102 protein-coding genes, 6 tRNA genes, 3 rRNA genes, 2 pseudogenes and 1 riboswitch (2 of these 114 only partly in view) are annotated in these 115343 nt (G+C 45.8%); of the genes and pseudogenes, 39 read left to right on the top strand and 74 right to left on the bottom strand.

The features are described 5' to 3' along the window. Positions 1-568, top strand: partial view of an Asp-tRNA(Asn)/Glu-tRNA(Gln) amidotransferase subunit GatB gene (gatB, locus tag DESPODRAFT_RS14030; protein WP_004074273.1) — the end only. The gene continues 857 nt to the left of window position 1, outside the view; only the last 568 of its 1425 coding nucleotides appear in the window; the start codon falls outside the window, past its left edge; it ends in the stop codon at positions 566-568. A gap of 12 nt (positions 569-580) precedes the next feature. Next, on the top strand, positions 581-1219 hold the full coding sequence (locus DESPODRAFT_RS14025; RefSeq protein WP_004074272.1) for a hypothetical protein: 639 nt from the start codon (positions 581-583) through the stop codon (positions 1217-1219). Here DESPODRAFT_RS14025 and flgL read toward each other — a convergent pair. From flgL to fliD, 8 genes are all read right to left on the bottom strand, one after another. Continuing rightward, complete coding sequence (gene flgL, locus DESPODRAFT_RS14020; RefSeq protein ID WP_004074271.1) at positions 1216-3186, bottom strand: flagellar hook-associated protein FlgL; 1971 nt, start codon at positions 3184-3186, stop codon at positions 1216-1218. The genes DESPODRAFT_RS14025 and flgL overlap by 4 nt on opposite strands. Positions 3187-3220: 34 nt before the next feature. Next, on the bottom strand, positions 3221-6589 hold the full coding sequence (gene flgK, locus DESPODRAFT_RS14015) for a flagellar hook-associated protein FlgK (protein ID WP_004074270.1): 3369 nt from the start codon (positions 6587-6589) through the stop codon (positions 3221-3223). 34 nt (positions 6590-6623) lie between these two features. Continuing rightward, complete coding sequence (locus DESPODRAFT_RS14010) at positions 6624-8711, bottom strand: flagellar hook-basal body complex protein (RefSeq protein ID WP_004074269.1); 2088 nt, start codon at positions 8709-8711, stop codon at positions 6624-6626. Positions 8712-8841: 130 nt separating this feature from the next. Then, positions 8842-9963 (bottom strand): FlgD immunoglobulin-like domain containing protein, encoded by a 1122-nt coding sequence (locus tag DESPODRAFT_RS14005; RefSeq protein ID WP_004074268.1) that lies wholly within the window; start codon positions 9961-9963, stop codon positions 8842-8844. A 740-nt stretch (positions 9964-10703) separates the two neighbouring features. Continuing rightward, positions 10704-11075 carry a flagellar protein FlaG gene (locus DESPODRAFT_RS13995; RefSeq protein ID WP_004074266.1) on the bottom strand — a complete coding sequence of 124 codons (372 nt, stop codon included), beginning with the start codon at positions 11073-11075 and terminating at the stop codon, positions 10704-10706. Between the two features lie 25 nt (positions 11076-11100). After that, positions 11101-11502 (bottom strand): hypothetical protein, encoded by a 402-nt coding sequence (locus tag DESPODRAFT_RS13990; protein WP_004074265.1) that lies wholly within the window; start codon positions 11500-11502, stop codon positions 11101-11103. 25 nt (positions 11503-11527) lie between these two features. After that, the gene (fliS, locus tag DESPODRAFT_RS13985; RefSeq protein WP_004074264.1) at positions 11528-12010 is read right to left on the bottom strand and encodes a flagellar export chaperone FliS; all 483 of its coding nucleotides are present in this window, start codon (positions 12008-12010) and stop codon (positions 11528-11530) included. Positions 12011-12099: 89 nt separating this feature from the next. Beyond that, positions 12100-14043 (bottom strand): flagellar filament capping protein FliD, encoded by a 1944-nt coding sequence (gene fliD / locus DESPODRAFT_RS13980; RefSeq protein ID WP_004074263.1) that lies wholly within the window; start codon positions 14041-14043, stop codon positions 12100-12102. A gap of 217 nt (positions 14044-14260) precedes the next feature. Between fliD and DESPODRAFT_RS13975 the strand changes: the two genes are divergently transcribed. From DESPODRAFT_RS13975 to DESPODRAFT_RS13935, 9 genes are all read left to right on the top strand, one after another. After that, entirely contained in the window at positions 14261-16711 is a 2451-nt protein-coding gene (locus tag DESPODRAFT_RS13975; protein ID WP_004074262.1) for a flagellin N-terminal helical domain-containing protein, read from the top strand. Positions 16712-16861: 150 nt separating this feature from the next. Next, the gene (locus tag DESPODRAFT_RS13970; RefSeq protein WP_004074261.1) at positions 16862-18253 is read left to right on the top strand and encodes a B12-binding domain-containing radical SAM protein; all 1392 of its coding nucleotides are present in this window, start codon (positions 16862-16864) and stop codon (positions 18251-18253) included. Between the two features lie 307 nt (positions 18254-18560). After that, positions 18561-19223, top strand: coding sequence for a class I SAM-dependent methyltransferase (locus DESPODRAFT_RS13965; RefSeq protein WP_245531922.1), 663 nt, complete (start codon positions 18561-18563; stop codon positions 19221-19223). Next, positions 19201-19926 (top strand): acylneuraminate cytidylyltransferase family protein, encoded by a 726-nt coding sequence (locus DESPODRAFT_RS13960; RefSeq protein ID WP_004074259.1) that lies wholly within the window; start codon positions 19201-19203, stop codon positions 19924-19926. The genes DESPODRAFT_RS13965 and DESPODRAFT_RS13960 overlap by 23 nt, the downstream gene beginning before the upstream one ends. Continuing rightward, positions 19919-20986 (top strand): N-acetylneuraminate synthase, encoded by a 1068-nt coding sequence (gene neuB / locus DESPODRAFT_RS13955; RefSeq protein ID WP_004074258.1) that lies wholly within the window; start codon positions 19919-19921, stop codon positions 20984-20986. Before DESPODRAFT_RS13960 ends, neuB begins: the two co-directional genes overlap by 8 nt. Continuing rightward, positions 20986-21444, top strand: coding sequence for a GNAT family N-acetyltransferase (locus DESPODRAFT_RS13950; protein WP_004074257.1), 459 nt, complete (start codon positions 20986-20988; stop codon positions 21442-21444). Before neuB ends, DESPODRAFT_RS13950 begins: the two co-directional genes overlap by 1 nt. A 6-nt stretch (positions 21445-21450) precedes the next feature. Beyond that, positions 21451-22311 (top strand): TIM barrel protein, encoded by an 861-nt coding sequence (locus tag DESPODRAFT_RS13945; RefSeq protein WP_004074256.1) that lies wholly within the window; start codon positions 21451-21453, stop codon positions 22309-22311. Next, positions 22296-22487 carry a GDP-mannose 4,6-dehydratase gene (locus DESPODRAFT_RS21605; protein ID WP_337833557.1) on the top strand — a complete coding sequence of 64 codons (192 nt, stop codon included), beginning with the start codon at positions 22296-22298 and terminating at the stop codon, positions 22485-22487. The genes DESPODRAFT_RS13945 and DESPODRAFT_RS21605 overlap by 16 nt, the downstream gene beginning before the upstream one ends. Beyond that, entirely contained in the window at positions 22463-23953 is a 1491-nt protein-coding gene (locus tag DESPODRAFT_RS13935) for an aminotransferase class I/II-fold pyridoxal phosphate-dependent enzyme (protein ID WP_004074255.1), read from the top strand. The genes DESPODRAFT_RS21605 and DESPODRAFT_RS13935 overlap by 25 nt, the downstream gene beginning before the upstream one ends. Before the next feature lie 37 nt (positions 23954-23990). On the opposite strand, the gene DESPODRAFT_RS13930 is transcribed toward DESPODRAFT_RS13935, so the two are convergent. Next, on the bottom strand, positions 23991-26864 hold the full coding sequence (locus tag DESPODRAFT_RS13930) for a 6-hydroxymethylpterin diphosphokinase MptE-like protein (protein WP_004074254.1): 2874 nt from the start codon (positions 26862-26864) through the stop codon (positions 23991-23993). Between the two features lie 290 nt (positions 26865-27154). On the opposite strand from DESPODRAFT_RS13930, the gene tnpC reads away from it, so the two are divergent. The 6 genes and pseudogenes from tnpC to DESPODRAFT_RS19550 form a co-directional block, all read left to right on the top strand. After that, positions 27155-28807 (top strand): IS66 family transposase, encoded by a 1653-nt coding sequence (tnpC, locus tag DESPODRAFT_RS13925; protein ID WP_004074253.1) that lies wholly within the window; start codon positions 27155-27157, stop codon positions 28805-28807. Then, positions 28804-29670: a DUF4338 domain-containing protein gene (locus tag DESPODRAFT_RS13920; RefSeq protein ID WP_004072428.1), complete on the top strand. Its 867-nt coding sequence runs from the start codon at positions 28804-28806 to the stop codon at positions 29668-29670. The genes tnpC and DESPODRAFT_RS13920 overlap by 4 nt, the downstream gene beginning before the upstream one ends. A gap of 295 nt (positions 29671-29965) precedes the next feature. Beyond that, positions 29966-30307 (top strand): helix-turn-helix domain-containing protein, encoded by a 342-nt coding sequence (locus DESPODRAFT_RS13915; RefSeq protein ID WP_004074252.1) that lies wholly within the window; start codon positions 29966-29968, stop codon positions 30305-30307. A 169-nt stretch (positions 30308-30476) separates the two neighbouring features. Further along, the gene (locus DESPODRAFT_RS13910; RefSeq protein ID WP_004074251.1) at positions 30477-30749 is read left to right on the top strand and encodes an AbrB/MazE/SpoVT family DNA-binding domain-containing protein; all 273 of its coding nucleotides are present in this window, start codon (positions 30477-30479) and stop codon (positions 30747-30749) included. Further along, on the top strand, positions 30739-31065 hold the full coding sequence (locus DESPODRAFT_RS13905; protein WP_040015992.1) for a type II toxin-antitoxin system PemK/MazF family toxin: 327 nt from the start codon (positions 30739-30741) through the stop codon (positions 31063-31065). Before DESPODRAFT_RS13910 ends, DESPODRAFT_RS13905 begins: the two co-directional genes overlap by 11 nt. A 94-nt stretch (positions 31066-31159) precedes the next feature. Continuing rightward, positions 31160-31396: pseudogene (locus tag DESPODRAFT_RS19550) on the top strand (transposase domain-containing protein); the annotation flags it as partial. Between the two features lie 286 nt (positions 31397-31682). On the opposite strand, the gene DESPODRAFT_RS13900 reads toward DESPODRAFT_RS19550, so the two are convergent. The 4 genes and pseudogenes from DESPODRAFT_RS13900 to DESPODRAFT_RS13880 form a co-directional block, all read right to left on the bottom strand. Beyond that, positions 31683-31862: a hypothetical protein gene (locus tag DESPODRAFT_RS13900; protein WP_004072081.1), complete on the bottom strand. Its 180-nt coding sequence runs from the start codon at positions 31860-31862 to the stop codon at positions 31683-31685. Between the two features lie 353 nt (positions 31863-32215). Continuing rightward, on the bottom strand, positions 32216-32971 hold the full coding sequence (gene istB, locus DESPODRAFT_RS13890; protein ID WP_040015991.1) for an IS21-like element helper ATPase IstB: 756 nt from the start codon (positions 32969-32971) through the stop codon (positions 32216-32218). Continuing rightward, positions 32968-34406: pseudogene (istA, locus tag DESPODRAFT_RS13885) on the bottom strand (IS21 family transposase). Before istA ends, istB begins: the two are co-directional and overlap by 4 nt. A gap of 91 nt (positions 34407-34497) precedes the next feature. Beyond that, positions 34498-34989, bottom strand: a complete 492-nt coding sequence (locus DESPODRAFT_RS13880) for a Uma2 family endonuclease (protein WP_004074248.1) — start codon at positions 34987-34989, stop codon at positions 34498-34500. Between the two features lie 404 nt (positions 34990-35393). Here DESPODRAFT_RS13880 and DESPODRAFT_RS13875 point away from each other — a divergent pair, with 404 nt between their 5' ends. The 6 genes from DESPODRAFT_RS13875 to DESPODRAFT_RS13850 all read left to right on the top strand — a co-directional run bounded on the left by DESPODRAFT_RS13875 (position 35394) and on the right by DESPODRAFT_RS13850 (position 39543). Then, the gene (locus DESPODRAFT_RS13875) at positions 35394-35702 is read left to right on the top strand and encodes a type II toxin-antitoxin system HigB family toxin (protein ID WP_245531921.1); all 309 of its coding nucleotides are present in this window, start codon (positions 35394-35396) and stop codon (positions 35700-35702) included. Beyond that, positions 35656-36057, top strand: coding sequence for a helix-turn-helix domain-containing protein (locus DESPODRAFT_RS13870; protein WP_004074246.1), 402 nt, complete (start codon positions 35656-35658; stop codon positions 36055-36057). Before DESPODRAFT_RS13875 ends, DESPODRAFT_RS13870 begins: the two co-directional genes overlap by 47 nt. An 81-nt stretch (positions 36058-36138) precedes the next feature. Beyond that, positions 36139-37917 carry an AAA family ATPase gene (locus DESPODRAFT_RS13865; RefSeq protein WP_004074245.1) on the top strand — a complete coding sequence of 593 codons (1779 nt, stop codon included), beginning with the start codon at positions 36139-36141 and terminating at the stop codon, positions 37915-37917. A 168-nt stretch (positions 37918-38085) separates the two neighbouring features. Beyond that, complete coding sequence (locus DESPODRAFT_RS13860; protein ID WP_004074244.1) at positions 38086-38310, top strand: DUF6364 family protein; 225 nt, start codon at positions 38086-38088, stop codon at positions 38308-38310. After that, positions 38300-38716 (top strand): PIN domain-containing protein, encoded by a 417-nt coding sequence (locus tag DESPODRAFT_RS13855; RefSeq protein WP_040015990.1) that lies wholly within the window; start codon positions 38300-38302, stop codon positions 38714-38716. Before DESPODRAFT_RS13860 ends, DESPODRAFT_RS13855 begins: the two co-directional genes overlap by 11 nt. A gap of 431 nt (positions 38717-39147) precedes the next feature. Further along, complete coding sequence (locus tag DESPODRAFT_RS13850) at positions 39148-39543, top strand: type II toxin-antitoxin system HicB family antitoxin (protein ID WP_004074242.1); 396 nt, start codon at positions 39148-39150, stop codon at positions 39541-39543. A 73-nt stretch (positions 39544-39616) separates the two neighbouring features. Here the strand turns inward: DESPODRAFT_RS13850 and DESPODRAFT_RS20405 are convergent, their stop codons facing one another. The 13 genes from DESPODRAFT_RS20405 to hemL all read right to left on the bottom strand — a co-directional run bounded on the left by DESPODRAFT_RS20405 (position 39617) and on the right by hemL (position 53126). Beyond that, a complete protein-coding gene (locus tag DESPODRAFT_RS20405) occupies positions 39617-39775 on the bottom strand; it encodes a hypothetical protein (protein ID WP_004074241.1) in 159 nt (52 codons plus the stop codon). Between the two features lie 14 nt (positions 39776-39789). Next, positions 39790-41049 (bottom strand): menaquinone reductase integral membrane subunit QrcD, encoded by a 1260-nt coding sequence (qrcD, locus tag DESPODRAFT_RS13845; protein ID WP_004074240.1) that lies wholly within the window; start codon positions 41047-41049, stop codon positions 39790-39792. 31 nt (positions 41050-41080) lie between these two features. After that, positions 41081-41938 carry a menaquinone reductase iron-sulfur cluster-binding subunit QrcC gene (gene qrcC / locus DESPODRAFT_RS13840; protein WP_004074239.1) on the bottom strand — a complete coding sequence of 286 codons (858 nt, stop codon included), beginning with the start codon at positions 41936-41938 and terminating at the stop codon, positions 41081-41083. Between the two features lie 31 nt (positions 41939-41969). After that, positions 41970-44075, bottom strand: a complete 2106-nt coding sequence (gene qrcB / locus DESPODRAFT_RS13835) for a menaquinone reductase molybdopterin-binding-like subunit QrcB (RefSeq protein ID WP_004074238.1) — start codon at positions 44073-44075, stop codon at positions 41970-41972. A gap of 44 nt (positions 44076-44119) precedes the next feature. Next, positions 44120-44791 (bottom strand): menaquinone reductase multiheme cytochrome c subunit QrcA, encoded by a 672-nt coding sequence (gene qrcA, locus DESPODRAFT_RS13830; protein ID WP_004074237.1) that lies wholly within the window; start codon positions 44789-44791, stop codon positions 44120-44122. 336 nt (positions 44792-45127) lie between these two features. Then, positions 45128-45961, bottom strand: coding sequence for a c-type cytochrome biogenesis protein CcsB (gene ccsB, locus DESPODRAFT_RS13820; RefSeq protein WP_004074236.1), 834 nt, complete (start codon positions 45959-45961; stop codon positions 45128-45130). After that, complete coding sequence (gene resB, locus DESPODRAFT_RS13815) at positions 45961-47328, bottom strand: cytochrome c biogenesis protein ResB (RefSeq protein WP_040015988.1); 1368 nt, start codon at positions 47326-47328, stop codon at positions 45961-45963. The genes ccsB and resB overlap by 1 nt, the downstream gene beginning before the upstream one ends. Before the next feature lie 138 nt (positions 47329-47466). Continuing rightward, positions 47467-49227 carry an exodeoxyribonuclease V subunit alpha gene (gene recD, locus DESPODRAFT_RS13810; RefSeq protein WP_004074234.1) on the bottom strand — a complete coding sequence of 587 codons (1761 nt, stop codon included), beginning with the start codon at positions 49225-49227 and terminating at the stop codon, positions 47467-47469. A gap of 107 nt (positions 49228-49334) precedes the next feature. After that, complete coding sequence (locus DESPODRAFT_RS13805; protein ID WP_004074233.1) at positions 49335-49604, bottom strand: hypothetical protein; 270 nt, start codon at positions 49602-49604, stop codon at positions 49335-49337. A gap of 164 nt (positions 49605-49768) precedes the next feature. Beyond that, on the bottom strand, positions 49769-50200 hold the full coding sequence (locus tag DESPODRAFT_RS13800) for a bacteriohemerythrin (protein ID WP_004074232.1): 432 nt from the start codon (positions 50198-50200) through the stop codon (positions 49769-49771). Between the two features lie 3 nt (positions 50201-50203). Then, positions 50204-50410, bottom strand: coding sequence for a hypothetical protein (locus DESPODRAFT_RS13795; RefSeq protein ID WP_004074231.1), 207 nt, complete (start codon positions 50408-50410; stop codon positions 50204-50206). Continuing rightward, positions 50407-51840 (bottom strand): UDP-N-acetylmuramate:L-alanyl-gamma-D-glutamyl-meso-diaminopimelate ligase, encoded by a 1434-nt coding sequence (gene mpl / locus DESPODRAFT_RS13790; RefSeq protein WP_004074230.1) that lies wholly within the window; start codon positions 51838-51840, stop codon positions 50407-50409. The genes DESPODRAFT_RS13795 and mpl overlap by 4 nt, the downstream gene beginning before the upstream one ends. Next, positions 51840-53126, bottom strand: a complete 1287-nt coding sequence (gene hemL / locus DESPODRAFT_RS13785; RefSeq protein ID WP_004074229.1) for a glutamate-1-semialdehyde 2,1-aminomutase — start codon at positions 53124-53126, stop codon at positions 51840-51842. The genes mpl and hemL overlap by 1 nt, the downstream gene beginning before the upstream one ends. A gap of 180 nt (positions 53127-53306) precedes the next feature. Between hemL and tadA the strand changes: the two genes are divergently transcribed. The 3 genes from tadA to DESPODRAFT_RS13770 all read left to right on the top strand — a co-directional run bounded on the left by tadA (position 53307) and on the right by DESPODRAFT_RS13770 (position 55170). Continuing rightward, positions 53307-53798, top strand: a complete 492-nt coding sequence (gene tadA / locus DESPODRAFT_RS13780) for a tRNA adenosine(34) deaminase TadA (protein ID WP_004074228.1) — start codon at positions 53307-53309, stop codon at positions 53796-53798. After that, positions 53761-55047, top strand: coding sequence for an adenylosuccinate synthase (locus DESPODRAFT_RS13775; RefSeq protein WP_004074227.1), 1287 nt, complete (start codon positions 53761-53763; stop codon positions 55045-55047). Before tadA ends, DESPODRAFT_RS13775 begins: the two co-directional genes overlap by 38 nt. 46 nt (positions 55048-55093) lie before the next feature. Beyond that, positions 55094-55170, top strand: a tRNA-Pro gene (locus DESPODRAFT_RS13770). 89 nt (positions 55171-55259) lie between these two features. Here the strand turns inward: DESPODRAFT_RS13770 and DESPODRAFT_RS13765 are convergent. Then, positions 55260-55568 (bottom strand): DUF4242 domain-containing protein, encoded by a 309-nt coding sequence (locus tag DESPODRAFT_RS13765; protein WP_004074226.1) that lies wholly within the window; start codon positions 55566-55568, stop codon positions 55260-55262. Between the two features lie 281 nt (positions 55569-55849). Between DESPODRAFT_RS13765 and DESPODRAFT_RS13760 the strand changes: the two genes are divergently transcribed. Beyond that, entirely contained in the window at positions 55850-57262 is a 1413-nt protein-coding gene (locus DESPODRAFT_RS13760) for a sigma-54 interaction domain-containing protein (RefSeq protein ID WP_004074225.1), read from the top strand. A 100-nt stretch (positions 57263-57362) separates the two neighbouring features. Next, complete coding sequence (locus tag DESPODRAFT_RS13755; RefSeq protein WP_004074224.1) at positions 57363-58304, top strand: hypothetical protein; 942 nt, start codon at positions 57363-57365, stop codon at positions 58302-58304. Positions 58305-58465: 161 nt separating this feature from the next. Here DESPODRAFT_RS13755 and DESPODRAFT_RS13750 read toward each other — a convergent pair whose 3' ends face one another. The 10 genes from DESPODRAFT_RS13750 to DESPODRAFT_RS13705 all read right to left on the bottom strand — a co-directional run bounded on the left by DESPODRAFT_RS13750 (position 58466) and on the right by DESPODRAFT_RS13705 (position 68826). Beyond that, complete coding sequence (locus DESPODRAFT_RS13750) at positions 58466-59548, bottom strand: hypothetical protein (protein ID WP_004074223.1); 1083 nt, start codon at positions 59546-59548, stop codon at positions 58466-58468. A 242-nt stretch (positions 59549-59790) separates the two neighbouring features. Continuing rightward, positions 59791-61431, bottom strand: a complete 1641-nt coding sequence (locus DESPODRAFT_RS13745) for an FG-GAP-like repeat-containing protein (RefSeq protein WP_004074222.1) — start codon at positions 61429-61431, stop codon at positions 59791-59793. Positions 61432-61503: 72 nt separating this feature from the next. Next, entirely contained in the window at positions 61504-63435 is a 1932-nt protein-coding gene (mutL, locus tag DESPODRAFT_RS13740) for a DNA mismatch repair endonuclease MutL (RefSeq protein WP_004074221.1), read from the bottom strand. Then, a complete protein-coding gene (locus DESPODRAFT_RS13735; RefSeq protein WP_004074220.1) occupies positions 63432-63623 on the bottom strand; it encodes a hypothetical protein in 192 nt (63 codons plus the stop codon). Before DESPODRAFT_RS13735 ends, mutL begins: the two co-directional genes overlap by 4 nt. Before the next feature lie 49 nt (positions 63624-63672). Beyond that, the gene (locus DESPODRAFT_RS13730; RefSeq protein ID WP_004074219.1) at positions 63673-64047 is read right to left on the bottom strand and encodes a GxxExxY protein; all 375 of its coding nucleotides are present in this window, start codon (positions 64045-64047) and stop codon (positions 63673-63675) included. 29 nt (positions 64048-64076) lie between these two features. Then, the gene (gene gatA, locus DESPODRAFT_RS13725) at positions 64077-65549 is read right to left on the bottom strand and encodes an Asp-tRNA(Asn)/Glu-tRNA(Gln) amidotransferase subunit GatA (protein ID WP_004074218.1); all 1473 of its coding nucleotides are present in this window, start codon (positions 65547-65549) and stop codon (positions 64077-64079) included. Positions 65550-65576: 27 nt separating this feature from the next. Beyond that, on the bottom strand, positions 65577-65864 hold the full coding sequence (gene gatC / locus DESPODRAFT_RS13720; RefSeq protein WP_004074217.1) for an Asp-tRNA(Asn)/Glu-tRNA(Gln) amidotransferase subunit GatC: 288 nt from the start codon (positions 65862-65864) through the stop codon (positions 65577-65579). Positions 65865-65866: 2 nt separating this feature from the next. Then, positions 65867-66622, bottom strand: coding sequence for an SPOR domain-containing protein (locus DESPODRAFT_RS13715; RefSeq protein WP_004074216.1), 756 nt, complete (start codon positions 66620-66622; stop codon positions 65867-65869). Positions 66623-66681: 59 nt separating this feature from the next. Then, a complete protein-coding gene (argS, locus tag DESPODRAFT_RS13710) occupies positions 66682-68367 on the bottom strand; it encodes an arginine--tRNA ligase (RefSeq protein ID WP_004074215.1) in 1686 nt (561 codons plus the stop codon). Positions 68368-68373: 6 nt separating this feature from the next. Next, on the bottom strand, positions 68374-68826 hold the full coding sequence (locus tag DESPODRAFT_RS13705; protein WP_004074214.1) for a hypothetical protein: 453 nt from the start codon (positions 68824-68826) through the stop codon (positions 68374-68376). Positions 68827-68989: 163 nt separating this feature from the next. Here DESPODRAFT_RS13705 and DESPODRAFT_RS13700 point away from each other — a divergent pair. From DESPODRAFT_RS13700 to DESPODRAFT_RS13685, 4 genes are all read left to right on the top strand, one after another. Beyond that, positions 68990-69077: transfer RNA gene (locus DESPODRAFT_RS13700), tRNA-Ser, on the top strand. A 10-nt stretch (positions 69078-69087) separates the two neighbouring features. Then, positions 69088-69179, top strand: a tRNA-Ser gene (locus DESPODRAFT_RS13695). Between the two features lie 177 nt (positions 69180-69356). Further along, a complete protein-coding gene (locus DESPODRAFT_RS13690) occupies positions 69357-69776 on the top strand; it encodes an AIM24 family protein (RefSeq protein WP_004074213.1) in 420 nt (139 codons plus the stop codon). Positions 69777-69830: 54 nt separating this feature from the next. Continuing rightward, entirely contained in the window at positions 69831-70886 is a 1056-nt protein-coding gene (locus tag DESPODRAFT_RS13685) for a ChaN family lipoprotein (RefSeq protein ID WP_004074212.1), read from the top strand. Here the strand turns inward: DESPODRAFT_RS13685 and DESPODRAFT_RS13680 are convergent. The 4 genes from DESPODRAFT_RS13680 to DESPODRAFT_RS13665 are packed head-to-tail and all read right to left on the bottom strand — an operon-like array spanning position 70883 to position 75899. After that, positions 70883-71506 carry a class I SAM-dependent methyltransferase gene (locus DESPODRAFT_RS13680; protein WP_004074211.1) on the bottom strand — a complete coding sequence of 208 codons (624 nt, stop codon included), beginning with the start codon at positions 71504-71506 and terminating at the stop codon, positions 70883-70885. The two genes, DESPODRAFT_RS13685 and DESPODRAFT_RS13680, sit on opposite strands and share 4 nt — an antisense overlap. Beyond that, a complete protein-coding gene (locus DESPODRAFT_RS13675; protein WP_004074210.1) occupies positions 71503-73896 on the bottom strand; it encodes a DNA translocase FtsK in 2394 nt (797 codons plus the stop codon). Before DESPODRAFT_RS13675 ends, DESPODRAFT_RS13680 begins: the two co-directional genes overlap by 4 nt. Beyond that, complete coding sequence (locus DESPODRAFT_RS13670; protein WP_004074209.1) at positions 73893-75545, bottom strand: ribonuclease J; 1653 nt, start codon at positions 75543-75545, stop codon at positions 73893-73895. Before DESPODRAFT_RS13670 ends, DESPODRAFT_RS13675 begins: the two co-directional genes overlap by 4 nt. A 21-nt stretch (positions 75546-75566) precedes the next feature. Continuing rightward, positions 75567-75899, bottom strand: coding sequence for a hypothetical protein (locus tag DESPODRAFT_RS13665; protein WP_004074208.1), 333 nt, complete (start codon positions 75897-75899; stop codon positions 75567-75569). 559 nt (positions 75900-76458) lie between these two features. Next, positions 76459-76536: riboswitch (cyclic di-GMP riboswitch) on the top strand. 266 nt (positions 76537-76802) lie between these two features. Here DESPODRAFT_RS13665 and DESPODRAFT_RS13660 point away from each other — a divergent pair. Next, on the top strand, positions 76803-78206 hold the full coding sequence (locus DESPODRAFT_RS13660; protein ID WP_004074207.1) for a PEP-CTERM sorting domain-containing protein: 1404 nt from the start codon (positions 76803-76805) through the stop codon (positions 78204-78206). A 21-nt stretch (positions 78207-78227) separates the two neighbouring features. Further along, on the top strand, positions 78228-79529 hold the full coding sequence (locus DESPODRAFT_RS18770) for a YfaP family protein (RefSeq protein WP_004074206.1): 1302 nt from the start codon (positions 78228-78230) through the stop codon (positions 79527-79529). A gap of 321 nt (positions 79530-79850) precedes the next feature. On the opposite strand, the gene DESPODRAFT_RS21510 is transcribed toward DESPODRAFT_RS18770, so the two are convergent. Beyond that, a complete protein-coding gene (locus DESPODRAFT_RS21510) occupies positions 79851-79976 on the bottom strand; it encodes a hypothetical protein (RefSeq protein WP_280985094.1) in 126 nt (41 codons plus the stop codon). A gap of 232 nt (positions 79977-80208) precedes the next feature. On the opposite strand from DESPODRAFT_RS21510, the gene DESPODRAFT_RS13650 reads away from it, so the two are divergent. Next, on the top strand, positions 80209-81120 hold the full coding sequence (locus tag DESPODRAFT_RS13650; RefSeq protein WP_004074205.1) for a proline dehydrogenase family protein: 912 nt from the start codon (positions 80209-80211) through the stop codon (positions 81118-81120). Positions 81121-81186: 66 nt separating this feature from the next. Here the strand turns inward: DESPODRAFT_RS13650 and DESPODRAFT_RS13645 are convergent, their stop codons facing one another. The 16 genes from DESPODRAFT_RS13645 to coaE all read right to left on the bottom strand — a co-directional run bounded on the left by DESPODRAFT_RS13645 (position 81187) and on the right by coaE (position 96805). Further along, the gene (locus DESPODRAFT_RS13645; RefSeq protein ID WP_157488490.1) at positions 81187-81852 is read right to left on the bottom strand and encodes an endonuclease III domain-containing protein; all 666 of its coding nucleotides are present in this window, start codon (positions 81850-81852) and stop codon (positions 81187-81189) included. A 2-nt stretch (positions 81853-81854) separates the two neighbouring features. Beyond that, entirely contained in the window at positions 81855-82676 is an 822-nt protein-coding gene (locus tag DESPODRAFT_RS13640) for a phosphoribosylformylglycinamidine synthase subunit PurQ (RefSeq protein WP_004074203.1), read from the bottom strand. Further along, the gene (locus tag DESPODRAFT_RS13635) at positions 82673-85675 is read right to left on the bottom strand and encodes an AIR synthase-related protein (RefSeq protein ID WP_004074202.1); all 3003 of its coding nucleotides are present in this window, start codon (positions 85673-85675) and stop codon (positions 82673-82675) included. Before DESPODRAFT_RS13635 ends, DESPODRAFT_RS13640 begins: the two co-directional genes overlap by 4 nt. Next, a complete protein-coding gene (gene rseP / locus DESPODRAFT_RS13630; RefSeq protein ID WP_004074201.1) occupies positions 85672-86754 on the bottom strand; it encodes an RIP metalloprotease RseP in 1083 nt (360 codons plus the stop codon). Before rseP ends, DESPODRAFT_RS13635 begins: the two co-directional genes overlap by 4 nt. Before the next feature lie 20 nt (positions 86755-86774). Then, complete coding sequence (locus tag DESPODRAFT_RS13625; RefSeq protein WP_004074200.1) at positions 86775-87935, bottom strand: 1-deoxy-D-xylulose-5-phosphate reductoisomerase; 1161 nt, start codon at positions 87933-87935, stop codon at positions 86775-86777. Then, positions 87932-88750, bottom strand: a complete 819-nt coding sequence (locus DESPODRAFT_RS13620; protein WP_004074199.1) for a phosphatidate cytidylyltransferase — start codon at positions 88748-88750, stop codon at positions 87932-87934. The genes DESPODRAFT_RS13625 and DESPODRAFT_RS13620 overlap by 4 nt, the downstream gene beginning before the upstream one ends. Then, positions 88747-89490 carry an undecaprenyl pyrophosphate synthase gene (gene uppS / locus DESPODRAFT_RS13615; RefSeq protein WP_216594008.1) on the bottom strand — a complete coding sequence of 248 codons (744 nt, stop codon included), beginning with the start codon at positions 89488-89490 and terminating at the stop codon, positions 88747-88749. Before uppS ends, DESPODRAFT_RS13620 begins: the two co-directional genes overlap by 4 nt. Then, positions 89480-90037 (bottom strand): ribosome recycling factor, encoded by a 558-nt coding sequence (frr, locus tag DESPODRAFT_RS13610; protein ID WP_004074197.1) that lies wholly within the window; start codon positions 90035-90037, stop codon positions 89480-89482. Before frr ends, uppS begins: the two co-directional genes overlap by 11 nt. Positions 90038-90051: 14 nt before the next feature. Continuing rightward, complete coding sequence (gene pyrH, locus DESPODRAFT_RS13605) at positions 90052-90774, bottom strand: UMP kinase (RefSeq protein WP_004074196.1); 723 nt, start codon at positions 90772-90774, stop codon at positions 90052-90054. A gap of 4 nt (positions 90775-90778) precedes the next feature. Further along, positions 90779-91375, bottom strand: coding sequence for a translation elongation factor Ts (gene tsf / locus DESPODRAFT_RS13600; protein ID WP_004074194.1), 597 nt, complete (start codon positions 91373-91375; stop codon positions 90779-90781). A gap of 69 nt (positions 91376-91444) precedes the next feature. Then, on the bottom strand, positions 91445-92314 hold the full coding sequence (rpsB, locus tag DESPODRAFT_RS13595) for a 30S ribosomal protein S2 (RefSeq protein WP_004074192.1): 870 nt from the start codon (positions 92312-92314) through the stop codon (positions 91445-91447). Between the two features lie 160 nt (positions 92315-92474). Next, on the bottom strand, positions 92475-93341 hold the full coding sequence (gene prmC / locus DESPODRAFT_RS13590; RefSeq protein ID WP_004074190.1) for a peptide chain release factor N(5)-glutamine methyltransferase: 867 nt from the start codon (positions 93339-93341) through the stop codon (positions 92475-92477). A gap of 17 nt (positions 93342-93358) precedes the next feature. Further along, positions 93359-94420: a peptide chain release factor 1 gene (prfA, locus tag DESPODRAFT_RS13585; protein ID WP_004074188.1), complete on the bottom strand. Its 1062-nt coding sequence runs from the start codon at positions 94418-94420 to the stop codon at positions 93359-93361. A 77-nt stretch (positions 94421-94497) separates the two neighbouring features. Beyond that, on the bottom strand, positions 94498-94716 hold the full coding sequence (gene rpmE, locus DESPODRAFT_RS13580; RefSeq protein ID WP_004074185.1) for a 50S ribosomal protein L31: 219 nt from the start codon (positions 94714-94716) through the stop codon (positions 94498-94500). Between the two features lie 63 nt (positions 94717-94779). Beyond that, a complete protein-coding gene (rho, locus tag DESPODRAFT_RS13575; protein WP_004074183.1) occupies positions 94780-96027 on the bottom strand; it encodes a transcription termination factor Rho in 1248 nt (415 codons plus the stop codon). A 166-nt stretch (positions 96028-96193) separates the two neighbouring features. Then, positions 96194-96805 (bottom strand): dephospho-CoA kinase, encoded by a 612-nt coding sequence (gene coaE, locus DESPODRAFT_RS13570; protein ID WP_004074181.1) that lies wholly within the window; start codon positions 96803-96805, stop codon positions 96194-96196. A 150-nt stretch (positions 96806-96955) separates the two neighbouring features. Here coaE and ndk point away from each other — a divergent pair, with 150 nt between their 5' ends. Further along, the gene (gene ndk / locus DESPODRAFT_RS13565) at positions 96956-97375 is read left to right on the top strand and encodes a nucleoside-diphosphate kinase (protein WP_004074178.1); all 420 of its coding nucleotides are present in this window, start codon (positions 96956-96958) and stop codon (positions 97373-97375) included. 67 nt (positions 97376-97442) lie between these two features. Here ndk and larE read toward each other — a convergent pair whose 3' ends face one another. After that, positions 97443-98270 (bottom strand): ATP-dependent sacrificial sulfur transferase LarE, encoded by an 828-nt coding sequence (gene larE, locus DESPODRAFT_RS13560; RefSeq protein WP_004074176.1) that lies wholly within the window; start codon positions 98268-98270, stop codon positions 97443-97445. 197 nt (positions 98271-98467) lie between these two features. Between larE and DESPODRAFT_RS13555 the strand changes: the two genes are divergently transcribed. Next, positions 98468-98541, top strand: a tRNA-Gln gene (locus tag DESPODRAFT_RS13555). Between the two features lie 233 nt (positions 98542-98774). Here DESPODRAFT_RS13555 and ppnP read toward each other — a convergent pair. Together ppnP and DESPODRAFT_RS13545 are read right to left on the bottom strand one after the other, a co-directional pair. Beyond that, positions 98775-99083, bottom strand: coding sequence for a pyrimidine/purine nucleoside phosphorylase (gene ppnP / locus DESPODRAFT_RS13550; protein ID WP_004074174.1), 309 nt, complete (start codon positions 99081-99083; stop codon positions 98775-98777). A 138-nt stretch (positions 99084-99221) separates the two neighbouring features. Beyond that, a complete protein-coding gene (locus DESPODRAFT_RS13545; protein WP_004074172.1) occupies positions 99222-99755 on the bottom strand; it encodes a hypothetical protein in 534 nt (177 codons plus the stop codon). Between the two features lie 523 nt (positions 99756-100278). Here DESPODRAFT_RS13545 and DESPODRAFT_RS13540 point away from each other — a divergent pair. Next, positions 100279-100563, top strand: a complete 285-nt coding sequence (locus DESPODRAFT_RS13540; protein ID WP_040015986.1) for an Arm DNA-binding domain-containing protein — start codon at positions 100279-100281, stop codon at positions 100561-100563. Positions 100564-100615: 52 nt separating this feature from the next. On the opposite strand, the gene DESPODRAFT_RS13535 is transcribed toward DESPODRAFT_RS13540, so the two are convergent. The 6 genes from DESPODRAFT_RS13535 to DESPODRAFT_RS13520 all read right to left on the bottom strand — a co-directional run bounded on the left by DESPODRAFT_RS13535 (position 100616) and on the right by DESPODRAFT_RS13520 (position 104775). Then, complete coding sequence (locus DESPODRAFT_RS13535; RefSeq protein WP_083843624.1) at positions 100616-101203, bottom strand: RNA-dependent RNA polymerase family protein; 588 nt, start codon at positions 101201-101203, stop codon at positions 100616-100618. A 19-nt stretch (positions 101204-101222) separates the two neighbouring features. Continuing rightward, the gene (ltrA, locus tag DESPODRAFT_RS13530) at positions 101223-102629 is read right to left on the bottom strand and encodes a group II intron reverse transcriptase/maturase (RefSeq protein ID WP_004072687.1); all 1407 of its coding nucleotides are present in this window, start codon (positions 102627-102629) and stop codon (positions 101223-101225) included. 194 nt (positions 102630-102823) lie between these two features. Further along, positions 102824-102967 carry a hypothetical protein gene (locus tag DESPODRAFT_RS20400; RefSeq protein WP_172635710.1) on the bottom strand — a complete coding sequence of 48 codons (144 nt, stop codon included), beginning with the start codon at positions 102965-102967 and terminating at the stop codon, positions 102824-102826. Between the two features lie 3 nt (positions 102968-102970). Continuing rightward, entirely contained in the window at positions 102971-103873 is a 903-nt protein-coding gene (locus DESPODRAFT_RS13525) for a reverse transcriptase domain-containing protein (RefSeq protein ID WP_157488489.1), read from the bottom strand. 479 nt (positions 103874-104352) lie between these two features. After that, positions 104353-104478 (bottom strand): hypothetical protein, encoded by a 126-nt coding sequence (locus DESPODRAFT_RS21505; RefSeq protein ID WP_280985088.1) that lies wholly within the window; start codon positions 104476-104478, stop codon positions 104353-104355. A 220-nt stretch (positions 104479-104698) separates the two neighbouring features. After that, positions 104699-104775, bottom strand: a tRNA-Pro gene (locus DESPODRAFT_RS13520). A 252-nt stretch (positions 104776-105027) separates the two neighbouring features. Here DESPODRAFT_RS13520 and DESPODRAFT_RS20645 point away from each other — a divergent pair. Continuing rightward, positions 105028-105357: a transposase gene (locus DESPODRAFT_RS20645; protein WP_216594007.1), complete on the top strand. Its 330-nt coding sequence runs from the start codon at positions 105028-105030 to the stop codon at positions 105355-105357. Positions 105358-105721: 364 nt separating this feature from the next. On the opposite strand, the gene DESPODRAFT_RS13510 is transcribed toward DESPODRAFT_RS20645, so the two are convergent. The 7 genes from DESPODRAFT_RS13510 to DESPODRAFT_RS13480 form a co-directional block, all read right to left on the bottom strand. Next, positions 105722-105798, bottom strand: a tRNA-Arg gene (locus DESPODRAFT_RS13510). 159 nt (positions 105799-105957) lie between these two features. Then, positions 105958-106074: ribosomal RNA gene (gene rrf, locus DESPODRAFT_RS13505) — 5S ribosomal RNA — on the bottom strand. 88 nt (positions 106075-106162) lie between these two features. Continuing rightward, a 23S ribosomal RNA gene (locus DESPODRAFT_RS13500) occupies positions 106163-109146 on the bottom strand. A gap of 162 nt (positions 109147-109308) precedes the next feature. Further along, a 16S ribosomal RNA gene (locus tag DESPODRAFT_RS13495) occupies positions 109309-110865 on the bottom strand. The 16S, 23S and 5S rRNA genes sit together here with 1 tRNA gene alongside, the layout of an rRNA operon. Before the next feature lie 405 nt (positions 110866-111270). Further along, entirely contained in the window at positions 111271-111552 is a 282-nt protein-coding gene (locus DESPODRAFT_RS13490; RefSeq protein ID WP_004074169.1) for a ComEA family DNA-binding protein, read from the bottom strand. A 236-nt stretch (positions 111553-111788) separates the two neighbouring features. Beyond that, complete coding sequence (locus DESPODRAFT_RS13485; protein WP_004074167.1) at positions 111789-113714, bottom strand: polysaccharide biosynthesis protein; 1926 nt, start codon at positions 113712-113714, stop codon at positions 111789-111791. A gap of 334 nt (positions 113715-114048) precedes the next feature. Further along, a protein-coding gene (locus DESPODRAFT_RS13480; RefSeq protein WP_004074166.1) for a TonB-dependent receptor plug domain-containing protein crosses the window boundary here: on the bottom strand, positions 114049-115343 show its 3' portion. The gene runs 784 nt beyond the window's last position; the window shows 1295 of its 2079 coding nt (coding positions 785-2079); its start codon lies beyond the right edge, outside the window — the gene reads right to left on this strand; it ends in the stop codon at positions 114049-114051.

The raw sequence follows: 115343 nt of genomic DNA, 5'->3' as shown, positions 1-115343 counted from the left end.
GATCCAGACAGTCCGCGCCGGTATGCCCGAACTGCCGGATGAAAAAAAGCAGCGCTTTATTCAAGAGTACAGCCTGTCTGAATATGATGCCGGTGTGTTAACAGCCGGCCTGGACATGGCCAACTTTTTTGAAGAGACCATTAAGCCGTTGAAAAACATCAAACAGGCGGCCAACTGGACCATGACCACACTCATGGGCATGCTGAATGCCAAGGGGATTGAGATCTGTGATTCACCCGTATCAGCCCATGCTTTTTCAAAGCTTCTTGGACTGCTGGAATCCTCCCGAATCAATGCCAATGCCGCCAAAACCGTTTTTGAAGAAATGGTGGAAACCGGTAAAGATCCTGAAGCCATAGTCAAAGAAAAAGGTCTTGAACAGGTATCAGACCAGGGCGAACTTGAAGCAATGGTGGATGAAATCATCAAGGAAAACCCTGAAGAGGCAAAAGCTTACAGGGACGGAAAAACCAAGCTGTTCAGCTTTTTCATGGGTCAGGTCATGAAAAAAACCCGGGGCAAGGCAGACCCCAAAGTGGTCACGCCCATGCTCAAATCAAAACTGTAAAGGCAAATGCAAATGAAAAAACCACGCGCTTTTGTGAAAGCAATTCTGTCCGTCTTCATCCTTGGCGGATTGATCTTTCCATATACGGCCTTTGCCGGCACCCCTGAAACCCTTGCAGTCCTTTCCTTTGACATCAATGCCGATAAGAATAAGAATCTGGACTACCTTAAAAAAGGCATCTCAACCATGCTCTATTCCAGGCTCACCAGCCCTGGAAAAGTCGTTGTTGTGCCGCCTCAAAAGATGGCATCCCTTGAGGCCGGTTTAAAAAAACTTTCCGGCAGTCAACTGGTTCATGAAACTGCCCGGAAAACCGACTCCAGATATGTGATTCACGGCACCATCACCAGCCTTGCAGGTGCTTTCAGCATTGATGCCAAGGTATTTGACACCACTGAAAAACAGTACATGGCTTTTTTTGAACAATCCAAGAACAGTGACGACCTGATCCAAAAGGTGGACCGCATAGCCGCCGCCATAAACCATAAAGTATTCAACCGTACAACCGTCACCTGGGAACAGATGGAACAGGAAAAGCAGAAAAAACTCAATGAGTTTAAAAATCAGAATCCGGAAAACCTTATGCAGATACCCACAGGATGGCAACAGGAAGAAAAGGTCGGCTGGAAAGTCTGGAAATATCTGTTTTAGGACATGTAATCCACCAGACTTAACCCCATAACCGAAGATGTCGAACTCAACGCCGCTTGATAAACGGTCTGGGCAGATTTAAGATCCATAATGGCTTCCACGATATCTGCATCCCGGACCGTGGAGCGCCGGGTGGTCAGTGTCAAATCCGAATTCGAGATGGTGGCTTCGGTGGTGGTTGTGCTACCGTAAATCCTACCCACAGTTGAGATGCTTGATGTGAGACTTTCATAATGATTGTCCAGCCGACTCATGGCCCGCTGAATGCCGTCCACATCATCATTTTCCAGTGCCTCTTTGAGATCAAACATCGTATCCCATATACTCCAGGTGGCTTCTTTTCCTTTCTGGGGGGCGGAAGAGACATCCTTGTCGGCCTTAAAGCCAAGATCGTCGGCAGCAGTACTTGCGTCGGCATTCGTACCCGAAGAAAACAGCAGGTCAAAGGATTCAAGCTGCCGACCGGTTTTTGTATTCTCGCTGAGGGTGAAGGAGTCGGTTGCTTCGTCATAGACCACCGAATAATTGACCCGGTTGCCGTTTTCAGCCGAGGCAGATTCAAGGGCTTCCTCCACAGCTTCAGCATAGGAGTCAGGATCCGAGTAAGTGCCAGCCTTTATAACGGCAGTCAGTTGAACCGAGGTGCCGCCTGCGTCCAGAAGGGTTTCGGTGAAATCAATCCTATCATTCTGATCTTGAAACACGGAGAGACCTGTAGGCACGGAGAACTTTCCGGACACCGGGAAATCACTGGTAACCGTTTCAAGAATCACAGTTTCGCTTTTAAACCCTAAATCCGGCAGAATACTTGCGTCTTCATAACCTTCCACGATATCAAAAGAGACGGTATCCTCATCTTCAGGCGCACCATTCAAATTTACAGTAATGTCTGATTCCTCGTCACCATCCAGGTCAATTTCCAGGGTATTACCCGTGGCTTTAATCTCGGAAGGCAGTCCGTATCCGGGATCGTTGGACACTTCCCAGGTGCCGTCTTCTTCGCTGTAGGTGAATGTCAACGGTTTCGTACCCTCGGGTTCCGGGGTATATTCGGTCAGGGCCGTTGGATTAACAATTTCAAATTCCGCATCCTTGAACTTCCCGGCACTTGATTCAAAATTGGAAATCCTGACCGTTTCCGTCTGAATCGCTTCAAAGGTGACGCTTAAGGGCTTGTCATTGCTGCCGTCGGTGCCAATGGAAAAAGTATTTGTGTCGCCATCATATTCCACCTCGTAAACAACACCTTTACTAGCTTGGTTCAGGGTATCTTCAACAATAGCGGCAAGTTCTTCCTTGCTGTAGGTGCCGCTGGTAATGGTTGCCTCAATAGTGATATCGTCACCTGTGCCGCGGTCTTCGGTGAAAACAATTTTATTATTGGTGGCATCGACTATGATCTCATCTTCATAAAAAAGGTCAGAACCACAACAGTCCAGGGATATGTTAGTGTTCCTGGATGTGCTGATATTTACCGGGTCACTGCTGCCGTTGTAGGTTACCCTGGTGGGGTTGTCATCATCATCATAGGTAAAAGGGGTTGTCCGGTTATTGTCACCACCAAACACATATCCGCCATAGGCGTCAGTATTGGCAAGGTCCAGAAGGCCATCAAGATAACCCTGCATGCTCTCGGCAGCGTTGGCGCGCTCCTGATAAGAAGCGGACGCATTGGTCAAAGCCGAGCATAACAGCTTCATTTCAGACAACTGATCAGCCATGGAGTCAAGGGCGGTTTCAGCCGTGGTAAGCACGTTCTGGGCCTGGTCCACATTCACCTGATACTGCTCCAATGCGGCCAGGTCGGAATTGATGGTCACCACCTGCTTCATACCCGATGGATCATCAGATGCAGAACTGATTTTTAAATTCGTGGAGACAACTTCATTGGCCTCGTTTAAATCAGAGGTGAGCCGTCCAAGCTGGTATGTGGCCTGTTTGTATATGCTTATGGTTGCGACTCTCATGGCAGACCTCCTATAAGATAAAATGTTTCAAAAATCAACGCGTTGCAAGCAGGGCGTCGAACATTTCCTGCACTGTTGTCAGCAATTTGGCCGCTGCAAGATAAGCCTGCTGCTGGGCTGTCAGATTAATCATTTCTTCATCCAGGGATACGGCGGAGATTGAATCCCGCTGCGCCGTAAGCTGGTACACCAGGGTCTCGGAATAGTCCAAAGCGGAATTAATTCCGGCCGCTGTGGACCCGATGGTAGAGACCAGGGATGCCTGGTAATCATCCAGCGAGGTGGCGGTTACCGTGACAGAGACCCCCTCTCCCCTGGTATATGTATACGCTTTCATGTCCAGACTGTCGTAACGGGTTTCAGCCATGGCCAGGGCATTGGTGTTGTCACTGGATGCAAGCTCGAAGGTTTCAGTATCCAGGATGCCTGAAGCCATGAGATCTCCATCGGACACCACATCATTGACACTGATGGTGGATGCGTCCGTACCGGTAAAAAAGGTATTCACCCCAAGGGCTGCCGCAACGCCGCTGTCCCCGTCTTCATTTCCTGCAAAGGCATAGGAGAGATCATCCGCATCCCTGGATTTCAAATCCATGCGGATATATCCGTCACCTGAAACAGGCTGCTCAAAGGTGATTTCAATATCACCAACATCGTCCCCGTCCAGATCAATCTGAAACCCGTCATCATGACCGCCGACCGGAATAATTTTGATGGTGCTCGTGGGGTCGTTCTTAACGATCCAGTTGCCAGCCGTGCTTTCAAATTCAAGGCCTTCAGCCTCAAATTCCAGGGCGGTGTAGTTCAACACCGTGATTTCAAAATTTTCTTCGTCAATGTTGCTGTTGTTACTGCCTAGGCAGGTTACATTTTCAATGGCACAATAGTCATCATGGGTATCAAATAAAACAGTATTGTTTTTAGTGACAGAAGCGGTCACACCGCCAGCGCTTCGGTTAAACTCATCGGCAAATGATTCAAGGGTCCAGTGCCAGTCCGCAAGGGTCTGAAGGGCATTTCCATGGGCATCGGCCACGGCTTTACCATTTTCATCCGTGGTGACATAAAAGACATCGCCGTTCACAAGGGTGCCGCCGTCAAAGGTCAGGGTCATGCCGTCCACGTCCGCGGTAATCCGGAGTTCTTCATCCTTATCGTCCTTAAGCTCAATGGTACCTGAACCGGTTTCAGACGTCCATTGGATCACAATATTGTCTTTATTTTTCGGCAGGGTGCCGCCGGAAGTAACCGTAAACTCATAAGTATCATCGACACTTGCGGCGTTTCCTGTAACCGAACCTTGAAGAATATCGGCAGCCCCTGTCTCATCGGTATTGATTCGAAGGGTGTTTCCGGCGATAAGCGTGCCTTGGGAAATGTTAAAACTGAATAAGGGTGCTGCTGTGCTGTCAAGGATATCAAAATCACCGAATTCATCAATTTTGACATATCCGGACTCGCCGGTGGAATGGTCGTTACTGTCCAAAATTTCCCAGTAAATAATTGCGGGTTCATCCAACGTATCACAATCTGGTTCCTTGGCACCGAAAAGATCAGTATCTGGATCGATAGCTGGATCGTTGTTCTTGGCAGATATTTTCATACCCGGATCCATGGTAATGGTTACGGAACCGGTTATTACCACGGCATCGTTTAGATTGGAAGAGTTTATGTCAACCGGGACGCCGCTGGAATCCGGGGAAACGGATAGTGTACCTCCGGCAGTAAATTCGCAGATTCCGATGGTGGCACCGGACGCACTTTCAATGTGCGCGACGCCGGACGTGACGTCTACAAACAGATCCGTGTTCTTGTTTTTCTCATTGATGGATTGCGCAGCTGCTTTGAGTGCGTCTTCAAACTGTTCTGCACGGGTGGCTTCTAAAGAATCCACAGTAAATTCGACCGTCGCCTCGACCCCGTCAACATTCAGTTTAAATTTAATGAGATCTCCGTCATTCGATAAAATCTTGGAAAGATCAAAATAAGCAGACGTCGTGGACGCAGAGGCAGTTATGCCGTCTATATTGGAAAGCGCTTCGGCAATGTCGGCGGCGGACCGGGTGGCACCGGAGCCGCTGTCTGAAATTTCCAGGGTTTGGGTATCAGAACCCTTGGTAATGGTAAGGGTCTGTTCAGGCATTGCATTATCCAGAGCACCGGAAATGCCTGTAGCACTACTGCCCATAAGCGGTCCGCTCGACTCTACAACGGTCTTGGTCCCTTCATCGATAACGGTGAGCTCATAAATGCGGTTAGCCTCTCCAGACAAATTGGAGATTTCAGATGTGGAGATGGCCATATCCACGGTTACGGTCTGGAATTTTGATGTGGTGTCCGTGGCATCCTGAATCACCATGGAAAAATCCTTGGTATAGTCGATCTCATCCCCGTAGTACAGGCTGGCAAAAGTCCCGCTCTCTCCGGCCTCGTAAGTCCCCTCCAGGGCACCGGAAAAATAGGTCTGCCCTGCCCCCTGGGAATGCTGATAATTCAGGGTCCAGATCAGGTTGGTGGCAAGTTCATCAAATTGAGCCTGGGTTTCGGGAATGACCACATCCCTGACCTCAAGCCATCCGGCAATGGCACCGCCTGAGATATCATCGGTGATATCATAGGTGTTTCCGGATTTGCCGGTCCAGTACACACTTCCCTGTTTCACGCTTAGATCGTATGAAATGCCGTCTTCCACCAGCGGCAGGCCACTGGAAATGATCAGGTAGGAGCCGTCTTCTTTAACGGTGACATCAATATCAATGCGTTCCCCAAGATCGTCCACCAGGGCGTTTCGTTTATCCGCAAGGTCATTGGCATTCCCCCCCGTACTTTCGGCATTAATGACGCCCAGGTTTAACGCTGCGATCTGATCGGCAATGCTGTTAACTTCGGTAACGGCGGAAGAAATTTCGTTGTTCAAATCGGTCTGCAGATCAGACAGGGCTTCTTCAATGGCATTGATACGTTCCGTAAGGGCAAGGCCGGCATCATACACGGTGCTTTGTTCGGTTTCACCGGACGGGTTATTGCTCAAATCCTCCCAGGCAGACCAGTAGGCATCCAAAAGGGTATTCAGGCTGTCATCACTGTCTTCGGAAAACAGATCTTCAATGCTTGACATATAGACCTTTGCTTCCTCTAAAGCGGCCTGGTTGGACAATTCAGAATTCAGCGAATTTTCAATAATCTGGTTTACGGAACTGGCTACCGAAGAAACAATGACCCCAGTACCATAAATATTGCCACGCGAGGTTACCGTGGGGGTGGTGGATAACGCCACAGACTGGATGCTATAGTCATCATTATCTGCGTTGGCAATATTCTGGCCCGTCACGCTGATGGCAGACTGGTAGGCCGTAATGGCATTGGACGCAGTATTTAATATGGCGTTAAGGCTGCTCATGGGTCCCCCGTATTCCTGTAATTAAAATACGTTGCTATCGTTTCATGCCTATGACCGTGGTCATCATTTCATCCACAGTGCTGATAATTTTAGCATTGGCCTCATAGGCGGTCTGCAGTTCGATCATTGAAACAAATTCCTCGGAAATATCCACGTTGGACATTTCAAGGGCATAGGATGAGAGGGAGCCAAGCCCGTTTTGCCCGGGTTTATTGGTGATGGCCGCCCCGCTGTCTGTTGTGGCTGAATAAAGATTGCCACCCTCATTTTTAAGGCCGTTTGGATTGTTAAAGTCTGCCAGGGCGATCTTGAATAATGCGATCTCCTGACCATTTGAGTAGGTGCCGGAGACCAGGCCATCGGACAGTACCCCGATACCCGTGAGGTCCCCTGATGAATAACCGTCTGAATCCTGGTATATGGTGGAAGAAGCTTTGGCGTACTGGGTGGAAGATAACGAATTATTCACCCAGTTGTTACCGTTAAATTTTGACCCGATATCAAATGAGATGTCGGTTTCTGTTGAGCCGGCCTCGCCGCCCAGAAAATCAGCTGTAAATTGCAAATAGCCGGTATCCTCTGCTTCGTCCATAGTTACTTCCCGCCAGGCAGTGGACCCTTGAATACCAAAGGTGATGCTGGGAGCGGTCCCATTCGGAAGATCTTCAACCTCTTCTTCAAAGGTAAATGTAATATCTGCTTCCCCGTCATCGTTCAGGTCTATTCCAACATAAGTGGCATCACCTGAGATGTTATCTCCTGTGAGTAAGGAGTATGTTCCGGCTAAAGGAAGGGCATTAAATCCCCATGTTTTCAGAGTCGAATCCCATTCAATGGTAATGGATTCTCCTTCAGGTGTGCTCTCTTCCATGGCACTCGGGTTATTAATTGTCAGCGTAGTGTTACCGTCTGTCGCACCTTGGTAATCAATCTCTGTAACATCCTGGACATTACAATCTATTGGGTTGTTAATATCAAAGGAAAGCGTGTCCCCGTCCTGGACATCTTCATCCAGATTGATTATTATGTCCGCCTCATTGCCTCCAGCGCTGTTGTCAAGTGAAATATAAATGGTATTTTCATCAGAATAAATTAATACCTCGGCATCGGGATAGTTAGTCAGTTGCAGGTTTTCAGGATCAAGCAGATTCGGTCCTATCCATCCACCAGCATCAGTATATTTCAATGAAATCCCGTATTGATCCTTCGACAAGGCCTCGGTATCTTGAATTTCAAAATTAACAGTCTTTACGGTGTTGTTTCCAGATGTATCCACGTTGCCTATTTGACCGGTATATTCCTCCATGGTCATGGAGACGACGTCACCTGAACTTTGGGAAAAAGTAATGGTGCCCCTGGCCAGAAGGCCTGCTGAGTCCAACGCTGCCACAGTGCCCCGATTATCCTCGTCAGGATCACAAGTAATAATGTATTCCCACTCAGTACCGGATTTCTTATCGTAGTAGATGGTGACTTCATGGGAAGAACCCAGGGAATCATAGGCCGTGACCACGGTCTGGTATTCATAACCATCCGAATCCACTGTGGTGCCGTTTTCCTCATCATATTCAAACAGGTTGGACAAAACCATGGATTTGGACTCGGCATCGGAATCCAGGTTGGTAATTACGGTAATTTCCTCGGTAGCATCCGGCGGACTTGTAAACTCGGTCAATATCAGATCGGTAATGGCCCCGTATTCCTCTCCGGTATCCCCTTCAACATACCACCCCTGGAGAATATGCCCTCCGGAAGTGACAAGCGCACCGCTTTCATTAAATGAAAAATTACCGGCCCTTGTATAGTAGGTTTCTTCTGACCCGGGATCGGAAACGACAAAGAACCCATCCCCGCCAATGGCAAGATCCGTTGCATTGCTTGTGGTTTCAAGGGAGCCATCGGTGAACACCTGGGCAACATTGTCAACGTTCATACCCAGCCCCACCTGGGAAACACCGGCATTGGTGCCGATGGTCTGGTAAAGGGTATCCGCAAAGCTGGCAGTTCCCTTTTTAAACCCAATTGTATTCATGTTTGAAATATTATTACTTGTGACCTGAAGCGCATTGCCGGTGTTGCCCAGGCCGCTGGTGCCTGCATAAAGGGAACTGTTTAATGACATGGGATTCTCCTCAGCTTATGTAAAGTTTTTATATGAAAGTAGTGAGTAGTGAGTAGTGAGTAGTGAGATTACAATAAGCTGTCTCCTCAATACTCAATACTCATTACTCAATACTAAATACTCACATCGTTCATTCAACAGAAGTTATACTTGATACAGAAACCAGACGTCCGGTATCTCCAATTTCAAGGTATTGGGTGCCGTCAACAGACGTGATGGCACTTACCTCTCCGGAAATGGCGGTGGAGGCGCTTCCCGTATCCGCTTTAACCGTATAATAATAAAGCCCGTCAGAATTCATGTGCCCGCTGTTTGTCAGCCCGTCCCAGGTGACTTCATTTTCTCCGCCAGTTGCGTCATCAGCAGATATTTCAATAGTATCAACTTTTTCATCATCGGCGTTATATATTGTGACCGTGACATCGGAGGCGGCGGTAAGGCTGAAGCTTAGAGCATCCCCCTGCACCTTGCCGTCTTCCACCTGGATAATTGGATGACTGGAAGAGACCGTGGTGCCAAGGTATTCAATAATGGAGGTCGAATCACTCGAAGACGAGGAGGAAGAGGAAGACGAGGTTACGGTGGTAACATCCTCCGGATCCACCAACACACCCTTGATCACCAGGTATCCCTTTCCGTTCTGGTACGACACGGCATCCACGGTTCCGGACAGATGGGATTGTACCTCTTTGTACCCGTCTCCGGAATTGGCCATAACCTCATAAGAGTATTCACCGTCATCCAGACTGTTACCCTCATCATCCGTACCATCCCAGGAGATCAGATACGATCCGGCCTCAACCTCGCCCTGGGACAATGAAGCCACCTTTGTTCCATTGGCATCATACACATACACAATTACTTCAGCAGGCTCATCAACCTCATAAAACCCGGAAGTTACAGCGCCGTTATCAATGGTCATTGAGGTTGCGGTTGCCGTAACGGTGAGTCCTACAAATGAATTGGCATCAACCTCTTGTTCGGTACCCTTAACACCCGTCACCATTTCATCAAGTTTGTCATTGGCATTGATCAGCTGTTCAACCTGGCTGAACTGGGCCAGCTGGTCTGTGAACTGATTCGTATCTGCCGGATCAAGGGGGTTCTGATTTTCAAGCTGGGCCACCAAAAGAGTTAAAAAATCCTCGGTGCCCAATGAAGTTGTCTTGCCGGTATCACTTTTTGAGGTCGCCTGAGTATCATAAGCCTCATAGCCGCTAACCAGTGACGAAAGGATCGAGTTATCAGACATACCTGCCTCCTTATAGCTGTTATTAATAATGGTTGGGTCGATGCTTTAAAGTGCCAAGAGACCTTTCCCGGTCTTACTATAGTCTTGTCCTGATCTTATCCTGATCTTAATTAAAACCAAGAAAGGTGCCTAAACGAATTGCATAGACGCATCACAGACAAAAATTAATAAAAAATCTCACATGATTAATTCTTTAAATGTTTGCGTATAATACATATATAATCTTTTTAAATTATATAAACATAGAAACAATCTTATGATATAAATATTCATCATTTTACCTCATATAAGATTAACGCGCCGGCATTCCGTTCTTTACACATGGAAATTTTTACCTATTTCACCGGGGAAATATCCCATTAGGGCGATACAAAATTTAATGCTCGGAAGAATTTGCCTGTTAATTGCTGAAAAGAATGTATGGCCTTGGTCATATTTTAGGCCATCCGAATTTTTGGTAGGTTGGGTTGAGGAACGAAACCCAACGCCGATAAGTTGTTGGGTTTCACTTCGTTCAACCCAACCTACGCTGTGGCCGATGTTATGACCAAGCCCGAATGTATCAATGATGACATCAAATACTGATTTGATGTCGTAAAGGGGAAAAAGCAAGGATTAAAAGCAGATGTAAGCGCAGAAAAGACCTTGAAGGATCATATGAATAAAGGTGTGAAGAATGATTTTACGTTTCCAGCCTATGACTTTTGAATCCGTGTCAAAAAATGATTCGGATACTGAAATCATATACTTGTATCAAAAAGAAGCCCTGTCAGTTCCGCCATTTTTTCCTTTATCATTACCAGTTCCTCGGAGGGAATTTGTTTTATAAGTTCATCTGTCTTCCTGTTTTTGATCTCCACGATCACCTGATGGTTCAATTTTTCATGCATGAAAAAACCCAGATCCGTTTGAAGACCATCCATGTATTCATTCAGGGTCTGTGCAAGTTCTTTTATCTCTTCGGCAGGCGGAGACGCTTCCTCTTTTTGTGCGTTTGCCTGGGACTGATCCGGCGGCATATTTTTGATTTTATCGTCAGTTTCTGTTTCAATGGGGCCGGCCCCTGATGATTCAGCAGTCTGAATGGTTGGGGAAACCGTGTTTATATTCATGATGATTTTTCCTTATTATTCCTTATTAATTGGTAATACTGATAACTTTTGCCTTGCTTGCAGCAGTTGCTGAAGATCGGTATGAACCAATCACCGAGGTTCCTTTGGATAGCTGTTTCATACGATTTTTAATATTGTCTCTGACAGCGTGTACTTTTACTTGAAGGGCCCTGTTCTGCTCAAGGAGTTTTGTAACACGATTATTCAAAAAAAACACCATTGATTCCGTTTCGGCCCCGGTTTCGATTTGCTGCTGTTTAACCAATATATCGACGTTCCTTATCAGTCGGGAAACTTCAATATCCCGTTCTGCAGACTGCTGTTCAAGGTCGGGTAGGGCCTGTTTGTCAAAAGATGCAAGGTGATCTGCCTGAATATCGTACAGCCGATTTAACGTATCTTCTACTGCCTTAAAATTTTTTTTCATATTTATGAAATATCCTGTTTATCTGTCAAACGGAAATTGCCTGAAACGTTGTCTTCGGTCTGTCTGGATTGAACGCCGGTTGAAAAGAGCGTTTTGGGGCCGTATTTTTTACAATTTCAGTGAGTGACGCCTGTTTTTTTGCCATTACATCGGTTTCCCAGATCTCTTTAAGCCTTGATATATAGGCTTTGGCACGGTCAAGGGTCTTTAAGTCATTGTTTAAGGTTACCTTTGGCAGCTCCGTCAGAATGGCCGTGTAAATACCCCTTAAAAACCGGGTGGATTCATCCGTCATTGTCGGATCAACAGAGGCGTTGAGCTCTGAGATGATGGCAATAACTTTTGAAAGGTTTTCTCCCTTTTTTTGAATATTCCCCTCTTCAATACCTTCCCGGGCCAGCTTCATGCGGGTCAGGGCTCCTTTGAAAAGCAACAGTATCAATTGCTCGGGATCCATGCCTTCATAGTGATTGTTCAAATAGGTGTGTAATTGCTGATAAGCTGCCATTCAAATCTCCTGAATTCCGTTATTGTTATTTATTTGAATCGACCATTCAAAATTTTTCTTGAGAATATTTCAGCCCTGATTGAGAATTATTAGTCATCGCTTGATGAGCCGAATGAGTCAAACAACGACGTCAGCAGAGCGGCTTCTGAATTCAGCTGGTTGATATAGGTATCCAGCCGTAAAAACTGTGCCGACATGATTTCATATTTTTTTGTCAACCGGGCGGTCTCGTTGTCGATGTCCTGGTCCAGCCGGTCGATTTTTGCTTCTGCTTGATCAATTTCAGTGGAGGCGATGCCGGTTGAACTGACCATTTCCGACAGGGCTTCATTGATGACATCGGCTATTCCGGTAATTTCTTCATCCGCATCGCCCAAAAACAGCATTCTCAGCGCATCTGGATCGTTGGCGATGGCTTCGTCAAGGGTATCTTCGTCAATGCTGATCGTGCCGTCCTTGGCGATGTCAAGCCCCAGGTCGATCAGGCTCGTGTAAGCACTATCCAGATCAATGTTTGTGGTTAAAAGGGATTTGAGCTGAGCAACAATCCGCCTGGCGCTGCTTGAGCTTTCAAAGGGATTGTCCGCATCGTCCTCGGTTTCGCTTTCCGTGTTCGAAGAGTCTGCGCCGGTGCCGGTAATATAGGAGACAAGGTCATTGAACCCCTCGATCATAGATAAAAGATCTTCTTTAACGGTATCGTGACTGACTTCAATGTCCAGTGTTGTTTCCCCGACACTTTTCAGCTCAAATGTGACGCCGTCAATGACGTCGTCAATCCCGCTGTTGGATTGGCGGGAATAAGAAATGCCGTCCACGGCAAATTCGGCATTCAAAGATTCCCCTCCGGCCCCGTTCACTTCCGTTAATTCATCAAAATTACTCAGGGTGATTCTGGCGTCCTCGCCGGTTTCGTCGGCGGTAAGGGTCAGCTGATACGGGTTGTCAGTGTCTCCGTTATTGATAATGGCTGCGGTGATGCCGGGGTTGTTTTCAGCCTCGTTGATAAGTTTCGCCATCCCCTGGTAGGTGGTGCCGGGAGCAACGGTTAAGTACATGGTGCTGTCTCCCTGGGTGATGCCCACAGTGGTATCCGCCGCCACCCAGTCAAATCCGGAAACGCTGATCTGCGAATCTTCCGTGTTTTCTCCTGAAGTGGCTGAAAGCCGGATATAGTACTCGCCGTTGTCATTACTGGCAATGGCGGCCGTGACCAGCTGGTTTCCATCTGTATCGGTGTTGTCGGCAGAGTTATTGATGGCATCGACGATTTCTTCAAACGTCATGCCTGCTTCCAGGCTGATGTCGATCTGCTCCTGATCGCCGTCGACACCATAATAAATGGAAAGGGGTGGGGACATCGAATCAGCTTCCAGTATAGAGCCGGACCTAATGGTCATATCCTCTTGTAACAGAGTATCACCCTGTATAACAGTATCCACTGACAGGGTCGTTCCTGCTACAATAGTCGTACCGGAATTATTAATAATATCAGTCGTTAAAACAGTTCCTGCTGAAAGTGTCGATCCGGAAGCAATTGTGGCTCCTGCGCCAACCAACGTGTCGGCACTTAATGTCACCTCCTCTGTCAAGGCGACACCAGCCCCCAAAATTGTGACCGCGGTGGTATCTATATCCGATATCCCGGATTCGGGTTCGTTGAACAGGGCATCTGTTTTGCCGGCCGCAGCAGTGGACGCCCAGGAATTTTTCTGGGCTTTCTGGGTGACTTCAAGGCTGTAGGAAGAGGCTTCATACCCATCCCCCACTGTAGCAGAGAGGATATCTTCATCCGATATGGAAACACGGTTGCCCAAAAAATTGGATGCCAGGGATAGGTTCAGGGCATCCGATTTGATGGAAAAAAGTTTGGCATTAACGGTATTATAGGCGTCCACCTGGGTCTGGAGCTCGGTCTGTTCCGCCTCCTTGGCGGTGATAACGGCTTCATCCACCCCCTTGAGCTGATCAATAATATCCTGAAGGTCAAGGCCGGACCCTATTCCCAATGATGTAATCGATCCTGTTGCCATGGTGCTTCTCCATAAAATTAAATGTGCATTTTACTTGCTGTTATATTGATACTCTTATCGGGTAATCGCATAAAAAACATAATTTTTTTTTAAGTTATTTTTCCAGCCGTCGATAAGCTATTTCAGATTCCATAGTAAACCAGGTACGGTACGGTGGAAATATAAAAAAAAAGGGAACGGAATCCCTGATTCATTAACTCTCAAGGAGGAATAAATTATGGCATTAAGAATCAACACCAACGTTGCAGCGTTAAACGCGCACAAAAATTTGGTCAAGAATGATAACAACCTGTCGTCAGCACTTGAAAAACTGTCTTCCGGCCTTCGGATCAACAAAGCAGCGGATGACGCTTCCGGCATGTCCATTGCCGACTCTCTCAAGTCTCAGTCCCTGGGCCTGGGACAGGCCATCCGGAATGGTAACGATGCGATTTCGATTGTTCAGACAGCAGACGCGGCTCTGGAAGAATCCATCAACATCGTCAACACCATTAAAACCAAATCCATCCAGGCGGCCCAGGACGGACAGACTACGGACTCCCGCAAGGCCATCCAGGCGGATATTACAAAGCTCAGGGAAGAGCTGGACAACATTGCCAAAACCACCTCATTCAACAACCAGAAACTTCTTTCCGGTAATTTTACCGACAAGAAATTTCAGATCGGGGCCTATGCCGGTGAGACCGTGGACATTTCCATCCAGTCAACGGAAGCAAATAAGATCGGTCATATCACTACCTCTGATCTAACCTTTGCCGGTGAAGGGACGACCCAACTCAATGTTTACAGTAATCTGCAGGACAAGACCTATTCACTGAATTCCATTGAGCTGGCCTATGATAACAGTGCGGAGCACGGCGTGGGCGCTGTGGCCGATGCCATTAATAAACTCAGTGATGTGCTGGGTATCTCAGCCACGGCATCGGTTTCTTCCTCTACGGATGATAATATCACCGCCGGTACAACGGACAGCAGTTTTTCCATCAACGGCGTTACCATTGGTGCCTTGGATGTGAAGGAAAATGATTCCGACGGTGCCCTGGTGTCGGCGATCAACAACAAGACCAGTGAGCACGGGGTTACGGCTTCCGTGGATCAAGACGGAGTACTTACTCTCAATTCTACGGACAACCGGGCCATTAAAGTTACCATGGGAGCGGCTACCCAGGCCGTAATGGGTGGAACGGAAGAGCTGTCGACTTTGGGCACGATTGAAGTACGCCAGGAAGGCACCAGCCAGATTGCCATTACCGATGCTTCTGCCCAGGCTGGTATTGCGGTTTCCACCGAGGATGGCTTCATGAAAGTAGGGGCTATGGCCTCCACCACCCAGGAAATGGTGCTTACATCCGGTTCTTCTCTTACCGCATCAGTCTTGGCATCTGGGGCGGTGCTTCAAGGCACCTTTACAACCACAGCCCAAGTAACAGGCCTGTTAAATGATGAAAACGTTATTGGAGCAGGATCAGTTCTTGATAGCGGATCAATCATTGGTGCAGGAACCACCCTTCAAGGGAATTTTGAAATAGCTCAGAATACTGCAACAGTTATCAAAAGTAGCTTGGGCGCTGGGACGGAATTAAAAGGTGGTGCAGATACTCTTTTAAAAACGGGTACAGTGTTTAAGGGCGATGTGAGTGAAAGCCTTTCCGGTGCGACTTCAGGTAATGTAGTTGTTAGCGGGGGGAATACCTATATCAAGGGTAACACTGCTATTAAAACCACCGGTTTAATCCTGACCGGAGAGGCAACCTTAGCGGCCGGGTCTATTCTGGAAAGTGGTTCTATTTTGACTGCCGGCAGCACTACCGGGCATAATTATACGATTCAACAAGATGTGACTCTCACAGCGGATATGGCGCTAAAGGGATCCGGTTCAACCCTTGATATCGGCTCCGTCCTTAAGAGTGGAACAACCTTTGCCACCGACGCATTGGAAGGTTCTGGTGCAATATTCGGCGGTTCCGTAAACTTGAAGGCTGGTTCTAGTATAGGAGCCAACTCCATTCTGGCCAATGGATCGTCCCTTGGATTAGCGACGACAACGGGTGAGGATGAAAAAGTGGCTGTGGATAAAGATATGCTGCTGACCAAAGGTTCGATAATTGCAAAGGATTCGACTATCACTGCTGGTACGGTGTTGACCAATGATATCCTGGCTTCCGACGGAACCACATATGCCAAGGGCACCACCCTTGAATATGATATAATCACCGGTACTGCAGCCACTAATAAACTGACGGAAGATATGGTCATTAACGGCGGTTCCATACTGAAATCGGGTACAACTCTGGCGGTTAATGATGTAGCTTCGGACAGTACAGTGGATTCTTTTATGTCCGATGCCTCTGCCTATCGCCTTTCCGATGTGGATGTGACCACCCAGGAAGGTGCCCAGATCGGTATTGCAGTGGCGGATGCCGCGTTGAAATCCCTGGATAAGGTCCGGTCCGACCTGGGTTCCGTGCAGAACCAGTTGACCTCCACCATTGCCAATATTTCAACAACCAAGGTAAATGTTGAAGCTGCGGAATCCAGCATCCGTGACGTTGACTTTGCCGAAGAGTCGGCAAACTTTACAAAGATGCAGATCCTGAGCCAGGCCGGCACATTTGCCATGTCCCAGGCCAATGCCAGTTCGCAGAATGTCTTGAGCCTGCTCCAGTAAGTTTTATCGCATAAAACCAAGCGATATTTGTTAGAATCGGGGCGGCAGCTGCAAAAGCTGTCGCCCCGGTTTTTCTTTGCTTGATAAAAATAACGGTAGTAATTTTTATTCGTTCAGAAGACCGGTCATTAAGGAAGAAGGAGGTACGTTTTGAGGATTCTATTGGTTGTCTATGATAACGATTCGTATATCCACTGGTTTCCCCAGGGATTGGCCTATATTGCGGCAGTCCTCAAAAAAGACGGCTATGATGTTGAAATTTATAACCAGGATCTCCATCATTACCCGGATGAGCACCTGACCGCTTATCTGGACCGGAACAAATTCGATATTATCGGCGTCAACATCATTGCCGGGTATTATCAATATAAAAAACTGCTCAATATTTCCCTGGCCATTGAAAAGTCAAAACAAAGACCTGAACAGTTCATCATCGGAGGGCACGGGCCGTCCCCGGAGCCGGAATATTTTCTTGAAAAAACCGGTGCTGATGTCGCCGTGATCGGTGAAGGTGAGGAAACGGTTTTGGAACTTTTTGATGCCTTTGCCACCCATAAGCCCCTGGACCGCATCAATGGAATTGCATACCGCAACGGCGGGAAAGTTGTGGTTAACCCCAGGCGGGAACTGATAAAGGATATTGACAGCATCCCGTGGCCGGCATACGAGCTTTTTCCCATTGAATATTACAGATTGTTGAGAATGCCCCATTGCACCCACGGCGATTTTGTCATGCCGCTGCTCTCCGGCCGGGGATGTACGTTTAAATGTAATTTCTGCTACAGGATGGACAAGGGATTTCGTCCCCGAAGCGCCGAGGCCATTATCGAAGAGATTCAATATCTGAAAAAAGAGTTCGGCATATCTTATATCGCTTTTTCAGACGAACTTCTCATGTCATCCGGACAACGTACCATGGAAATCTGCGAATCTTTTTTAAAGGCCGATTTGAATATAAAATGGGACTGCAACGGCAGGCTCAACTATGCAACACCGAAAGTGCTAGCGTTAATGAAACGGGCAGGATGCGTTTTTATCAATTACGGCATTGAAGCCTATGACGATGATGTGCTGAAAAAAATGAACAAGGCCCTCTCAATCAAACAGATCGACCAAGGTATCGAATCCACATTGGCTGCCGGAATCAGTCCCGGTCTGAATATGCTGTTCGGCCATATCGGCGACAATAAGGAAACGTTAACCGCTGCTGTAAATTTTTTAATCAAGCATGATGATGGGGCCCAGATGAGAACCATTCGGCCTGTTACCCCATACCCCGGTTCTCCCTTATATAATTATGCAATTGAAAAGGGTCTGATTAAAGACATTGAGGACTTTTATGAAAACAAGCATTTGAATGCAGACCTTTTTGCTGTTAATTTTACAAAATTGTCTGAAAAAGAACTTTATTCGGAACTGGCGAATGCCAATATCATGCTTGTTGAAAATTATTTTGAAAATAAAAAGAAACTGATGGTTTCACAAATCAAGGATTTATATTACAGCCGGGATGCTTCCTTCAGGGGATTTCGGCAAACATAAAAATATAAGCTGTCCGAATTGAATGGTCCTTGATAATTGAATATATTTTAATGAATATGGTTTCATTATGAATGATAAAAATATGGAATGTCCCATCTGTAACTCTTCGAATCTCAAACAGATACATAACAAGGTCTGGTCTGCTCAAAACACAAAGGTATTTCGTTGTAATTATTGTTTGACAGGATTTTTATATCCCATAATGAACGAACCGGAAGAAAAAAATTTTTATGCCGCCTACAATGAACATACAAAGAAACGCGGCGTGACTCTGACAACGGATCCTTTGGAACTTCATGAAAAAAGTATGAAGGATGCCTCAAAACGGTGGGAACAGCTGGAGGATTTTTTCATACAGGATGGAAGAATCCTTGAAATAGGAAGCTCAACCGGCGCATTCCTTGAAAAATGTTCCCAAAAGTGTGAGTGTGTTTGCGTTGAACCCGATTCCACGAACAGGGCGTTTGTTTCACGTTTTAGTGTGGATCAATATGAATATTTGGAAGATATTCCTGATGGGGAAAAATTTGATCTTATCTGTTTGTTTCATGTGTTTGAGCATATAAGGGATCCGTTCGACTTTTTAAAGAAATGCAAGCCGTTATTAAATACAGGTGGCAGCATTATCATAGAAGTGCCGCATATTGAAGATCCTTTGCTATCAATTTATGATTTGGATGCCTATAAAGATTTTTATTTTCAACCCATGCATCATTATATTTATTCTGCAAATGGATTAAGATGCGTGTTTGAATCAGAGGGCTTTTATGAAAAAAAGATTATGTTTTATCAGCGATATGGTCTTGATAATCACTTGGCCTGGCTGAAAAAAGGAAAACCGGGTGGAGATTTAAAGTTTAAAAAGCTGTTTGGAAGTTGCAATGAATACTGCCGGGTATTGGAAAGGGCTCAAAAAACAGATACGATAATTTATATCGCAGGAAAAAATGGCAGGAATAATGAAGGGTAATAAAAAAATTCTGGCGATAATACCTGCACGGGGCGGGTCAAAAGGCGTTCCAAGAAAAAACATCAAAATGCTTGCCGGAAAGCCTCTCTTAGCTTGGACCATTGAAACGGCATTGTCGGTGCAATGTCTTGACAGGGTTATTCTTTCCACGGATGATAGGCAAATCTCTGAAATAGGCAAACAATACGGGGCTGATGTCCCTTTTTTAAGGCCTGAAAATATTGCTGCAGATGATACCCTGGATATGCCGGTGTATGAACATGCGTTAGCCTGGTTGAAAGACAATGAAAATTTTTGCCCGGATATAATTGTGTGGCTTAGGCCTACGGCACCATTAAGAATTGCTCAGGATATTAACCAAGCACTGGATATTTTGATCAAAAAAAAACCGGACTGGGTCCGTTCTGTTTGTGAGGTAGATCACCACCCTTATTGGATGTATAAACTCAATGACGGAAGGATGGAAGCCTTTGTTGCTGGAATACAAATCGAACATTACATGAGACGGCAATTACTTCCCCCGGCATACAGGCTTAATGGAGCAGTAGAGGTTACCTGGAGATCCACTATTCTTGAAAAAAAACTTTTATATTCCGGTGTGATTGAAGCATATATAATGCCCCCAGACAGAAGTATTGATATTGACAGTGAAATGGATTTCAGATTGGCGGAAACCTATATGAAATTGAAAGAAAATGAATAATTTTGTCAGAATTAAAGATTTTAAAATCGGAAAAAAACACCCGTGTTTTATCATTGCTGAAGCCGGGGTTAATCATAACGGGAATATCGATATTGCCCACAAGTTGATTGAATCAGCAAAGGCTGCCGGTGCTGATGCCGTTAAATTTCAATGTTTTAAAGCAGAGTCGCTTGTAACTCGGAATAGCGAAAAGGCTGATTATCAGCTTAAAACAACCTCTGGTGACGATTCTCAATTTTCCATGCTTAAACAGCTTGAGTTATCGGACCGGGAACAGGCGCAATTAAAAAAACATTGTGAAGATGAAGGAATATTGTATCTTTGTACACCATACGAGCAAAATAGTGCTGATCTGCTTGAAACTATCGGCGTGGATGCATATAAAATTGCATCCACGGATACCTCAAATATCCCGTTTCTTCGCTATCTGGCCAAAAAAAATATTCCGGTAATTTTATCGACGGGGATGTCGAACCTTGGAGATGTGGAAGAGTCTGTCGATGAACTGAAAAAAAATGGACTTGACGGAAAGATTATCATTCTACAATGTACCTCTGAATATCCTGCCCCGTTGGAGGATATTAACCTTCGAGCAATGAAAACAATGGAAATTGCATTTGGCTGTCCCGTTGGATTTTCAGATCATACGTCTGGGATTGGTGCAAGTCCCTGGGCTGTTGCAGCCGGTGCCTGTGTGATTGAGAAACATTTTACCCTTGACAGGTGTATGGAAGGTCCAGATCATAATGCGTCTCTTGAACCGCAAGAGATCGGTCAGATGGTCAGGACGATTCGAAATGTGGAATTGGCCCTTGGTGATGGTATCAAGAGAATCATGCCAAGTGAGCGTAAAAATAAATCAAAAATGCAAAAAAGCTTGGTTGCAACCCGTGACATATCTGCTGGCCGGATGATTAAACCGGAGGATGTAACCTGCAAACGACCGGGTACGGGTTTGCCGCCCAACTGGTTTGATAAGGTGATCGGAAAACAGGTGGTGAAGACGATTAAAAAAGATGATGTTTTAACGCTTGACGCAATAGCCTGGAAGTCGGAATAGTGCATAGTAAAATCCAATATTCTCAGGTTGATGCCTCTTTCACAGATAAACTGACCTCATTTTTTGAAAGTATTCATAGCAACGGCTGGGATAAATATTTTCATCCCCATCCGTTTAATAAAAAAAAAGCGCATGAGATTTGTCATTACAACGGCGGGGATCTTTATTTCATCCAAACAATGGAAAAAAAGATTTGCGGTTACGGAATGCTCAGGGGGTGGGATGAAGGATACAAAATCCCCAGTCTGGGGATTATTATTCATCCGGATTACAGGCGTAAAGGATTGGGGGAAAAGTTCATGGTGTTCCTCCATGAACGGGCTAGAAAAAAAGGTGCGAAAAAAATAAAATTGAAAGTATACCCTCAAAATTCAAGAGCAATTCATTTATATAGAAAATTAAATTATTCTTTTTTGGGAAAAGAAAAAGGGCAGTTGTTGGCTTTTGTGGAATTGTAGGGAATTATGATTTATATATCTTCAGCATGCTCTAAACAAATATTGATTGGTCCGGCGGTAAAAGAACTGGTTGATCAGGGGTTTAGAAATATTGAATTGACCGGTGGGACTGAATATTATGATGGCTGTGAATCGGAGCTTCTTGAACTTAAAAAAGGCTATAATCTTAACTTTTTAGTTCATAATTATTTCCCACCGCCGAAAGATCCTTTTATCTTGAATTTAGCCTCGCTTAACACGGATATTTATGAAGCAAGTTTAAATCATCTGAAAAAAGCTCTCAGGATGACCCGGTTGTTTGGAGGGAAACAATTTGGATTCCATGCCGGTTTTTTTATAGATCGCCCTGTTGATGAAATCGGCAGAAAATTCGGTAAATCGAATTTATATGATAAGGAAAAAGCATTAGAAAATTTTATAGATGCTTTTCATATTCTTAAAAATGAATTCCATGACATAAATTTGTATATTGAAAATAATTGTTATTCTGAATCAAATTATATGGTTTATGGAAATAATGCCCCGTTCATGCTTTTAACATTTCATGATTTTACTGAGCTGCGAAAAAGAATAGACTTCACTTTGCTTATGGATATAGGCCATTTGATGGTAAGTGCCAATACATTTCATCTTGATTTCAAGAAAGAATTTCAGGATATGTTTGAAGCTTCCGATTATATTCATATCAGTAACAATGACCGAAGACATGATCAAAATATCGGCCTGACGGATCAAAGTAAGTTGTTTAGAATTTTAAATAATTATCAATGGAAAAATAAAACGGTTACTCTGGAAATTTATGACGGCTTTAAGGCTTTAAACAATACCTATGAAATTGTATCCGCACTTAAATGGGAAAACGAGTGAGTATTGACCCATATTTTTACCAGCCCACTGAGGTAGACCTTCTTTTAAGTGATCCGTCCTTTGCAAAAAAAAAATTCAATTGGTCTTTGAATGTAGGATTTAAACAATTGGTTGGAATTATGATGGAATTTGATCTGGAAAAGGTTTCATTATGCAAAATCATTTTACTTATCTAAAAGAACGGATTGAAGATATCAGTGCTGGAGAAGACAAATCAATACGTGAGGTGTTAAAACAAATTGATAAAGGGGCACTTGGCATTGCCCTGCTTGTGGAACCGGATACCGGTATTTTCAAAAGTATTCTAACGGATGGAGATGTGAGAAGAGCATTAATTCGGGGAGTGGATCTTGATTCTGCCGTGTCAAATGTTACGCGTCCTAAATCCATAACAGCTTCGATTGAGACACCGCCTGAAAAACTTTCCAAACTGTTTGGAGAAGCTGTACGCATTATTCCCTTGCTTGATTCTAACAACAGGGTGGTCGATTTAGCACTTTTTGACACCCGGATTTATCTGCCGGTATCAGAGCCGAATTTGGGTGATAAAGAATTAAAATATGTCAGTGAGTGTATCCTTACAGGGTGGGTATCTTCCGCAGGAAAATATGTAACCCGTTTTGAACAAATGTTTGCTGAATTCTGCGGAACAGAATTCGGCATATCGTCAAGCAGTGGAACCACCGCCTTGCATCTTTCTTTGCTTGCACTGGGCATCGGGCCGGGGGATGAGGTTATCGTACCTTCTTTTACGTTTATTTCAACCGCTAATGCTGTAGTTTATACAGGTGCGACCCCTGTTTTTGTTGATAGCGAGTCGACTACATGGAATATTGACCCCCAAAAGATAGAACAAGCCATTACAAGCAGAACAAAAGCCATCATACCCGTTCACATTTATGGACATCCAGCGGAAATGTTTCCTATCCTTGAAATTGCCGATAAGTACAATCTTGCAGTTATCGAAGATGCGGCAGAGGCCCATGGCGCTCTATATGAAGGCAGGAAGACAGGATCATTAGGGGATATGGGAATTTTCAGCTTTTATGGAAACAAAATAATAACCACCGGTGAAGGCGGAATGGTGGTGACTGATAATAAAGAGCTGGCTGACAAGATTCGTATTCTAAGAGATCATGGCATGGACCCGCAAAAAAGATACCACCATTCAGTTCTTGGTTATAATTATCGTATGACTAATATCCAGGCGGCTTTGGGAGTCGGTCAAATGGAGCGTATTGATCAGATCATAGAACAAAAATGCACCAATGCTTTCTTTTATACTGAGGAACTTAAAAATATACCAGGCTTAACCCTTCCGCCGAATGCGAAATGGGCTAGAAATATTTACTGGCTTTATTCCATATTGGTTGATGAGAAAGAATTCGGGATATCTGCGGTTGAATTGGGGGAAAGATTAAAAATAAAATCCATAGAAACGCGGCCATTATTCCCCCCTATTCATCAGCAGCCTATTTATGATACAAAACAGATATTGCCTGTTTGTGAAAAAATATCAAAATCCGGGCTGAGTCTGCCTTCTTCAGCTAATATCAGGAAAAATGAGATTCACAGGATTGCCTGGGAGATAAAAAAAATTCAAAAGTCCATAGCTAATGATAGATGTGATACATTATTGTAGACGATTTATAAACTGCATCTTTTCGATCGTAATTTGATTAATTTGAAGCTTCAATTTTTAATTTTAACTGTTGATAGGCGGCTCTGGCTGCCTCCAACTGGTCTGTGGCCATGTAACAGTCGCCCATTTTTTTGAGTAGATTTATGTTGTCGGGCAGATGCAGAAAACAGTTTTCATAGGCGATGATTGCATCTTCATTTTGGCCACTGTCTCGGAGGCTGTCCCCTATGGTTTCCCAGTAAGCTGCAAATTTAGTATCCAGTTTGATTGCTTTGTTCAATGCCTTGATGGCGCCATTAAAATCACCAATGATAAACAGGGTGTCAATGGTGGCAGAATGAATCTCATGGTTATCGGGTGAGTATTCCATGGCTGATTTAAGGCTTTCAATGGCGTTTTGATACTCTTTTTGCGACAAGCACAGTTTGCCTTTGTATAGAAAAATATTGCTTGCCAGATCTGACGGAAGAGTGTCACACAAATTTTTCTGATCCATTGCATTCCGGTACCATTCGTTTATTAATTCAGCTGAATTCTGATAATTATCGGTATCAACATCTGATTTTATTTGTTTCAAGTCCTGTCTTAGGATGGTTTCCAGTTCTTTTTGAAGTTCGCTGTTGTCTGGATGATACCTGAGTCCTTTTTGTACCATGTATTTAACGCTTAATTCACGTCCCGGCTGGGTTTTAAAATACCGGGCAAACTTCAGGAAATCATCCCCCATCTCGTGTAAGTATGCGTCAATCTGACAGCTGAGCTTTGGATCGCATTCTATTGCTGTTTGAAAATAATGATCTGCTTTTTCAAGCATATTAGACTGAGCAACTGAACAGCCAAGATAAAAATGAACCTCACCGGATTCAGGCATTACCTTGCAAAGGTCTTCCAGCAGATAGGTGGCCAGATAATAATTTTTTGAGTTGATATAGAGACCGGCAAGTTTAAGTTTGTTTTGTTCGGTTTGGGAGCCTTTATTGATTTTTTCCAGATAGTTGCTTTCTTTTTGGTGAAATGATGCGACCATGTTTAAATTGTCTGAGAGGACTGTCAGAGTCTCTTTTCGGATTTTATTGATGCCGAGCAACCTGTTTAAATTTTTTATCAGCCATTCAATATATCTGTCGGGATCATTTTCGAGTATTGAGATATCCTGTTTTTGGCGTTGACTTTCTTTTAATCCTTCCATGGTTATCTCTTCTAAGATTTTCCAGACTTCCAGGGTATCATCCAGGTCTTTATGAAATTTATCAATTTTATTTATTCGTTTTTTTTGTGGCAGGGTAAGCATATCAAAAGATTTAAGAAACTTGCTATTTCTTTTCGCTTGTGTAAGTTCTTTTAATAAAGACCTTGCGATTTCATCCGAAGATTTAATGAATTTTTGTAATTTTTTTGTTTTGCTGAGTATTCTGTTGAACTCAACAAGCATTTTGTCAGAGGCGATTGGTATTGAAGCTGAATAAAACTCTTTGAGGCGTTGGGTTGTACTGATAAGTCTGTTGCAATGGTTATCCATGGCTTCCTGTAGTGTCAGAATTTTGGTACCTTCAATGTTTGCACCCCCTTCCGTTGCATTTATGTGGGTTTTATCGGATTTGGCAATGGCAGATTCAAAAAATTCTTTCATGCTTAAAAATGAACGGTTTGTTTGTAAAATTTCTCCGTTGATACCGGTAACAGTTTCTCCCTGGACATGATTTGTTATTATCTTTGTCGGGGCAGCCCCCTGAAGGACGGTTCCCTTTGCGTGGGAAGCAGAAGCAGAACCGGGATAAGCAAGATCCTGACCAATAAAGATGATTGGATCACACCCCAGCATGTGTGCGGCAATAAGGTTTAAGTGCGCTACAGTGCTGGCACCGCCGGTCAGGAGTTCTCCGCCAAGCAGTGAATTGAGCCACGCTTCGATCGGCTTGCCCGTAAATGTCCAGAAGATCTGTTCGGCCGGAAATACTTTAGGGGTTTTGGGGTTTACCCAGGATGAGCAGATCAGGGCAATATCTTTAACCTGTGGTATTACATCGGCAAATTTTTCAAACGTAAGGTTGTTCGGGTCAATACAAGTGAGAAAGTGGGGATGTACACCGTTTTTCAACAGAGCAGGTAAAACCGTATCAACGGCAATAATGACCGCTTTCTCCTGGGCCTGTTTAAGCAGATGGATATTTTTATCTAAAGACGGTCCCCCAGCAACCAGAATGGCAGGAACGCCATCAAATTTATTTTGTATATGTTCCAATAGCAGATGATGATGTATGGTGCAGATATGCTTGAAGCGGTTGGTTAGAAAATCTTTACCCAGTAGTCTTGTGGTTGTTCCGCCAATGTTAAGACTGTTGATATGGGCAAAAAGATCATCCTTAAGCCGGTTATATCCGTCCGGGTTAAAGCTGAACGAAGGCAGATGATGTAATATGTTTGAATCTTCAAGCTGCAAGGTTCTGGACGCTGCAGCCAGTGTTTCAGCAATATCCGCTTTTGCTCCGATGCCCAAAATAAGCCGATGGTCTTCCAGTATGGGAGAAAGATCAATATATCGAAGTGCCTGGATGAAAATTCCGGTCTCCAGTTCAAAAAGTGCCAGATTTTGAAGATGAGGTCGTTGTTTTAATATGTTGAGAGCCGAGTAAAAAAGACCCATGCCGAGGATGGCGACAAACCCTTTATGGTCTGCAGGAATTTTTTCGATAAAATCTGAACTTTCCTTTCCCGGATTCCCTTCATTGTGAAGAAGAATTGAATTTCCCCGGCCATTGGTGACTGTAAGATTGGGTTTGCCGTTAGGAGCAAAAGAAATTTCACCGAGAGCTTCTGTTTGATCTTCTGTAATTTGTTTCCATACTGACGGCTGATTCTTTTTTAGTAATTTAAGGTTTGACTCGTAGTAGTCGGTATATTCCTGATTCATTTTCATATCTCCAAAGGCCTGTTTTCCGAAATTTATGTATGATTTTTATATTCCGGGTTTGCCGGGCAGGCAAGCGCTTTAAATTTTTTTTAACTATACTCGATGATCCAGTTTTTTATAACGGACTGATATCATTGTATTTGTCAAAAAGGATAAATTTTGTGGCACGAGTAAATATTCGGGTTAGTAATAATTTTTTCTCCCATCTCAAAAAAAGCGGGACACTATCATAAAATATTGATACAAGAAGAAGCATGGTATCTTCTTGTCAAAAAATATCAGCAGTGTGCATGCATCAAATTGATGGTCAGACTATTGATCTGCAGGCTGATTCACAGCCATATATTTCAATCCCAGAGAGCGAATATCTGGAATTAAGAAACCAGGTGGGGTATTGGAAAGCCATGCACCAAAAAGCTCTTTTGCGGGAAGAAGGGCTCAAGCAAGAAATAAAAGAAAAAGATGGCCAAATCCGGGATCTGAAAAACCGATTATTTGGGAAAAAAACCGAAAAGAGACCTTCAAAAACAGAAAAAGCCAATCCAAAATCAAATGAAAACAAAAGGCCTCCTGGTCAACAACCTGGAAGTGAAGGTCACGGCCTGACAGAGCGTCCTGATCTTCCTGTAGTATACGAACAAGCTTGTTTTCCGCAAAATCCAGTATGCCCTTGTTGCGGGTTGCCCTATACACTTGATGGGAGTTCAGGACCTGAAACCCAAATTATTGAGGTTGACGTCAAAGCCTACACAAGGAGAATTGTCCGTCAGACAGGAACAAAAATATGCTCGTGCAAAGGGGTGCCTCAAACGATTACTGCGCCAATGCCTCCAAAGCTGATGCCCAAAAGCCCATACGGAATTTCAATCTGGGCAGACGTTTTGTTGAACAAATTTCGTTATTGCCAGCCGACCAATCGTCTTTTAAATCATTATGAGGAGCTTGGTTTACCCATTTCAGCCGGTACAATTTCAGGCGGCTTGAACAATCTCAAAGAATTATTTGAACCCATCTGCAACAGGCTTTACCTTCAACAAATGACCGAAGACAGATTCCATCAAGATGAAAGCAGCTGGAAGGTTTTTGAAGAAATTGAAGGTAAAATCGGAAATAAATGGTGGTTATGGGTCAGTCGTTCTGAATCCGTTGTCTATTTCCTGATTGCGCCGGGACGAGGTGCAGATATTCCGATATCATATTTTAAAAATACCCGGAAAGGTAAAATCATTGTTGTCTGCGACCGATACAGCGCCTATAAATCACTGGCTAACAAAATGCCTTTCATTATTCTGGCCTTTTGTTGGGCACACGTCCGCCGTGATTTCCTGGATGCAGCCAGGAAGTATCCGGAATTGGAAGAATGGGCGTTTTGCTGGATTGAGAAAATCGCACAGCTGTATCATATAAACAACCTTCGTTGTGCAGCCTTTGATAAAGCATTACCTGTGCAATGGCAGTCGGAATCATTCAAAAAGCGACATGAATCTGTGATTAACAAGATGAATGAAATGACGCAGGACCGAGATGCATTTATAGAATCACACAATCCCGATGACCCTAATTCCACCCTGTTATCCAATGCTAAATACAAAATTTTGAAAAGCCTGAAAAACCATTGGGACGGATTGAGTGTGTTTGTTGAACACCCGGAAGTCCCCATGGATAATAATAAAGGTGAAAATGCCATTCGGAATCCAGTAACAGGTCGTAGAAATTTTTATGGTTCAGCAAGTGTATGGAGCGCTCAACTGGCAGCAATGATGTTTTCACTTTTTAAAACCTTGGAGTTGTGGGGACTGAACTGTCACCACTGGTTAAATTCGTACCTTAATGCCTGCGCTCTAAACCATGGGAAAGCGCCTGAACAATTATCACGGTTTCTTCCCTGGGAAATGGATAAGGCCCGCCTGGAGAAATTGTCAAAACCGATAGATACCTCATGATCCGATACTGTGGCCGGGATTTTACCCGAACAGAAATAACACAGATCAAGGCTCTCATAAAAAACAATCCCCAGTTCAACCGAACGCGACTTTCAATAGAGGTGTGCCGGATTCTCCAATGGTTCAAACCGGATGGAAAAACCAAAGATATGTCGTGCCGTGTTGCTATGCTGAAGATGGAAAAGGATGGGGTGATATGCCTGCCGCCCTCTACTCAAAAAACAAAGCGTGACCGACGCATTAAATTAACGTCAGCTACGGATCCGCAAAGCCGGGTTGTCTGTCCGGTTCATCGTTTGCCGGAACTTAATTTGCAGATCGTTACCAAAGCGACATCTGGTTTGTGGAATGAATACATCGAAAGGTATCATTATCTTGGGCATAAGCCGTTGCCAGGTGCCCAACTTCGATATTTCATTACTGCCGGCGAACAGATCGTTGCCCTGGCAGGGTTCGGTGCAGCGGCATGGCAAACCGCACCAAGAGATCAGTTTATTGGATGGACTCATGATCAAAGAAAGGCAAATTTGCATTTGATTGTGAATAATGCCAGATTCCTTATTTTGCCATGGATTCAATCAAAAAATTTGGCATCCAAAGTTCTCTCATTAATCACACACCGACTCCCGGATGATTGGCACAACAAGTATAATATCCGGCCTGTCCTGCTTGAGACGTTTGTTCAAAAAGATCGTTTCGCAGGGACCTGTTATAAAGCCGCAAACTGGCAAATTGTTGGAGAAACTAAAGGGCGGGGTAAATTAGGTGCTAACCCAAAGAAAGGGACGGTGATTGTTCCCATCAAAGATGTTTGGGTTTATCCTCTGGACCAGAATTTTAGGACGTTACTCAAATCAACTTAAAAATGACTAACCCGAATATTTACTGGCACGATTTTTAAAATTCAATAATATCAATTTGTTATCGAATCGCCGTGGGAGATCTGGTTCCAAATCATGAAATTTAGCCTCCTATAGTTATGCGATTTGACGAAAAACTGGATCATCGAGTATAGATTACAGAAAAATCATTTTTTCTTCCAGTGCCTGATCACCATTTCATTAGATAGGGAACTGCTGCATTCAGAACTCACGGCGCCGGTTACAAGAAAAAAACGACATTATCCGGATCTGGCCGGATATTAAACGCATCTTTTCCGTGGCCCATTCAAAAGCAGAATATGACCGGCAGGTATCTTTTCTTGACAGCATTTTGGATGAAGTCGGAGAGGACGAAAATCACCCGCTGGCGTCTCTGGTCGAGACCATCGGCAGTTTGGTGGAAACGTATGAAACCGCCCACTTGCCGGAACATGAGGGAGCACCAGTTGACATCTTGAAGTGTTTAATGCAGGAACACGGTGTCAGGCAGGGAGATCTGCCGGAGATCGTCAGCCAAGGGCTTGTATCTGAAATTTTGAGCGGAAAGCGCAGGCTTAACACCCGGCAGGTGAAGGCACTAGGAAAACGGTTCGGGGTTTCGCCTGTGGTGTTTATTTGAGGAAGAGTTTACTGTCAACCTATTCGCTTTCCATTTGCTGTTTAATGGGATAACTATCTATAAATAAAACAGAAGAAGATTTATCAGCAATTTTTTTTAGAACTTGACAATATAATTTTAAGTAATTATTGTAATTACAATATTATTTTTTATAGTTCAGGAGATATTTATGGATAATAATCTACGAACAAGAGACGCCAAAATAGTTCCTATCGGCAATTCTAAAGGTATTCGCATTCCTAAAGTACTCCTTCAAAAATATGGTCTGAAACATACTCTTCTAATTGAAGAAACAGATAAAGGGCTGCTTCTTCGTAATAAAGAAGAATCTAAGCTTTCCTGGATAGAAACGTTTAAAGCCATGGCTGATGAAAAAGAAAAATGGGACGATTTTGACACAACGCTACTTGATGGCTTGGAAGACGAAAACTTTGAATATTAAAAGATATGAAATATATTTCGCTGACCTCAATACAACTATAGGTAGTGAAATACAAAAAATCCGCCCAGTTGTCATAGTAAGTCAGGATGAAATGAATAAATACCTGGAAACAATTGTTATTTGTCCATTAACATCAAAATTGCATCCACAATGGCGAACACGCCTTCAAATCAAATGTATGAACAAAAATGCTGAAATCGCTGTTGATCAAATTCGGGCTATCAGTAAACAACGATTAAAAACAAAGATTGATCAGTTACCCGACAATAAGGCCGCTCAGCTACGTAAGCTGATAACTGACATGTACGGAGAATAAAATTCTTTCTTCAGAATATCTCTTAGATCGACATTTTGTAAGATCTCTTTAATTTTTTCAGCAGTACAGGGCTTTTCAAATATAAGTTATCCGAACATCCGAAGGCGCCAGGGCCAGTGCCTGCATTTACAGCCTAATCGAAACCGCCAAGGCCAATGGACTTGAACCTTATTGGTACCTCAAATTTCTTTTTGAAAATTTACCGAAAACCATGACGGAATACGAATTTAAAGCTTTGATGCCACAAAACGTGGATAAAAACTTGCTGGAAAACTATACAACACCCCGATATGATCAACGACAATTATTTTTTCCCCTCAACGACAATTAAAATTCCCGTTCCCCATTCTTTATAACCTGTTTATTTTGTATTTGTTTTCCATTATTCCCTTGCTATTTTTTGTAACATTGATAATATCCCCCACCCCAGCCCGGAGGATAGGGCAACTGCTGGGAAGCACCCCGAGCGCCGTGACTGGTGACGAAGACATGGGGGGCAGTATGCACTTTACTGTATGCTGTCCTTCCCCCATGTTTTTGTCTTTAATGCGTAAAATCCTCGCGCCATAGCGCGAAACAAATACTCCGTAGGGCCGCCGGAGGCATTGGGCCTTTCTTCATTTTTCTGGTTGGTACTTAAAACCCGCTTCAATCAGTATATATTCCAAAACTATCCCAACCTCACCTCTTCTTTTGAGTTCATGAAGCATCCACTGCTGGATTCGTGCATTTACAGGAACCCGCTTTAGATGTGTCGGCAATTTGGGTTTTGGTTTTCCTCTATATCCACCACGCATACCGTCTCCTTTGAAAAACACCCGAAAGCTCTGCTATGAAAGAACCATAGATAAATGTATTACGCTTTACAAAAAATACAGGTGATTTTCGCATAAAAAAAATGACTATTTATTATCCGCCTATTTTTAAACGGGATTGTTATAAACTCCGGTTCTGCCATGTGTTAAGCCATGGCGTGACAAGATACGCCCAATAGTGCTTAAAGAAGGTAATGGCTGGACATTCTCATCTTCCATGTCCTCCCTGATAACACGGGCACCACAATGAAGCCCATTATTGTATAAATGTAGCCGTATCATTTTGACAATTTCTACGATCTCTTCCCGGGTATACGGAGTATTCATTTCATGCACTAACATGATTCTGCCTCCTTTTTGGCCTGCTCCATACGATAGCTTTCAACATTCAATTCGAAGATAATGCTGTGGTGAACAAGCCGGTCAATAGCCGCAGCAGTTGTCATAGGGTCCTTAAAAATCTGTTCCCATTTAGAAAAGGGAAGATTGCTGGTGATCATCAGGCTGCCTTGTTCATACCGATCTGCCAGGAAGGTGAACAGAACTTCCATCTCTTCCCGGCTTTGCTGGACATATCCGATATCATCGATAATCACGGCATCAAATCTGGAAAGACTTTTGAGCTTTTTTGTCAACTCAAGTTCCCTTTTGGCGATCAGCAGATCCTGGACAAGATGGCTGCATGGGATGAAAAGGACCTGTTTTCCTTGTGCAATCAATTCATGACCAATGGCACATAACAGATGGGTTTTCCCGCTTCCAGGATTTCCAAAGGCCAAAATGTTTTCAGATTGATTTAAAAAAGAGCCGTCGATCAGTACATTCAAATGATTAGCGACCTTTATGGGAAGACGCTTTTTATCAAAATTCTCAAAGGTTTTCGAGGGTGGCAGCCTGGATGCCCTCAGGTTCCGTGCTATCCGGTTTTGCCAGCGCCCTTCACATTCAAGATTCAGCAACTGCAAAAGATAGTGCTCATACCCCCATGACTCAGCCCGGGCCTGATCTGCCATTTCTTCATAGCTGCGGCGCATGGTCGGCATGTGCAGACTTTTAAGATGGTTTCCAATCTGGTCTCTGTCGCTCATCATGCCTCCACCATTTTGAGAAGTTGGTCATAACTGCTTAAATCAATGGCCGGGATATGGATATCATCCGGCCCGGCAACAGGGGCATTAGATTTCATAAGCCGCTGGACCGCATCTTTGCTGATCTCATGGCCTTCATTAATTAAAATCGTCAAGGCATTGTCTACAGCCACTTCACTGTCTTTTGCGGCAAGGTATAGAATCTTCAGATATCTTGACGCAGCGCTTTGAACGGTATAGCGCTCTTTTAAGTAATCATACGCGATCCGAAAACGGCTGGTGGGGAACATGTCATTACGATATCGATAATTTTCAAACGCCCCCGGTTTTCTGACCAAACTGTCAATGATATGCCGGTAATTGATTTTGTACTTCCCTTCCCCCCGTAACCGTGGCAAGGTATCGACCTTTTTTTGCCCGTACCAGATTTCCAGGTATTCCATGTAAAGGCGGACCTGTATTTTTTCTCCTATAAGCCTGCTGTTCACTGAGTATACGTTGTGATTAACTCGTATGGTACAGCCGGGACCGACTTTGAGATCCAGTTTTTTACATGAGTCGATTCGGGTTTTGGGTAGCCGATGCAAAATTTCAAGTTCTTTTGATAGGCGGTCTTTTCGCCCGGCATTCAGTTGGCAAAACAGTTTGGACAGAAAACACTCATATTCCTCCCGGTCTTTAAAATTCCGGTGGCCTTTTAACAGAAGGGACTGGTCAACAGCCTTTTTAAATCGATAATTGCGCTGCTCCACATCACCATTTTCATTGGGACTGGATGGGTTCGTTTTGCAAGGTGTCAGACCGTAATGGTCCATAAGATCCTGATACCTGCGGGTGAACTCTTCCGGATGGGTCTCCTTGTTAACAGCCGTCGCCAAACAATCTGTACGGTGACGATGGGGAACACCGCCCAGGTTCCATAAGGCATTTTGCAGGCCATGGCTCAGGCTTTCAAAACTTTCAGAAAAACATATGCTCCCGGTTTCCCAGTTAGAAAAGGTTAAAACAAAATGATAGATCATGTGATCAAAGGGAACGCCGCCTATGGTGACACCCAGCTTATCCATATGCGTGAAGTCAGACTGGCATAGTTCGCCTGGTTTATGTATTTGTGCAAAGAATATTTCTTTGCCTGGACCTTCTGTGGCCGCCAATGCTTGATCCGTCGCTGCAGGGTCCTTAATTGACCATCGGCAAATCGGCCGGGCTGTTTGCGCTGCATATCCTCAAAAATGGTTTTGGCTTCCAACCCCGGATTTATTGATAACATTTCTTTGATACTATCCCATGCCTCTTCAAACGGATCTTTACGTGTACGCCAGTCGTGCTCCTGTTGAAGCTCGCTTGGTAATTTACCAATTTCACGGTACTTTCGAGCCGTCTTCTCATCCATACCTGCTTTCATTGCTGCGATCCCGAAATCCTTCTCAGATTGAATCAACTTGAACAACCTCCTCACTTGTTGGTTTGTTACCATCCAAATCACTCCTTCAGTAAAATTTGGATGCTTTTACCATTTTTTTGATTCTTTAAATTTCGGGAATTTTAATTGTCGTTCGGCGGGAATTATAATTGACGCTGATCACATGTTGAGAGACTAAGATATACTCTTGAAGTGTCGGGATTTTTCTGTAATGAAAAAACTTTTTCGTCCTGTCAAATAGCTCTGTTGAATCTGAAAGAATTTCCATTATGACAACTGGGTTTGTCAGGGTGTCAAACTCATTATCTTCAAACTCTGCATCACCACAAGTAATAACAATGTCCGGGTACACATAGCCGTTTTCAATTTTTACACGCATGTCATTGGAGAACGCTTCGCAACGGAAATTATCTGCTTTGAATTTAATCCCTAATTCCCTAGCAAGATTCATATTGATACGGTTGTGGTGCCTGCTTGCCCCAACCATAGCGAAGATTTCACCAGCATAAAATTCATGTCTGATATCCAGCGAAGCTCTTTCAAGGGCAAGATACTCCCCCGGTGTCATTATGTTTTTTTCCTGCGGTTCTGTGCTCATGTTTCCTTCTCCTTACAGGGATGCTCTTATCCCTGTTGTTCGTGGGCAGTTAGTTTCTTATTTCTGTTTTTCGTACTTTGGAAACTTCGCAGCGGTGCATAGTGGAGATTATTGCCACCCGACAGAAGAATATGGCTACGCTAAATGTCAACAGAACATAGAATATTGCTTCTCAATTTTGTGATTATAGTATCAACGTTTAAATTTATCCAGTCTTGAAAAAGGGGAAACCAAACTATATCACTGTCTGAAAGGTAACAGAAAAAGAAATCAAACTGGTGGAGGTAACCTACATTGGATCACATGAAAAAGCGCATACTAAAGAGACTCTTCTTTAAAATACTTGATACATATCTCAAACTGAGATATGTAAAGATATGCACATCATAACACGGAAAAAAATATTGGATTTTGCTGAACGATACCCGGAATGTTCAACCGCCCTGGATGCCTGGTACCGAATTGTGAAGCATACAGGGTTTGGCAACTTCGCTGAACTGAGAGGTGTTTTTCCAAATGCAGACCAGGTGGGCGGGTTTACCGTGTTTAATATCGGCGGGAACAAGGTCCGGCTTATTGCAGCTGTCCATTACAACACACAGCGGCTGTATATCCGGCATGTCCTCACGCATAACGAATATGACAAAAAAAATGGAGGGAAGGCTGATGTTACAGGAGGCAAACGACATTATCCGGATCTGGCCGGATATTAAAAGCATCTTCTCCGTGGCCCATTCAAAAGCAGAATATGACCGGCAGGTATCTTTTCTTGACAGCCTTTTGGATGAAATCGGAGAGGACGAAGGACACCCGCTGGCGTCTCTGGTCGAGACCGTCGGCAGTCTTGTTGAAACGTATGAAACCGCCCACTTGCCGGAACATGAAGGCGCACCTGCTGACATCCTGAATTGTTTAATGCAGGAACACGGTGTCAGGCAGGGAGATCTGCCGGAGATCGGCAGTCAAGGGGTTGTATCTGAAATTTTGAGCGGAAAGCGCAGGCTTAATACCCGGCAGGTGAAGGCACTAGGAAAACGCTTCGGGGTTTCGCCGGTGGTGTTTATTTGAGGAAGAGTTTACTGTCAACCCTTTCGCTTTCCATTTGCTGTCTAACGAGTATTGAAGTGTGTGCAGGGGAGACACAAAATCATGAAATTTCCATATGGCATATCTGATTTTAAAACCGTTGCCGGTGAGGGGTATTTCTATTGTGACAGGACCGATAAGATACCTTTGCTTGAAAATACAAAATCCCAGCTGTTTATCCGGCCCAGGCGGTTCGGCAAAAGCCTGCTTCTTTCAATGTTGGAAAACTATTATGATGTGGCAAAAAAGGATGAATTCGATTCGATTTTCGGGAAGTTGAAAATCGGAAAAACCCCAACGGCTCTGCACAATTCATATTTTATTTTGAAATTTGATTTTTCATGTGTTGATTGCACCGGCAGTGCAAAGGAAGTGAAGGAAGCTCTTTTTGATCATATTAACGACTGCATTAAAGGATTTTTGCTCTATTACGGGGAGTATGATCTTCCCGGGATTGAAATAAACCCCAAAAATGCCATAAGTTCTGTTAAATCGCTGGTAAGCTCGGTGCGCATGACCCCATATCCGGTATACCTTCTCATTGATGAATATGATAATTTTGCCAATACCATCATGATGGGCATACACAGCGAAGAAGACAGATATAAGGCCATTGTGCATGATGAAGGCCCTTTAAAGACTTTTTTCAAGGCAGTAAAATCCGCCACGTCCGGTTCCATGATTGATCGTGTGTTTATCACCGGGGTTTCTCCGGTTGTGATGAGCGATATCACAAGCGGATATAATATTGCCGAAAATATTTACTTTGAACCTGAATTTAATGATCTGTGCGGCTTCAGGCAGCAAGAAATTGAAGCGGTGCTCAAAGAAATTGTTGATCAATGTGGATTTGAAAAGGAAAAAATTCAGGAAGCCGTTAATTTGACGAAAGTCTATTATAATGGATATAATTTTTCCCATGCCATTGATGAATATGTGTATAACCCAACCCTGTGTTTATATTTTTTGAAACAGTTTGAAAAAACCTGCACCTATCCAAGGAAAATGCTGGATTCAAATCTTGCAGTGGATGAATCAAAACTTGAATATATGGCCCGGATGCCCATGGGAAGAGATCTTTTGATGAACCTGGTCCAGAAAAATCATGAGCTTATTGTCTCTGATATTGAAGACCGTTTCGGCATTAAAGAGATGCTGTCTGATCAATCCAAGGACAATATGTTTCTGGCATCTTTTCTTTATTATTTCGGCGTGTTGACCCTGGCCGGTGATACACCGGACTTAAAGGTGCGGTTAAAAGTTCCCAATCTTGTCATTAAAAGCCTGTATGTGGATCGAATTCAAAAAATGCTGCTGCCCGATCCCGGAGACAGGGATGAGGGTTCGAATGCGGCCGAACAGGTGTATCAAAAAGGAGATATGGCGCCGTTGTGCGCTTTTATGAAAAACAAATATTTCAAGGTGTTTCATAACAGGGACTATCGGTGGGCCAATGAATTGACCATAAAGACCGCGTTTTTAACTCTGCTCTACAATGATATCCTCTATATCATGGATTCTGAAACTGAAATTAACCGCAGATATGCCGATCTTACCATGATCATCCGGCCGGATAAGCGACATGGTAGAATATTTGATGTATTGATTGAGTTCAAGTTTGTAAGGCTCAAACATGCCGGAATCTGTGCTGAAAAGGCACGGGACTTGTCCGGGGATGAATTAGCAAAACTTCCTGAAATTGTAAGGCAGATGGAGAACGGTGAAAAACAGGTGTGTGCATACGGACATGAGCTTGAACAACGGTATGGGAATCTGCGTCTGAAAAAATTTGTGGTGGTTGCTTTGGGATTTGAAAGGGTATGTTTTAAAAAATTGAGTTGATATGGCTTCAGTAATTGTACATTAAAACAGGCTTCAAATGGAAGTTCCAACATTGACACACAATCAGTGTCCATTTATAGTGTATTTAAATAACAACCATGTGGTCTGGTCTATAAACACATAGGCTCAATTGGGACTTTCATATAAAAAGAAACAAGGAGGTTTACAATGCCCAATATCACCATTTCATTAGATACTGAACTGCTGCATTCAGGACGCGAATACGCAAAGCAGCACCAGACTTCCCTGAATGCACTGATCAGAAAATTGTTGGAGCAAACCGTCGTGCCCCAGTCAATTGAGTGGATTGATTCATGTTTCGAACTCATGGATCGGGCAAAGGCGGATTCCAATGGCCGGACCTGGAACAGGGACGATTTATATGACCGCTAAAATCTTTATCGACACCAACATCCTTGTCTATGCTCTGGATCAATATGATCCTGAAAAGCAACATAAAAGTCGGACGATTCTCCGTCAAGTGGCCCAAGGGCCCGGAGGCGTCATTTCCACCCAGGTCATGCAGGAATTTTACGTTACAGCCACAAAAAAGCTTGAGGTTGATGCCCTGATCGTCAAAGATATCTTACACTCGTTTTCCCATTTTGAGGTTGTATTGATTTTGCCTGAAATCATTGACCGGGCCATTGACTGCCAAGTCCTGAATAAAATTTCCTTCTGGGACGCTCTCATTGTATCGGCGGCGCAAAGTGCCCGTTGTGGAAAAATCTGGACCGAGGATTTGAATCCCGGCCAGATTTTTCAGGGCGTAAAAGTAGAAAATCCTTTGATTCTTTAATTTTTGTATACCCGGAGTCAGGTCGGAATTCTTTATCATACATTCGAAAGGATAAACCTTCGGCAGCTATCAATTTTCGTAATCGGGCTGAGAAAATATTCCGAACACTTGAGGATTTTTCCTGAATCCGGGAGAATTGTAACTGAATTTCCAGAACTCCCTTACCGAGAAGTAATCATATCGCCGTATCGTTGATCGGGTGGCCCTGGGGTTTGAACGGGTCTGTTTTAAAAAGATCGTAAAAAACTTTTGACTTGCTACAGTTTCACTGATCGGGTAGTCGGGGAGGGGCAGTTAACTGCCCCAGGTAATTCCAAGAATGTTAAAAACCCCTTGATGATATTTACACATAGATGTAAATATAAATCAGACAAAGGGGTGAAAATAAATGAAGATGATCACAAGCAGGCAGACAAGTAAAGGAGGTGCCAATGGATATTTATTATGCAATCTTTTCACCTGATGACGACGGATGGTCTGTCCGATTCCCAGATGCCCTATCCGTGAACACCTGCGGGGAGACTGTTGAGAAATCTCTTGAAATGGCTGTAGATGCATTAAGCGCAATAATGGTTCTGGGCCGCAAAGGCCGGGAATATGAAGCCCCCAGGCCTTATGTTGAAATCAGAAAAGAAGCAAAGCAGGGGGAGCTTATTTTCCCTGTGTTGCCATCTGAAAAAGCAATGGACGAATACCGCCCTAAAAAAAGAATTAACGTCATGATACCCGTGGATTTGCTGGAGCGGGTGAACGAATATGTTAAAACCCAGGAAGGGCTTGATAGATCCCGCTTTATCTGTGGAGCGGTTGAGCGGGTTTTAGGGTAAACCTGAATACAAAAAAACGCCTGCTTCACTCAAAGAGTCAAGCAGGCGTTTTCATTTTTACGCAGGTTAAATATCAGTGATGTGAATCACCTTTATCATTAACCGTGTCATAGGCCGCCTTAAGAAGGCAATAGGTCATACCTGCCCCTAAAATGGAGATGGCATACCAGAACCCACCGAAAAAAATTGCATGGCCGATGTCCCAGACCCATTCAAAACAAAAGGGAAACATTAAAACCTCCTTTATCAGTTTTGAGCTGCCGCGTCGGCAGGTTCGTTAAGTTCCAGTTCCTGGGGGAATACCGGCAGATAGCGATATGCAACGGCAATCAGGATAATTCCGTAGGCAACAGGTAAAATGGTGGTCGCCACTTCCTGCCAGCTTGGGATATACAATGCCCAGGAGTCAAAAGACATCACAGGCACGGCCATGATCTGAAGCACCATAACCCACCGGTTCAGACATACACCAATAACGCCAAGAATAATCGCAATGGTGCGGGTGGTGGGATTTTCACGGGTACTTTTATTAATCAGAAGCAGCCCAGGCACAACACCGCATAAGATCACTTCGGTAATCAAAATCCAGTATCCATAGAACCCGTTGTTGCTGTAAAAATGTCCCAGTTCGAATCCCATGGACGGCACGGTGACGAATACCCAGTAAACGGTATCAATAATCTTGGCGATAATATAGGTGGTAATCATCCACCCGGAAATTTTTGCCAGCAGATTGACGGTTTTATCTCCGACCAATTTTTTACCCGTAATTATTTCCGTAATCTTGGTAACCATCAAGGTAAAACAGGGACCAAACGCTGCGGCAGACCAGGTAAACAGGAAAAAGGTCCAGGGCCAGATCAAAAGGCCTTCGCGGTAAGCAAAAGGACGGCCAAACATAACGCCGGCCACACCGCCTAACGAGCCCTGGTGGAAAAAACTCAAAAAAGCGCCGGTGGCGGCAAAAACGGCCATCACCTCGTGCATGTTGTGGCCCAGGTGGTGAAAGAACGGCACCTTATTGACCTGGCGGTTTTCCAGGATATTGGGAATGAATTCAATGGTCAGCACTGCAAAATAACAGGAGAGACAATAGGCCACTTCTGTGAGCATGGAATGGACATTGGCATGCCAGAAAATAAACCATCCACGCAGGGGCTGTCCGATATCTATGGCCAGGATCAGCAGGGCGGAACTGTAACAGATAAAACCAATGATCACGGCAAAGTTGATAATATTTTTCAAATCATCAACCTTGAAAATGTATTTCAAAAGACCTGTAAAAAAAGCACCGCCGCCAACGGCGATGACGGCCAGGTCAGCCCAGATCCACAGGGCAAATCCGTAGTAGTCGTTCATGTTGGTCTGGTTCAGACCTTTGAACCAGCACAGGAACATGGCATAAACGCCCCAGAGCAGAACAGCACCCACAATGATGATCCCAATGATGAATATCGGGAACGCGCACCGCTTGGCGCCTTCGGGTATTAATGCATCATCTAACATATCTAATTACTCCTAAATAGTTTTATGCAAGTTAACCATGGGATGAAGACGCCCCATGATGGGTTTTAACATTTTCCCACTCACCTTTAAGGTAGTTGTCCCCGGCCTTTCTGACCCATTCCCGATCAGACATGTAATAGACCTTGGGGTTGGTACCAAGACGCTCAAGCAGCCTGAAAACTTTCGGGTTTCTGGATTTTCCCACAACCTTGTGGTTCATGGGATCAGGATGGGGATCCGGTTTAACAATCTGATGGACCTTGTGGGCAGGATTATTCAGGTCGCCAAACACAATGGCACCTGCCGGGCAGGCGGTGGTGCATGCGGTCTGGTACTCCATCTCTTCTATTTCACGGTCTTCAACAATGGCCTGTTCCCGGGCCAACTGATACCGGTGGTAACAAAAGGAGCATTTCTCGACCACACCGCGCATACGCGGGGAGACATTGGGGCTTAAGTAATTTTCCATACCCTCGGGCCATTTGGGATCCCACCAGTTAAAGTGCCTGGCATGGTACGGGCATGCCCCCATGCAGTACCGGCAGCCAAAGCAGCGGGTATAAATCTGGCTGACAATACCTGTATCATAACCGTAGTCGGTTGCCGTGGCAGGACATACGGATACGCAGGGAGAATGACCATGGTCACCGATTCCGCCGCAGTGCTGGCAGGGACGGGGCAGATAAGCAATTTCAGTTTCGGGAAAGGATTTTCCATTGGTCAGTTTGTACACCCGCATCCAGGTGATACTGAGCTTTTTGTCGGATTCATCCTCCTTAAACGGAACGTTATTCTCAGACATGCACGAGACCATGCAGGCACCGCATCCCGTGCATTTGTCCAGATCGATAACCATCCCGAACTTATGGGCTTTTTTATTTTCTATCATCAGAACCTCTTAAAAAGATTTCGTAAACAGTTTACGCCTTGGAAAGAGTGGCTTTAATTCCAAAGGCAGCATCCAGTCCTGAACCAGGCTCGATGACCGGGCCGATCAGATCATTGACATTGACACCTTTACCGGCCACGTAAGGATTGTTGAAGGCATGTCCAAGCCCCCTTGGCATACCGATCACGCCGGGTAGAATACCTTCATTAAAGCCGATTTTAACCTTTGCCTTCCCCATGGCGGTTTTAAGGACAGCAATATCACCGTCTTTCAGGATGCCTGCAGTGGCTGGATTAATCTCAACAACACTGTATTTTCCTGAAAGAACCTTGTCGGAAATGATTTTAACAGCAAAGGGAGAAGATATCATTGAACCGACGGCAAGCCGCATCTTATCAACAGGCACAAGGGTGTAATCGCCTTCACCCATGGGCACAGCAGCTTTGGGAGCGGAAACAAGGAAGGTAAAATCCGTTGCAGGTGTCCCCACAGGCGGCTTGTCATCAATGACGACATATCCGTCGCCGGACAGGGTATGCCAGATTTTTCCCGTCACTTGTTCAAGGCAGGCATCATAAGAGTTCCAGGAGAAACTTTGTGCAATGCTGTCGCCCATGGCCTGGGCAAGAAGGATCAGCGCATCTGCCGGGTGTTTGGTGTCAAATATGGGTTTAACCATGGGCCGGCACAGCCCTACGACTGTTTTAGCAAGACCACCACCGGAAACCACATCTTCCAGGCGTTCAAGAAAAATGGATGCCGGCAGGATCACATCTGATCTAAGAGCAGTTTCATCCATGAAAGAACTGAAGCTGACCTTGAATCCAACCTTATCCATGGCAACCTTGACCTTTTCAGGATTGTTCAAAGCGTAGCAGGGATTGGCATTATAAATAAACAGGGCGGAAAGCCCCCCATCCTTTTCAAGCTTGTCAACCAGTTCATTAACGGAACCGGCAAGTTTGGCCTTGCTTGCGCCTTGTTTTGCAGCATCATCCATTACATTTTCGGGAAAGCTTAAATAATCGGCCGGGTACATGACAAACACACCACCTTTTTTATTCAGGCGGTCTGCCAGTGCATTCAGGGCCTGGACGGCAGCGAATTCACGAAGGCTTTGACCAACGTCTCCCCTGCCCTTTCCCGGCACGGCCACAGGAGCCTTGGCCTTGATGAATTCCATGGCAAGGGCCTCCATATCCGCAGCTTTGACACCGGTGATCGCTTCTACCTTGTCCGGTGTATACTCTTTTGCCAGCATAGCAGCAAAAGCGGACGTGTTTACGTCCCCGGCAATCAAGTTCTTTGCGAGCAGCACGCCACAAAGCCCCAATGCCAGGTCTGCTTCAGTGCCGGGCTTTACAGCAATGATCTTATCCGCAGCATTGGCCGTATTGGACAGTCTGTAATCAACCTGTACAAGCTTGGCCTTGCGCTCACGTCTTGATGCATTGGCCTGGATACAGGCAACAGGGGAACCCCAGCCTTCAATAATTGCCGCACCGAAACTTAAAATGAAATCGGAATGATCAAGATCAAACCCAAGGCTTCGATCTGCACCGTGAAGGGCAGCAGCCGTCAGCGCGAGATTGGATTCAAGGCTTGGCATGTTATATGTATTGGGAGAGCCGAAAGCAGCCATAAACCGTTCAAAAAGCTGGGCCATGGAACCGCTGTCGGCACCAGTGATCAGACCGAGGGATTCAGGTGTTCCGCTTTTACGAATTTCACCCAATTTTTGGGCCACAAGTGAAATCGCCTCATCCCAGGAAATCTTTTCAAATTTATTACCGTTTTTCTTTAACGGGGTTTTTATCCTGGCAGGATCATACAGATACTGCAGGCCGGAAATCCCGTGGGGGCAAGCACCACCGTTATTAATAGGGTAATCGTCAAGGCCTTCGATCTTAACAGGCCGTCCGTTTATTTTTTTGACGCTGATGCCGCAGGCACCTGGACACAGGCTGCATACGGATCGGTCATAGGTTATTTTACCGTCTTCAGGGACAGGGGTCCAGGGCCAATTCTGGGTCCAGATGGAAGAATCATCTGTCAGCTTGACACCCACAGGGGAAAGCGCGACGCCGGCTGCCGCACCAAGTCCCAATCCCAAGAAGCTTCGTCTGTCAATTTTCATAAGTCATCCTTTATAAACTTTGAAATTCTTGTCCTTGAGGTATCTTACTTGTGGCACTGGAAGCAGTAGCCCTTATGACCCATTTTTTCCAGATGGCATTCCGCACAGTCATCCATCTTCATACGATCCCAGGAATTCTTTTTGATCCCCCAGATATTCTTGCCCCAGATATCACGGCTGTAACCGGTGATTCTGTTTTCTTCATAGGGCCGCGAAGATGAGGACTCCCCAATGTGACCATGGCAGGTCTTACAATCCATGCCGCCTGCAACTGTATGAGCTGCATGGGAGAAAAACACGCAATCAGGTTGTTTGGCATAAATCAGCCAGGGCACTTCTTTCCCCTTGGCCACATACTCCTCTACAAACACGGCTTCGTCCTCGGTCTCTCCCATGGGTTCATCCGTATGGCATTCCATACAGGCTTGCAGACCCGGGATTCCGGAGAAGGTTCCGTCTTCTCTGAAGAAATGGCAGGTTTCACAATCACCTGTTTCTTCGGCATGAAGCTTGTGATCGAAATTAAAAGGCTGCTCCTTTTTTGAATAAAGCAATTTTGGAAACAGCAGCCAGCCCGACAGGAAGCATACCAAAAATGCCCCCATAAAAAAGATGACACCAAGGCCTAACCCTTTGTCATCTTTTGGACCGTTGTCGGTGCCGTGGTGCGCACCATCCTCAGGACCATCGTTTGCTTTGTTTTCTAACTCGCTCATGAAAACCCCATCAATGTTAAAATGTTGATGTTACCATACCTTTACGGCCACAGGATAACCCCCGGGCCAATATTTTTCGCAGAACAGCATTGCCGTGCCTGTTTCTGCAATACGTCCAGAAAATACAAATTCGGTCAATCTATATTAATATATGTTTCCCTTGTCAAGTTTAATTGGGAAACCCTTGCTCTGGAACGTCCCGAACAGAAATGGATTCAAAATTATTTTCTTCAGCTATTTTGGCTTTTATACAATAGCTTAAAAAAAATAACCCGACAAAATGTAATTTTTCGAAAAAATTCTGATTTATAGAGAGATAAGGTAACTTGGATTTATTTAGCCGTAACTGTGAAGGCCGGATAAAAAGAAATTCACGCCGAAGTAGGTGAACAAAACCCCTATAAATCCGATGATGGAAACAATGGCAAGATTTTTTCCGTACCATCCGCGCATCAGGCGCAAATGCAGAAAAATGGCGTAAATAAACCAGGTAATCAAAGACCAGGTCTCTTTAGGATCCCAGGACCAATATTTGCCCCAGGCGGAATTTGCCCAGACAGAGCCTGTGATAATCCCGATGGTCAGAAAGAGGAACCCGAAAACGATCATCTGGTAGGTCAGTTCATCAATGGTGTCCCAGTCCGGCAGTTTTGCAAAAAACGAACTCGCCCCGGGATCTTTGGGTTTGATGAAGTACATAAAGCTGAATCCAAAGGCAAGGGCAAAGCCTGCATACCCAAGAAAGCAGGTAATTACATGGGAAATGAGCCAGTTGGACTTAAGTGCAGGGATCAACGGGGTGATTTTTGAAGTAATGGACGGATCAAAACTGGCATAGGCAATACCCAGGAAAATCAAGGGAGAAACAAATACGCCGATGATGCTTTCCTTATATTTAAATTCCACAAACACATAAAGGGCGGCCGCAGTCCATGAAAAAAAGACCAGGGATTCATACATATTGGAAAAGGGGGCATGCCCGTATCCCATCTGATAGGACTCCATCCACCGCAGCAGAATTCCGCCGGTATTGGCCACCAGCCCGATGACAATCACCCAGAACCCAAGCCGGGCAAACGCAGGTTTTTTGAAAGAAAAAGATCCAATATAAAATACCGATGCCAAAGCATAGATAAATGTTGCAGCCGATAAAAGCAGGGATGAGTTCATTAGCCTGATACTTCCTTTAATTCCTTTACAAGTTTTTTAACGGTCAAATTCGTGCTCTGGGCGTTACGGTTGGCCCGACCGGCGACCCATACCCGGGTGCTGCCGGATCCGGTTTGTTCAAGGCCGATACACACGGACTGGTGGGAAACAAAGAAAGTGACCCAGCAACCGATAATCATAAGAAGAAAGCCTGTGTACACAAAGGGAACGCCCGGGTCCTTTGTCACCTGAAGGCCGGTGTAATAGGCCTGATCCCAGGATTTAACCTCAACTGTGAATCTACCCTTGCGCATTTTATCAAAGGTGGGAAACTTGGTGGGCAAAACAATTTGAACATTCCTCCCGTCGATTGTATCAAGGCGCCCGATAAACGCCTCACCAAGGTTATGACCATTGAAGTCATAATGGGGTACAAACCCTTCAAATATAAAATTGCCGGCACCCGCCGGCAGTGACACGACACCGCCGTTTTTTATGGTGTGTATCTCAACCGTCCCGGTTTCACTGTCAGTGATCTCAAACCGGGCTTCATCAGGTGTGGTTGCACCGTAGGACGCCTGGAAGATATTGATACCCTTGTACCTTAACGGATGGTTGACCAAAATATCTTCCGTAAAACTTTCCTGGTTGTTTTCAAGGATGGTCAAGCTGGACTTAAATTCATCCGGCGCCCCCGTATCGTAAAACTTAACCTGAAAAGAATTGCACCGGACCGTGAACGGCAGCTTTATGGGCAAGCGCGTATGGGTATCAAACACGGTATCTGCGGTCTGCCCCTCGTCCAGACGCAAGTTTGCCTTAAACCCCAATGCAGAGCCGATCAGGGCTCCGGCAAGGAGCATCAGCACGCTTGAATGGACCACGTAAACCCCGAGGCGGGACCACCGGCCTTTTTCAGCATACAAAATCAGACCCGTTTCACTCGTCTTTTCAATTACTTTACCGGCGCGTGCGGCAAGCATTTGTTTTGCCTCGCGCGCAAAACGGTCCATGGAAAGCTGACACTCAAACTGCTGTCTGTTTTTAGTTTTTTCAAACCGCTCGGGATTAACTGAAATATTTTTAGGAAAAATAATTTTCCAGGTAACCGAAAGCCGGTCAACGGAACAGACAACAATATTAACGCATAACACCACCATGAGCAGCAGATACCACCAGGCTTGATACATCCTGTCCAGATCAAGCACCTGGATCATATTATATAATCCTGGGCCGTAAAGCCTCATATAGGCTTCGGGAGTTCCGTTCTGCAAAACCACAGTTCCAATGATGGAAGTTAAGGCTAAAAGCACCAGGGTATAAACCGTGAGTTTCACCGAGGCAAAAAACATCCAGAGCTGATCGGCAAAGCTGTCTTTTTGTTTCAAAACAATTCTTTCACTAAATGTTGTAGGAAAGTCCAAGCGCTGCTCAAGCGACTTTCATGTTCAATGTATGCCATCACCGGCAGCGCTTACCAGAGGACTTCATGCCGGCCAAGATATCCGCCCACCGTTTTTCCAGGTCTATTCTCGATCTAGTACTGCCTGCAGGTTGGACCTACGTTCAACCGAGGTCTTTACGGCCTGCCGGATCATGGGCATACTGCCGAAAATAACCACTTTTTTTCGGGACCGCGTGATACCCGTATAAAGCAGCTGTCGGGTAACAACCGGTGAGACCTGTTCAGGGATAAGGATCAGCACAGTGTCAAATTCCGATCCCTGGCTTTTATGGACGGTGACCGCAAAGGCAGGCTCACATTCGGGCAGATCAGACAATCTGAAATGCCTTGCATCTGATTGCCCGGATTTTGACTGTCCCGATTCCGACTGTCCCAGGGCAAACCAGGCCGTGGGCACCCCGCTTTCTTCAAGGACCACACAGGTATCACCATTAAACAGCAACCTTTTGTAATCATTGCGACGGACCATTAAAAGCATTTTAAAAACAGGCTGATTTATACCATCTTTCGATTTAGATCGTAATATTTTTTCACATAGATGATTAATTTGTAATGTTCCGCTGTTTCCTGAATTGTGCGCGCACAGCACACGAAAGCCATCAAGGAGGCCCATGGCCTGCTCAGAAGTCGTTGCATTCCAAAGCGGTCTATAGCCTTCCAGGATACAGGATTCAAGACGGGCCTGATATCCTTTGTCTTCGGCGGTATCCACAAATAGAATATCAGGATAATCCGCCTTAAGGATACCTGCCACAGCATCCGCATCACTGATATTAACGGCCTTTGCAAGCTTTTCAATGCCGACTTTTCCCCCGGATCTGAAATTAACATCCAGAAGCACCCGGAAATCAGACAAAACATCGGCATGACACAGGTCAAAAAACACGGCACCGGCCTGAACCGGAGAGAGTTGATTCACATCACCGAGTATCACAATACGCGCATCAGGGCGGATGGCTTCAAAGAGTCTTGTCATAAGCGCCATATCAATCATGGACGCTTCATCAATAATCACCAGGTCTGCGGCCAGAGGATTGGCTGCATTGTGCCGGAACCCGGCTCTGTTTTTCACAGGTTTAAGCGCACTGTGGATGGTAGCCCCATCTTTCAACCGGGCTGCGGCCTTGCCGGTGGGTGCCAGACACATCACCCTAGGGGGCTTGAGGTCGTTTTCATAGGCCCAGGTTGTCAAAAGCGTCTGTATTATATCTGTAATATACGTTTTTCCGGTACCCGGCCCCCCGGACACAATGATGAAACCGGAACAAAGGGCCTTTTTGACAGCCTGCTGCTGTCCAAAAGTCCTGTGGGTATCCCGGCTGTTAAAATAAGCAGTCGGCCTTTTGTCCACAAATTCATCATCAGGTCCTGGCATCTGCCTTTGAATCCGTGCCCGGATATTATCTGAAAGCCGGCATTGAAAATCATAGTATCTGGAAAGATAAAGATTGTTGTCCCGGTCAAGGATCAGAGGATATTTACCAATCCAGGACGCCATGTCATTTTCCTTTTTCCCGCACTGTGAGACTTCCATGCCCACCATGGTAGAATTTTTTAGCGCATTGCACCAGAATTCGAGTTCAGGAAGCCGGATGAGTTCTTTCCCCTCGGCCGTTTTCAGAACGTTGCCGGCAGTGCCTGTAAGATCCAGACAAATGGATCCTTTGGAAAGTGCCCTGCAGGTCAATGCTGCCGAAAGAATCTCCAACGGCCCTGCATCTTTAAAAACATTGGCCATGGTTGTGGAAAAATAGTAATCCAGATGGGAAAAAACCCCCGAATCATGGAGAATACCAAGCGCATTGAAGGAAAGGTTATTCATACCCTTATTTACCAGCAGAAAATAAAAAAGAAAAGCATGGGCAAAAAATATAAAATCCGCCCGTAAGAGGCGGATTCATACAATGATTTATAAAACCTGAAACTTAATTATGCAATAATATCACAACCCAATCCTTTGGAATGATCTTTAGGCACAAGTCCGCCTGATGTCCGAAAACGACGGTCAGGGTTTTTCCTGCGATCTTTCTTAAACGACAACGTGACAATGACACCCTCTCTGACACTTTTCCTGCGGTCATACATCCTCTTGCGCCGCTCTTTTTTGTGGCCGCGAACAACGGGATGATAACCAGGTTCTCTGTCTCCGATCTCTATAACCTTATTGGCGATTGGTATTATTTCATTTTCTGCAACCACAATAGTCACCACTCTTTAAATATATTTTGAAAGTTATTCCTAACCTCTTAATAAACATATCGTTAATAACGATAAACTTCTTTAATATTTAAAGCATAAACCCATCTCAATCTTTATTAAAAATATATTCACAGGGAAATTTCCCCGGAGCGGGTTTCTATGACCTATTTCTTATTTTCACACTCATCCACATACCTGTGGAGTCTTAAAAACGGAATGAACATAATGTCTGTGGATTCAAAATGCGTAATAAGCCAGTTCTGCAATTCCACAATATCTTCAATTGCCAAATTATCAACGTCTTCTGCAATTTCACGACGAAGGCCAAGGGCTTTTTTGATAAAGCGGCGATGGGCCTTTGAATGGATGTCAAGATCGGGATATCCTTTGCTGCCAAGAAGTTTTTCCTCTTTTGAGAAAAAAATTTTGCTGAATTCATTGATCTCGGTAATCAAATTGGCCACATCCTTGGCGTCGGCCTTGCTCGTCTTCATTTCAATAAGGGTGTTAAACATATCCATAAGCTGTTTCTGACATTCATCAAGTTCAGGCACATCCACGCTGTATTTTTTATCCCATTCAATAATATTGGTCATGGGTCACTCTCCTTTATTCGTTGTTCTATTTTTCCCCTTCCCCAGCCACAAGGTACCAATTATACCGATGGATATCAGTATGGCAAAAATTACGGCAAAGGAAATTCCATGCTGGCCGAACCGCGGGTAAATGACAAAAGGAACCAGATAGCCGTACAAAAATGAATGCAGCAGTCCGATGCCAACAATTCTGATTGCAATTTTTGTCACCCCAATCGCTCCAAAAGCCGCTGGTGAATATTTCCAAACCCGCCATTGGACATGACCAAGACAACATCTTTGGGTTTAAGTTCCAAGGCAAGAAAATCAATCACCTGGCCAGGGTCATCGAAATGGTGGGCAGCTCTGCCCCTTTTACAAATATCTTCGGCCAGACGTTCGGGTGAAAACCGTTCTTCTTCAGGAATATTCTTTTTAACCCCGGGAGAACAGATGCACACCAAATCTGCCAGGTCAAAGCATTCCGGATAGGTGGCTTGGAAAATATTTCTCATGCTGGTATTGGTTCTAGGTTCAAACACGGCAACCAGACGGCCCCGGGGATAAAACGGTTTGACTGCGGCAATGGTTTCTTTAACCGCTGTCGGATGATGGGCAAAATCATCCATCACTGTGATACCGCCAACCTGCCCCCTTATTTCCTGGCGCCTTTTAACACCGCTGAAGCTTGAAAGGCCACGGGCAATATCGGCCTGCGTTATCCCCATGCTGCGGGCTGCGGCAATGCAGGCCGTTGCGTTGAGAAGATTGTGCCGTCCGGGCAGATCCGTTTGAATATTGATATCCGTACCAGGGCCTGTGATGCGGGCAAGGGTGTGCAAACGGCCTGTACCAGGATCCGGCTCACTGCTCAGGCGATGGTCATGCACCTGCCACATGGCGCCGGGGCCGTATGTCTGAAGATCAACAACACCCGCCTGTTCCAGGACCTGCATCAGATTAAAATTTTCCTTGCAGGCAATAATACGGCTTTTATCCCTGATCTTTGAAGCCAGGGCACCAAAAGTGCGGCAAATATGATCCAGATCGTCAAAGATATCTGCATGGTCAAATTCAATACCGGTCATAATGGTTATAAAGGGATCATAATGCATGAACTTGGGGCCTTTATCAAAAAAAGCCGTATCATACTCATCCCCCTCTATCACCATGTATTCCCCGTCACCAATTTTAAATGATGAATTATAATCCTTTAAAATCCCCCCGATCATAAATGAAGGAGAAAGACCGGCAGTTTCCAGCAAATGTGCCATGATTGAAGAGGTGGTTGTTTTACCGTGGGTACCGGTGACAAGAATGATTTTCTTGTTATTGGCAATAAACCGGTTCACAGCCTGGGGCATAGAGATATAGGCAAGCCCCCTTTCCATTACGGCAACCGCTTCCGGATTATCACGTGTCACGGCATTACCGATAATAACAAGGTCCGGAACCCGATTTGGATCGTCACTGATATTGGCCGGGTCGAATCCGGAAAAAAGCGTAATCCCGTTATCTTCAAGAAAATCGCTCATGGGCGGATAGACATTCCGGTCTGATCCGGTGATAATATAACCCATTTTCTTTAAGATACAGGCCAACGTGCCCATGCCCGTACCACAGGCTGCAACCAGATGAATCCGCTTGATTGAATCAGCCATTAAATTTCCGTCATAACCTTCCGTGCGGCGTCCAGGGTAGTTTCAATATCCTCGTCCGTGTGGGCAGCAGAGATAAAACAGGCCTCAAACTGGGATGGCGCAAGATAAATACCTTTGGCCAGCATGCCCCGGTAGAATTTTGCGAACCGATCCAAATCACAGGTCTTGGCATCATTGAAATTGCGCACCTTCCGCCCTGTAAAAAAGAATCCGGCCATGGAGCCGAAATGCCCGGCAGAAAAAGGGATATTCGCTTCATCGGCTGCGGCCTGGAGTCCTTTGATCAGCATATCCGCCCGCCGGTCCATGTCAGCGTAAAGCTGATCATTCTCAAGGGTTTTTAACGTAGCGATTCCCGCGGCCATGGCCAGGGGGTTGCCTGACAAGGTCCCGGCCTGATAAATAGATCCCCCGGGGGCAATCTGCTGCATTATTTCCCGTTTTCCGCCATATGCACCCACGGGCAGTCCGCCACCGATAACCTTACCAAAACAGGTCAAATCCGGGTCAATATCAAAATAGCCCTGGGCGCACGCCCTGCCCCCGACCCGGAATCCGGTCATGACTTCATCAAAAATAAGCAAGCTGCCATAGGCAGCAGTCTGTTGCCGCAATACCTTTAAAAACAGCGGATCAGGAGCTACCATACCCATATTCCCTGCCACAGGCTCAAGAATCACGCAGGCAATCTCCTTGCCTCTGTCAGCCATAAGCCGTTCAAAACTTTGAATATCATTGTATGGCAAAGACAATGTATTGCGGATCACATCAGCAGGAACCCCCGGGCTTCCGGGAATGCCAAGGGTGGCGACACCGGATCCTGCGGCCACAAGCAAGGTATCTGCATGGCCATGGTAACATCCGTCAAACTTGACAATCAGATCCCGGCCCGTCACGCCCCTTGCCAGACGAATGGCACTCATGGTCGCCTCGGTGCCTGAGTTAACCATCCTGATCATATCCACGGAAGCCACTGAATCCACAACAAGCTGGGCCAGTTTATTTTCAAGCGCCGTGGGCGCACCAAAGCTTGTGCCTGACTCCAGCACTTTTTTTAAAGCCTCAACCACAGGAGCCGGACGATGGCCAAGGATAAGCGGCCCCCAGGAGAGGACATAATCAATATAAGTGTTCCCGTCAGCATCGAAAATCCTGGCACCCTCTCCTTTTTCGATAAAAACGGGTTCTCCGCCCACTGAACCGCAGGCCCTTACCGGAGAATTAACCCCGCCCGGAATCAAATTTCTGGCCGATGAAAATAAAGCGGCTGATTTAGTAAGTTCCATATCTAATCCTTAATATATTTACAGGTAGTGTCACAGTTAACATTAATTAATCTTGGAAAATGGAATATACCAAACTGAGTTCAAAGGGGTCAACTGCTTTGATTTTTACCCGGCATATAAAATAGTGCCCCTTAACATTTGACCTCATGGAAAAAGCCTTATATAAGTTAGGGTTGGATTATGGACGATGAACATTACATGATGCTTGCCTTGGATGAGGCAAAAAAAGCTGAAAAACATGACGAGGTCCCGGTTGGAGCCATCGTGGTGGACCAGGCCGGCAAGGTAATCGGACAGGGATATAACTGTCCGATATCTGAAAAAGATCCCACAAGCCATGCTGAAATAAAGGCTATTCGTTCGGCCTGCAGATTCATGAATAATTATCGCCTGCCCAGGACAACGCTTTATGTAACCATAGAACCATGCATCATGTGCATGGGGGCAATAATCCATGCCAGAATCCAGCGACTGGTATTTGGGGCACTGGATCCTAAATGGGGAGCTGCAGCCTCCCTCTACCAAATGGGATCGGATGCACGATTAAACCATCACCTTGAAATTGTTCAGGGAATATGTGAAGAACAAACAAGACAGATTATTAAAAGTTTTTTTGAAGAAAAAAGGAGAAACCGTGACAAACACAGTTGTTGTGGGAACCCAGTGGGGTGATGAAGGAAAAGGAAAAATTGTCGATCTGCTCAGCGAATACGCTGATTATGTTGTCAGATTCCAGGGTGGGAACAATGCAGGGCACACCATGGTGGTCAACGGAAAAGAAATTATCAGCCACTTGATCCCCTCCGGGATACTTCAGCAGAAAAAATGCTTTATCGGCAACGGTGTTGTGGTTGATCCTTTTGTATTACTGGATGAAATAGATTATCTGGCGGACAATAATATTGATGTATCCCCCAACATGCTGGAAATCAGCAATCGTGCCCATATCATCATGCCCTATCATCAGGAGATTGATAAAGCCCGGGAAATAAAAAAAGGGAAAGATAAAATCGGTACCACCGGCCGGGGGATCGGCCCCTGCTATGAAGATAAGGCAACCCGCGTGGGTATCCGGTTCTGTGATCTTCTTGACTTTGATCTGTTTAAGGAAAAAGTGGAGACGGTCATGGCGGAGAAAAATTTTTACCTGAAAGAGTATTTCAAAACCGACCCCATGGACCCGGCACTTGTTCTTGATCAATTTGAAAATATCCGGGCCCGGCTTCTCCCCTATATTTCCGATGTTTCCGTATCCCTTGACCAGGGCATCCGGCAGGGCATGCAGATTTTATTTGAAGGTGCCCAGGGCACGCACCTTGACATTGAACATGGCACCTACCCCTTTGTCACCTCTTCCACAACGGTTTCAGCCAACGCGGCAAGCGGCAGTGGCGTGGGGCCAGGCCAGTTGAATGAAATCATCGGCATTGTCAAGGCATACACCACCCGGGTGGGCGCAGGTCCTTTCCCAACTGAACTATTTGATGAAACCGGTGAGAAAATCCAAAAAACCGGGGCCGAGTTCGGCGCCACCACCGGACGCAAACGACGCTGCGGATGGTTGGACATGGTGGTTCTGAAAAATGCCGTCCGCCTGAACAGCCTGACCGGACTTGCCATCACCAAACTTGATGTTCTGGATGACCTGGATGAAATTCAAATCTGTACAGGATATGAATATTGCGGAAAAATCACCACAGATTTTCCGGCCCAAATTGATCTCCTGGCAAAATGTTCGCCTGTTTATGAAACACATCCCGGCTGGAAAACACCGACATCTGATATGACCGATTTTGATGATCTGCCGGAAAAAGCCAAAGCCTATCTTGCACGGATAGAAGAATTATCAGAAGTCAAAATTAAAATTGTGTCCGTAGGACCGGGACGTGAGGCCACCATTGTTAAAGAAAATATTTTCTAAATTGACATTCTCTCAATTATGGTATATTAAATGACGTCTTATGCGTCGGGATGTGGCTCAGCCTGGTAGAGCACCTCGTTCGGGACGAGGGGGTCGGAGGTTCAAATCCTCTCATCCCGACCAACGATTTAAAAAGGTATTCAGCTTTATTTAAAAGCGAATACCTTTTTTTTGTTCCCACATTGAATGTGGGAACTTTTATATGTTTCGTTTCACATTTCACTTCTATCATAGGCTTCAGCAAGATCATCCGCCCAGTTTCCGTTCCAAACATCGGGAACGGTCTCTTCTACCAAGGTGATGCTTTCCCAGCTGATGCCGATTTCAGTAAAAATATCCTTGAGGATTTCTTCAGTGGGGGCCAGCCAGATGCAGAAGCGCATGCCTTTATCTTTGTTATAGTAAGTTTTGATCCAGGTAGCCGCTTCAACACCTGCCAGCTTACGCCAGTTTTCCTTTACGACTTCCCAGTCGACTTCAGGGGAGTTATGAATCATCATATATTTATTCGTTTTACTCATGGCTAATCTCCTTATATTTTATTAGGTTAAGTTGATTTACCCTTCAGCCATGGACTGTCCGGTTAAATACAACTAACTCAATAATCATACCAAAGATTGTTTCTATACTTCAAATCTTAGATAACCATACGTATATATTAATAAACCTAAAGTATTTTCCCCCTTACACATTCCAACGCCACAAAAGATTGACAATCTCCTGTCCGCCACTTATGATACAAACAGCTTTAGTGGCGCTACAAGTAGCGCCACTAAACCACTCTAAAATAAAAAATCCAACAATGGAAAACATTCAAGAAGCGATTGAGAAAAACGAACTGCTCAAGCGGTTGCTGGAAGCCATCGGTGACGGCGTGTTTGTGTTGGATACCACCGGAAAAATCGTGGTATGGAATCCAGCCATGGAAGCTATCAGTGGGTATTCATTCCAGGAAATTAAAGGAAAAAACTGCCGGATATTGAAGTTCAGCCAATGTTTCGGCAAGGAGTGCCCTTCCGGGATCAATGTCTGCAGGATACTTGAAACTGGAAAAATGACACCCACTGAATGCGTAATCAGCCACCGGGACGGGCATACCCTTTCAGTGAGCAAAAATGCCAGGGCCATTAGAAACGACCGCGGACAGACCATAGGGGTGATCGAAAGCGTCACGGATCTGACTAAACTTAAAAATGCCCGACTGAAGATGGAAAAAGCCACCCGCCGCCTGAGCGAATTAAATCGGCTGGGTGGCATTATCGCCAAAAGTCAGGTAATGCAGAATGTATTCTCTTTCATAAAAGCGTCAGCAGCCACCGAAACGTCCATTCTCATCCAGGGTGAGAGCGGAACGGGAAAGGAACTTGTGGCCAAGGCCATTCATTCCATTGGTGAAAGAAGGAGCAATCCCATGATTACGGTCAACTGCAGCGCTTTATCCGAATCATTACTGGAAAGCGAATTGTTCGGACATGTTAAAGGTGCATTTACCGGGGCTAGCCGGGAGCGGATCGGGCGATTTGAACAGGCTGATCAGGGCACTATATTTTTAGATGAAATCAGTGAAATCTCACCCTATATTCAGGTAAAACTCCTGCGCGTACTTCAGGAAAAAGAGATAGAACGCGTCGGGGATTCCCGAAAACGCAAGGTGGATATCCGGATCATTACCGCCACCAATAAAGATCTGAAATCACTCGTTGATGAGGGCCTTTTCAGGGAAGATCTGTATTACCGGCTCAAGGTCTTTCCCATTTACCTGCCCCCCCTGAGACATCGCAAAGAAGACATCCCGCTGCTAGTCAACCACTTTATTAAGCACAATAACAAGATATCCGGCGGAACCGTTACCGGCATGGCAACACCGGCCCTGAAAACCTTCATGGAATATGATTGGCCCGGAAATATCCGGGAGCTGGCCAATGCCATTGAACATGCATTCGTGCTCTGTTCCGGCCGCCAGATTGAACAGGAAGACCTTCCCGTTGAAATCACCGGCGGAGAGCATACCACCTATGCAGCCCCTCCCTTATCTTACCCGGAGCCGCCCCATCCTCGTAAAAAGCAGCGGCCGTCTCTGGATCGGAAGCGATTACTGGCTATCCTCCGTGAGTCAGGATGGAACAAAGCCGAAGCGGCCAGGCAGACCGGCTTCAGCCGGGCAGCCATCTGGAAATACATGAAAAAATGGGATATTCCCATGCAGCCCGAATAACAAATCAAACCACTGAATACACGGAAAGACACGGAAATGAAGCTGTTTTTTTCTGTGTTTTCCGTGTATTCCGTGGTTATAAAAACAAAGAGGGGTAACCATGAAAATACGCCTTCATAAAAATGCCACGACAACCCCTGCCCAGCGGGCATATATTCAAAACAATCCCCATCTCTCCGTTGCCACGCTGGCAAAAAAAACCGGGGTCAGTAAAACCACAATACGCAGATGGCAAAAACGAATGGACGTATATGACCGCCCCCATACACCCAAACGCATAAAAACCGCGCTGACACCCATTGAAGAGATTAAAATTATTATCTGCCGGATGGCATTCAGGGCAGGCCTTGATGATCTGCAACAAATTGCGGAATCTTTTTTTAAGATCAGTTGTTCCAGGGCCAGCCTGAACAGATGCCTCAAGCGGTATCAAATATCCCGGATGCCCAAACTTAAGCGATCCGTACCATTTAACCTTAAAGATTACACAGGCACATATCTTTATTACAATTGTTTTCATCTACCCTCTTTTCTCAAAGATAAAGAGCCCGTGGTACTGCAAACCCTTCTTGACTGCTCATTCAGGACCTTTCATGCCCAGTACGCCACAATGGCGAACACATTTATTTCAGATCATATCCAGAATTTCCCTTTAAGAGTTTTAGGCGTTATCTACAATAATCCGGTAAGGCTTTGTGGTGAAACCATAGACAGTAAAAAGATACCCAAGAAAAATCCTGACAGTGACATTGAGTTTTTATGCAAGGACTTGGGCATTTCATTCTTTCAGATGGATGATCTGCATACGGATACCATCAACGAATTAAACTTGCAGGTGAAAAAAATTATTAACACATCTGACCCTGAAATAGATACAACCACCTGGGAAACAAACGAAACATTGACCAAACAGATATGCCATTACAACTTTGAACTGCCCCTTGGCTTTTTAAAGCAAAAAACACCCTACCAGGCTATGGAAGCGCACTACACGGATTTTCCAAACAGTTTTAAACACAAACCCAATCTTATTATTTCCTGATCACCCGGTCCTGTTTTCCTATGGATTTGAATCGGAAAGAAACCCATATCCGCAGACTGGGTTTACCTGTCATGCCGGGCAAATAAAAAGCGGACCGGTTTTCACCGGCCCGCTTTATAAAATCAGGCAGTATTGACTAAATTAAATTTGATAAAACTAAATTAGAAGTTGATCTGCCATTTGGCGCCGAAATAGGTGACTTCATTCTCATCATTACCAGCCGCGTTGTCCATGTAATCAACAACACCTACTTCAGGAACTATATGCACACCTGGAGCCAGGGTGATGGGCAACTGAATGTAATAAGATTGCACTTCGTCTTCTTGAGAATCGGACACATCAAATTCAGTCTGCTGGTAACCATAACCAACTTCTACACCAAGCATTTCATTAATGGTATAAGCAACGGCAATACGCCCGCCCATGGCGTCGTTATCAATGACCTCATTACCAACAACAGCAGCGTAACCTGACCCAACAACAAGATCACTTACCTCAATATTGTAAATGTTGCCAACGTTGGTACCGCCGTTAACCTGAGCGGTAAAGCTGAAAGCACCGAAGGTAGCAGCAACATCAAGACCAAGACCCCAGGAAGTTACATCATCATCAGCGATTCCGTCATCAACATCAAAAGTCTGATAACCACCGGCCATGGTAATGACAAAGTTGTCAAAAGTAAGAGCATACTGGAGCTGAATCATAGGAATAACAACATCAACAAAAGCATCGGTTGTGTCGCCAAAAGCAGCACCATAATAATCAGTGTTATTTTCAACAAAAGCAACCTGGAAATCGCCGAAAGTCATCTTAATCTGAGCACGACGACTACCGTCAACTTCGCCCCATCCGGAAAGTGCGGCATCATTACCAACTACCTGATTTGAACCAGTCAGATACATGGGTACATAATCTTTACCAACGAGCAGTTTGCCCGCGCCAAAGTCCCATTCGCCGTAAAGCAGACGGACGTTGGCAACCCCACCGGAAGCGCCGTATTCAAAACGGCCGGTCAGTTCATCGGAAACTTTAACATTGGCGCCAATACGGGCGTTGCTTTGAAGCTCTTCTGTAAACTGAACGTCTTCCAAATAATCGTCAAATTCATCAAGCTCAACACCATCAGCATCGGTATCAGACCAGAAAGTAGAAACACGAGCAGAACCATAGAAATTCCACTCAGCTGCATACGCCGAGCCTGCCATCAGAGCAAGTGCTGCAACAGCTACAATAATTTTTTTCATCTTTTTCTCCTTTTAGAATTATTTACTGCCTGAAATTTCAGCACCCTGCCTTCCTTTTAAAAACAGGATACCAAATTAGTTTCTCTTTTAATTCTATTTTAATGCGTTTGTCAATTATTTTTTCCGATAATTCTAATTTTATTCTCTCACAAAGCCACAAAGTCACAAAGATTTTATGGTCCTTTGTTGTCCTTTGTGACTTTGTGGCTTTGTGAGAGTTTTTCAATGTGCCACGTATTATTTTATTTCAATTTATAAGAAATAATGTTCGACGTTTTATCCTGGGTAAGGATGGCTATCTTGGACCGGGTCACAACGGAAATCACCAGCTCTTCAATCCCGTCATTGTCTATATCCGCAATATCAAAATCAGAGACCCAGCCCTGCAACGGTACGGTCTGAAATACCGGCGCAAGGGCAATACCGTTCCAGGACATGATTTCAACCCGCCCATCTTTAAACCGTTTAATCCGCCCAATGGAGCCGGCACCAAACTCACTATTTGTAATCAGAAAAACCTTATTTTTCTGATCCTCTCCCACGGGATGAAATTTGATTCTGGGATTAAAATAGTCGCGTTCCCGGACAGTTTGATCTGCAGCCGGTTCCCCTGTAATCCAATAATTATTGGTCTTCCCGTATTTTTCCGTACTCTCCCATTCATTTGACCCGGCATCGTTGATGAGTACCAATCGATGATGCTGGTTAATGTTTAAAAATTCATTGCCACCGTCCTCCCGAACCGGTCCCCTGGCCAGGGAAAGCACAGATGTCCCCTTGGGCACACGAATGGGCTTTTCCTCCAGGTAGGTGTCATTGGCCGCACTCATGATATATATTTTTCCGGCATATGGACCTCTGCCTTTATCCTGGGCATAGAGCACAGGATTGCCGTCCACAGAATCAATTACACGAAAATAGTAGGAAAGGCCGTCCTGGAGCGTTGTATACGATGACCCATTATATTCCACCACAAACGAGGAAAGGGTTTCCCTGTTTATTGTCATGGCCGTGACAAAAATTTCCGGATACCCGTTACCGTTAATATCTGCCACATCCAGTCCGATAATTCTCAGATAGGATGCATAATCCAGACTGATCTCTTCGGTGAGCAGAGTCCCCTCAAGATGGTATATCTGAAGTGCCGAATCCGTTGCGGTAACCACCTGAAGTCGACCATCTTTATTCAAGTCGCCGGTGGCCATGGCACGGATCACTTCCTCCACCTTAAGATGGGTGGTGAATCCCTGGCTTGCCTGCATGGCCATCATACCGCCGCCATAACTGTCGCCACCGCCGGCATACTGAAGCCCGCCAAGGGTCGGATTCTCTTCCTGGGGCCGGGCATACAGCTTGTTATCTATATTGCGGTTGAACACCTTCATATTGATATCACCGGCAAAGGAGTTCACCAGGGGGATGACATCGCCCATGGAATTGCTCTGCTCGAAAAAGGCAAGGGTTTGCTTTTTTCCTGAAACATCGACCATAGAGGCATCTAAACTGATACTTTCACCATAATGGGTAAGACTGCCGAAAAGGATGTAATCCACCCCCATCTGCGCGCCTATATCCCGGGCTAAGCCCTCATTCAGAGGTCCTTTAACAAGCCCGCCGGCCTTTGCCTTGGCCAGGGCGTTGTCAACGGTTTCCCGATCCAGGACATCCACTTTCCCGGCATCGGAAAGCCTTGAGGAAAGCATTGAGAACAATCCGTTTTGCAGGAAACCAAGATCCTGGGACGAATTCATTTCAAAGGGGAAGACAGCTACGGTTTTGGCGTCACCGCACAATCCCGTACCGATAGCTGCCCAGAAAGCAAAAAAAGTCAAAACAGCAACCATTGTTTTGAAAGCAAAAAATATTTGCATAAATTTTCGCATGGGTTTTCCTTACACTCCTGTTAAAATTGAACAAAATCGAGATTCCCAAGGTTTATATCCCATCCCCCGGACTCACACAAGTCTTTTGAACAGCTTTTCAAGACTGCGGGCATCAAAAGAGACAAAAACAGGGCGTCCATGGGGACAGTGCATGGGATTTTCACAGGTAAACAACTGCGCCACAAGCGCTGTCATCTCCTTCAGTGACATGGACTGTCCACCCCGCAAAGACCTGTGGCAGGCCATGGTGGCCAGGGCATCTTCAAGCCAGTCATCTTTAAGACCCGTGCCGTTGGCATGGCTGATTTTCTCAACCATTTCCACCACCATGGGCCCCACATGCTTTTGCGCCACCAGCACAGGCACGGCTTTTATTACAAACGATGTCCCGCCAAAGGGTTCAACCCGAATGCCCAGATCAGCCAGATCCGTCATGATGGATTCAAGGACCAACGCTTCCTTGTGGCTCAGTTCCAGGACCTCGGGAACCGCCAGGGACTGGCTTTGAACATCCATACGCTTGTAACGCTTTAAAAGCGCTTCAAAAACAATACGTTCATGGGCAGCATGCTGGTCAACCAGTATCAGGTGGTTCTCCTTTTCCACTACAATATAAACATTGAGTACCTGACCTATCACCCTTAAATCCGACTGAGTTGCCCGAAACGGTTCAATTTTCGAAAAAGGCGTTGTGATATCCGGACTTGAAGGTTGATTTGCATGGCTCACCAAAGGCGGCTGATTGTGCAGGGTTGTTTCCGGCTCCGGTACCCAGGATTTTTCCGGGGATTCCGCAGCCTCAAAGGATTCAGGGGGTGCATCAAAAAATTTATACACAGACGGCAACTGGGAAGCAGAAACGCTTTCAAACAAGTCGGGCGTCAATCTTTTTTCTAACAGGGATGCCGATTTCAGTGCGGCCTGAACAGGCGTTGGGGACTCCTTTTTCTCAGTCATCACGGCCCTGGCATAGGACCATTTGTTCTCCTGACCACGGGACAAGGCTTTTGCCACGGCAAGGGACAAGGCTTGGTATACCGGACCGGGTGTAATAAATTTAATTTCACGTTTAGTCGGGTGCACGTTTACATCCACCTGGTCACAGGGCAGTTCCACACACACCGCCCCCACAGGATAGCGTCCCTTCATGATCCTGCCCCGATACCCTTGAAACATGGCGGAGATAAGCCCCCGGTCATACACAAGACGCCGGTTGACGAACAGAAAAATCCGGTTGGCGGTACTGCGTGTAATACCGGGATTGGCACACACCCCGCGGATACATAGCCCGGCCAGGCCACGATCCGTGCCGTCATCGGTTTCCGGCCACTGCATTTCGTACAGAGAATCTGCCGCCTCTTTACCCAGCACCATCTGGGCCCGCTGAAAAAGGGTCTGGCCCGGGGGATAACTTTTAACGGATCTGTGGTTGACAACAAGGCGGAATCCCACCCCGGGATTGCCCATGGCAAGTCCTGCCAGGGCATCGGCAATATGACCGGACTCGGTGTTTTCGCTTTTTAAAAATTTTCTTCGGGCAGGTGTGTTGAAAAACAACCGCCTAACTTCCACCATCGTACCGACAGGCGCGCCGGTATCCGTTACACCGGAAAGCTTGCCTCCATTCATATCGACCCGGGTACCGATGGCGTTATCCGCTGTACGGGAGACAAGACTGAACGTTGATACGGACGCAATGGATGGCAGCGCCTCGCCCCTGAACCCGAATGTGGAAATGGAAAACAGGTCTTCCTTGGTGTAGATCTTGGATGTGGCATACCGCTCTATTGACAGCACCGCCTCATCCCGGGAAAGCCCGCACCCGTTGTCTGAAACACGGATTAAGGTTTTCCCGCCGTTTTCAATCTCAACGATAATCCTGTCAGCCCCCGCATCCATGGCGTTTTCCACCAACTCCTTAACCACGGAAACCGGCCTTTGAACAACTTCACCGGCAGCGATCTGGTTGGACAGGATATCAGGAAGAATCCGGATTCTGCTCATGAAGGCGTATTCAGGCTTTCCTTTACAAAACGCAGTAGAAATTCGCTGTCTTTTGGACTTAAATCAAACTGCAGACAGGCATCATTAACCAGTTTTTTCACATTCTGGTCGGGCTGGGCCGTTCTTTTTTCAGACACCCATGCAATGGCTTTTTTCAGGGCATTCCCCTGGGGTATGACAGTGGACATATTGACATTCCTTTATGATAACCACGGAAGACACGGAAAGCACTGAAAGTTAGAGCGCTAAGCGCTCAATCTGTACTTTTGGGTGACTGCCAAAGTTAATCAGTAATCCTAATTTCAAGTTCGTTGCTTTCAAGTAATTGATAACCTGTGCTTTATGTTCGGGAGAGATATCCTTAACCGCTTTTAACTCCAATATGATTTTGTTGTAACAGATCAAATCGGGCTTGTATATTTGATGAAGCGGTTCTCCTTTGTACATCAACGGGATCTCCTTCTGAGCAACAAATGGGATGCCCCGTTTGCTTAACTCCACCTCCAGACACTCCTGATAAACCGCTTCCAGAAAACCACATCCCATCTCTTTGTAAACCTCAAAAACAGCACCACGAATCAAATAAGTTTCTTCTTCAAAAATCAAACTCATTTTCCGTGTTTTTCCGTGTATTCAGTGGTTTATAACTCAGGGGGGTCTGGATGTTTACCCACAGCCTGCTCAAATCCATATCCTGCCCGGATCAGTGACATTTCATCAAAATGCCGGGCCATCATCTGAAGACCCATGGGAAGTCCGGTGGAGGAAATACCCGCGGGCACTGAAATCCCGGGAACACCTGCCAGATTGCAGGAGAGGGTAAAAATATCGCTTAAATACATGGTCAAAGGATCTTCGATCTTCTCACCGATTTTAAACGCAGGTGTCGGTGCCACAGGAGACAAAATAATGTCGCACGACTCAAAGGCGCGTTTAAAATCATCCATGATCAAAGCCCGAACCTGTGAGGCACGACCGTAATAGGCATCATAATACCCTGAAGACAGAGAATAGGTGCCGATAATAATCCGGCGCTGGACCTCCAGTCCAAATCCTTTGGACTTGGTTTTCTTGTACATCTCCATAATATCGTTGGCATCCATATCCCTGACCCCGTATCTCACCCCGTCGAACCGGGCCAGATTGGCACTGGCTTCACAAGGGGCAATGATATAATAGGCAGCCACCGCATAATTGGTATGGGGCAGGGAGATCTCTTTAATGTCAACACCCAACCCCTCCAGGGTTTTCCGGGCGTTTTCAAACATTGTTTTGACTTCGGGATCAATGCCTTCGAGGCTTAAAAATTCCTTGGGGATGCCTGCGGTCATTCCGGAAAGACCTTGCTCCTTGAACAGGGCAATGCCCTTTAAAAAATCCGGCATCGGTTCAGGTGCACTGGTGGAATCTTTGGGATCATGACCCCCCATGAGATTGAGCATCATGGCCGTGTCCGTCACATCCCGGGTGATGGGCCCCACCTGATCCAAAGATGACGCATAGGCCACCACACCAAACCGTGATACCCGGCCATAGGTGGGTTTCAGGCCTACCACACCACAATGGGAGGCGGGCTGGCGGATGGAACCGCCCGTGTCCGTGCCCACGGCCCCGGAACAGAACCGGGCCGCCACAGCAGCGGCAGATCCGCCGGATGAGCCGCCAGGGACATAGTCCGTGTTCCAGGGATTGCGGGTAACAAAAAAGGCTGAATTTTCGGTGGAAGAACCCATGGCAAATTCATCCATATTGGCCTTGCCGATCAGCACGGCATCCTGGGCTTTAAATTTTTCCACCACCGTGGCATCGTATTGGGGCACAAAATTTTCAAGAATTTTAGATGCACAGGTGGTCTTCACCCCCTTTGTACATAAAACATCTTTTAAGGCCACGGGTATCCCGGTAAAAGCCTGGTTCTCCCCTTTGGCAATAATCCGGTCCGCCTGTTGAGCCTGTTCCAGGGCAAGATCCCGATCAACAGTAATAAATGCTGAAATCGTGTTGTCATATTTATCAATACGGTCAAGGAAGGCCCGTGTCAATTCAACGGAAGATATTTCCTTTTTGTCCAGAAGATCTTTGGCCTGGGCAATGGTCAGGGTATGCAGATTCATTTTAGTTCCTTACGCTTTTTTTGGGGGCTACTTCACCACTCTTGGCACCACATAAAAGTCCTGGTCACGTTCCGGTGCATTGGCCAGGGTCACATCCGGGCCCGGGGACGGTTTTTCCTCGTCTTCTCGGAGCACATTATTCATGAATGCCGCCCCTGATACCGGTGTCACCCCGTCAACATCCACATCCTTGAGAGCATCAATATAATCAAGGATATCACTGAGCTGTTCTGCCAGGGTCTCCTTGAGTTCATCATCCACATCCAGCCGGGCCAGATGGGCTATTTTCTCCACTTCCTGCTGTGATATTTTCATTTTTATTCCTTTTTTATGACGATACCGTTAACACCTGAACCGGCAAGCTTTGCCAGCCGGGCTCCGGCTTCTTCCTGATCGGAAAAAGAGCCGGTCCTGATCCGGTGCCAGGTCACCCCGTTGATCGTCACACTGACCCGGTAGGAGGTAATCCCCTTTTTATTCAGAAGAGCCATCCGGGATAAGGCATCATTTAAATCCTTATATGACGCAACCTGAATGGTGTATGCACCATGGGTCGATACCGGCGCCCCGCTATCGGGCCTGGTTTCTTTGGAGACCGCAGCTGTTTTTTTACCTGTTTGTTTTTTTGATTTTAAAACATTGGGGGCAGGCGGGATCACAGTCCGGTTTTCACTGGTTTTTGTATCTGTTTTTACCGAAGCACTCTTTTTAAGTAGTGGTGCCGGGGCATCACCATTGTCTTCACCCTGCCCGACAGAATACCAGGTGGCCAGTTTTTTACTGAGCTTGACAGGAATCTTTTCAGCCTGGGGCGTATTGGGTGTCGACTCTATCGAAGCTGATTTCCCGGTTTCCCGGCCCGGGGCAATTTCTCCGGAATCATCTGTTTTTTCTTTGATCAGATAGGAGACCGGCTCGTCAAGAACATCATAAAATTTAAGATCTATTTTTTCCTTTTTAGGCAGTTTGGCAGAACGCTCACTCACCATTCGGCCAAGGCGTTCCTGGAAAGGTCGGGTTTCAAACAGGACAGGAGTTGAACCTCTGCCTACAAAAACGCCAAGACCAAACATCCAGATCCCGATTAAAAGATACCAGCCATATGTCCCAACACCACGAATCTTAAATTCTCCTACATTCTTTCAGGGGCAGAGACACCTAAAAGGGTCAACCCGTTACGGATCACTTTTTTAACTGCCAGAACCAGAGAGAGCCTGGCCAGGGACAGCGATCTATCTTCCATGATAACCTTATGCCGGTTATAGTAGGCATGAAAGGCCGAAGCAAGGCTCATCAGGTAGGTGAAAACCACATGGGGATGAAGGGTTTCCGCGCTTTTTTCCACCTGTTCCCGGAAAGCGGCCACCTGCTTAATCAGCTTGAGTTCCTCTTCGGCCACAAGTTTTTCAAGGTTACTACCGGCGTTGAAGTCAGTCTGGTCAATAAGGCCTTCATCCTTTGCCTTGTTTAAAATTCCTGTAATCCGGGCATGGACGTACTGCACATAATAAACAGGATTATCAGCACTTTTCTTCTTAGCCAGTTCCAGATCAAAATCAAGCCCTGAATCATAACTGCGGCTTAAAAACATGAACCGTGCAGCATCCTTTCCCACCTCGTCCACAATATCCTTAAGCGTCACAAACTCTCCGGCCCGGGTGGACATCTGCACGGGATTTCCGTCCCGCAGTAAATTGACCAACTGGACCAGAATTACATCAAATTGTTCGCTCTTTCGTCCCGTGGCCACCACAGCCGCATCAATACGCTTGATATATCCATGGTGGTCCGCCCCCCATACATCAATGACACGATCAAACCCGCGCTCGTATTTTTCGTCATGGTAGGCGATGTCCGATGCAAAATAGGTGGTAAGTCCATTGTTGCGCACCACCACCCGGTCCTTTTCATCCCCGAATTTTTCAGTACGGAACCAAAGAGCCCCGTCCTTTTCATAGATCAGGTCTTTTTCTTTAAAATTGTCAATGGCTGTCTGGACCCGACCCGAATCATAAAGGCTTTGCTCGCTGAACCAGTTGTCAAACCGGACACCGAAAGCATCTAAATCGGACCGGATACCGGCCAGAATTTTACCGGCGGCAAATCGGGCACAGATCTCAACGCCCTGTTTTTCATCGGCATCAGCAAGGTCTTTTCCCCGGCCATCAAGCACCTCTTTGGCAATGTCGCGGATATAGTCACCCTGGTAGCAGTCCTGGGGAAAATCCACGGTTTTTCCCTGCATCTGTTGCAGCCGCAGCCACACTGATGTGCCAAGGGTTCTGATCTGGCGGCCGGAGTCATTAATATAATATTCCTTTTGCACATCAAAACCTGCAAAGGAAAGGATATTGCCGACGGCATCCCCCACAGCAGCTCCCCGACCGTGCCCCACATGAAGCGGACCTGTTGGATTGGCCGATACAAATTCAACCTGGACACGTTTCCCCCTTCCCAGGGCAGACGCGCCAAAGGTTGCATCCTGGTTCAGCACTTGGTCCACCACCGGGTGCCAGGCCCCGGGGGATAAAAAGAAATTAATGAATCCGGGGCCTGCCACCTCTATTTTTTCCAGTACAGAGCCCAAAGGGGTGTGGGGAGTGTCGGAAATGGCCTCAATAAGACTTTTGGCGATCTTTGCCGGGGCCATTTTCTGCAATTTTGCCGACACCATGGCAAAATTGGTTGAAAAATCCCCCTGGCCTTCATGTTTAGGGGTTTCAACTTCAAATTCAGGCACCTGGTTGGAAGGCAGAAACCCCTTTTCAAAGGCTGTACGGGCCGCATCCAGGAGGATGGTTCTAATTTTTGTTTTCATAAAGGATTAATTCTCGTGTTCAGAGGTATCTTCAGGGGTGAATCTAGGGGTATCGTCCTCGGAATCAATTTCTTTCATCTCGTCTTCCTTGGTGTCCCCATCTTCATCTAACAGTGCATCCAGCTCAACATCATCGTCTTCAAGGGAAAAATCCTCTTCGCCGGGCAATGTGTCCACATCATTATACTCAATGACCATCTTATCCGATTCAGGATCGGCAAAAAATTCAGTAGCATTTTCAAACAACTTTTCGGACAGCTCCCTGGTGGGAAAAAAACTGCGACGGCGAAATACGTTAAGAAACGCCTGAAATCCCTCTTTGCATGCCGCACTAATGACGTCAAGGGCATAGTCTTCTTCATGCAAAGGCAAAATTACACCGGGATCCACCTCGGCAGATTCAAGAACCGTCAGTATATTGTCCGCTATATTTTTTTCAAACCTGATTTTCTGTTTCATTGGGTTCTCCTGTTATCATCCATTAACTTGAAACTTCTTAATATAGCCCAACCAATTCCCGTGTCAATAATTTAAATCTATCCCTTAAATCCCTCCCGGAATTAAACAAACTTTTTAATTGACCCGCCCGTGTCAAGATGCTATATTAATCGGGTTAAATTTTGGAGGAGTGGCCGAGCGGCTGAAGGCGGCGGTCTTGAAAACCGTTAGGTGTTAAAGCCTCGTGGGTTCGAATCCTACCTCCTCCGCCAAAAAAAATGTGGAGAAGTGACCGAGTGGCCGAAGGTGCTCGCCTGCTAAGCGAGTGTATGGGGAAACTTGTACCGAGAGTTCGAATCTCTCCTTCTCCGCCAATAATTGGGGGTCACAGTAAAATTGAATTTTACTGTGACCCCCAATTATATTTTGGATGACTTTTTAATGGAAAAAGAACAGATATATCTGATATACTGCCTGCCATATCAAAAATATTATCTGCCTGCCCAACAAGGCGCAATCTTTCATCATAATAGGCTTAAAGGAGTTAACCGATGCAATGCCATGAAGTGGATTACCAAATTTTCGGGGATGACATGCAGGCCGTTGAGGTGGGGCTGGATCCCGGCGAAACCGTGATTGCGGAGGCCGGTGCCATGAACTGGATGGAGCAGGGCATCGCATTTGAAGCAAAAATGGGAGACGGCTCTGAAGCGGACAAAGGGCTTATGGGCAAACTCTTTGGCGCAGACAAACGGGCGCTCACCGGTGAAAGCCTGTTTCTTACCCATTTCACCAACCAGGCACATGACAAAAAACGAGTGGCCTTTTCCGCACCCTATCCTGGAAAAATTATTCCCGTTGACATGGCAGCGTTTATTTGCAAAGCTTGCCCTTCTCCCGCCTGGCAGACCGTATCATCAGCCATGCGCCAAGCGCCGGGGGTTCATCTAAAGGAGAAGGTTCTGTCTTAGGCGGCCTTGGACGGCTGTTGGACGGAAATTAAATAGCGTTTTTACGAGGAAATTATGCAACGTCTGATTTTCCCTGTGCTTGGGTCCGTGCTTTGTCTGTTATGCGGTTGTGCCACAACGTCCAAAATCGTCATGCGCGATGATCCGTTAATCGGCACCGTGGTCAAAGGAGACACCGGGGAGCCTGTCCGTTTTGCCGGCCTTATGGAGACGCTGCTCCACAGTGATCTCATCTATCTGTCCGAAAAGCATGATAATCCCATGCACCATGCCATCCAGCACCGGATTATCCAAGCCCTCATTGACCAGGGGCAGGCGCCAATCCTTGGCTTTGAATTTTTTTCATACCAGGAGACCCCGTTGCTGCTTAATCTGGTAGATGCCGGCAAAAAAGCGCATTCACCGAAAATGGAAAAAGCCGTTGAACAACGAATCAGGAACAAACTGGGATGGAAAACCCAATCCGACACCATGTGGGGATACTACTGGGATTTGATAAAGCTTGCGGCAGATAATGACTTTCCAGCCGCAGGCCTTGACCTCTCCGCCACCCAAAAACGCAGGATTACCCGAAAAGGGCTTGAGGGCCTGTCCCCCATTGAATTACAGCAGCTGTTTTCCACCGGACTTTCAAACTCAGCATATGAATCGCACATGAAATCGGTTTTTGTATCGGTTCATTGCGGCATGGACCATGGCCGAATGACGGACCGGTTATATGATACCTGGGTAGCCCGCAATGACCGGATGGCCTTGTCCGTGGTTGAACTGTTCAATGCCATGCAAACCCAAGACCACGATAAGGCAGGACGAAAAACAGGCCCTGTTGTCATCATCATAGGTGCAGGCCATACTGAGTATGGTTTAGGTCTCATGGACCGGGTACATCACTTGAAACCAAATGCCGTCCAGACAAATTTGGCCATAACGGAAATAGAAAGAGAACCTGCGGAGCTATCGCACTATTTAAAACCCCTGTCCCTTGAAGGGTTTGATCCGATGCCCCCTGCCGATTATCTGTGGTTCACCCAGCGGGTTTCCTATGAAGATCCGTGTGAAGAATTTAAAACCACACTGGAAAAAATGAAAAAGCGTAAAAAAGGACTCTAACCTTTCACCCGCAATACGCCTAAAGTTCCGGTCATCTCAAGCACCTCATAATGCCCGGTTGCCAGGGCCTCTTCATACACCTGGCGTGGGGGCTGCCCCCCTTCTTCGGGATTGAAAAATATATCATGAATGACCAGAAATCCGGCCGGGATAATATGGGGGGCCCAGGTCAAAAAGTCCGTATGCACTGCTTCAAAAGAGTGCCCACCGTCGATAAACACCATGGAAAGCGGTGTCTTCCACATGCGGCCTGCTGTCTTGGAGGCACAGACAATGGGCACCACCGTATCTTCCAAGCCTGCACGGAAAAGCGTCTGACGAAACAACGGAAAGGTATTGACGCTTAAAGTTTGCGCATCGTATAGGTCAGGATCAAAATATTGTTCGCCCGGCTGCTGTTCTTCGGAACCTGCATGATGGTCTATGGAAAATAAAATGCCGTTGTTCTGTTTGCAGGCAGAACCGATAATGGCGGCAGACCGCCCGCAATATGAACCGATTTCAAGCACCGGACCAATCATAGAAGCAGCCAGGGAAAGATCATATAAACGCAGGGCCTCATCATCATCCATAAATCCCTTGATGGTATTTAAAAATTCAAAATCAAGCGGGCGGGTCATGAAATCTTTTCCTCATCATAACTTCTCACCAATATTTCCCGGGGCTTGGAACCGATCTGGGGTCCGACAATGCCTTCATGTTCCATCATCTCAATGAGCCGGGCAGCCCGATTGTAACCGATTCGCAACCGACGCTGGACATAGGAAATGGAGGCCTGTCGATCCTTGGTTACCAAGGCCACAGCCTCGTCATATTTTTCATCATATTCGGATTCGTCAAACATTTTTTCCTGGCCGTCGTCATCACCCTGAACCACCTCTTCGTTATAATCAGGGCGGCGTTGATCTTTAAGAAAGGATGTGATCCGGGCGATCTCTTTTTCGGAAATAAAGGCGCCCTGGATACGCATGAGCTTTCCTGTGCCGGGAGGGCAGAACAACATGTCTCCGTTGCCAAGCAGGCTTTCAGGTCCCCCCTGGTCAATGATAATCCTGCCGTCAATTTTTGAAGAGGTTTGAAAAGATAACCGGGTGGGAAAATTAGCCTTGATTGTGCCGGTGAGTACGTCGGCAGATGGACGCTGGGTGGCTATGATCAGATGGATACCTGCGGCCCGGGCCATCTGGGCAAGGCGTGTCAGGGCATATTCAACGTCTTTTGAAGCCACCATCATCAGATCCCCGAGTTCGTCCACGATCACCACAATAAAGGGCAATTTCTCCAGGGGAAGACCACCGGGAAGCACAATATCCTCGGGCGAGGTGTCCGGTGAAATATCCCGGAGCCGTTCGTCAACCATCTCATTGAACTGCTTGATATTTCTTAAGCCCGACAATTCCAGCAGCTCATACCGGCGGTCCATTTCCCGGACAGCCCAGAAAAGTGCATTGGTGGCTTTCTTCATATCCGTGACCACAGGGGTGATCAGGTGAGGAATATCATTATACACCGAAAGTTCAATACGTTTGGGGTCAATCATAATCAGTTTGACCTCATCGGGGGTGGCTTTGTACAGCAAACTGATGATCATGGAATTGAGCCCCACACTTTTACCCGTACCGGTGGCCCCGGCAATGAGCAGGTGGGGCATTTTATCCATCTTGGTGGCCACGGGCTGACCAAGAAGATCCTTTCCAAGGCCAAGGGTCAGTAAGGATTTGGACTGAACAAACTCCTTGGATGCGATCATTTCCCGTAAATTTACCAATTCACGCTCATCATTGGGAATCTCAATGCCCACCACATCCCGGCCCGGAATAGGGGCGACAATGCGGATGGAAATGGCCGCAAGGGCAAGGGCAAGATCATCGGAGAGCCCTACAATTTTTGACAATTTGATGCCGGGCGCCGGACGATATTCAAATGTGGTGATAACAGGACCAGGAAGAATTTCCACCACTTCGCCCTTGACATTGAAATCCTCCAGCTTTTTCTTCAAGATGCTTGCCTTGTTCTGGAGTTCATCGGTGTCGATCTGCCTGCGAAGTTTTTGTTTCTCATCCAGAAAAGACAAACCAGGCAGAATAAAATTGCGCTTTTCCCGGATATCGTTTATGGAGGGGTCCGCCACATACTCTTTGTCATCAGTTGCCACTTCCACAATCGTGGGACCAACGAATTTTTCGGACTCGGATTTTTTTGGGGGTGAAGAGACTTTGCCGGAACGGGGCATGGGGGCATTAATCTTTTTGGGGCTCAGATTTGCGTCTATTCCCGGCTCAGAAAAAAAATCGGGCACATGAATATCAGCCTCAACATCATCCCCACCATCTTTTTCATCGGATCTTGGCAGAACAGTCAAGGCTTTTAATTTTTCGGCCCAAACAAACCCGGCTGCTTTTCTCTGCTCTCTTTTGTTTTCCAGGATTTGCCTTAAATACCCTACACCTTCGGCCATCTCCTGCTTGATTGTCAGGGAAAGCCGAATCAACCAGTACCAGATAACATCAAGCACCGCTTTTAATGAAATGCCGGTAACCAGCATACCGCCCACCAGCACAAAAAAACATAGAAATATGACACAGCCGGTGATATTGGCATATTTGAGCAAAAACCCCGCAAGCCAATCGCCCACTTTTCCGCCGGCAGAAATCGTGGTGTCGGAAAACGCATAGGTTTCACTAAACAGGAAAAGAATACTACCCGTGGAGATTATCAGGATCACTCCCCCTGCAAGGGTCAACCCGATCTCTTTCCGGGATTTTTTTCTGATAAGCCACAGACCTAAAAGACAAAGAATCAATGGTACCCACAGGGAACCAATACCAAACAAATAGATAAACAACCCGGCAACATGTGCTCCGATCAGGCCGAACTGATTGTTCACATGGTGTGGGAAGGTAAAGAAATGATTACCCACACACGGATCGGCAGCATGGTATGAAAAAAGACTTACCGATGTCAGGATAATCAAAAATATTAAAAAGACGCCGAACAGTTCTTTTTTCATACTTCGATAATAATGGGTACAATCAAGGGCCTGCGATTTATGGCAAAGGCAAAATACTGTTTGAGCGCCCGCTGCAGTTTTTTTCGAATCAGTTCCACCCGGCACTCAATCCCGGCTTCAATCTCTTCAACAATCTCCAGGATTACGCACTGGGCATCGTCCACAAGGTAGCCTGTGGCGGAATCAAATACAAACCCTTTGGAAATCAGTTCCGGTCCGTACAGTACCACCCCTGTCTCCTCGTCAATAATCATGGTCACCACCACAAGACCGCCTTCGGACAGTTCCCGGCGCTCTTTAAGCACGGAGCGCCCCACATCACCGATACCTTTTCCATCCACAAGAATCCGGCCGGTCTGCACCCGGTCTTCAATCCTGCCCCCGTTTTCCCCATCAAAGGCGATGACTTGACCGTTTTCAGCGACAATCACGTTACTTCGAGGCATTCCCAATTTTTCGGCAAGCCTTGCATGCATCACAAGATGCCTGTATTCGCCGTGGATGGGAATAAAGTATTTAGGTCTTGTCAGGTTGATCATCATCTTAAGCTCTTCCTGGTGGGCATGACCCGACGCATGAATCTGGGCGATCTTGGAATAAACTACATCCGCGCCCCTTCGATAAAGCTTGTTGATAATGCCGGCAATGGCTTTTTCGTTTCCGGGGATATGTTTGCTCGACAAAATCACGGTATCCCCTTTGCGGACATTGATGTGCTTGTGAACGCCCGAGGCCATTCGGGCCAGAGCAGACATAGGCTCCCCCTGGGTACCTGTGGTGATGATCACCACTTCATGGTCCCCAAGCTTATGAATCTGTTTGATATCCACCACCAGTCCCGGCGGACAGTCAAGATACCCTAAGCGCATGGCCACATCCGTAATCTGCTCCATACTGCGGCCATTGAATATGACCCGGCGGTTGTTGTGCCTGGCAATATCAATCACCTGCTGAATCCGGAACACATTAGATGCAAAAAGCGCAACAATCACCCGTCCGGGGGAGGCTTCAACCAGTTCTCCCAAATTTTTTGCCACCTCCTGCTCAGACATGGCATACCCCTCTACTTCCACATTGGTAGAGTCGGAGAGCAGCGCCAGCACGCCCTTTTCGCCGAAACGGGCAAAACTTGAGATATCGGTATTTTTCATGATATCGGCGGAATGGCTGATGCGGAAATCTCCGGTATGTACCACCACGCCTTCAGGGGTTGTGATGGCCATCCCCACACCGTCAATGGTGGAATGGCTGACCCGGATAAACTCTATGTCAAAGGGTTCAATGGTCAGCACCTCTCCCGGGTTGACCAGATTAAGATCCACATGGGTGTTGAGATCAAACTCAATGAGCTTGTTGCGCACAATCTCCAGAGTAAAGGCCGTACCATATACCGGCAGACGGATTTCGCGCAAAAGGTAGGGCAAGGCCCCGATGTGGTCTTCATGGGCATGGGTCAGGATAATGAATTCGATTTTATCCATATTCTCCCGAAGGTAATCCATGGCCGGGATAACAATATCCACGCCCAGCATATGGTCTTCAGGGAACATGATGCCTGCGTCAATGATGAAGATAACATCATTATACTCCACCACCATCATGTTAAGGCCGATTTCACCAAGCCCTCCAAGGGGTATGAGTTTAAGCATGTAAATTATCCGGAACCGATATCAAACACAAATGGACAGCTTTTCAAGAACGGCGTCTGCCCAGTCAACCAGCCAGTTGCGCTGCTCAACCGTGGCGTAGCCCATACAATCACACCTGATATTGGTTTTAATTCTTACCAACAGCTCACAGAAGAGGGCATTTTCTTCCAGCATCAGGGCAAACACATGGGGCCCGCAGGCCTTATGGGAGGCCTGGGTTTCTGTCAAAACACCCGAATCCAGCTCAAGCCAATAGATCCCGCCCACGGTGGCAGCCTCAAGATAGGTGTCAAAATACTGTTTTAAAGCTATGTAATCCTTAAGCGTAAAGCCGTCTATGATATACTGTTTCATAATCCGGTAAATTAACACAGAAGGCGTGAGCTATGCAACCTGAACTTAACGCCTTGAGCAGGGCAATCGCATTAAAAAATAGGGTTTATCTCCAAATTAAATTTATTCTTGGCGTTTCACAGCACAATAAATGTGGTGGATAGATAATTTGAAAAAAGTATTCAATCATACCATTTTGCTCTCCTCTCACAAACCCTAAAAACGTCTTTAAAAAAGTTAGCAAGACCTAAAAAATGCCACTTTTTTTTCACATTGTCACTTTTTTTTCACAACTGGGTCATGACTGTCACTTTTATTTCCTAAGGGAAACCCCTATTTTTTTCCGATTAATTTCGCGGGAAAGGATAAGATAATAATTTGGTAATTATTTTGAATAACATGAAATATCATGGCAATTCTGGGCTCAGTCAAAAGAAAAAAAATGAATTTCACATCACGGTATCGTTTTTGCTAAGATAGTAAATTGATTTGTCTAAGTAGTTGTATGTTGTATTTGATTTTTAATGTTGATGACAGTTCTTCGGAGGATATTTTGTAAAAGAGAGCACCGAATATAGACAAATAGAAAAGCCAATTCTGCACAGATGCAGAAACGGAAAGCCATAGGGTCTATGATTTAGATAGCCGGGTTGCCTCGTTTTTAATGAAAGCAGCTCGGCTTTTTTTGTTTTTACCACTGGTTTTGAGCTGTTCGATACTAATCAATACTTCGGACAGTTTTTGAACGGTCGAAAGGCACTGTTATCAAGGTTTTGATGGACTCCAAATAATTATTTAAACTCAACGTGTAGGCTGAGTTTCAAATAAATAGCTGTATAGCGGGAATTTCTCGATTCAATGGGCTAAAAACTGCCCGAACTATTGATTAATGAAGTTTTTTATTTAACCAAGAAAGGAGAAAAGATGAAAAATTGGAGATTTTCTGGATTTTTAATGTTTCTATTTTTTGTAATTTTTTATACTGAGGGCTATGCGACCACATTATCTGTCGAATTGCAGTCAGCAGTTGCTGGGATACCTACACCTGGTATTGTCATTATTGATTTTATCGACGGTGATGGTTTTTCAGGAAGCACTGCTACTATTAGTAATTTCTCTGTAAGCCCATTCCAATTTGAAGGTTCAGTAACTGAAACAATACCAGGTGAATACTTCTTCACCGATACGGAACTACTATCCTCTCTATATTTTGATCTTGATGATGTGTATTCTGGTTTTTCTTTTCAAGTAAATGCAAATTTTATAGATCCGAGTGGATTAGGGTTCCCAGATAGTTTGGTTCTTTCTATAACTGATTCAAACTTTTTTCCACTCTTTTCAACAGCAGATCCAAGAGGTACGGATTCTTTGTTTATTTTAAGTCTTTTAGGGCAAGAGATTTATGAGCCAGATGGATTCAACCTTTCCGTAACAGAAGAATCGAACCCTGTTCCTGAACCAAATACATTACTATTGATATCAATAGGTATCTTTATCTTTATTCCAAAAAAAAAGAAATTCTTAAAATGGGGAATATTTTCATTAACATTGTTTGCCTACTTGCCAGCACATGCAGCGCTTATGAATGTTACCAGTCAAGTAGTCGTTGATCGCTCACCACTTGTTTATAATCGTGCCACAAAAACTTTTGATGGATTAGTGTCTATCAACAATGTTGGCAGTAACAATCTCGAGTCTCCAATGTTCCTTGTAGTTTCAGGACTTCCAGATAGTGTGTCAGTCTACAATGCTACAAGCCTTTCGCCAGATGGGAAACCTATGTTAGATTTGCAATTAGATTCAAGTGGATTGCCATCCGGACAGTCCATTCAAAATTTCAGGATAAAGTTCCACAACCCTAACAATCTTAAATTTACTGCAATTTTATTAGTTTTGGCAAATGATGGAACACTTCCTCCAGACCCAGGTGACATGGGTAAGGTTACGTTAGAAGGTGTGGATTCAAATACGAATGGAATACGTGATGATTTAGAAATATATATAGATGTCAATTTTGGCACCTCACAAAAAAAAAGAGAAGCCCTTAATCAATTAGCACAATCACTCCAACAAGGAATTATAGCAACAACAGAGCAAGAATCTATGAATGCAGCAAATTCTTTTAGTCGTTCAATGGAATGTTTAGAATATATAGATTCTGAAAATCAAGAATGGAAGAGTGTGCAAAGTAAAGCTGTTGACACGCCAGAAAGATTAGACGCTTGGCTATCTCATGAAACAAGAATATCAGGCAAGGTATTTCCAATTCGTCCTTTGAGTGAATGGAAGACAAGCTGTTCTTTCGACATAGATGCACTTGACAATTAAACCTACCGGAGGCTAAAGGGTATGAAAAAAATAATCTTCCTTTTAACAATTATCTTGGTTTTTATTTCCACATTTCATGTGTTTGCTGAAGATTTATGTAGCCCAACTTTATCGACTGTATATTTTGGTAATGGTGTTGGTCGTGGGATTGCGACATATGGCGAGGCAAACACTAGCACAATTAAGCTTATGTCGATATTCATGGCGAACTTAGATGATCCAAATGAGCAACAAGATTATGAGTTTAAGTTGGCATTTAATAATTCAAGCGGAACCATTACTGATATAATTGAAGCTGCAAGACAAACTTTAGGCGATAATTGGCCTACTCTTCTTGTCGCTTTTCTTCTTCGGGATACTTATATATTAAGCCTATTGCCAGACAGTATTGTGCAGGAGTTTAATGATTTTTTAACAAACCGAACTATTCAGGAAATGATCGCTCCAACTAGTAGTATTGATGATGTTAACAACCATGTTAGTTCATACAAGTCAGACATTGGGGAAGGTAAAAAGGTAATCTTAGTTGCCCATTCGCAAGGGAATATATTTGCAAATTGGTCTTTTCAACGTCTTAGCTCCAGCGAGCAAAATTATTTCACAATAGTTCCGGTTGCAAGCCCAGAATCTATTGTTCGAAAAAGCTTAGTAGGGCATATTCGCTTTAGTGATGATTTGGTTATTGCTGGTGTTGAGGCAGGGAAAGCATTAGTCGGTCTTTTACCTCCTTTAGCATCAAACGACTCGGATAATGTTAACTCCCCTTGGCCATGGGACAACGATTCAGATTGGCTATCACATGGTTTTAAAAAAGCCTATCTTGTTGATCCATCCGCCAAATATTTCATAATTAATGGTATCATCAATAGTGAAAATCTTTTACCTGATCCGCCAACATCCGCTGAGCAAGGAACTATTACAGTAACTCTTACATGGGGGAGCAATCCTGATGTAGATCTACACATCTACGAGCCGACAGGTAGGCATGTATATTATGCGTCAAAACAGGGACAATTTGGCTACCTCGACGTTGACGATACCAATGGATATGGCCCGGAACATTACTATGTTTCTTGTCAAGATTTGGTTGACAATGCATCTGCCATTGGACGTTACCGTTTTGGTGTAAACTATTATTACGGCTATTCACCTGAAGTAGCGACGTTAACTGTGAAAACACCCAGTGCTGAAGCAACCTATTCCAAAATTTTAAATTCTTACAGAGGTTCTGCTGGTAATAACAGCATGATACCAGTAGCAGACGTTGTGGTTTCTAGAAATCCAATTTCAGGAAGGTTCGATTTTACAATAGAAGCACGATAGTCTATCATAGCCCAATCATAAATTTCATGAGCCTCTGCGTTTGCTATTGATGGAAGAGTTAAGACACCAGGCAAAAGTGGCGGTTCATGAAATCATTTACTTTAGTGAAAGCTGACCCTAAACCCTTTCATGAGTATGATTTCAAATATCTAAATTGAGTAGTTTGTTTGCAAAGAGTGCAGTATATTCACCTGTTGACTTTGTCTATAAATGATCACTTTTCAAGAAGTTGTGCCTGGCACAACATATTGTGGTACGCTCCGTCTTCTGTTGAGGGAAAATTATACTTTATACTCTGTATGAACCATTTGAAATATGACATCAAGAAGGTTCCCGGGCCAGAACAAAGCTCAATCCCGCCATGACCGGAATAGTCCAGACATAGCCTTCTGTAAAGGTAAGAATAGTAAGCGCCACTACCGGTACCACGGTGATGGCATAGGACACCTTGTCCCCCCCATGATTCCGATCAAGGTCAGATAGGTACCAAAGAGCCACGATTAGACAAACAGAGAACAAAAAACTAAAGATCCGATATATTACAGAGAAAAAGAAATTTCCAAATTTTTCCCCAGACAAAGGCTAACAAATACAAGCAACAACGTACCATATGCCATGCCAAAGGCATTGGCCTGGATCACGGGTATATGTTCCATGAACAAAAAAACAGGATAACAAGATGTTACATAAAATAATCAGCCATACCCTGCCCTATTTTCCACCCCAATTAATCTGGCGGTTCTCAAAAAGTTATATCGCAGGCGAAACCACCCGGGACGCCATTAACGCTTCAAAAGCCTTGAACCGGGAAAATATTATGGTGACCCTGGACATTCTTGGTAAATTTGTCAAGACCATGCCCCAGGCAGCAGAGAACCGGGATGCCTACCTTGCCCTTATCCGCACTATTGAAGCCGCAGGAATTGACGGCAACTGTTCCCTGAAACCCACCATGTTCGGTCTTATGATCGATAAGAAAACATGCTTTGAATACATGCGGGAACTTACAGCCGAAGCAGCATCCCATGGCAATTTTGTCCGTATTGACATGGAAGATTCCCCCTGTGTAGATGGTGCCATTGATATCTTCCGCCGGCTTAAACAGGAATTTCCCCGAAACATAGGTCTGGTGCTCCAGGCCTACCTGAAACGCACCTTAAGCGACCTTGAATCCATGCTGGATTTACGTCGCGACGATGCAGCGTTGAACTTCAGACTGGTCAAGGGAATCTATGTGGAACCGGCAGCCATCGCATATAAGGATTACCACGAGATTAATGCCCACTTTCTTGAAGACCTTGAATTCATGTTTAAAAACAATGTCTATGCGGCCATTGCGACCCATGACACCCCCCTGATCCAGGGAGCCCTTGCCCTGATCGACAAATACCAGGTCCCAAAGGACAAATATGAATTTCAAATGCTTTACGGCGTCACACCCAAAAAGCGCCGGGAGCTTGTTCAAAACGGTCACAGGATGCGGGTTTACGTGCCTTTTGGTGAAGAATGGTTTGGCTATTCCACCCGCAGACTTAAAGAAAATCCGGCCATGGTCAAGCATATTATTAAGGCGCTGTTCAGTAAGGGATGACAATTGCCCTGCCGCGGCTCGTCCCAGGTCAAGGCTTTTTTTGACGTCATCCATCAGATTATGTTTTTATTCTTTCTTAGGCGATTTTGCCGGTTTCACCCCGATTTGGGGACAGTGTTTTTCAAGCACACAGCGGTAACAATGGGGGCCAACCGGGCGGCATGTTCCCTGGCCAAAGGTAACCAAAATTCGATTCACCTCTTTCCAGAATTTCTTCGGCAGCTTTTTTCTTAATGCTTTTTCCGTATCCAGGGGGGTTTTTGTTTTTACATACCCCCAGATATTCATGATCCGGTGTACATGGGTGTCCACACAGATGGCATCCTTATCAAAGGCCACGGCCCTGACCAGATTGGCGGTTTTACGCCCTACACCCGGAAGTGTCACTAAGGCGTCAATCTCATCGGGTACTTGTCCCTGGAAGGCGTCCAGGGCTTCGGGCAGTTTTGATAAATATTGCGCTTTGGACTTGTAGAACCCCACGGGAAAAATCAGTTCCTGAATCTGAGAAATCGAAAGCGCCTTTAACGCTTCAGGGTCCGGGGCCTTTTCCAGCAGTCGCCGTGCGGCAACCGCCGTAACTTCATCTTTGGTTCTTGCAGACAGGATGGTGGCCACAAGTACTTTAAAGGCAGAGCGGCTCTGGACCGCAATCAGTTCCACCACCGGCACCTGGTAGGTCTCAACCTCCTGCTTCAGGGTTCCAAGAAAAAAAGCAATATCAACGGCCATGGTCATGCCATATAGTTCACACCGTTTTCAAACAGCCGGATCCCGGTGGTGATGGTCTCTTCAAGGGATTTTCCCTGGCGCGTTGCCGCAGCTTTCTGCCTGGGCCAGTCCGGATGGTTGCCAAAATGATTGTATCCTTCGGGATGGGGCATCAGACCGAATATTCGCCCTGTCGGATCACAGATCCCCGCGATATCATCCAGGGACCCATTGGGATTGGCCGGAAAGGCGCCGTTTGCCGGTGTACCATTGGCATCTGCATACCGGAACACCACCTGGCGGTTGGCCACAAGGCGTTCAATAACTTCGGTTTCGGCAACAACCTTTCCTTCACCATGGCGTACCGGATAGTCAGATACACCCAGTCCTTTTGTAAACACACAGGGGCTGTCTGCATCAGGCACAAGCCGGACCCACTGGTCCCTGAAATTACCACAGTCATTATAGGTAAGGGCAACGGATCTGCGGGTATAATCCTGGTCCAGTCCGGGTAAAAGACCTAAATTCACAAGAGCCTGGAACCCGTTGCAGATACCGATAACCAACTTGCCGGCATCTACAAAGTCCAATAAGTCTTTACCGATATTGTTCTTCAGTTTCAGGGCCTGAATCACCCCTGCCCCATGGTCGTCCCCCCAGGAAAAGCCTCCGCCGAATGCAAGAATCTGAAAATCCGCCAACCGGACATCGCCTCTGATCAAGGCGTTAATATGCACCCGGTGGGCACAGGCACCGGCCTTTTCAAAGGCAAAGGCGGTTTCATAATCACAGTTCAGGCCAAATCCCGTAAGTATAAGGGCTTTTACAGCGCTTGTGCCGCTCATATCTTATCTCCAAAGGTCTTGTTAAATGCCGAATCAAGGCTTGCAACCGGCAAATCTGCCACAGAGTGAGCGTTGGCTGCAATTTTGAGCCGGTCATGGCTGTCAGTTACCATGCCGATGCATGCGCAGGGCAGTCCCTTGCACAATTTTTCAAAGGTTTGTTTTTTATCCGGCGCCACAGTAACAATGAACCGTCCCGCAGACTCCGAAAATAAGGCTTTTTCACTGGAAAGTGGCAGATTGTCCGTCAGGGGCAGTCGGGCCAGATCAATGTCAAGGCCAAGCCCCCCGCCCATTGCCACAAGACTGAAGTGAATGCCTAAACCGCCGCGTCCCACAGCATGGCAGGAGGCAACCAGTTCGGTTTCAATGGCTTTTTCCAGGGCCTTATACAAAGTTTTAAACTTTGAAAAGTCAACCAAGGGCACATTAAGACCGGTTTTGTCGAACATTTCGTAATATTCCGATGCTCCCAGTTCATCCCCGGTGCTGCCCAGCACATAAACAAAATCGCCCGCTGTTTTGGGTTCCAGGGTCACACAACGGCTGACATCGGAAACCAGGGATACGGCGGAGAACTGAACCGTCTCAAGGGCTGACACTTTGATGCGCTCACCAAACGCCCCTTCCAGATGGCCGTCCACATACATGGAGTCCTTCCCAGAAAGCAGTGGAATCCCATAGGCCATGCAGGCATCTTTCAGGGCCCGGCAGGCCCGGACAAGCTGGGCAGCCTTGAATTTCCCGTCCGGATTGGAGAATGCGTCATATCCGATATCCGGCCAGCAGAAATTATCCACGCCGCCGATATGGTCCAGCGACCCACCCACGGCAATGAGTCGACGAACCGCCTCATCAATGGTACAGGCCATCATATGATAGGCATCAATTTTTGAGTACCAGGGCAGAATACTTTGGGAAAAGGCAAGTCCGCGCTCGCTGGTCAGCACAGGCCGGGTCACCGACGCATCCGTGGGGATGTTGCGTTTGATGCCAACCAGGGGCTTGATCACGGAGCCGCCCTGAACCTCGTGGTCGTACTGGCGGATGATCCACTCCTTGGCGCAGATATTTGGCCTGGCCAGCATCTGTTCAAGCAGGGCGTTAAAATTTGTTGGTGTCGAAATAACGGGTTCTGTCAGCCCCCGGGCCCCGGGCGGCGTCCAGACCGCATCAAATTCCCAGGCCGGAAATCCTTTGTCCAGAAGATCCATATCCACGTAAGCACAGGTCTGGTCTTTGTACTTGATATGCAGCTTGCCGGAATCCGTATATTTACCAATGACTGTGGATTCAACCTCATGGAGATCAGACAATTCCATGAACCGGTCCAGATTTTCGGGCTTAATGGCAATGGTCATGCGCTCCTGGGATTCGGAAATCCAGATTTCCCACATGTCAAGGCCCTCATATTTCAAGGGCACTTTATCCAGCCAGACCTCACACCCGTTGGAGAGCATGGCCGATTCGCCCACGGAAGAGGACAACCCACCGCCCCCATTGTCCGTAATAAAGGTGATCAACCCTTCATCCCGGCATATCAGCAGAAAATCATGCATCTTTTTCTGGGTATAGGGATCGCCGATCTGGACATGCCCGGCAGGGGTGTTCTCGGAAAAACTCCTGGAGGAGGCCGTGACCCCGTGGATGCCGTCTTTGCCCACACGACCGCCGCTCATGATGATCAGCTCGCCCGGGGAAGTGGTTTTTTCATGGCTTGGCTTACCATTCACGGTTTTAGGCATAATCCCCAAAGCGGTGACAAAAACCAGGGATTTGCCCATGTAGCCGGGATTGAACAGGGTCTGACCAAAAGTCGTGGGCACCCCGCTTTTATTTCCGCCGTCCTTGACACCTTCAATAATGCCGTCAAGCAGACGCCGGGGGTGAAGAGGAGGCTTTAGCGGGCCATTATAATTGATATCTCCCACGCAGAATCCGAAACTGCCCATGAACAGCTTGGAACCAAGGCCTGTGCCCATGGGATCACGGTAAACCCCCACAATTCCTGTGATGGCACCGCCGTAGGCTTCCATATTGGAAGGAGAGTTATGTGTTTCTCCTGTGATGACATAGTTGTTCTCATCATCAAAAGATCCCACACCGGCATTGTCCCACAACACGGAAACCACCCAGTCTTTGGTATCTTTCAAGGCCAGGGTGGGGGTTTTGATATAGGTTTTAAACAACGAATTTTCAACCGTGATTTCACCGGTTTCCGTGTCCGTATACTTGAAAATGCCATTAAACGTGTTGTGACAGCAATGGTCTGACCTGGACTGGGAAATATATTCAAGCTCCACATCCGTGGGCTTTGACAACCCCATCTGCGCGCGCTCTTCAAGAACCTTTGCATCCAGAAAATATCCCCGGATCACAGGAATATCCCTGGGATTGAGCGACAGACTGCGCTCATGAGAAATTTGGGCAAGGATCTCATCAGTATCAATATCCATGGTATCAAAGCCGGGCGTATGATTTAAAACAACCTTGGCAGGTTTTACATTCGCCCCGATCTTTTTGTCCCATTCGTCTTTACCAAACACTTTGTACTGCTGGATGATACTGTTGGACAGAATCTGACCGGCGATCTTTTCAGCATCTTCCCGGGTCAGATCATTGCCGGTCAGGCAGTACCGTTTAGATGTATAAATATTCTCATGGGGCAAAAAATCTTTTTTAAGAAGATCCCTGACCGCTTCCACAGCCGTGGCCCCTGCATTGTCCCGAACCCCTGGACGAAACCCCACCCAGATGCAAAAATGAAAATCAATATCCAGCGGCGCAAGGCTGGATTCCTGAATCACAGGATTGGTAAACACCTCCCGGCGTATGGTTTCCAGTTCCTGCTCATCCAAATCAGACTCCACGGTCACGATATTGATGCAGCGGGCATCATCCATTTTAATACCGAAATAGGCATTGGCCTTTTTCACCAGGGACTGGCCTTCGGCATCCCTCAAATCCTGCTTTAACGTGATTTCGATGTTGGAAATCATTGTAATCCACCGTTGAATAATTTGACTATGTCGTTATAAAAGACAAAAATCATTAAAGTCATCAGCACAGCTGCCCCGAACTGAACCATTTTCTCCCGCACCCGGGTGCTGACAGGACTGCCTTTAACCGCCTCAATACTTAAAAATAAAAGATGTCCCCCATCCAAAACCGGGATGGGTAACAGATTGATGATCCCAAGGTTTACAGAGATGAGTGCAATAAACCACACAAAATTTTCAAACCCGGCCCGGGCCTGGTCCCCGGCCATCTTGGCAATCATGATGGGACCGCCCAGATTGTCGGCAGACACTGCCCCCGTGAACATTTTCACCACGGACAAAAGTGTCAGCTTCACCATCCCGTAGGTATCGGATACGGCGCGGACAGCCGCGTCAAGAGGGTTTAAGGGATGGTGAAAGGTTTCTCCGGTGCCGATAATACCAATCACAAACCGGTTGACGGTTTCACCAAACAGGTTCTTTTCTTCCCGGGTCCGGGGTGTAATCATAACGGAGCGGACTTCTCCTTCCCGTTCAAGAAGAATAGCCAGGGGCTTGCCTTCACTTTTTGAGACAATCTGGGAAATTTGTTCAAAAGACTGAACCGGTAAGCTGTCAATTTCCTTGATGACATCCCCTTTCTTAATACCTGCAGCCATGGCCGCAGAATTCTCCACCACCTGGCCCACCTGGGGCAGTCCCATGTACATGCCGCAGGTTTGATATAAAAGGTAAAAAATCACGATGGCCAGAAAAAAATTAAATGCCGGACCGGCAGCAGCGATCAGCGCCCTTTTCCCCACGCTTTTATGGGTAAAGGAGAGATGACGGTTTTTTTCATCCAGGACCTGGGCAGCACCGGGCTCCTCTCCGGTCATTTTAACGTATCCGCCCAATGGAATGGCTGAGATACAATAATCGGTCATTCCCCGTTTAATTTTCAAAATTTTTGGTCCAAAACCCAGGGAAAAAACCTCAACCCCCACACCGCAGGCCCGGGCAACAAGGAAATGACCCAGTTCATGGACAAAAACCAATACGCCAATAACAATGATAAAAGCAAAAAGGGAATACCCCATATCGATTTTCCTAAAATTTATTACGCAAGACTTTGGATCAGGGATTGTGCTTTCTCTCTGGCCCAACGATCAGCCTCAATAATACCTGAAAGCTCAGGATTGTCAATGCAGGTATGGGTTCCCATAACCCTGCTCACCAGGGTAAAAATATCGGCAAAGCTGATACATTCTTTAAGAAAAGCTTCCACGGCAATTTCGTTGGCCGCATTCATAACAGCAGGCAGGGTACCACCTCTGCGGCAGGCTTCATAGGCAAATTCAAGGGATGGGAAGCGTTTTGTGTCAGGGACGTCAAAGGTTAATCCATCCATGGCAGCAAAATCAGGAAAATTCAGGCTAAGATCGATACGCTCCGGATAGGAAAAAGCATAGGCAATGGCGTGCATCATATCCGGTTCGCCTAATTGAGCCATAACGCCACCGTCTTTGAAGCCCACCATGGAATGGACAATGCTCTGGGGATGAATTAACACCTGGATCTGATCAACACTGATATCAAAAAGCCGGACCGCTTCAATGACCTCTAACGCCTTGTTCATCAGGGTGGCGGAGTCAATGGAAATTTTGGCCCCCATATTCCATGTGGGATGGTTAAGGGCCTGGGTCGGTGTGATGGTCTTAAACCGGTCATGGGGCAGATGCCTGAAAGGGCCGCCTGAAGCCGTAAGAAAAATTTTTTTAAGATCGCGTTTCCGGTTGCCCTGAAGGCATTGAAAAATGGCGCAGTGCTCGGAATCCACGGGCAGAATATCCACCCCGTTTTCACGCGCCCGTGCCATAACAATGTCACCGGCCATGACAAGGGTTTCCTTATTGGCAAGGGCGATCTGCTTGCCGGCGTCAATGGCGGCCAGGGCCGGGGCAAGTCCTGCAGCACCCACCATGGCGGCAAGCACCATGTCCGCATCTGCCCATTGGGCTGCAGAAATAAAACCGGATTCCCCCCACTGTATTTCAGGACAAAAGTGGCCTGAAAGCCTTTTTGCCAGACGATCAGCATGCTGTTCGTCCAGTACGGCCACCATGGCCGGCTGAAACTGTTTTATCTGCGTTGCCAGAAGATCAATATTTGCGGCACAGGTCAAACATTTGACACTGAACTTGTCCGGGTGCATGCCCACCACTTTAAGGGCAGAGGTGCCGATGGAACCTGTAGATCCAAGTATAGTGAGCGATTTCACAGAACAAACACCGAAAAAAAATAGAATACAGGGATGGCCAGAAGTAACCCGTCAATGCGGTCCAGCATGCCGCCGTGACCCGGCAGAATCTTTCCCGAATCCTTGATATGGCCAACCCGCTTCATGGCAGATTCAAAAAGGTCACCAACCTGACCGGCAACCGCAACGCATAACGCACAGGGTATACAGATCAAGGCGAGGAGTATATCGTGAAAAAAAATCAAATTAAATACAAATCCGGCAGTTACTGATATCACCAATCCACCCACAGCCCCTTCAATGGTTTTATTGGGACTGATTTTAGGCGCAAGTTTATGTTTGCCCTTAAAGGTTCCCACATATAGCGCACCAGTATCATTGGCAAAACAAACGATAAGCAACCAGATCACCCACAAAGCCCCGCCCGCCATATTCCGGATCAATACCAGAGTAGCCAGAGACAGGGGGATGTATACAACACCAAGCACCTGCCGCGCCACCAGGTCAAAAATATGGGGTACCGTGGAAAAACGGGCCAAAACAAATACGCAAAGGGCTATCATATCCAGTGCAAGAATAAAAAAAAGGATCTGCCAGGACCCTATGCACGCGCCCATGACCAACACGATACAGGCAACATAGGAGACAATCCGGGTAGTCTGGGAGACAGGATCGGTGTCATTGGCACAAATGATATCAAGATATTCAAATATCGCAAAGATTGAAACCCCGGATACCAGGGCGGCAAACAACAGTATAGACCCTTTGATAATAACCCAGAGCAGAAATGGAACAAGAATCAGCGCAGTGAGCCATCGTTTGAAGTGCTGCATCATACCTTTCCGAAACGCCGGTCCCGTTGCTGGTAATCAATCAAAATCTGATAAAACTCCTGTCTGGTAAAATCAGGCCAGAGCGTCGGTGTAAAAACCAGTTCAGAATATGCGGCCTGCCACATCAGAAAATTGGAAAGCCTGAACTCTGCAGACGTACGGATAATAAGATCCGGATCAGGCATGCCGGCAGTATAGAGGTGATCAGAAACGGTTTTATCCGTAATGTCTTTGGGATCAAGACTTCCGGATTTGACATTTGCGGCAATCTGCTGAACCGCCATGGTAATTTCTTCCCGTGCCCCGTAACTGATGGCCAGGTTTAGAATCATGGCTGAATTATTTTCCGTGACCGCCATGGCCTGTTCCGCTTCCTTTCGCACATCGTCGGGAAGCCGTTGAATCTGGCCGATGATATTAAGCCGGATATCCTTTTTTCCAATTTCTTCGATTTTGGTCCTGAGAAAATATTTAAGCAGATGCATCAGTGCCTTGACCTCTTCCTTCGGCCTGGCCCAGTTTTCCGTGGAAAAGGCATACAACGTAATCACGTCAATGCCCAGTTCCCTGCAGGCCATGACGACATCTTCAACAGTCTGTGCCCCCCGTTCATGACCTTTAACCCGGTTCATCAGTCGCTTTTTTGCCCAGCGGCCATTGCCGTCCATGATAAATGCCACATGGGCGGGAAGCAGGTTGAAATCCAGTCCGTCAGGCACCTGGATCATGGCATCAGACTTCAAGAATCTCTTTTTCCTTGGCGGCAAAAATGTCGTCCAGTTTCTTAATGGAAGCATCGGTGAAGTCCTGGACCTGTTTCTGGGCTTTGAAACTTTCGTCTTCGGAGATATCACCCTCTTTTTGTAAGTCCTTGAGCATCTCGTTGGAATCCCGGCGGATGTTTCTGACCGCCACCTTGAAGTCCTCACAGGTTTTGGCTACGCTTTTTACGATTTCCTTCCTGCGCTCTTCAGTCAACGGCGGAATGGAAATACGAATCAGCTTACCATCATTGGAAGGTGTAAGCCCAAGATTAGCCTTTAATATTGCTTTTTCCACCTCATTGATCACTGAAGCATCCCAGGGCTTTACGGTGAGCAACCGGCTTTCAGGGACGGATACGGTGGCCATCTGGGGAAGGGGGGTCTGTGTACCGTAATAATCTACCCTGACGTTGTCAAGCATGGACTGGGATGCCCTTCCGGTACGCACTTTACCAAGTTCGGTTTCAAAGGCTTTCTCTGATTTGCCCATGCGGTCTCTGGTTTCTTCAAGCACCTCATTAATCATATTCTCACATCCTTTTATGTATTATAAATCCGTGTACCGATTTCTCCGCCGGTGACGGCTTTATAAATATTGCCGGCCGTGTGCAGGTTGAGTACCTGTAAAGGAAGGTCATGTTCCATCGCAAGGGATATGGCTGTCATATCCATGACATGAAGCTGTTTTTCAATTACCTGCATATACGACAGCGTATCAAACATCACAGCATCATCATGGATTTGGGGATCTTTGTCATACACCCCCTCCACCTGGGTGGCCTTGAAAAGAATCTGGGCACGGATCTCGTTGGCACGAAGGACCGCCGCCGTGTCCGTTGTAAAGTAAGGGTTTCCGGTACCGGCTGCAAAAATTACCACCCTGCCCTTTTCAAGGTGACGGATGGCTTTTCTGCGGATAAAAGGCTCGGCCACCCTGTCCATACGGATAGCAGACTGAACCCTTGTGGGAATATCAAGCTTTTCCAGGGCATCGCATAGCGCCAGGCTGTTAATAACAGTGGCCAGCATACCCATATTGTCGGCAGACGTCCGGTCCATACCGGCAGAAGATCCTGCCACCCCGCGAAAAATATTTCCGCCACCCACAACAATTGAAACTTCAACGCCCAGATGAAACACCTTGGCCACTTCAGCAGCCACATAGGCTATCATCTCGGGCATAATACCGAAGCCCTGATTACCCATCAGGGCTTCGCCACTCAACTTGATCAGAACCCGTTGAAACTCAGGTTTCGTATCCAAGCGATTATTCTCCTATCTGGAAGCGTGCAAATCTTTTAATTTGAATATTTTCGCCGATCTTTCCGATGGTTTCTTTAAGAACATCTTCAACGGTTTTCTGGGGATCTTTAATGTACTGCTGGCTTAACAGGCAGACTTCTTTATAAAATTTTTCCACCTTGCCCTCCACGATTTTGTCAATAATATTTTCGGGCTTTCCTTCTTCCAGCATCTGGGCACGATAGATTTCACGCTCTTTTTCAATAACGGATTGATCCACATCTTCGGGAACAAGACCGGCCGGGTTGGCCGCAGCAATGTGCATGGCAATATCTTTGGCAAACCTTTCAAAATCTTCAGTTTTTGCCACGAAATCAGATTCGCAGTTCACTTCAAGCAGCACACCCAGTTTTGCACCGGTATGAATGTAGGAGTAGATAATGCCTTCGCTGGTGGAGCGTCCTGCGCGCTTCGCTGCTTTAGCCAGGCCTTTTTTACGCAGAAGATCGATTGCGTTGTCCATATCCCCGTCAGCCTCGGCCAGGACTCTTTTGCAGTCCATAATTCCCGAGCCGGTAGCAGCACGAAGGTCCTTTACCATTTGTGCAGTAATCTCTGCCATTTTATATGCTCCTTTGTTTCGAATATTTAAAATTTTAAATTTTTTTTAGACGAGATGAGCCCGTGGGTGTTATTCAGCAGCTACAGGTTCCTGAATTTCTGCACTTTCCCCAGCAGTTGTCTTTCTTTTGATTTTCTCAATCACAGGTCCGTCCGTACCGTCAGAAACAAGCTCAATACCGATTTGTTCTCCTGAAATGCCAGATGTCTTACCGGTACCTTCCTCCTTGTCTGAATCCGCACGCTGCCGCTCTTCCCAGATCTGATGACCTTCAATTACGGCATCGGCAATCCGGGAGGCAAACAGACGGATGGAACGGATGGCGTCATCGTTGCCGGGAATGACATAATCAATATCATCAGGGTCACAATTGGTGTCAACCACAGCGACAATAGGGATACCCAGTCGTTTTGCTTCTTTTACGGCGATGGTCTCATTTTTGGAGTCAATAATGAACAGGGCTGCGGGCAGCTTTTTCATATTTGAAATACCGCCAATGGCAAACTCAAGTTTTGCCTTATCCTTTAGCATTTTTGCCTGTTCTTTTTTGGGATAATTTTCCAACGTACCGTCATTTTCAATGGAATTTAAAAAATGAAAGCGGGAAATATTATTTTTTATGGTCTGGAAGTTGGTCAGCATGCCGCCTAACCACCGATTTTCAACATAAAAACTTTCAGCTCTGTTGGCTTCTTCATAAATGGCTTCGGATGCCTGTTTTTTTGTAGCGACAAACAGCACATCACCACCGTTTGCAGCAATGTTTTTAATGAAATCGTGGGCCTGCCTGTACAACTTAACGGTCTGCTGAAGATCAATAATATAGATTCCGTTTCTGGCACCGAAAATGTAACGTTTCATTTTGGGGTTCCAGCGTTTGGTCTGATGTCCGAAATGTACCCCTGCTTCCAGTAATTCTTTAATTGTAATGTAAGCCATTTTTTCTCCAGTTTTTCAATGGTTTTTAATTTTCATCCACTTGCCTCATCCCCGAAATCGACTTCAAAAAAGCACCGGATCACAGGTCCGCAAGTGTGTGTTATATATTTGCAAAAGCAAAATCCCAATTTCTATATCAAAAAGAGAGGGAACAATCAATTTATTTTTTGAAAACAGCGAGCCGGTGATGTCCTGCAAGATCTTTGATAAAATCCAGCTCAGTCACCCAGGAAAACCCTTGGACAAGGCTTTTTATCAAAGGTTTCTGGTCAAAACCGATCTCAAGGATCAAACGGCCGGAAGATAAAAGCCGGTCTCCTGCCTGGGCAAGAATCACCCTGACGGCATCCAGGCCGTCAACTCCCCCATCCAACGCCTGGCGGGGCTCATGATCCCTGACTTCCGGTGCCAGGAATTCAATGTCAGCACTCGGGATATAAGGCGGGTTTGACACAATCAGGTCAAACAGAGGCTGCGGCGCGACAGCAGCAAGCCAGTCTCCCCTAAAAAGTGACACCGGGGTCCGGGCAAATGACTTGGCGTTGGCGCAGGCCACAGCAAGTGCAGCCGAGGAGAGTTCACTCCCAAAATAGAGATGACTTTTACAGGCATTGGCAATGGAAATAATCACTGCACCCGACCCAACCCCAAGCTCTATCACCCGGGCCTGCCTGCCGCAATCTTCCATTTCCGACAGTATTTCCACAGCCGTTTCCACCAAAGTCTCCGTATCAGGCCTGGGAATGAGCACGCCCGGTGCAACCCTAAACTGATCCTTAAAAAAGCCCTTGTGGCCTGTAATATAAGCCACAGGTTCCCTTGCAATCCTGCGCCGGATAAGAATTTTAAACGCGGCAAGTTCCTGTTTTTCCAAAGGTCGGTCATGCTGGAGGTAAAGATCAAGACGCCGCAGTCCCAGGGCCTGTGCCAAAAGGATTTCGGCTGTAAGCCTAGGGCTGTCAACACTACGCTGTGAAAAATAGGTGTCTGCCCAGGAAAGAATGGATTTTATGCTCCAGACATTCACAGATCAACCATTCCAGACTAATTATGTTTCAATGCCAGGGCCTGGTTGTGCGCTCTCAAGGCATCAATAATTTCCTGGATATCCCCTTCCATGATACTGTCCAGCCGGTACAGGGTCAGACCGATACGATGGTCCGTCATCCGCCCCTGGGGGAAATTATAGGTGCGAATACGACCGGACCGGTCACCTGTACCTACCTGCCCTTTACGGTCCGCAGCCCGTTTGGCCTCCTCTTCCTGAATCTTGGCATCCAAAAGACGGGACTTGAGAACATTTAATGCCTTGGCCTTGTTTTTATGCTGGGATTTTTCATCCTGGCAGGTGGCCACAACGCCTGTGGGGATATGGGTAATGCGGACAGCGGAATCCGTGGTATTTACTGACTGGCCGCCAGGTCCCGAAGAACGGAACACATCCACCTTCAGGTCAGCAGGATTGATATCAATATCGACATCTTCGGCTTCAGGCAGCACAGCCACGGTCACCGCAGAGGTGTGAACACGGCCCTGGGTTTCAGTTTCAGGGACCCGCTGAACCCTGTGGATACCACTTTCATATTTGAACTGGGAATAAGCGCCTTTGCCCTGCACCATGGAAACCACTTCCTTGAACCCCCCTGCAGCCGAATCGTTCTTCTCAATGATTTCGATTTTCCAGTGCTTGGACTCGACATACCTTGAATACATACGGAAAAGGTCACCAGTAAAAATGCCGGCTTCTTCACCGCCAGTGCCGGCCCGGATTTCCAAAATAACGTTTTTCTCATCCCGGGGATCTTTGGGCATCAAAAGAATGTTAAGTTGTTCATGCAACTGCGAAATTCTGGATTCAAGTACAGGTATCTCTTCCTTGGCCATGGCCCGGATGTCGGGATCACTGTCCTTGAGAAGTTCTTTGGCCTCCTTAAGCTCTCCCTCTGCCCCCTCATATTCGCGAAACACCGGCACAATTTTATTCAATTCACCATGTTCCTTGAGATATCCCTGGTACTTTTTCTGATCCGCCATGACCGCCGGATCACTGAGCAGATGCTCAATTTTTATAAATCGTTCTTCAATGCCTTTTAATTTTTGAATCATGCTCAAATTGTCCCGGATGAAAATTCAAAAAGGGGTCTTTATTCAAGACCCCTTTTGCATACCTGTCGATAAAACAGCTAAACCAGCTTGGTTGCGTCAAATCCTGCGTATTTTTTCTTGAAACGGTCAATACGGCCTGCAGAATCGACCAGTTTCTGTTTCCCTGTAAAGAAAGGATGGCACTGGGAACAAATTTCCACTTTGATATTCTCTCTTGTGGAACTGATGTCAAATGTTGCGCCGCAGGCGCAGGTTGCTGTTGTTTTTGTGTAGTTCGGATGGATGTCTTTTTTCATCTTACACGTCGCTCCTTGTAGTCTTCGTTATAAAAGACCGTAATAGTTAAAAAAAGTTTCCTGTTATGAATTCATCATATCAAGAAACTCTTTATTATCCTTTGTTCCGTTCATTTTTTCAAGTAGAAACTGCATTGCATCCACAGAATTTAAACTTGAAAGCAATTTTCTCAAAATCCAGACCCGATTCAACACTTCAGGGTCAAGGAGAAGTTCCTCTTTCCGGGTACCGGAACGGTTCATATCAATGGCAGGAAACACACGCTTGTCCGCCAGTTTTCGATCAAGCACAAGCTCCATATTACCCGTTCCTTTGAATTCTTCAAAAATAACCTCATCCATTCTAGACCCGGTGTCAACAAGCGCAGTGGCAATAATTGTCAGACTGCCGCCTTCCTCTATATTTCGGGCGGCACCGAAAAAACGTTTGGGACGGTCCAGGGCGTTGGAATCCACACCACCGGACAGAATTTTTCCGGAAGGCGGCATCACCGCATTGTAGGCTCTTGCAAGGCGTGTGATACTGTCTAAGAGAATCACAACATCGTGGCCCTGTTCCACAATTCTCTTGGCTTTTTCAATTACCATTTCAGCCACCTGCACATGGCGCTCGGAAGGCTCGTCAAAGGTGGAGGAGATCACTTCGGCATCTACAGAACGTGCCATATCCGTCACCTCTTCCGGACGTTCATCAATGAGCAGGATCATGGGAACAATATTTTTGTGAGCCTTGATCATTGAATTGGCAATGTTCTGGAGCAGCATGGTTTTGCCGGCCTTAGGCGGGGAGACGATAAGACCGCGCTGGCCGAATCCGATGGGGGACATCAGATCAATGACCCGCATGGAATAGTTATCAGATTCTGCCTCAAGGTTCATTTTACGATCCGGATACAGAGGCATAAGATTATCAAATAAAATGGTTTCAGCTGCCATTTCAGGATTCATGAAATTAACGGCTTCCACTTTCAGCAAGGCAAAATACCGTTCGGAATCCTTTGGCTGGCGGACCTGGCCGGAAATGGTATCTCCGGTGCGCAGGTTAAAACGCCTGATCTGGGATGGAGAAACATAAATATCGTCGGGACCGGGCAGATAATTGTACCCCGGCGCCCTCAAAAAACCAAACCCATCCGGAAGGATTTCAAGGGTGCCTTCACCGTAAATCTGTCCGCTTTCTTCAATATTGGCCTGGAGCAGCGCAAAAATCAGTTCCTGCTTCTTAAGGCCGCCAATACCCTGGATATTGTATTTTTTGGCAAGCTTGGTGAGCTCACTGATTTTCATCTTATTGAGTTCTACAAGATTCATTCAATCTCCTGATCTGATCCATCCGTTTGGTTAAAGGTGTTATGAATTCATAATGCATTTTTTTTTGGGGATGCCTTTTTGACAAATTGGAGGCCAACCGAGCCCTGGGGGAAAAAAAGACAGATAATGTGAAACGTCAGTAGTTTAAAACCCTATTAAAATATTATTATTTTTTTGTCAAGCGCTGATTGAGAAGTTTTTGATACAAAACGTCCACTGATTTAAACACAGCTTCCGGCTCGCCTCTATTTTCAATGACATAATCCGCCTTTTGAATCTTTTCAGCCTGGGGCATCTGAATGTCCAAAAGCTTTTGGGCACTTTCCCGATTCACGCCGTCCCGACCGGCAATCCGATCAACAAGAGTGCTATCCTCAGCTGTCACCACCACAACCACATCAAAAAGATTTTCCATGCCAAGTTCAAACAAAAGAGGCACCTCAACAGCACATGACTTTTGCTTTGAAAGGACGGCTTCATCCATCAACCTGACCGTTTCACTGATAATAATAGGATGCAGGATGGATTCAAGTTTTTCCCGACTGCCTTTTGTGTTTACAATCATACGTCGCAGAGCCGGGCGATCCAACGTGCGGTCCGGGGCCACAATCTTGGTCCCAAACGCCTTTACCACCTGATTATAGGCAGCCTGCCCCGGCTCCACCACCTGCCTTGCAATTTCATCACAATCCAGGGTTATCAGACCGATACGCCGAAATCCATCACACACAAGACTTTTTCCCGAGCCAGCCGATCCTGTCACGCCTATTTTAAGCATTTTGGTCCATCGTTATATTAGTTTATTTTTCCCCTTCAATTCCCAACGTTTATCGGGTTTGACTTATAATATATTCCTGTGATATTTATCAAGCCCGTTCAATCACCCATTAACTTTAAATTATTATTAATTATTACAAGGGGAACATACGTGGAAAGGACCTTATCCATTATCAAGCCTGACGGAGTAGAAAAAAACGTCATCGGCGAAGTCATCAAACGCTTTGAAACCAACGGCATTAAAATCGCAGCCATGAAAATGATCCATCTGAGTAAATCCCAGGCCCAGGGGTTTTATGCGGTCCATAAGGAACGTCCTTTTTTCGACAGTCTGACTGATTTCATGACATCGGGACCCATCGTTGTAATGGTACTAGAGGGCAAAGATGTTATCGCAAAAAACAGAAAACTGATGGGCGCCACAAATTTTAAAGAAGCAGAAGAAGGAACCATCCGAAAGGACTATGCCACGGATATTGAAAAGAACGTTGTCCACGGCTCTGATGCCCCAGAAACTGCTGCATTTGAAATTGGTTATTTCTTCAATGATTTAGAGCTGCATTCCCGTTAGTACCGTCCGAAAAATTCCATCCCCGGCACTCTTATGACGCCGGGGAGGATTCGATCTATCTTTAACTTTATACGCTGGCCGCCGGGGTATAACCCTCCAAATCAAGGCATACAGAATAAAAGCCCGCACGTTTAAACGCCTCGACTATTTCCTGTCTCACATCTGGTTCCCAAAAGCGGCGTAATTCATCAGGCCCAACTTCAATTCTAGCCAAATCCCCATGACATCGAACCCGGACTTGGACGAAATCCAACTCATGAAGGCAATTTTCCGCCTGTTCAACCTTTAAAAGCTTTTCTTTGGTAATGATATCTCCTTGGGGAATGCGGGTAGCCAGGCAGGACTGGGCAGGCAAATCCCAAGTCTCAAGCCCCAATATTTTTGAACACGCACGAATTTTCTCTTTTGAGAAACCAGCCTCCACCAAAGGCATCTTAAAACCCAATTCCCGGGCTGCATCGATGCCGGGCCGAAATTCCTGCAAATCGTCGAGGTTTATCCCGTGCAACAAGGTACGAATCCCACGTTTCTTTGCCTCCTCCATGACCCTGGAAAATAAAAACAATTTACAATAATAACAGCGCCTGTCCGTATTCCGGGTCACCCTGGCATCATCCAGAATATTTACAGGAACAAGAATGGGGGCTATACCCAAGTATTGGCCCAAACGGATCACCCGTTCTTTTTCTCCAGCCGTAAAAAAATCAGAGACAATGGTAACAGGTAATATCGATTTCACTCCGGCAATAAGCGCGGCCGCAAGCAGAAATGCCGAATCTGCACCACCTGAAAATGCAATAGCCAGACCCGAATCATGTTTTAATACATCAAGAAGATGAGAAAATTTTTTATCTTTAGCCGGCAGCCTTTTGCCTAAGTCTCTCCAATTAACCATGCTGTTGTTCATATGTTTTAATTAATTATAAGATCTGCTTTAAGTCGGTGCGCTATATCTAAACGATCTACCATTGTTGACCCAATGATATTGATTAAATCAGGAAATAATAGCCTAATTCAATCTCAACTTTCAACGAATATTTTCTTGACTTCAATCATCTCTTTATTGTATATACCCTGACGTTGTTCCTCTGCTGGCTGATCGTCCAATGGCAGGACTACGGACTCTGACTCCGTCAATCTAGGTTCGAATCCTAGTCAGCCAGCCACCGATGATAAAGGCTTTCAAGGTTTTTCCCTGAAAGCTTTTTTGTGTTCAAAAAGGTTTCTCCCCACATTCCCCCCACTGTTCAAGTGAAGAATCCCCGATTTAAAATTCATTTGAAGTCAGAAGTTTAAAGTTTTTTTATGTCCATTTTTAAAGTCGCCAAAACCCCGAGTTTAGGTCGATCCAAATATGAGCGGGCTGTAAATTCTCCTAAGCGCTCAAGGGTTTTATATATTATAGGTAGCTGCAACAGTAATCGGTTACAGTGTGAATCTTCAGCTTGAAATTGGAATTTGGCGGCACTTCAAAAGATTCCCCACCTGATATCTTTTTCCAACTTTCCCCAGGCAATTGTATTTCTAAGTCGCCCGAAAGGATTTCCATCAACTCTTTCGAATCGGTATTAAAGTCGTAGGCGCCAGGGAGCATGATGCCAAGGGTTTTTTTAGAACCATCAACGAAAAATACTGTTCTACTCGTAACTTTGCCATCAAAATAAATGTTTGCCTCTTTGGTGATTGTGACATTGTTGAATTGTGACATATCCAAATACCTCCTTTTTGTTAAAAAAACCATCACAGCAAATTGCGACCTTAGATTTGAGAATCAATCATATTTGGAGATAATCATTCATTGCCCAGAAAAGCAAGATCAACCTTTTTTTCATTTGGTTGCTAATCTTCAAATGCTCAAATCGACAACTGAACCGCCGTTCTCTCGGATTTTTTCATCAATGGATTCTAAACTTTTTGCCAATGTTTCATATGATATTTCCGGCAGTTTACCTCCCCAGGCTTTTTCCGCTTCCTTAAACCCTTCAAGAATGCCTTCTCGTCCCGATTTCAAACGCTCTATATCACCGCCAGCACCCTTTATGACAAAATCAATGATGCGTTGGGATGTTTGATCCACTCCAAAATATCCATTTTCACCGACAAGCTCGGTAGCCTGCTCGGAGGAAAGTTCAGAAATAGGATGATTGTTATAGATCAAAGAAGATTTAAGATCCTGATCCAGTTGACTAAAATAAGTAAGAGCATTCTGAATCTCAATGTTGTGTTGGCTATCTGTTCTGACTTGCAGGCTGAATTGTATGATCTCACTCTGCACTGAATATTTTGAAATCGATTTATTTCTCCCGATTCTATTGTTTGGTTGAAATAATGTGGAATCAATCCCGGTGAGGTTATTTGCACTGCCAGACACATTTTTCATCGTCCATTCTCCCTGTTTGGTGTTTCTATCTATTATCGGTATTTAAAAGAAACTTCTAAATTTTTAAGTGAAGGGATTCCATCATGAAAAGGGAAGTAAGGTGATCAACGATAATATCCAGGATTATGCCAGGGATATCTCCCCATTTTTGGAGTGGGTTATATCGTTCAGGCATTAAAAAAAGACGTTTTTAAGACTCTCTGAATCGTGACTCAGTAGTGTTTTTCCATAAAAAAAGGCTCTCAGCAAAACCGCTGAAAACCCTTCTTTTTTATTATGGTCGGGACGACTGGATTTGAACCATCGACCACTTGCCCCCCAGATAGAAAATGATGATTTTCAAGGCATTTCACACTGTTTTTTATCGTCCTGAAATAAACCGAAAGACGTTGACTTTATAGGGAATATTTTCTATTTTGCGTTCCATAGTGTTTCACGACATTTCATCCCCAGTGACACACAAACTTGTAGCCCGGTTTGTAGCCCAGGCGTGGGCATGGCTAACATTATCCACAGGAGCAAAATGGCAAAAAATAAAACCAAAAGGTTTACGGATATCGAAATCAAAAACTTAAAACTGAGCCCGGAAAAAAGATACCTTGTTATGGAATCAGGTGGCCTTGGTATCCGTGTTAAAAATGAAAAAACTTTTGTTTGGAGATATTTCTTCGACGGCCGAGATCGTTGGTTCACCATCGGAAACTATCTCCGGGTAGAAGCATCGGTTACCCGATGCCTCCCCCACAGATCCGTACGTGCGGAACTCCCGCATACGGTTCCTCAGCTTCAGCTCTTTTTACCAAGCTGAAGATCAAACGGGTTTCCCCGTTTGGCGCATAACTGTGCTATCCTATCGACATTCAGAAACTATGGATTATTCTTGGCTTGGGTAGTGGATATTTTGCAGCCAGCTCTTGAAATTTCACTTTTCCTTTGTGACATCTTCTGCTCAGCCAGAACCTCCAGGCCTTTGTAACATAGTAATGTGCTTTTGAGAGCGCTTTATAGTTACAAATCACTCCAAAGTATTGATAATACCCTCTGAGTTTACTGCACAGAGAATCATGCTGTTCCTGTATAGGTTTATGCCTGTTTACTTTGCACCACTCCCATACTCTTTTATTGAATCGGCTGAGCCTTTTCTGAACTGTCTTTTTCTTAATCACCCAGTAGTTCTGTCGTGATTTGCCCCAGTAAAAGGTAAACCCAAGAAAATCAAAGGTCCCAGGCTTGTTTCCCTTACAGCTTTTAGCTGTTGGTCGGCCGAAACGTATCAGTTTAGTCTTATCCGGATGTAATTCAAGGCCAAAACGGTTAAACCGCTTTCTCATTGCCGTCATGGTTTTAACTGCATCTGTTTCCAGCTCGAAACCGGCTATAAGTCGAGTAGCCCGAGGGAACCACCCCCTCAGGCCCTCACAGAACCGGACGTGAACGTCTCCGCTCATCCGGCTCCTATTGACCAGCCTATGCATAGAGTAGTCTCCAATGGGCAAACAAATTTGGCTGTCTTCGTGCAATTCGAGCCAGCCACTGACTTGCCCTTCGTCGATGTCCCCTAAAACGTTTGTATTTCCTTGTTGCCCAAATCACCAACCGGCGATCCAGGCACCTTAAGGCCGGGTAGAGTGCAGATTTATAAAACCTGCCATAGTAGTTAATCCAACCTTGAATGACAGGATTGAACATGTGGGCTAAATCTTCCAGGCTCTTGTCACTGCGCCTGGGCCAATTCCACTTTCGTGAGGTTTGCCGAATTGCTTTTGCTGCTTTATTGCTGACAGCAGGAGAAAAATTAATGAAGAATTTTCCCCATCGGTTCTTTGATTTCCGAGCACGAAATGTATAACCCAGAAAATCAAAACTTGTCAGGGCATAATCCTTTTGCCGGTCTGTATCCTTGCAGTAGACTATTTTCGTCTTCTCCGGATGTAATTCCAGTCCCACATTCTCCATTCGCTCATTCAGCTTTCTAAGCAAATATTCAGCCTGGGCAAGGCTTTTACAATGGCACACTGCATCATCCGCATAACGCTCAAACGGTGTGGCCGGGCACTGCCTTTCCATCCAGTTGTCAAATGCATAATGCAAAAAGAGATTGGCCAGCAAGGGACTGATAACACCTCCTTGCGGGGTTCCCTTCTTTGGATGGAATAGTGTGTGGTCTGTCATCATCACAGGGGCTTTCAGCCACCGTTCTATATACAGAAGCACCCATCTGTCATCCGTGTGATACCGAACTGCTTTCATCAAAAGATCATGGTCAATATTATCGAAAAATCCTTTAATATCAAGATCCAATACCCAGTCATATTTCCAGCAATTCTCCCGGGCTTTCCCAACTGCATCCAAAGCAGATTTCTCCGGTCGATAGCCATACGAATCCGGATGAAAATGTTTTTCCAATTCCGGCTCCAATTGCTGTTTGACTATCTGCTGAGCGATTCTGTCCGACACTGTCGGTATTCCCAACGGCCTCATTCGACCGTCTCCCTTGGGTATTTCCACCCTCATTACCGGAGGAGGGAAATAACTGCCGGAGGACATCCGATTCCAGAGCTTGTAAAGATTGTCCTTTAAGTTAGACTCAAACTCTTCGATTGACTGTCCGTCTACACCGGCAGCCCCTTTGTTGGCTTTAACCCGTTCATATGCCTCCATAACCTCAAGTTTAGGAATACAAAACGGCTTTGCTTGGTTCAATCCAATCCTCCTGTTTCCAGTTGTTTTCTTTACTTCAAGCTGGTCAATGCTTCCCCTTCGCTCCAATTCCATTACAGAATCTTCATCACTACTACGGGTCGCTCCGCCCCTGTGCCCTGCATCGGTACTCTCATACTTACGGGTCCTCCGCTTGTATTTCTCCCTTAGCATCAGGGCGACAGGTTCCCACGTTCCACACAAAAGCCTGTCCCAAGTTCACGCCACCTTTATGCCGGAGGCCGCCCGGCCAGTAAACAGGTAACCGCCGAACTTATCCCGGGTTAACGACTACCCCCCGGTTTTGACCTCATCCCTACGCTTTCGACACTTCAATAGTGATTCACTTGCGTTCGTCTCCTTGGAACCTACCTGACAAGATCTTGTCCTGCCTTTTCCGTAACGCTCACCACCCCGGCTCTTAACCGGCGCAGCTTACGGTGGTTTGAAGCCTCCACCTGCATGGCGGCTTCGAGGGGCCTTCCCTCATCTTTTGTGCAGCATGGCTGCACTGTTTATTGCAACAGTGTCTGCCTTCGTGGCACACAATCATCAGCAAACCTGATAATAAAACTTCGACCTTTCATTCTTGGCTGGACTTCCTTAACAAACCAGTCGTCCAGCACGTTGTGAAGAAAGATGTTGCTCAGTACGGGAGATATGACCCCGCCTTGTGGCGTGCCGGATTCTGAATGGTAGTATTTTTCTTCTTCCATTACACCTGCTTTCAACCACTTTCCCAATAGCCGGATGATTCCACCATCATTGACCCGTTGCTTTATGAATTCCCTTAGATGGCCGTGGTCAATGTTATCAAATAATCCTGTAATATCTGCACTCACAATCCAGTTGCTGTTACACTCTATGCAACTTTCCCGCAGCTGCTTTATTGCCATGTGCTGGCTGTGTCCGGCTCGAAAGCCATGAGAAAAGTCATAGAAATTTGGCTCGTATATAGCGCTCAGTATCATCTCTACAGCTTTTTGGACAATCTTATCCTCAAATGCCGGTATACCGATTGGACGCATTTTGCCGTTGTCTTTCTCTATCCATATTCTTTTCACTGGTGTTGCAACGTACTGACCTCTGCTCAGTCGCTGATGTAGATTATAGAGGTTTTTATCAAGCTCAACCGCATATTCTGAGGCTGATACTTCATCAACACCGATGGACTTGCCTTTCTTAATCCTTCGGTGGGCTTCATGCAGTAATGGCAGGTTTATTCTGTGTGCCACTGCTGTGAATACCATTTCTGGATTCTCTCTTGCCATACCGGCAATCTTTTGCAAAGATGCTTCCCCAACAAGCACCGGAGGTTTATCCTCGTCTGCTAAACGGTTCTGGTTGTTGTGAGTGGTCTGTTCCACACTTTTACGGTTCTGTTCTGATGTGGTTTGTGACCTCTGTGTGTCTTCCATAGTTCTTCACCTTAAAACGTTATGCCCGGTTTCACCTTCCCTGCAGTGGGTCGCTTGGACATCACTTCCCCACCTTACCAAACAACGGATTTCCGTTGATTAACGGTACTATGTTCCACTAAGACTGCCTAAAGTCCATCTCAGGTTTGTTTGCTATTCGCTCTCCTCGCCTGATACCTTGTGTGTTCCCCTTATTTGTAGCTCCGGAATACATTCCAAATATGCATTCCAGACTTGCTCAGAAGAGGAAAACGATCGTCCTGAACACCGGGAGTTTTTTCTTTTTGGTACGGATCTCCTGGAACCGTCAATAATACAAGGAAACTTTGGGCTCTCTCAAGTTCCCGAGCCACCCCTTTGAATACATGCCCTGGTCTCAGACTACGGTGGTGTCCTCTATTCTGGCCTGAACGTATAGAGAACTGCTGCCTTCCGTTTTATCGAGAACGTCGGCTTTCATCACCACGCTTGGTGGGAATTTATCCAATGACCACAATAATACTTTTTTCGGAGCTCAATACAGGGCCTGCATCCTCACTCATGCCCGGCTTAGGATTCCCGTCTCCGGGTTTACCCTCGGGCATTGCTACTGAACTGCTGGCCATGCTTTATTCAGATGGGACTCTCACCCATTGGGTAACAATAGCAAATTTCCTGGCTTTACTTCCTCCTTTCCCAATGCTTCGGGCTTGCTTGACGCAACAATAATTAAGTATTTTGAGATCATCCCCAGTGACACACAAACTTGTAGCCCAGTTTGTAGCCAGGCATGTTTCACAACAAAAAAAGGCTCCCATCAAAACCGCTGAGAGCCTTTATTGGCAATGGTCGGGACGACTGGATTTGAACCAGCGACCACTTGTCCCCCAGACAAGTGCGCTACCAGGCTGCGCTACGTCCCGTTAAAAGCAACATCGTGATATTTATCACCTGCGTTTGCAGGTGTCAATAAAAATTATTTTTTTCTTAAAAAAATTCTAAAACAAGAGTTTTTTGAATACTCCGTTAAAAGGAAAAGGCTCATGTTGCGTTTCAGGGTCGTATAATGGTAGAGGATAAATTTTTTGACTCAATTCACCATAGGACCCCAACGGATGTAGCTAAATATAAAGACGCTGATTGATGATAGACAATGTTATGAAACTGTTCGGGAATTGCGCTGGCCGGAAGGATGCCAATGTCCGTTTTGTGATTCCAAACGAGTAATCAAAAGAAGATTCAATGAAAAAGAACCTGCCAAACAGCGCTATGAATGTAAAGATTGTGGCAAACGCTTCGATGATCTGACGGACACCATTTTTGCCGGACATCATCAAGCACTCAAAGTATGGATATTGTGCCTCTATTTTATGGGACTGAACTTGTCGAACAGGCAGATTGCCCAAGAACTGGACCTGGACCGCACCGATGTGCAAAAGATGACCACCCAACTTCGTGAAAGCGTGGTAAAAAAAGCCACCAGTAACCCTCGAAGACGAAGTTGAGTGCGATGAGGTCTACATTGTGTCAGGGCATAAAGGAAATCCAGAAGCAGTAACCCAAAAAGGACGGGAAGATCGTCGGAATCGTTTAAGGGGTGCCGGTGGTCGGGGTACATTGAAAAAAGAGAAACCAACCGTTTTCGGGATGATTCAGCGATGCGGCTTGATGGTAATTCAGATGAAAACGGACTCATTGGGAAAGCCAACATCATTATTGATATCACCCACAACCTAAACATAAAGGGTGCGGAAAAAATTTTCCGCACCCCTCTTTTATTTTCTGTACTCCTTTAACAAGGGATAATTACACCAGACCCAAAATAAAAAAGTTTTCAGGAAAAACCCGAAAACCTTTATTTGTTTTTTGTGGCGCGCCCGGAGCGATTCGAACGCCCGACCCCTTGATTCGTAGTCAAGTACTCTATCCAGCTGAGCTACGGGCGCCTAAAAAAACTCAATATTTATATCAACCTTTAAGTAAAAATGCAAGTAATTTTATTAATTCCGATAAAAAATTTTAATCCAATATCCAAATAATTTAATCCAATATTAAAATAAAAAGCCCACGTCAATGCATTATTGACGCGGGCTTTTTGAAAAATAATCCGGCGACGTTCTACTCTCCCACACAGTCTCCCATGCAGTACCATCGACGCTAAAGAGCTTAACTTCCGTGTTCGAGATGGGTACGGGTGTGACCTCTTTGCCATTGTCACCGGATTAAACTGGAATTATTTAATCTGTTGCAGTAAAAATCAAGCTTGCTATATTGCTCTATCAAAGAGTCTAAATTTATTCGTGGAAAAAAGTGGCTAAGCCTCACGACCTATTAGTACTGGTAAGCTCAACATGTTGCCATGCTTACACACCCAGCCTATCAACCTTGTAGTCTTCAAGGGGTCTTCAGTCATAAAGATGGGATATCTAATCTTGAAGTTGGCTTCCCGCTTAGATGCTTTCAGCGGTTATCCTTACCCAACTTGGCTACCCAGCAATGCCGCTGGCGCGACAACTGGAACACCATTGGTTGGTCCAATCCGGTCCTCTCGTACTAGGATCAGATCTCCTCAAATATCCTGCGCCCACGAAAGATAGGGACCAAACTGTCTCACGACGTTTTAAACCCAGCTCACGTACCACTTTAATTGGCGAACAGCCAAACCCTTGGGACCTGCTCCAGCCCCAGGATGTGATGAGCCGACATCGAGGTGCCAAACCGCCCCGTCGATGTGAACTCTTGGGGGCGATAAGCCTGTTATCCCCGGCGTACCTTTTATCCGTTGAGCGACGGCCCTTCCATTCAGAACCGCCGGATCACTAAGACCTACTTTCGTACCTGCTCGAAATGTCTCTCTCGCAGTCAAGCTCCCTTATGCCCTTGCACTCTACGGCTGGTTTCCAATCAGCCTGAGGGAACCTTCGCGCGCCTCCGTTACTCTTTGGGAGGCGACCGCCCCAGTCAAACTACCCACCAGACACTGTCCCAGATCCGGGTTACGGACCATGGTTAGAACACTGAAACATGAAGGGTGGTATTTCAAGGGTGACTCCACCGATACTGGCGTACCGGTTTCATAGTCTCCCACCTATCCTGCACATCATATCCCAAAATCCAATGTCAAGCTGTAGTAAAGGTGCCGGGGTCTTTCCGTCTTTTCGCGGGTAGACGGTATCTTCACCGCCACTGCAATTTCGCTGAGTCCCTGGTTGAGACAGTGTGGAAGTCGTTACGCCATTCGTGCAGGTCGGAACTTACCCGACAAGGAATTTCGCTACCTTAGGACCGTTATAGTTACGGCCGCCGTTTACTGGGGCTTCAGTTCAATGCTTCGCTAAAAGCTAACAAATCCCCTTAACCTTCCAGCACCGGGCAGGCGTCAGACCCTATACCTCGTCTTGCGACTTTGCAGAGTCCTATGTTTTTAGTAAACAGTCGCTACCACCAATTCTCTGCGGCCCCCAACCGCTTTGTAAAGTATAATACTAACAATCAGGGGCATACCTTCTCCCGAAGTTACGGTATCATTTTGCCGAGTTCCTTAACCAGGGTTCTCTCAAGCGCCTTGGGATACTCTCCCCACCTACCTGTGTCGGTTTACGGTACGATCACCTGTTATCTCGATAGAGGCTTTTCTTGGCAGCATGGGTACAGTCACTTTATGGGATAAATCCCTCGTCATCACTTCTCGGCCTTAAAGATCCGGATTTGCCTGAATCTTCAGCCTACAAGCTTAAACCGCCTATTCCAACAGACGGATGACCTGCCCTCCTGCGTCCCCCCGTTTCTCAAACGATAACAAGGTGGTACAGAAATATTAATCTGTTTTCCATCGACTACGCCTTTCGGCCTCGCCTTAGGGATCGACTAACCCTGAGAAGATTAGCTTTACTCAGGAAACCTTGGGTTTTCGGCGAGCGGGTCTCTCACCCGCTTTATCGCTACTCATGTCAGCATGGGCACTTGTGACATCTCCACACAACCTCGCGGTTGCGATTCTGCGACGACACAACGCTCTCCTACCGTCAAGAAACATAAATGTTTCTTGGCCCGCAGCTTCGGTACTATGCTTTAGCCCCGATACATTTTCGGCGCAGATCCACTCGACCAGTGAGCTATTACGCTTTCTTTAAAGGATGGCTGCTTCTAAGCCAACCTCCTGGTTGTCTGGGCATTCCCACATCCTTCTCCACTTAGCATAGATTTGGGGACCTTAGATGGCGGTCTGGGTTGTTTCCCTCTTGTCCGCGGAACTTAGCTCCCGCGGGCTGACTCCCGTATTCTGACTTTTTGGTATTCGAAGTTTGATTAGGTTTGGTAATCTGGTAAGACCCCTAGCCCATTCAGTGCTCTACCTCCAAAAAGAAACATACGAGGCTATACCTAAATATATTTCGGAGAGAACCAGCTATCTCCAGGTTTGTTTGGCCTTTCACCCCTATCCACACCTCATCCGAACAGTTTTTAACCTGTGACGGTTCGGGCCTCCACGAGATTTTACTCCCGCTTCACCCTGGACATGGATAGATCACCTGGTTTCGGGTCTACTCAATGCAACTTGCGCCCTGTTCAGACTCGCTTTCGCTACGGCTACACCTATCGGCTTAACCTTGCCGCATTAAGTAACTCGCTGACTCATTATGCAAAAGGCACGCGGTCACACCAAAAGTGCTCCCACAGCTTGTAAGCAAACGGTTTCAGGTACTATTTCACTCCCCTAACAGGGGTACTTTTCACCTTTCCCTCACGGTACTGGTACGCTATCGGTTGTCAAGTCGTATTTAGCCTTATGTGATGGTCCACACAAATTCCCACAGAGTTCCTCGTGTTCCGCAGTACTTGGGAGTGCAAAAATAAGAGAGATCATTTTCACTTACAGGACTGTCACCTGCTATGGTCAAGCTTTCCAGCTTGTTCAGCTAATGATATCTTTTGTAACTTATTGACCCATCCGAAACTGGATCCAATTGCATCCCGCGACCCCGTTAACGCAACGCTTTCGGGCTTGACACGTTAACGGTTTGGGCTGGTCCCCGTTCGCTCGCCGCTACTTGGGGAATCGTTTTTACTTTCTATTCCTGGGGGTACTAAGATGTTTCAGTTCTCCCCGTTACCTTGCCTTTCCTATCTATTCAGAAAGGCATGACACGGTATTAACCGTGCCGGGTTGCCCCATTCAGAAATCCCCGGATCAAAGGATGTTTAGCTCCTAACCGAGGCTTATCGCAGCTTTCCACGTCTTTCTTCTTCACTTGACACCAAGGCATCCGCCGTTTGCTCTTAGTAGCTTAGCCACTATTCCACAAATAAGTTTAAACGCTTTGATATTTAAAATTTTGATATTTACTACAACAAATTGTCAAAGAGCAAAGAGAGTACGGCTACTTTAATTCGCCGGTTTGATCTCTCAAAGTTGGCCAGTGAAGCCGAAAAAAGCTTATTTATTCTTTCCTTTGAAAGGAGGTGATCCAGCCGCTGATTCCTCAACGGCTACCTTGTTACGACTTCACCCCAGTTATCGACCATACCTTAGGCGCCTGCCTCTAAAAGTTAGCCCAGCGACGTCGGGTATAATCAACTCCCATGGTGTGACGGGCGGTGTGTACAAGGCCCGGGAACATATTCACCGCGGCATGCTGATCCGCGATTACTAGCGATTCCAACTTCATGGGGTCGAGTTGCAGACCCCAATCCGGACTGAGATAGGCTTTTGGGATTGGCTTCCCCTTGCGGAGTCGCTGCCCTTTGTACCTACCATTGTAGCACGTGTGTAGCCCTGGATATAAGGGCCATGAGGACTTGACGTCATCCCCACCTTCCTCCCGGTTGACCCGGGCAGTCTCGTTAGAGTTCCCATCTTTAAATGCTGGCAACTAACGATAAGGGTTGCGCTCGTTGCTGGACTTAACCAAACATCTCACGACACGAGCTGACGACAGCCATGCAGCACCTGTCTCTGTGCTCCCGAAGGCACTATCCCAATTACGGGATATTCACAGGATGTCAAACCCAGGTAAGGTTCTTCGCGTTGCGTCGAATTAAACCACATGCTCCACCGCTTGTGCGGGCCCCCGTCAATTCCTTTGAGTTTTAGTCTTGCGACCGTACTTCCCAGGCGGTACACTTAATGCGTTAGCTTGGGCACAGCAGGTTTTAATACCCGCTACACCGAGTGTACAACGTTTACTGCGTGGACTACCGGGGTATCTAATCCCGTTTGCTACCCACGCCTTCGCGCCTCAGCGTCAATATCGGTCCAGAAAGCTGCCTTCGCCATCGGTGTTCCTCCTGATATCTACGAATTTCACCTCTACACCAGGAATTCCGCTTTCCTCTCCCGTATTCAAGTCTTGCTGTTTCAAGTGCACTTCCGGGGTTGAGCCCCGAGCTTTCACACCTGACGGACAAGACCGCCTGCGCGCCCTTTACGCCCAATAATTCCGAATAACGCTTGCGCCCCCCGTGTTACCGCGGCTGCTGGCACGGAGTTAGCCGGCGCTTCCTCCACAGGTACCGTCAATACAACCATCTGTTAAACAATTGTAACTTCTTCCCTGTTGACAGAGCTTTACGACCCAAAGGCCTTCTTCACTCACGCGGCGTTGCTGCGTCAGGGTTGCCCCCATTGCGCAAAATTCCTCACTGCTGCCTCCCGTAGGAGTCTGGACCGTGTTCCAGTTCCAGTGTGGCTGATCATCCTCTCAGACCAGCTAACCATCGTTGCCTTGGTAGGCCTTTACCCCACCAACAAGCTAATGGTACGCAAACTCATCTCCAAACAATTGCTTTCAAGAAGAGGCAATCTTTCATCAATCTACTTGTGTAAATCGACTTTATCCGGTATTAGCTACCCTTTCGAATAGTTATCCCAGGCTTGAAGGCAGATTATCTACGTGTTACTCACCCGTGCGCCACTCTACTCGGGATTGCAAGCAATCCCTTTCTCGTTCGACTTGCATGTGTTAAGCACGCCGCCAGCGTTCATTCTGAGCCAGGATCAAACTCTCCAGTTATAATCCTTTACTAAAACTTTTTAAGGTCTGCACTTAAAGCTGTTACGCTCCAAAGTGCATTGTCATTGACCCGCTCTTTTCTTTTTCACTGACCAATTTTCAAAGATCAAAATTCTTTTCAATACCTCAAAAGAACTTGACGAGAATATACAAAAAAAAAATCTTTGTCAAATGTTTTTTTATTTTTTATTTTAATATTACAACAGAACAAGACTGGAGGGCAGACGCCCTTTAAACTGTGTATTTTTTTCTTTAATACCCATAACCATCCACGCTCATACCTGACGATTTTACAAAGTAAAAATTAACATGCTGACATAAAAAGTCAGCATGTTAATACCATAAAAACAGCACACTAAAGGTTCGCAATAACGGCTTGTGCCTGGGAATCAAGATTTACCGGTTTCATTTATCCTTAACGGAGATTTGATCTTTATTGGCTTCAAAAACCTTCGGTCCGATTCCCTTTACCTTCATTATATCTTCTATATTTACAAAGGGTGTACTTGTACGAAATTCGATTATCCTGTCAGCAAGAGCATCACCAACATATTTCAACGTTGTCAGCTCTTCTTTAGGCGCGGTATTAATGTTCACCATCTTTGCGCCAGCTATTGCCGGCAGCGAACAGAGGGTCACCATCACACAAACCAAAACACAAAGGCTCTTTCTTAACTTTGTTTCCATAATTCCTCCATATTATTGTGATAATAAAAGTCTACAGATTTAATTTGCAGACGCTGAACGCATTTTTGATTAATATAAAAAAAGAAGATGGAAGTTGAACAAAACAAATATTAAAGTGTCAAATCAAAAAACAGCTTAATCAATTCAAGAAAAATACATTGGCTTATATTAATAAAAGTCTAATAAAACATCAATAATTTTTTTTGCATTTATCGTAGTTGAACAGAACCACAAAATCAAACAAAATTTTGATTTTCACTCGCGTCCGGATAGTCAAATGGCTGGTATTCAGGAATGCTTTGCTTCAACAGGGTTCTGATGGCTCTATGATCCCTGGCTGCAGCCGCTTCTTTCAAACGAATCAAGTCATTGTCTAAAGAAATACCGACAACCGGGCAGCTGTTGACCACCATAATTTTTTGATGGGCTGTGGGCACAACATTTTCCTGGGCTGTGACCAACTCTTCATAAAGTTTTTCCCCCATCCGCAACCCTGTATATTTAATCTTTATATCTACATCGGGTTCAAATCCGGAGAAGCGAATCAAATCCCTGGCCATTGTATCAATACTTATAGGCGCTCCCATTTCAAGAATATAAACTTCACCGCCTTTACCCATGGCACCGGCCTGAAGAATAAGTTGACACGCTTCAGGGATAAGCATGAAGTAACGAATCATTTTAGGATGCGTAACCGTTACCGGTCCCCCCTCTTTTATCTGCTTCTTGAATAGAGGCACAACGCTTCCTACACTTCCGATAACATTACCGAATCTGACTGTTATAAACCAGGGACCTCTATCCGTGTCACTATTTTCACGTTGGATTAAAAGTTCAGCAAACCGCTTGGTTGCCCCCATGACGTTGGTGGGATTGACTGCCTTGTCTGTGGAGACAAAGACAAAACGCTCGCATTGAAAGGTCCGGGCGGCTTCGATAAGGTTGCAGGTCCCGACAATATTATTTTCAACAGCTTTCCAGGGATGGACTTCAAGCATGGGGACATGTTTGTAGGCAGCTGCATGAAAAACAATTTCAGGTCGATATTGAGAAAAAATCCTGATCACTTCGCCTGGGTTTTGAATATCTCCTAAAATAGGCACCACATCAATATCGGGAAAATTCTTTTTAAGCTCCAGATCAATCTCAAACAGAGGGCTTTCGGCACGTTCAAAAAGAATCAACTGTTCAGGTTTGTACCGACAAATCTGACGGCACAGGCCGATTCCAATGGAACCGCCGGCACCTGTAACCATCACAATTTTGTGCCCGAGGTATTCACCAATACTCTCCTGGTCCAGACTCACGGGCTGACGCCCCAAAAGGTCCCTGTACTCCACATTACGAATGGCATTTAATGTAATTTTACCATCAATCAGTTCTCCCATGTCAGGCACGGTTTTAAATTCAACACCCGCCTGACGACACTGGGTAACAATCTGCCGCATTCGCCGGGCACAGGCATTTGGAATAGCAATAATGACTTCGTCAACGGATTTTGACCGTATGGTATGCTCAAGATTATCAATGTTATTGAGCACAGAAACACCATGAATTCTCCTTCCGATCTTCCCTTTGTCATCATCCAGAAAACCGATCACCTGGGATTTCACATTGGGATTTTCTTTGAATTCCCGACATATTCTCTGGCCGCAGTCACCCGCGCCAATAATAACCATGCGACGGCCTTTTTGCGCCAATTTTTTGCTGAAAATCTTCTTCAGAGCAAAACCGATGATTGCTGGCCCCACATCCCCGGAAAACTCCTCAAAGCACAACCGGGTAAAGACCCGAATACTTGTAAGGCCAATCACGGTAAAGCACCAGTCAATGACGAACACTGATCTGGAAAAGTGCTTAAACCGGGTTGCAAACAACACGACTACAACAATAAAGATTGTAGCCAGGGCAGACGCTTTGACAATATCAAGGATGTCTTTCAAACTGGTGTATCGCCACATGCCCCGGTAGACATCAAACAGATAAAAACAGATTAGCTTAAACATCAGCACATAGGCTAACGTCTCAAAAAATCTTTGGCGGGCCCAGTCCGGAATGTTAAAATCGTAACGGATCAGATGCCCCATGTAATAGCTGACTGCCAGGATCAAAAGGTCAACGGCAAGTGTTAGAAGGAAATTCCTGGATAACTTAATTTTCATTGGAAAAAGACGCACCTCAACGCATCAGCCTCTCATAAATTTGGGTATATTTTCCTGCCTGTTTTTCAAATGACATGATTCCAACAGCTTCAGCAGGTGATGTGGACGGCAGTACGGTAACCCGGAATCTGTCCAATACATAGTTCAAAATCATATCGTGTTGATAGTCTCCCCCAGTTCATTTTTTGAACCTGTGAAACAAGGGTTATTGACTCTCCACGCTGCAGCCGACAGGATGGCAAACCCTTTGTATCATCTTAACACGCCGACAAAAAGAGCAAAGTCTCCAAATAGAATAAAAATCAATCCAAAAATATTAAGGGGGGGGGTATAATTACCAAGAGTATCGAAGTGCAACGCCAGCGGTAAACCCTGGGTTTCGGGTTATGGAATAGAGACCGGGTGTTTTATATGTATTGTCAAACAAATTCTTTGCAAACAGGTCTACATCAAAGGGGAAGTAGTTTCTTATCCTCAAATTGACGTCCATCACCCAGGCCTGCCCGCATGACAGGGTTTCGTCCGCCACAGGGGAATAAATGCTCTGGCTGCTAAAATATCTGAGTTCAGGCACGAGGGAGAAATTCCGGTTGATATCCCAAACCGCTTTGACCGTTCCCATAATGTTCGGGCCGGTTTCATAGGCATAGCGCAACGCAAGGTAATGTTTAGATACATTATCCTCTCTATCAATGAAGTCGTAATCATTAAAATAATACGTTTCATCCGTTCCTGAATTGTTCAGCAATGTCAAATTTGCGCACAGTGTCAAATTTTGAAAAAATTGATGTTCCACTTCCAGCTCCAGGCCAGATATATCCTGACTATTTGGAGTTGGAATGCCAAACCCTTCAGTCCGCTCCTCAATAACAAAATTCTCTATTGCATTTCTAAACAAAGTGGCAGCCGCCCGTGTTCCCATATGTTTCCATGAGAGACCTAAATTCAAAGAGGTTATCTTTTCAAGACCTGAATTCAAAGTTATCTTTTCAAGCCCCGACTGAGACGCATCCTCCAGGTAAGACGCCGGTACTAACTGGCGACCAAAAGGCGTCCTGTAGCCGGTGCCGAAAATCCCTTTAAGTATGAACTTATCTATGTTCCAGGCAAACCCTGTAGTATAGCTGATTTTGTCCTCATAGGCTCTGTGGTTATCATAACGCGCTCCGGCCCAGATTTCCACAAAATCAAACTTATGACGGTATTGCCCAAAAACAGAAAACAGATCATTGGAAAAGTTAGTTTCTTCAATTCCGGGCAAAAGAACATTCGACTTTTTATCCTTGTCCTCTGGAAAAAACAATGGGAAAAAATCTCTCCACACAGGAATCCGGTTATATTGATCAGATTTCAGGGAAACTCCTGTGGTCAAAAGCGACTTGGAAAGAAAAAAAGACCTGTCATAAATCAATTCGGCAAATAGTGAAGATTCCTCGCGGTCAAGGGTGTTGTCTATAATGGTATAATCCAAAGACTTTCCGGACAGGTAGCCTGTAAAACGCACCCCGGAATCCTGGTCAATGGATTTTACAGCTTCAAGCTTTACCATATGCCGGGTAGATGCGGCCTGCTCTTCCCAAGTAAACTCATCATCCCAGTCAGACACCGTATATGCGTTAAGGTTGTCTG

Origin of the sequence: Desulfobacter postgatei 2ac9 (genome assembly GCF_000233695.2) — a bacterium.
In the GTDB taxonomy this organism is placed as follows: Bacteria; Desulfobacterota; Desulfobacteria; order Desulfobacterales; family Desulfobacteraceae; genus Desulfobacter; species Desulfobacter postgatei.
This window is presented reverse-complemented; position numbering and strand designations above follow the sequence as displayed.

Bases quoted from the DNA above. Each gene is read 5' to 3' on its own strand.
- tsf (WP_004074194.1), bottom strand. From the start codon at position 91,375: ATGGCAGAGATTACTGCACAAATGGTAAAGGACCTTCGTGCTGCTACC.
- ppnP (WP_004074174.1), bottom strand. From the start codon at position 99,083: ATGTCACAATTCAACAATGTCACAATCACCAAAGAGGCAAACATTTAT.
- DESPODRAFT_RS14025 (WP_004074272.1), top strand. From the start codon at position 581: ATGAAAAAACCACGCGCTTTTGTGAAAGCAATTCTGTCCGTCTTCATC.
- DESPODRAFT_RS13800 (WP_004074232.1), bottom strand. From the start codon at position 50,200: ATGACCAATATTATTGAATGGGATAAAAAATACAGCGTGGATGTGCCT.
- DESPODRAFT_RS13945 (WP_004074256.1), top strand. From the start codon at position 21,451: ATGATTTATATATCTTCAGCATGCTCTAAACAAATATTGATTGGTCCG.
- istB (WP_040015991.1), bottom strand. From the start codon at position 32,971: ATGATGAGCGACAGAGACCAGATTGGAAACCATCTTAAAAGTCTGCAC.
- DESPODRAFT_RS13490 (WP_004074169.1), bottom strand. From the start codon at position 111,552: ATGGAAACAAAGTTAAGAAAGAGCCTTTGTGTTTTGGTTTGTGTGATG.
- gatA (WP_004074218.1), bottom strand. From the start codon at position 65,549: ATGAATCTGCATACCCTGACCATTGCCCAGGCCAAAGATCTTCTGGAC.
- DESPODRAFT_RS13860 (WP_004074244.1), top strand. From the start codon at position 38,086: ATGCCCAATATCACCATTTCATTAGATACTGAACTGCTGCATTCAGGA.
- DESPODRAFT_RS13545 (WP_004074172.1), bottom strand. From the start codon at position 99,755: ATGAAAAATGTGTCTGGCAGTGCAAATAACCTCACCGGGATTGATTCC.
- DESPODRAFT_RS13920 (WP_004072428.1), top strand. From the start codon at position 28,804: ATGATCCGATACTGTGGCCGGGATTTTACCCGAACAGAAATAACACAG.
- DESPODRAFT_RS14010 (WP_004074269.1), bottom strand. From the start codon at position 8,711: ATGTCATTAAACAGTTCCCTTTATGCAGGCACCAGCGGCCTGGGCAAC.
- DESPODRAFT_RS13865 (WP_004074245.1), top strand. From the start codon at position 36,139: ATGAAATTTCCATATGGCATATCTGATTTTAAAACCGTTGCCGGTGAG.
- DESPODRAFT_RS13690 (WP_004074213.1), top strand. From the start codon at position 69,357: ATGCAATGCCATGAAGTGGATTACCAAATTTTCGGGGATGACATGCAG.
- mpl (WP_004074230.1), bottom strand. From the start codon at position 51,840: ATGGCTGATTCAATCAAGCGGATTCATCTGGTTGCAGCCTGTGGTACG.
- ltrA (WP_004072687.1), bottom strand. From the start codon at position 102,629: ATGCTAAGGGAGAAATACAAGCGGAGGACCCGTAAGTATGAGAGTACC.
- DESPODRAFT_RS13535 (WP_083843624.1), bottom strand. From the start codon at position 101,203: ATGAGCGGAGACGTTCACGTCCGGTTCTGTGAGGGCCTGAGGGGGTGG.
- hemL (WP_004074229.1), bottom strand. From the start codon at position 53,126: ATGGAACTTACTAAATCAGCCGCTTTATTTTCATCGGCCAGAAATTTG.
- DESPODRAFT_RS13680 (WP_004074211.1), bottom strand. From the start codon at position 71,506: ATGACCCGCCCGCTTGATTTTGAATTTTTAAATACCATCAAGGGATTT.
- fliD (WP_004074263.1), bottom strand. From the start codon at position 14,043: ATGGCAACAGGATCGATTACATCATTGGGAATAGGGTCCGGCCTTGAC.
- qrcB (WP_004074238.1), bottom strand. From the start codon at position 44,075: ATGAAAATTGACAGACGAAGCTTCTTGGGATTGGGACTTGGTGCGGCA.
- DESPODRAFT_RS13645 (WP_157488490.1), bottom strand. From the start codon at position 81,852: ATGGCCGTTGATATTGCTTTTTTTCTTGGAACCCTGAAGCAGGAGGTT.
- neuB (WP_004074258.1), top strand. From the start codon at position 19,919: ATGAATAATTTTGTCAGAATTAAAGATTTTAAAATCGGAAAAAAACAC.
- DESPODRAFT_RS13675 (WP_004074210.1), bottom strand. From the start codon at position 73,896: ATGAAAAAAGAACTGTTCGGCGTCTTTTTAATATTTTTGATTATCCTG.
- DESPODRAFT_RS21605 (WP_337833557.1), top strand. From the start codon at position 22,296: ATGGGAAAACGAGTGAGTATTGACCCATATTTTTACCAGCCCACTGAG.
- DESPODRAFT_RS13685 (WP_004074212.1), top strand. From the start codon at position 69,831: ATGCAACGTCTGATTTTCCCTGTGCTTGGGTCCGTGCTTTGTCTGTTA.
- argS (WP_004074215.1), bottom strand. From the start codon at position 68,367: ATGAAAACAAAAATTAGAACCATCCTCCTGGATGCGGCCCGTACAGCC.
- DESPODRAFT_RS13755 (WP_004074224.1), top strand. From the start codon at position 57,363: ATGAAAATACGCCTTCATAAAAATGCCACGACAACCCCTGCCCAGCGG.
- DESPODRAFT_RS13995 (WP_004074266.1), bottom strand. From the start codon at position 11,075: ATGAATATAAACACGGTTTCCCCAACCATTCAGACTGCTGAATCATCA.
- rpmE (WP_004074185.1), bottom strand. From the start codon at position 94,716: ATGAAAAAAGACATCCATCCGAACTACACAAAAACAACAGCAACCTGC.
- DESPODRAFT_RS13765 (WP_004074226.1), bottom strand. From the start codon at position 55,568: ATGAGTAAAACGAATAAATATATGATGATTCATAACTCCCCTGAAGTC.
- tnpC (WP_004074253.1), top strand. From the start codon at position 27,155: ATGCATCAAATTGATGGTCAGACTATTGATCTGCAGGCTGATTCACAG.
- tadA (WP_004074228.1), top strand. From the start codon at position 53,307: ATGGACGATGAACATTACATGATGCTTGCCTTGGATGAGGCAAAAAAA.
- prfA (WP_004074188.1), bottom strand. From the start codon at position 94,420: ATGATTCAAAAATTAAAAGGCATTGAAGAACGATTTATAAAAATTGAG.
- qrcA (WP_004074237.1), bottom strand. From the start codon at position 44,791: ATGAGCGAGTTAGAAAACAAAGCAAACGATGGTCCTGAGGATGGTGCG.
- DESPODRAFT_RS13485 (WP_004074167.1), bottom strand. From the start codon at position 113,714: ATGAAAATTAAGTTATCCAGGAATTTCCTTCTAACACTTGCCGTTGAC.
- DESPODRAFT_RS13540 (WP_040015986.1), top strand. From the start codon at position 100,279: ATGGCAAAAAATAAAACCAAAAGGTTTACGGATATCGAAATCAAAAAC.
- DESPODRAFT_RS13640 (WP_004074203.1), bottom strand. From the start codon at position 82,676: ATGAGCGGCACAAGCGCTGTAAAAGCCCTTATACTTACGGGATTTGGC.
- rho (WP_004074183.1), bottom strand. From the start codon at position 96,027: ATGAATCTTGTAGAACTCAATAAGATGAAAATCAGTGAGCTCACCAAG.
- fliS (WP_004074264.1), bottom strand. From the start codon at position 12,010: ATGGCAGCTTATCAGCAATTACACACCTATTTGAACAATCACTATGAA.
- qrcD (WP_004074240.1), bottom strand. From the start codon at position 41,049: ATGTTAGATGATGCATTAATACCCGAAGGCGCCAAGCGGTGCGCGTTC.
- DESPODRAFT_RS13670 (WP_004074209.1), bottom strand. From the start codon at position 75,545: ATGCTTAAACTCATACCCCTTGGAGGGCTTGGTGAAATCGGCCTTAAC.
- DESPODRAFT_RS13620 (WP_004074199.1), bottom strand. From the start codon at position 88,750: ATGATGCAGCACTTCAAACGATGGCTCACTGCGCTGATTCTTGTTCCA.
- DESPODRAFT_RS13745 (WP_004074222.1), bottom strand. From the start codon at position 61,431: ATGCGAAAATTTATGCAAATATTTTTTGCTTTCAAAACAATGGTTGCT.
- DESPODRAFT_RS13900 (WP_004072081.1), bottom strand. From the start codon at position 31,862: ATGCGTGGTGGATATAGAGGAAAACCAAAACCCAAATTGCCGACACAT.
- gatC (WP_004074217.1), bottom strand. From the start codon at position 65,864: ATGAAAATATCACAGCAGGAAGTGGAGAAAATAGCCCATCTGGCCCGG.
- DESPODRAFT_RS13705 (WP_004074214.1), bottom strand. From the start codon at position 68,826: ATGAAACAGAAAATCAGGTTTGAAAAAAATATAGCGGACAATATACTG.
- DESPODRAFT_RS13965 (WP_245531922.1), top strand. From the start codon at position 18,561: ATGAAGGATGCCTCAAAACGGTGGGAACAGCTGGAGGATTTTTTCATA.
- DESPODRAFT_RS13665 (WP_004074208.1), bottom strand. From the start codon at position 75,899: ATGAAACAGTATATCATAGACGGCTTTACGCTTAAGGATTACATAGCT.
- DESPODRAFT_RS13730 (WP_004074219.1), bottom strand. From the start codon at position 64,047: ATGAGTTTGATTTTTGAAGAAGAAACTTATTTGATTCGTGGTGCTGTT.
- flgL (WP_004074271.1), bottom strand. From the start codon at position 3,186: ATGAGAGTCGCAACCATAAGCATATACAAACAGGCCACATACCAGCTT.
- DESPODRAFT_RS13960 (WP_004074259.1), top strand. From the start codon at position 19,201: ATGGCAGGAATAATGAAGGGTAATAAAAAAATTCTGGCGATAATACCT.
- DESPODRAFT_RS13715 (WP_004074216.1), bottom strand. From the start codon at position 66,622: ATGTTTGGTCTTGGCGTTTTTGTAGGCAGAGGTTCAACTCCTGTCCTG.
- mutL (WP_004074221.1), bottom strand. From the start codon at position 63,435: ATGAGCAGAATCCGGATTCTTCCTGATATCCTGTCCAACCAGATCGCT.
- DESPODRAFT_RS13930 (WP_004074254.1), bottom strand. From the start codon at position 26,864: ATGAATCAGGAATATACCGACTACTACGAGTCAAACCTTAAATTACTA.
- recD (WP_004074234.1), bottom strand. From the start codon at position 49,227: ATGAATAACCTTTCCTTCAATGCGCTTGGTATTCTCCATGATTCGGGG.
- DESPODRAFT_RS14005 (WP_004074268.1), bottom strand. From the start codon at position 9,963: ATGTCTGATAACTCGATCCTTTCGTCACTGGTTAGCGGCTATGAGGCT.
- rpsB (WP_004074192.1), bottom strand. From the start codon at position 92,314: ATGGCTTACATTACAATTAAAGAATTACTGGAAGCAGGGGTACATTTC.
- qrcC (WP_004074239.1), bottom strand. From the start codon at position 41,938: ATGATAGAAAATAAAAAAGCCCATAAGTTCGGGATGGTTATCGATCTG.
- DESPODRAFT_RS21505 (WP_280985088.1), bottom strand. From the start codon at position 104,478: ATGGCCAGCAGTTCAGTAGCAATGCCCGAGGGTAAACCCGGAGACGGG.
- DESPODRAFT_RS20405 (WP_004074241.1), bottom strand. From the start codon at position 39,775: ATGTTTCCCTTTTGTTTTGAATGGGTCTGGGACATCGGCCATGCAATT.
- DESPODRAFT_RS13975 (WP_004074262.1), top strand. From the start codon at position 14,261: ATGGCATTAAGAATCAACACCAACGTTGCAGCGTTAAACGCGCACAAA.
- DESPODRAFT_RS13660 (WP_004074207.1), top strand. From the start codon at position 76,803: ATGAAAAATTGGAGATTTTCTGGATTTTTAATGTTTCTATTTTTTGTA.
- coaE (WP_004074181.1), bottom strand. From the start codon at position 96,805: ATGCTTAAAATAGGCGTGACAGGATCGGCTGGCTCGGGAAAAAGTCTT.
- DESPODRAFT_RS13850 (WP_004074242.1), top strand. From the start codon at position 39,148: ATGGATATTTATTATGCAATCTTTTCACCTGATGACGACGGATGGTCT.
- DESPODRAFT_RS13855 (WP_040015990.1), top strand. From the start codon at position 38,300: ATGACCGCTAAAATCTTTATCGACACCAACATCCTTGTCTATGCTCTG.
- rseP (WP_004074201.1), bottom strand. From the start codon at position 86,754: ATGGGGTATTCCCTTTTTGCTTTTATCATTGTTATTGGCGTATTGGTT.
- flgK (WP_004074270.1), bottom strand. From the start codon at position 6,589: ATGAGCAGCCTTAACGCCATATTAAATACTGCGTCCAATGCCATTACG.
- DESPODRAFT_RS13635 (WP_004074202.1), bottom strand. From the start codon at position 85,675: ATGATTTCCAACATCGAAATCACGTTAAAGCAGGATTTGAGGGATGCC.
- DESPODRAFT_RS13935 (WP_004074255.1), top strand. From the start codon at position 22,463: ATGCAAAATCATTTTACTTATCTAAAAGAACGGATTGAAGATATCAGT.
- DESPODRAFT_RS13870 (WP_004074246.1), top strand. From the start codon at position 35,656: ATGTTACAGGAGGCAAACGACATTATCCGGATCTGGCCGGATATTAAA.
- DESPODRAFT_RS13760 (WP_004074225.1), top strand. From the start codon at position 55,850: ATGGAAAACATTCAAGAAGCGATTGAGAAAAACGAACTGCTCAAGCGG.
- ccsB (WP_004074236.1), bottom strand. From the start codon at position 45,961: ATGAACTCATCCCTGCTTTTATCGGCTGCAACATTTATCTATGCTTTG.
- DESPODRAFT_RS13525 (WP_157488489.1), bottom strand. From the start codon at position 103,873: ATGGAAGACACACAGAGGTCACAAACCACATCAGAACAGAACCGTAAA.
- larE (WP_004074176.1), bottom strand. From the start codon at position 98,270: ATGGTTAATTGGAGAGACTTAGGCAAAAGGCTGCCGGCTAAAGATAAA.
- DESPODRAFT_RS13650 (WP_004074205.1), top strand. From the start codon at position 80,209: ATGTTACATAAAATAATCAGCCATACCCTGCCCTATTTTCCACCCCAA.
- DESPODRAFT_RS13880 (WP_004074248.1), bottom strand. From the start codon at position 34,989: ATGAGCACAGAACCGCAGGAAAAAAACATAATGACACCGGGGGAGTAT.
- frr (WP_004074197.1), bottom strand. From the start codon at position 90,037: ATGATTAATGAGGTGCTTGAAGAAACCAGAGACCGCATGGGCAAATCA.
- DESPODRAFT_RS13735 (WP_004074220.1), bottom strand. From the start codon at position 63,623: ATGTCCACTGTCATACCCCAGGGGAATGCCCTGAAAAAAGCCATTGCA.
- DESPODRAFT_RS13750 (WP_004074223.1), bottom strand. From the start codon at position 59,548: ATGAAAAAAATTATTGTAGCTGTTGCAGCACTTGCTCTGATGGCAGGC.
- DESPODRAFT_RS13990 (WP_004074265.1), bottom strand. From the start codon at position 11,502: ATGAAAAAAAATTTTAAGGCAGTAGAAGATACGTTAAATCGGCTGTAC.
- DESPODRAFT_RS13910 (WP_004074251.1), top strand. From the start codon at position 30,477: ATGGATAATAATCTACGAACAAGAGACGCCAAAATAGTTCCTATCGGC.
- DESPODRAFT_RS18770 (WP_004074206.1), top strand. From the start codon at position 78,228: ATGAAAAAAATAATCTTCCTTTTAACAATTATCTTGGTTTTTATTTCC.